Source organism: Marmoricola sp. Leaf446, assembly GCF_001424755.1.
Classification (GTDB): Bacteria; Actinomycetota; Actinomycetes; order Propionibacteriales; family Nocardioidaceae; genus Marmoricola.
In genome coordinates, this window is sequence record NZ_LMRF01000001.1 from 542,104 (window position 1) to 640,624 (window position 98,521).

The 98,521-nt window shown below is 73.1% G+C and carries 105 protein-coding genes and 1 tRNA gene (1 of these 106 cut by a window edge); 71 read left to right on the forward strand and 35 right to left on the reverse strand.

The features are described 5' to 3' along the window. The 6 genes from ASG49_RS02510 to ASG49_RS02535 form a co-directional block, all read left to right on the forward strand. Positions 1–826 carry the 3' end of a malate synthase G gene (locus tag ASG49_RS02510; protein WP_056536669.1) on the forward strand. Its footprint begins 1,364 nt before the window's first position, so 826 of the gene's 2,190 nt are visible here — the last part of the coding sequence; its start codon lies off the left edge, out of view; the stop codon is at positions 824–826. Continuing rightward, entirely contained in the window at positions 826–1,257 is a 432-nt protein-coding gene (locus ASG49_RS02515; RefSeq protein WP_056536672.1) for a heme-binding protein, read from the forward strand. Before ASG49_RS02510 ends, ASG49_RS02515 begins: the two co-directional genes overlap by 1 nt. Before the next feature lie 10 nt (positions 1,258–1,267). After that, positions 1,268–2,770, forward strand: a complete 1,503-nt coding sequence (locus ASG49_RS02520) for an FAD-linked oxidase C-terminal domain-containing protein (RefSeq protein ID WP_056536675.1) — start codon at positions 1,268–1,270, stop codon at positions 2,768–2,770. 2 nt (positions 2,771–2,772) lie between these two features. Continuing rightward, positions 2,773–4,029: an FAD-binding oxidoreductase gene (locus ASG49_RS02525; RefSeq protein ID WP_056536678.1), complete on the forward strand. Its 1,257-nt coding sequence runs from the start codon at positions 2,773–2,775 to the stop codon at positions 4,027–4,029. 2 nt (positions 4,030–4,031) lie between these two features. Beyond that, positions 4,032–5,450, forward strand: coding sequence for a glycolate oxidase subunit GlcF (gene glcF / locus ASG49_RS02530; RefSeq protein WP_235561872.1), 1,419 nt, complete (start codon positions 4,032–4,034; stop codon positions 5,448–5,450). A 75-nt stretch (positions 5,451–5,525) separates the two neighbouring features. Next, entirely contained in the window at positions 5,526–7,286 is a 1,761-nt protein-coding gene (locus tag ASG49_RS02535; RefSeq protein WP_056536681.1) for an L-lactate permease, read from the forward strand. A 54-nt stretch (positions 7,287–7,340) separates the two neighbouring features. On the opposite strand, the gene ASG49_RS02540 is transcribed toward ASG49_RS02535, so the two are convergent. Continuing rightward, positions 7,341–7,847, reverse strand: coding sequence for a 2'-5' RNA ligase family protein (locus ASG49_RS02540; RefSeq protein WP_056536684.1), 507 nt, complete (start codon positions 7,845–7,847; stop codon positions 7,341–7,343). Positions 7,848–7,917: 70 nt separating this feature from the next. Between ASG49_RS02540 and ASG49_RS02545 the strand changes: the two genes are divergently transcribed. Then, a complete protein-coding gene (locus ASG49_RS02545; protein WP_235561873.1) occupies positions 7,918–8,328 on the forward strand; it encodes a PaaI family thioesterase in 411 nt (136 codons plus the stop codon). A gap of 15 nt (positions 8,329–8,343) precedes the next feature. Here the strand turns inward: ASG49_RS02545 and ASG49_RS02550 are convergent, their stop codons facing one another. From ASG49_RS02550 to ASG49_RS02570, 5 genes are all read right to left on the reverse strand, one after another. Beyond that, entirely contained in the window at positions 8,344–9,630 is a 1,287-nt protein-coding gene (locus tag ASG49_RS02550) for a glutathionylspermidine synthase family protein (protein ID WP_082533719.1), read from the reverse strand. Positions 9,631–9,650: 20 nt separating this feature from the next. Then, complete coding sequence (locus tag ASG49_RS02555) at positions 9,651–10,091, reverse strand: DUF350 domain-containing protein (RefSeq protein ID WP_056536690.1); 441 nt, start codon at positions 10,089–10,091, stop codon at positions 9,651–9,653. Between the two features lie 37 nt (positions 10,092–10,128). Then, on the reverse strand, positions 10,129–10,548 hold the full coding sequence (locus ASG49_RS02560) for a hypothetical protein (protein ID WP_056536692.1): 420 nt from the start codon (positions 10,546–10,548) through the stop codon (positions 10,129–10,131). Continuing rightward, positions 10,545–10,988, reverse strand: a complete 444-nt coding sequence (locus ASG49_RS02565; protein WP_056536696.1) for a potassium channel family protein — start codon at positions 10,986–10,988, stop codon at positions 10,545–10,547. The genes ASG49_RS02560 and ASG49_RS02565 overlap by 4 nt, the downstream gene beginning before the upstream one ends. A gap of 105 nt (positions 10,989–11,093) precedes the next feature. Continuing rightward, positions 11,094–11,957 (reverse strand): aldo/keto reductase, encoded by an 864-nt coding sequence (locus ASG49_RS02570; protein WP_056536699.1) that lies wholly within the window; start codon positions 11,955–11,957, stop codon positions 11,094–11,096. A gap of 131 nt (positions 11,958–12,088) precedes the next feature. On the opposite strand from ASG49_RS02570, the gene ASG49_RS02575 reads away from it, so the two are divergent. The 4 genes from ASG49_RS02575 to ASG49_RS02590 all read left to right on the forward strand — a co-directional run bounded on the left by ASG49_RS02575 (position 12,089) and on the right by ASG49_RS02590 (position 15,222). Further along, entirely contained in the window at positions 12,089–12,556 is a 468-nt protein-coding gene (locus tag ASG49_RS02575; protein ID WP_056536702.1) for a hypothetical protein, read from the forward strand. A 334-nt stretch (positions 12,557–12,890) separates the two neighbouring features. Next, positions 12,891–13,436: an RNA polymerase sigma factor gene (locus ASG49_RS02580; protein ID WP_056536705.1), complete on the forward strand. Its 546-nt coding sequence runs from the start codon at positions 12,891–12,893 to the stop codon at positions 13,434–13,436. Further along, positions 13,433–14,560: a hypothetical protein gene (locus ASG49_RS02585; protein WP_056536708.1), complete on the forward strand. Its 1,128-nt coding sequence runs from the start codon at positions 13,433–13,435 to the stop codon at positions 14,558–14,560. Before ASG49_RS02580 ends, ASG49_RS02585 begins: the two co-directional genes overlap by 4 nt. 35 nt (positions 14,561–14,595) lie before the next feature. After that, entirely contained in the window at positions 14,596–15,222 is a 627-nt protein-coding gene (locus tag ASG49_RS02590) for a dual specificity protein phosphatase (RefSeq protein WP_056536711.1), read from the forward strand. A gap of 15 nt (positions 15,223–15,237) precedes the next feature. On the opposite strand, the gene ASG49_RS02595 is transcribed toward ASG49_RS02590, so the two are convergent. From ASG49_RS02595 to ASG49_RS02615, 5 genes are all read right to left on the reverse strand, one after another. Continuing rightward, complete coding sequence (locus ASG49_RS02595; RefSeq protein ID WP_056536714.1) at positions 15,238–15,615, reverse strand: NYN domain-containing protein; 378 nt, start codon at positions 15,613–15,615, stop codon at positions 15,238–15,240. Next, positions 15,615–16,025 (reverse strand): ankyrin repeat domain-containing protein, encoded by a 411-nt coding sequence (locus tag ASG49_RS02600; RefSeq protein ID WP_235561874.1) that lies wholly within the window; start codon positions 16,023–16,025, stop codon positions 15,615–15,617. The genes ASG49_RS02595 and ASG49_RS02600 overlap by 1 nt, the downstream gene beginning before the upstream one ends. Then, positions 16,022–16,858 (reverse strand): adenylate/guanylate cyclase domain-containing protein, encoded by an 837-nt coding sequence (locus tag ASG49_RS02605; protein WP_082533721.1) that lies wholly within the window; start codon positions 16,856–16,858, stop codon positions 16,022–16,024. The genes ASG49_RS02600 and ASG49_RS02605 overlap by 4 nt, the downstream gene beginning before the upstream one ends. A gap of 81 nt (positions 16,859–16,939) precedes the next feature. Then, positions 16,940–17,470 carry a GNAT family N-acetyltransferase gene (locus tag ASG49_RS02610; RefSeq protein ID WP_200936184.1) on the reverse strand — a complete coding sequence of 177 codons (531 nt, stop codon included), beginning with the start codon at positions 17,468–17,470 and terminating at the stop codon, positions 16,940–16,942. Then, entirely contained in the window at positions 17,467–17,856 is a 390-nt protein-coding gene (locus ASG49_RS02615) for a YchJ family protein (protein WP_235561875.1), read from the reverse strand. Before ASG49_RS02615 ends, ASG49_RS02610 begins: the two co-directional genes overlap by 4 nt. A 76-nt stretch (positions 17,857–17,932) precedes the next feature. Between ASG49_RS02615 and ASG49_RS02620 the strand changes: the two genes are divergently transcribed. From ASG49_RS02620 to ASG49_RS02630, 3 genes are read left to right on the forward strand one after another with little or no spacing between them, the layout of a single operon-like run. Further along, positions 17,933–19,303 (forward strand): MFS transporter, encoded by a 1,371-nt coding sequence (locus ASG49_RS02620; RefSeq protein ID WP_082533723.1) that lies wholly within the window; start codon positions 17,933–17,935, stop codon positions 19,301–19,303. Between the two features lie 10 nt (positions 19,304–19,313). Continuing rightward, the gene (locus ASG49_RS02625) at positions 19,314–20,702 is read left to right on the forward strand and encodes a hypothetical protein (protein WP_056539632.1); all 1,389 of its coding nucleotides are present in this window, start codon (positions 19,314–19,316) and stop codon (positions 20,700–20,702) included. Then, positions 20,695–22,815, forward strand: a complete 2,121-nt coding sequence (locus ASG49_RS02630; RefSeq protein ID WP_235561876.1) for a VWA domain-containing protein — start codon at positions 20,695–20,697, stop codon at positions 22,813–22,815. The genes ASG49_RS02625 and ASG49_RS02630 overlap by 8 nt, the downstream gene beginning before the upstream one ends. Before the next feature lie 133 nt (positions 22,816–22,948). Here ASG49_RS02630 and ASG49_RS02635 read toward each other — a convergent pair whose 3' ends face one another. The 3 genes from ASG49_RS02635 to ASG49_RS02645 all read right to left on the reverse strand — a co-directional run bounded on the left by ASG49_RS02635 (position 22,949) and on the right by ASG49_RS02645 (position 25,829). Further along, complete coding sequence (locus ASG49_RS02635; protein ID WP_056536717.1) at positions 22,949–24,076, reverse strand: acyl-CoA dehydrogenase family protein; 1,128 nt, start codon at positions 24,074–24,076, stop codon at positions 22,949–22,951. 25 nt (positions 24,077–24,101) lie between these two features. Beyond that, positions 24,102–25,259, reverse strand: a complete 1,158-nt coding sequence (locus ASG49_RS02640; protein WP_056536720.1) for an acyl-CoA dehydrogenase family protein — start codon at positions 25,257–25,259, stop codon at positions 24,102–24,104. 87 nt (positions 25,260–25,346) lie between these two features. After that, positions 25,347–25,829, reverse strand: coding sequence for a glutathione peroxidase (locus ASG49_RS02645; protein WP_056536723.1), 483 nt, complete (start codon positions 25,827–25,829; stop codon positions 25,347–25,349). A gap of 162 nt (positions 25,830–25,991) precedes the next feature. Here ASG49_RS02645 and ASG49_RS02650 point away from each other — a divergent pair, with 162 nt between their 5' ends. Both ASG49_RS02650 and ASG49_RS02655 read left to right on the forward strand, forming a co-directional pair. Next, a complete protein-coding gene (locus ASG49_RS02650; RefSeq protein WP_082533725.1) occupies positions 25,992–27,308 on the forward strand; it encodes a DUF445 domain-containing protein in 1,317 nt (438 codons plus the stop codon). A gap of 86 nt (positions 27,309–27,394) precedes the next feature. Next, a complete protein-coding gene (locus tag ASG49_RS02655; protein ID WP_255355106.1) occupies positions 27,395–27,616 on the forward strand; it encodes an RNA-binding S4 domain-containing protein in 222 nt (73 codons plus the stop codon). A gap of 96 nt (positions 27,617–27,712) precedes the next feature. On the opposite strand, the gene ASG49_RS02660 is transcribed toward ASG49_RS02655, so the two are convergent. Continuing rightward, a complete protein-coding gene (locus ASG49_RS02660; protein WP_056536726.1) occupies positions 27,713–28,087 on the reverse strand; it encodes an FKBP-type peptidyl-prolyl cis-trans isomerase in 375 nt (124 codons plus the stop codon). 77 nt (positions 28,088–28,164) lie between these two features. Here ASG49_RS02660 and ASG49_RS02665 point away from each other — a divergent pair, with 77 nt between their 5' ends. Then, positions 28,165–28,797 carry a DUF4396 domain-containing protein gene (locus ASG49_RS02665; protein ID WP_082533726.1) on the forward strand — a complete coding sequence of 211 codons (633 nt, stop codon included), beginning with the start codon at positions 28,165–28,167 and terminating at the stop codon, positions 28,795–28,797. A 19-nt stretch (positions 28,798–28,816) separates the two neighbouring features. On the opposite strand, the gene ASG49_RS02670 is transcribed toward ASG49_RS02665, so the two are convergent. Together ASG49_RS02670 and hisN are read right to left on the reverse strand one after the other, a co-directional pair. Then, positions 28,817–29,248 (reverse strand): CBS domain-containing protein, encoded by a 432-nt coding sequence (locus ASG49_RS02670; RefSeq protein WP_056536732.1) that lies wholly within the window; start codon positions 29,246–29,248, stop codon positions 28,817–28,819. Between the two features lie 95 nt (positions 29,249–29,343). Beyond that, positions 29,344–30,204, reverse strand: coding sequence for a histidinol-phosphatase (gene hisN, locus ASG49_RS02675; protein ID WP_056536735.1), 861 nt, complete (start codon positions 30,202–30,204; stop codon positions 29,344–29,346). Positions 30,205–30,301: 97 nt separating this feature from the next. On the opposite strand from hisN, the gene ASG49_RS02680 reads away from it, so the two are divergent. Beyond that, positions 30,302–30,766 (forward strand): DUF2231 domain-containing protein, encoded by a 465-nt coding sequence (locus ASG49_RS02680; RefSeq protein ID WP_056536738.1) that lies wholly within the window; start codon positions 30,302–30,304, stop codon positions 30,764–30,766. Here ASG49_RS02680 and rsgA read toward each other — a convergent pair whose 3' ends face one another. The 4 genes from rsgA to ASG49_RS02700 are packed head-to-tail and all read right to left on the reverse strand — an operon-like array spanning position 30,767 to position 35,321. Continuing rightward, the gene (gene rsgA, locus ASG49_RS02685) at positions 30,767–31,759 is read right to left on the reverse strand and encodes a ribosome small subunit-dependent GTPase A (protein ID WP_056536740.1); all 993 of its coding nucleotides are present in this window, start codon (positions 31,757–31,759) and stop codon (positions 30,767–30,769) included. 4 nt (positions 31,760–31,763) lie between these two features. Beyond that, on the reverse strand, positions 31,764–33,059 hold the full coding sequence (aroA, locus tag ASG49_RS02690; protein WP_056536743.1) for a 3-phosphoshikimate 1-carboxyvinyltransferase: 1,296 nt from the start codon (positions 33,057–33,059) through the stop codon (positions 31,764–31,766). 9 nt (positions 33,060–33,068) lie between these two features. After that, positions 33,069–33,602: a DoxX family membrane protein gene (locus ASG49_RS02695; protein ID WP_056536746.1), complete on the reverse strand. Its 534-nt coding sequence runs from the start codon at positions 33,600–33,602 to the stop codon at positions 33,069–33,071. A 60-nt stretch (positions 33,603–33,662) separates the two neighbouring features. Continuing rightward, the gene (locus tag ASG49_RS02700; protein ID WP_056536749.1) at positions 33,663–35,321 is read right to left on the reverse strand and encodes a sigma-70 family RNA polymerase sigma factor; all 1,659 of its coding nucleotides are present in this window, start codon (positions 35,319–35,321) and stop codon (positions 33,663–33,665) included. Between the two features lie 266 nt (positions 35,322–35,587). Between ASG49_RS02700 and ASG49_RS02705 the strand changes: the two genes are divergently transcribed. The 7 genes from ASG49_RS02705 to ASG49_RS02730 all read left to right on the forward strand — a co-directional run bounded on the left by ASG49_RS02705 (position 35,588) and on the right by ASG49_RS02730 (position 39,334). Continuing rightward, entirely contained in the window at positions 35,588–36,385 is a 798-nt protein-coding gene (locus ASG49_RS02705; protein ID WP_056536752.1) for an SOS response-associated peptidase, read from the forward strand. Continuing rightward, positions 36,385–37,029 carry an alpha/beta family hydrolase gene (locus ASG49_RS02710; protein WP_056536755.1) on the forward strand — a complete coding sequence of 215 codons (645 nt, stop codon included), beginning with the start codon at positions 36,385–36,387 and terminating at the stop codon, positions 37,027–37,029. Before ASG49_RS02705 ends, ASG49_RS02710 begins: the two co-directional genes overlap by 1 nt. Before the next feature lie 142 nt (positions 37,030–37,171). Beyond that, the gene (locus ASG49_RS02715; protein ID WP_056539644.1) at positions 37,172–37,849 is read left to right on the forward strand and encodes a sigma-70 family RNA polymerase sigma factor; all 678 of its coding nucleotides are present in this window, start codon (positions 37,172–37,174) and stop codon (positions 37,847–37,849) included. Next, a complete protein-coding gene (gene rsrA, locus ASG49_RS02720; protein ID WP_082533727.1) occupies positions 37,846–38,163 on the forward strand; it encodes a mycothiol system anti-sigma-R factor in 318 nt (105 codons plus the stop codon). Before ASG49_RS02715 ends, rsrA begins: the two co-directional genes overlap by 4 nt. Before the next feature lie 94 nt (positions 38,164–38,257). Then, positions 38,258–38,332 (forward strand): 50S ribosomal protein bL37, encoded by a 75-nt coding sequence (locus tag ASG49_RS19545; RefSeq protein WP_369759046.1) that lies wholly within the window; start codon positions 38,258–38,260, stop codon positions 38,330–38,332. Between the two features lie 94 nt (positions 38,333–38,426). Then, positions 38,427–38,948, forward strand: a complete 522-nt coding sequence (locus ASG49_RS02725; RefSeq protein ID WP_056536758.1) for a DUF6882 domain-containing protein — start codon at positions 38,427–38,429, stop codon at positions 38,946–38,948. After that, positions 38,945–39,334 carry a thioesterase family protein gene (locus ASG49_RS02730; RefSeq protein WP_056536761.1) on the forward strand — a complete coding sequence of 130 codons (390 nt, stop codon included), beginning with the start codon at positions 38,945–38,947 and terminating at the stop codon, positions 39,332–39,334. The genes ASG49_RS02725 and ASG49_RS02730 overlap by 4 nt, the downstream gene beginning before the upstream one ends. Here ASG49_RS02730 and ASG49_RS02735 read toward each other — a convergent pair. Beyond that, positions 39,315–39,809, reverse strand: a complete 495-nt coding sequence (locus tag ASG49_RS02735) for a GNAT family N-acetyltransferase (protein ID WP_056536764.1) — start codon at positions 39,807–39,809, stop codon at positions 39,315–39,317. The genes ASG49_RS02730 and ASG49_RS02735 overlap by 20 nt on opposite strands. A 2-nt stretch (positions 39,810–39,811) precedes the next feature. Further along, entirely contained in the window at positions 39,812–41,530 is a 1,719-nt protein-coding gene (locus ASG49_RS02740) for an acetolactate synthase (protein ID WP_082533728.1), read from the reverse strand. A 36-nt stretch (positions 41,531–41,566) separates the two neighbouring features. On the opposite strand from ASG49_RS02740, the gene ASG49_RS02745 reads away from it, so the two are divergent. Further along, positions 41,567–43,060 (forward strand): sensor histidine kinase, encoded by a 1,494-nt coding sequence (locus ASG49_RS02745; RefSeq protein ID WP_056536767.1) that lies wholly within the window; start codon positions 41,567–41,569, stop codon positions 43,058–43,060. Positions 43,061–43,079: 19 nt separating this feature from the next. Here the strand turns inward: ASG49_RS02745 and ASG49_RS02750 are convergent, their stop codons facing one another. Then, positions 43,080–43,331, reverse strand: coding sequence for a WhiB family transcriptional regulator (locus tag ASG49_RS02750; protein ID WP_056536770.1), 252 nt, complete (start codon positions 43,329–43,331; stop codon positions 43,080–43,082). A gap of 199 nt (positions 43,332–43,530) precedes the next feature. Here ASG49_RS02750 and ASG49_RS02755 point away from each other — a divergent pair, with 199 nt between their 5' ends. Beyond that, a complete protein-coding gene (locus tag ASG49_RS02755; protein ID WP_056536772.1) occupies positions 43,531–43,965 on the forward strand; it encodes a hypothetical protein in 435 nt (144 codons plus the stop codon). A 42-nt stretch (positions 43,966–44,007) separates the two neighbouring features. Here the strand turns inward: ASG49_RS02755 and ASG49_RS02760 are convergent, their stop codons facing one another. The 3 genes from ASG49_RS02760 to sodN all read right to left on the reverse strand — a co-directional run bounded on the left by ASG49_RS02760 (position 44,008) and on the right by sodN (position 45,816). After that, entirely contained in the window at positions 44,008–44,829 is an 822-nt protein-coding gene (locus ASG49_RS02760; protein WP_304437948.1) for an RNA polymerase sigma factor SigF, read from the reverse strand. Between the two features lie 3 nt (positions 44,830–44,832). Beyond that, positions 44,833–45,147, reverse strand: coding sequence for an anti-sigma factor (locus ASG49_RS02765; RefSeq protein WP_156384221.1), 315 nt, complete (start codon positions 45,145–45,147; stop codon positions 44,833–44,835). A gap of 267 nt (positions 45,148–45,414) precedes the next feature. Then, positions 45,415–45,816: a superoxide dismutase, Ni gene (sodN, locus tag ASG49_RS02770; RefSeq protein ID WP_056536778.1), complete on the reverse strand. Its 402-nt coding sequence runs from the start codon at positions 45,814–45,816 to the stop codon at positions 45,415–45,417. A gap of 118 nt (positions 45,817–45,934) precedes the next feature. Between sodN and ASG49_RS02775 the strand changes: the two genes are divergently transcribed. The 5 genes from ASG49_RS02775 (at position 45,935) to ASG49_RS02795 (ending at position 50,925) form a co-directional block, all read left to right on the forward strand. Further along, positions 45,935–46,267, forward strand: coding sequence for a S24 family peptidase (locus tag ASG49_RS02775; RefSeq protein WP_235561877.1), 333 nt, complete (start codon positions 45,935–45,937; stop codon positions 46,265–46,267). 179 nt (positions 46,268–46,446) lie between these two features. Next, positions 46,447–47,649, forward strand: coding sequence for an NADP-dependent malic enzyme (locus ASG49_RS02780; RefSeq protein ID WP_156384151.1), 1,203 nt, complete (start codon positions 46,447–46,449; stop codon positions 47,647–47,649). 22 nt (positions 47,650–47,671) lie between these two features. Continuing rightward, complete coding sequence (locus tag ASG49_RS02785; RefSeq protein ID WP_056536786.1) at positions 47,672–48,640, forward strand: zinc-binding dehydrogenase; 969 nt, start codon at positions 47,672–47,674, stop codon at positions 48,638–48,640. Continuing rightward, positions 48,637–49,338 carry an SDR family oxidoreductase gene (locus ASG49_RS02790; RefSeq protein WP_082533729.1) on the forward strand — a complete coding sequence of 234 codons (702 nt, stop codon included), beginning with the start codon at positions 48,637–48,639 and terminating at the stop codon, positions 49,336–49,338. The genes ASG49_RS02785 and ASG49_RS02790 overlap by 4 nt, the downstream gene beginning before the upstream one ends. A 111-nt stretch (positions 49,339–49,449) precedes the next feature. Next, the gene (locus ASG49_RS02795) at positions 49,450–50,925 is read left to right on the forward strand and encodes a DHA2 family efflux MFS transporter permease subunit (RefSeq protein ID WP_082533730.1); all 1,476 of its coding nucleotides are present in this window, start codon (positions 49,450–49,452) and stop codon (positions 50,923–50,925) included. Here ASG49_RS02795 and ASG49_RS02800 read toward each other — a convergent pair. Continuing rightward, the gene (locus ASG49_RS02800; RefSeq protein WP_056536789.1) at positions 50,922–51,635 is read right to left on the reverse strand and encodes a TetR family transcriptional regulator; all 714 of its coding nucleotides are present in this window, start codon (positions 51,633–51,635) and stop codon (positions 50,922–50,924) included. The genes ASG49_RS02795 and ASG49_RS02800 overlap by 4 nt on opposite strands. 189 nt (positions 51,636–51,824) lie before the next feature. On the opposite strand from ASG49_RS02800, the gene ASG49_RS02805 reads away from it, so the two are divergent. From ASG49_RS02805 to ASG49_RS02815, 3 genes are all read left to right on the forward strand, one after another. Then, entirely contained in the window at positions 51,825–52,919 is a 1,095-nt protein-coding gene (locus ASG49_RS02805; protein WP_056536792.1) for a ferredoxin reductase, read from the forward strand. Positions 52,920–52,960: 41 nt separating this feature from the next. After that, the gene (locus tag ASG49_RS02810; RefSeq protein WP_056536795.1) at positions 52,961–54,067 is read left to right on the forward strand and encodes an acyl-CoA desaturase; all 1,107 of its coding nucleotides are present in this window, start codon (positions 52,961–52,963) and stop codon (positions 54,065–54,067) included. A gap of 79 nt (positions 54,068–54,146) precedes the next feature. Then, positions 54,147–54,440 (forward strand): hypothetical protein, encoded by a 294-nt coding sequence (locus ASG49_RS02815; protein ID WP_235561878.1) that lies wholly within the window; start codon positions 54,147–54,149, stop codon positions 54,438–54,440. On the opposite strand, the gene ASG49_RS02820 is transcribed toward ASG49_RS02815, so the two are convergent. From ASG49_RS02820 to ASG49_RS02835, 4 genes are read right to left on the reverse strand one after another with little or no spacing between them, the layout of a single operon-like run. Further along, a complete protein-coding gene (locus ASG49_RS02820; protein WP_082533897.1) occupies positions 54,437–55,048 on the reverse strand; it encodes an acetoacetate decarboxylase family protein in 612 nt (203 codons plus the stop codon). The genes ASG49_RS02815 and ASG49_RS02820 overlap by 4 nt on opposite strands. 4 nt (positions 55,049–55,052) lie before the next feature. Beyond that, positions 55,053–56,027 (reverse strand): helix-turn-helix domain-containing protein, encoded by a 975-nt coding sequence (locus ASG49_RS02825; protein WP_235561879.1) that lies wholly within the window; start codon positions 56,025–56,027, stop codon positions 55,053–55,055. 56 nt (positions 56,028–56,083) lie between these two features. Next, on the reverse strand, positions 56,084–56,263 hold the full coding sequence (locus ASG49_RS02830) for a DUF6104 family protein (RefSeq protein ID WP_056536801.1): 180 nt from the start codon (positions 56,261–56,263) through the stop codon (positions 56,084–56,086). Between the two features lie 3 nt (positions 56,264–56,266). After that, positions 56,267–60,145, reverse strand: a complete 3,879-nt coding sequence (locus ASG49_RS02835; RefSeq protein ID WP_200936185.1) for a multifunctional oxoglutarate decarboxylase/oxoglutarate dehydrogenase thiamine pyrophosphate-binding subunit/dihydrolipoyllysine-residue succinyltransferase subunit — start codon at positions 60,143–60,145, stop codon at positions 56,267–56,269. Positions 60,146–60,356: 211 nt separating this feature from the next. Between ASG49_RS02835 and ASG49_RS02840 the strand changes: the two genes are divergently transcribed. Beyond that, positions 60,357–60,884 carry a CAP domain-containing protein gene (locus tag ASG49_RS02840; RefSeq protein WP_056536808.1) on the forward strand — a complete coding sequence of 176 codons (528 nt, stop codon included), beginning with the start codon at positions 60,357–60,359 and terminating at the stop codon, positions 60,882–60,884. Positions 60,885–60,898: 14 nt separating this feature from the next. Here the strand turns inward: ASG49_RS02840 and ASG49_RS02845 are convergent. Then, positions 60,899–60,974: transfer RNA gene (locus ASG49_RS02845), tRNA-Arg, on the reverse strand. 83 nt (positions 60,975–61,057) lie between these two features. Between ASG49_RS02845 and argS the strand changes: the two genes are divergently transcribed. The 25 genes from argS to ASG49_RS02970 all read left to right on the forward strand — a co-directional run bounded on the left by argS (position 61,058) and on the right by ASG49_RS02970 (position 85,890). Beyond that, positions 61,058–62,713: an arginine--tRNA ligase gene (gene argS / locus ASG49_RS02850; protein WP_056536811.1), complete on the forward strand. Its 1,656-nt coding sequence runs from the start codon at positions 61,058–61,060 to the stop codon at positions 62,711–62,713. A gap of 7 nt (positions 62,714–62,720) precedes the next feature. Further along, entirely contained in the window at positions 62,721–64,115 is a 1,395-nt protein-coding gene (lysA, locus tag ASG49_RS02855; protein ID WP_056536813.1) for a diaminopimelate decarboxylase, read from the forward strand. Between the two features lie 319 nt (positions 64,116–64,434). Continuing rightward, complete coding sequence (locus ASG49_RS02860) at positions 64,435–65,769, forward strand: homoserine dehydrogenase (RefSeq protein WP_056536816.1); 1,335 nt, start codon at positions 64,435–64,437, stop codon at positions 65,767–65,769. Continuing rightward, the gene (gene thrC, locus ASG49_RS02865) at positions 65,766–66,911 is read left to right on the forward strand and encodes a threonine synthase (protein ID WP_082533732.1); all 1,146 of its coding nucleotides are present in this window, start codon (positions 65,766–65,768) and stop codon (positions 66,909–66,911) included. Before ASG49_RS02860 ends, thrC begins: the two co-directional genes overlap by 4 nt. A 34-nt stretch (positions 66,912–66,945) precedes the next feature. Then, complete coding sequence (gene thrB, locus ASG49_RS02870; RefSeq protein WP_056539664.1) at positions 66,946–67,860, forward strand: homoserine kinase; 915 nt, start codon at positions 66,946–66,948, stop codon at positions 67,858–67,860. Between the two features lie 203 nt (positions 67,861–68,063). Then, on the forward strand, positions 68,064–70,118 hold the full coding sequence (gene rho, locus ASG49_RS02875) for a transcription termination factor Rho (protein WP_056536819.1): 2,055 nt from the start codon (positions 68,064–68,066) through the stop codon (positions 70,116–70,118). 88 nt (positions 70,119–70,206) lie between these two features. Beyond that, a complete protein-coding gene (locus ASG49_RS02880) occupies positions 70,207–70,578 on the forward strand; it encodes a response regulator transcription factor (RefSeq protein ID WP_056536822.1) in 372 nt (123 codons plus the stop codon). A 30-nt stretch (positions 70,579–70,608) separates the two neighbouring features. Further along, positions 70,609–71,688, forward strand: a complete 1,080-nt coding sequence (locus ASG49_RS02885) for a HEAT repeat domain-containing protein (RefSeq protein ID WP_082533733.1) — start codon at positions 70,609–70,611, stop codon at positions 71,686–71,688. Further along, positions 71,685–73,130 carry a glycosyltransferase family 2 protein gene (locus ASG49_RS02890; RefSeq protein WP_056536828.1) on the forward strand — a complete coding sequence of 482 codons (1,446 nt, stop codon included), beginning with the start codon at positions 71,685–71,687 and terminating at the stop codon, positions 73,128–73,130. Before ASG49_RS02885 ends, ASG49_RS02890 begins: the two co-directional genes overlap by 4 nt. A 147-nt stretch (positions 73,131–73,277) precedes the next feature. Then, positions 73,278–73,499, forward strand: a complete 222-nt coding sequence (gene rpmE / locus ASG49_RS02895) for a 50S ribosomal protein L31 (RefSeq protein ID WP_056536831.1) — start codon at positions 73,278–73,280, stop codon at positions 73,497–73,499. 93 nt (positions 73,500–73,592) lie between these two features. Then, complete coding sequence (prfA, locus tag ASG49_RS02900) at positions 73,593–74,666, forward strand: peptide chain release factor 1 (RefSeq protein ID WP_056536833.1); 1,074 nt, start codon at positions 73,593–73,595, stop codon at positions 74,664–74,666. Next, positions 74,663–75,514 carry a peptide chain release factor N(5)-glutamine methyltransferase gene (gene prmC / locus ASG49_RS02905; protein WP_056536836.1) on the forward strand — a complete coding sequence of 284 codons (852 nt, stop codon included), beginning with the start codon at positions 74,663–74,665 and terminating at the stop codon, positions 75,512–75,514. Before prfA ends, prmC begins: the two co-directional genes overlap by 4 nt. A 4-nt stretch (positions 75,515–75,518) precedes the next feature. Continuing rightward, entirely contained in the window at positions 75,519–76,238 is a 720-nt protein-coding gene (locus ASG49_RS02910; protein ID WP_056536839.1) for an L-threonylcarbamoyladenylate synthase, read from the forward strand. Continuing rightward, complete coding sequence (locus ASG49_RS02915) at positions 76,231–77,358, forward strand: MraY family glycosyltransferase (protein ID WP_056536842.1); 1,128 nt, start codon at positions 76,231–76,233, stop codon at positions 77,356–77,358. Before ASG49_RS02910 ends, ASG49_RS02915 begins: the two co-directional genes overlap by 8 nt. A 130-nt stretch (positions 77,359–77,488) precedes the next feature. Then, positions 77,489–78,001, forward strand: coding sequence for a hypothetical protein (locus ASG49_RS02920; RefSeq protein ID WP_156384152.1), 513 nt, complete (start codon positions 77,489–77,491; stop codon positions 77,999–78,001). Further along, the gene (locus ASG49_RS02925; RefSeq protein WP_156384153.1) at positions 77,998–78,261 is read left to right on the forward strand and encodes an AtpZ/AtpI family protein; all 264 of its coding nucleotides are present in this window, start codon (positions 77,998–78,000) and stop codon (positions 78,259–78,261) included. The genes ASG49_RS02920 and ASG49_RS02925 overlap by 4 nt, the downstream gene beginning before the upstream one ends. 16 nt (positions 78,262–78,277) lie before the next feature. Further along, a complete protein-coding gene (gene atpB, locus ASG49_RS02930; RefSeq protein WP_056536848.1) occupies positions 78,278–79,084 on the forward strand; it encodes a F0F1 ATP synthase subunit A in 807 nt (268 codons plus the stop codon). Positions 79,085–79,173: 89 nt separating this feature from the next. Beyond that, entirely contained in the window at positions 79,174–79,380 is a 207-nt protein-coding gene (gene atpE / locus ASG49_RS02935; RefSeq protein ID WP_056536851.1) for an ATP synthase F0 subunit C, read from the forward strand. A gap of 49 nt (positions 79,381–79,429) precedes the next feature. Continuing rightward, entirely contained in the window at positions 79,430–79,996 is a 567-nt protein-coding gene (locus ASG49_RS02940) for a F0F1 ATP synthase subunit B (protein WP_156384154.1), read from the forward strand. Next, on the forward strand, positions 79,996–80,814 hold the full coding sequence (locus ASG49_RS02945; RefSeq protein WP_056536857.1) for a F0F1 ATP synthase subunit delta: 819 nt from the start codon (positions 79,996–79,998) through the stop codon (positions 80,812–80,814). Before ASG49_RS02940 ends, ASG49_RS02945 begins: the two co-directional genes overlap by 1 nt. A 61-nt stretch (positions 80,815–80,875) precedes the next feature. Then, entirely contained in the window at positions 80,876–82,513 is a 1,638-nt protein-coding gene (gene atpA / locus ASG49_RS02950) for a F0F1 ATP synthase subunit alpha (RefSeq protein ID WP_056536860.1), read from the forward strand. A gap of 6 nt (positions 82,514–82,519) precedes the next feature. Continuing rightward, positions 82,520–83,461 (forward strand): F0F1 ATP synthase subunit gamma, encoded by a 942-nt coding sequence (locus tag ASG49_RS02955; RefSeq protein ID WP_056536863.1) that lies wholly within the window; start codon positions 82,520–82,522, stop codon positions 83,459–83,461. Then, positions 83,454–84,938, forward strand: a complete 1,485-nt coding sequence (atpD, locus tag ASG49_RS02960; protein WP_246003347.1) for a F0F1 ATP synthase subunit beta — start codon at positions 83,454–83,456, stop codon at positions 84,936–84,938. The genes ASG49_RS02955 and atpD overlap by 8 nt, the downstream gene beginning before the upstream one ends. Further along, positions 84,935–85,330: a F0F1 ATP synthase subunit epsilon gene (locus ASG49_RS02965; protein ID WP_082533735.1), complete on the forward strand. Its 396-nt coding sequence runs from the start codon at positions 84,935–84,937 to the stop codon at positions 85,328–85,330. The genes atpD and ASG49_RS02965 overlap by 4 nt, the downstream gene beginning before the upstream one ends. A 119-nt stretch (positions 85,331–85,449) precedes the next feature. Continuing rightward, positions 85,450–85,890 (forward strand): DUF2550 domain-containing protein, encoded by a 441-nt coding sequence (locus ASG49_RS02970; protein WP_056536869.1) that lies wholly within the window; start codon positions 85,450–85,452, stop codon positions 85,888–85,890. Here the strand turns inward: ASG49_RS02970 and ASG49_RS02975 are convergent. Then, positions 85,887–86,486 carry a cob(I)yrinic acid a,c-diamide adenosyltransferase gene (locus ASG49_RS02975; protein ID WP_056536872.1) on the reverse strand — a complete coding sequence of 200 codons (600 nt, stop codon included), beginning with the start codon at positions 86,484–86,486 and terminating at the stop codon, positions 85,887–85,889. The genes ASG49_RS02970 and ASG49_RS02975 overlap by 4 nt on opposite strands. Before the next feature lie 51 nt (positions 86,487–86,537). Here ASG49_RS02975 and murA point away from each other — a divergent pair, with 51 nt between their 5' ends. From murA to ASG49_RS02995, 4 genes are all read left to right on the forward strand, one after another. After that, positions 86,538–87,845, forward strand: a complete 1,308-nt coding sequence (gene murA / locus ASG49_RS02980; RefSeq protein WP_056536875.1) for a UDP-N-acetylglucosamine 1-carboxyvinyltransferase — start codon at positions 86,538–86,540, stop codon at positions 87,843–87,845. A 133-nt stretch (positions 87,846–87,978) separates the two neighbouring features. Continuing rightward, positions 87,979–88,275, forward strand: coding sequence for an STAS domain-containing protein (locus ASG49_RS18840; RefSeq protein WP_162244488.1), 297 nt, complete (start codon positions 87,979–87,981; stop codon positions 88,273–88,275). Between the two features lie 67 nt (positions 88,276–88,342). Beyond that, positions 88,343–90,370, forward strand: coding sequence for a protein meaA (locus ASG49_RS02990; protein ID WP_056536878.1), 2,028 nt, complete (start codon positions 88,343–88,345; stop codon positions 90,368–90,370). Between the two features lie 138 nt (positions 90,371–90,508). Beyond that, the gene (locus tag ASG49_RS02995; RefSeq protein WP_056536880.1) at positions 90,509–91,963 is read left to right on the forward strand and encodes a PAS domain S-box protein; all 1,455 of its coding nucleotides are present in this window, start codon (positions 90,509–90,511) and stop codon (positions 91,961–91,963) included. 44 nt (positions 91,964–92,007) lie between these two features. On the opposite strand, the gene nucS is transcribed toward ASG49_RS02995, so the two are convergent. Continuing rightward, a complete protein-coding gene (nucS, locus tag ASG49_RS03000; RefSeq protein WP_056536883.1) occupies positions 92,008–92,691 on the reverse strand; it encodes an endonuclease NucS in 684 nt (227 codons plus the stop codon). A gap of 31 nt (positions 92,692–92,722) precedes the next feature. Here nucS and ASG49_RS03005 point away from each other — a divergent pair, with 31 nt between their 5' ends. From ASG49_RS03005 to ASG49_RS03030, 6 genes are all read left to right on the forward strand, one after another. Beyond that, on the forward strand, positions 92,723–93,652 hold the full coding sequence (locus tag ASG49_RS03005; RefSeq protein WP_056536885.1) for an FAD-dependent oxidoreductase: 930 nt from the start codon (positions 92,723–92,725) through the stop codon (positions 93,650–93,652). A 60-nt stretch (positions 93,653–93,712) separates the two neighbouring features. Continuing rightward, complete coding sequence (locus ASG49_RS03010) at positions 93,713–95,503, forward strand: 3-hydroxyacyl-CoA dehydrogenase family protein (protein WP_056536888.1); 1,791 nt, start codon at positions 93,713–93,715, stop codon at positions 95,501–95,503. Between the two features lie 49 nt (positions 95,504–95,552). Further along, entirely contained in the window at positions 95,553–96,518 is a 966-nt protein-coding gene (locus tag ASG49_RS03015) for a YafY family protein (RefSeq protein ID WP_056536891.1), read from the forward strand. A gap of 37 nt (positions 96,519–96,555) precedes the next feature. Then, a complete protein-coding gene (locus ASG49_RS03020; RefSeq protein ID WP_056536894.1) occupies positions 96,556–97,341 on the forward strand; it encodes a hypothetical protein in 786 nt (261 codons plus the stop codon). A gap of 89 nt (positions 97,342–97,430) precedes the next feature. Further along, on the forward strand, positions 97,431–97,646 hold the full coding sequence (locus ASG49_RS03025; protein ID WP_056536897.1) for a hypothetical protein: 216 nt from the start codon (positions 97,431–97,433) through the stop codon (positions 97,644–97,646). 25 nt (positions 97,647–97,671) lie between these two features. Continuing rightward, positions 97,672–98,451, forward strand: coding sequence for an alpha/beta fold hydrolase (locus ASG49_RS03030; RefSeq protein WP_056536900.1), 780 nt, complete (start codon positions 97,672–97,674; stop codon positions 98,449–98,451). The last annotated feature ends 70 nt before the right edge of the window (positions 98,452–98,521 follow it).

A 98,521-nucleotide genomic window follows, 5' to 3' on the forward strand; every position in this document is an offset into this window, starting at 1 on the left:
CTTCCTTGACCGCACCGGCGACGAGATCCACACCTCGATGCAGGCCGGCCCCGTCGTGCGCAAGAACGACATGAAGTCCGAGACCTGGATCAAGGCCTACGAGGACCTCAACGTCGACATCGGGCTGGAGTGCGGCCTGCTGGGCCGCGGCCAGATCGGCAAGGGCATGTGGGCGGCGCCCGACAGCCTCGCCGACATGCTCGAGACCAAGATCGGCCACCCGCAGGCGGGCGCCAGCTGCGCCTGGGTGCCCTCGCCGACGGCGGCCACGGTGCACGCGCTGCACTACCACCAGGTCGACGTCCGGGCCCGCCAGGAGGAGCTGCGCGACGGCGGCCGCCGCCGTGACCGCGAGGACCTGCTGCAGGTGCCGCTCGGCGACCCGGGGTCGTGGTCCGACGACGACCGCCAGGCCGAGATCGACAACAACCTGCAGAGCCTGCTGGGCTACGTCGTGCGCTGGGTCGACGCCGGCATCGGCTGCTCCAAGGTGCCCGACATCACCGGTGAGGCACTGATGGAGGACCGGGCCACCTGCCGCATCTCCGCCCAGCACGTCGCCAACTGGCTCCACCACGGCGTCGTGACGCCCGAGCAGGTCGAGGAGACGCTGCGCCGGATGGCGGGGGTCGTCGACGAGCAGAACGCCGGCGACGGCTCCTACACGCCGATGGCGCCCGGGTTCGACGGCGCGGCCTTCCAGGCCGCGCACGACCTGGTCTTCGAGGGCCTGCGCCAGCCCAGCGGCTACACCGAGCCGGTGCTGCACGCCCGCCGCGCCCAGAAGAAGGACCAGCTGCACTCGACCGAGAAGGGGAACGCCTGATGAGCGTGCTCGACCTGGAGACCGCCCGCGGCATCATCGCCGGGGCCCGTGCCCACGGCAGCTCCGCGGGGTTCAAGCCGCTGACCGTCGTGGTCCTCGACGCCGGCGGCCACGTGGTCGCCGTCGAGCGCGAGGACGGCGCGTCGATGAAGCGCTTCGAGATCGGGTTCGGCAAGGCCTACGGCGCCCTGTCGCTCGGCATGGGCTCGCGCTCGATCATGGCCCGGGCCGAGCAGCAGGCGTTCTTCGTCGCGGCCGTCACCTCCGCCGTCGGCGGGACGCTGGTCCCGGTGCCGGGCGGGGTGCTCGTCCGCGACGAGGGCGGCGACCTGCTGGGCGCGGTGGGCGTCACCGGCGACACCTCCGACAACGACGAGGCCGCGGCGGTGGCCGGCATCGAGGGTGCCGGTCTCACCCCCCAGGTCGACTGAGGAGCAGGCGATGACCACCACCGAGGACCGGCCGGACACCGCTGCGGGTGCCACCGCGGGCATCGACGCCGTCGCCGACGTGGCGCGCCGGCTGCTGCCGGAGTCGGGGGTCATCACCGACCGCACCCGGCTGCGCACCTACGAGTGCGACGGGCTCGCCCACTACCGCGTCACCCCGGCGCTGGTGGTCATCCCCGAGGACGCCGACCAGGCCGCCGCGATCGTGCGCGCCTGCGCCGAGCACGCCGTGCCCTACGTCGCGCGCGGGTCGGGCACCGGCCTGTCGGGCGGCGCGCTGCCCCACGCCGAGGGCGTGCTCGTCGTGACCTCGCGGATGCGGACCATCCGCGAGGTGCGCCGCGAGGACCAGCGCGCGGTGGTCGAGCCCGGGGTGATCAACCTCGACGTCACCAAGGCCGCCACCCCGCAGGGCTACTACTACGCCCCGGACCCCTCGAGCCAGCAGATCTGCTCGATCGGCGGCAACGTCGCCGAGAACAGCGGGGGCGCGCACTGCCTGAAGTACGGCTTCACCACCAACCACGTCACCGGCGCCGACTTCATCACCCCGGCTGGCGACCAGGTCACCCTCGGCGGGGCCGCACCCGACGCCCCGGGCTACGACCTGCTCGGGGCCGTCGTCGGCTCCGAGGGCACGCTCGGCATCGTCACCGCGACCACGGTCAAGCTGGTCCGGCTGCCCGAGGAGGTCCGCACGATCCTGGTGGGCTTCGAGTCCACCGACCAGGCGGGTGCGGCCACCTCGGCGATCATCTCCGCCGGCATCGTGCCCGCGGCCATCGAGATGATGGACGCGCTCGCGATCGAGGCCGCCGAGGCGGCCGTGCACTGCAACTACCCCGACGGCGCCGGCGCCGTGCTCGTCATCGAGCTCGACGGTGCCCGGGTCGAGGTCGAGGAGGAGTACGCCGAGGTCGCCCGCCTGTGCGAGGACAACGGCTCGTTCGAGCAGCGGCTCGCCACCGACCCGGCCGAGCGGGCGCTGATCTGGAAGGGCCGCAAGTCCGCCTTCGCGGCCGTGGGCCGGATCAGCCCCGACTACATCGTCCAGGACGGCGTCATCCCGCGCACCGCGCTGCCCGAGGTGCTGCGCGCCATTGCCGAGCTGTCCAGCTCGTCGGGCGTCCGCGTGGCCAACGTCTTCCACGCCGGCGACGGCAACCTGCACCCCCTGGTGCTCTTCGACGACTCCGTCGAGGGCGCCGGCGACGCGGCCGAGCAGGTCAGCGGCGCGATCCTCGACCTGTGCATCGAGCACGGCGGGTCGATCACCGGCGAGCACGGCGTGGGGATGGACAAGGCGAAGTACATGCCGCGGATGTACACCGACGAGGACCTCGACACCATGCAGCTGGTCCGGTGTGCCTTCGACCCGGCCAACATCTCCAACCCCGGCAAGGTCTTCCCGACCCCGCGCCTGTGCGGCGAGGTGCCGGGCCGCCACAAGGCCGCCCACCCGCTGCAGCAGGCCGGCCTGGCGGAGGTGTTCTGAGGATGACGACCCAGACCCTCGACGCGTCCGCCCGCGAGGCGGTCGGCTCGGCGTGCGCGCAGGTCGACGAGCCCGGTGCCGGTGACCACGTCGACGGCGTCGTGCCCGGGCTGGTGGCCCGGCCCGCCGACACCGACCAGGTCGCCGAGGTGCTGCGCGCCGCAGCGGCCCACGGGCTGAGCGTGGTGCCCCGCGGCGGCGGCACCAAGCTGTCGTGGGGCGTCGCGCCCCGCAGCGCCGACGTGCTGCTCGACGTCGGCGCCCTCGACCAGGTCCTCGACCACGCCGCCGGTGACCTCATCGTCGCCGCGCAGGCCGGGTGCCGGCTCGCCGACCTGCAGGACCGCGTCGCCCAGGGCGGCCAGCGGCTCGCCCTCGACGAGACCGTGCCGGGCACGACGGTGGGCGGCATGCTCGCCGCCAACACCAGCGGGCCGCGCCGCACGGCCGTGGGCTCCGCGCGCGACCTGCTCATCGGCATCACGATGGTCCGCGCCGACGGCGTGGTGGCCAAGGCCGGGGGACGGGTGGTCAAGAACGTCGCCGGCTACGACCTCGGCAAGCTGCTGATCGGCTCGGCCGGCACCCTCGGCGTCATCACCGACGCGACCTTCCGGCTCCACCCCGTGCCCGCGGCGTCGCGCTGGGTCAGCGTCCCCGTGGCCGACCCGGCCGAGGCGCTCCGGGTGACGCAGGCCGTGCTGCACGCGCAGGTGGTCCCCGCGGCCGTCGAGGTCGGCTGGGCCGACGGCGCCGGCACCGTCTCGGTGCTGCTCGAGGGCCGCGTCGACGGCGTGGCGGGTCGCACCGAGGCCACCCGGGCCCTGCTCGGCGAGGCGGCGACCGACTCCGAGGACGCCCCGGCGGGCGGCGCGACGTACCCCTGGGACACCACCGCCACCGGCGACGACCGGGCCACCGCACTCAAGCTGACCTTCGAGCTCTCGGCGCTCGGCGACGTGCTCGCCGCGACCGCGGGCACGACCGCGCAGGTGCGCGGCTCGGCCGGCTCCGGCGTGCTGTACGCCGCGCTGCCGGCGGGGACCGGCCCCGACGAGGCCGCGACCGTGCTCGACCGGCTGCGTCGCGTCTGCTCCCAGCGGGGTGGCGCGGCCGTGGTCGTCGACGCCCCGGCGGCCGTCAAGGCGGCGCTCGACGTGTGGGGCCCGGTGCCGGCGCTGGAGCTGATGCGCCGCGTGAAGGACCAGTTCGACCCTGACCACCGGCTCTCGCCGGGCCGCTTCGTGGGAGGCCTCTAGCCATGACCGACACCAGCCAGCGCGACACCTCCGGCACGCTCGGGGAGATGGGCACGGTCGTGGAGACCGGTGACCGCGCCGGGGCCGTCGACTGGGGCACCCCCGCTCCCGGTGGTGCCTTCGACGCCCACAAGCCGCCGGACGCCGCCCTCATCGGCGACTGCGTGCACTGCGGCTTCTGCCTGCCCACCTGCCCGACCTACGTGCTGTGGGGGGAGGAGATGGACAGCCCCCGCGGGCGCATCTACCTGATGAAGGAGGGGCTCGAGGGCGAGCCGATGGACGACGAGATGGTCGGCCACATCGACGCCTGCCTGGGCTGCATGGCCTGCGTGACCGCGTGTCCCTCGGGCGTGCAGTACGACGTCCTCATCGAGCAGACCCGCAACCAGGTCGAGCGCCGCCACGACCGCACCGTCGCCGACCGCGCGCTGCGCGGCCTGATCTTCGCACTCTTCCCGCACCCCAAGCGGCTCAAGCTGCTGCGCGGCCCGCTCAAGGCCATGCAGCGCACCGGCCTCGACCGGGCGATGCGCCGCACCGGCCTGCTCGACCGGATCTCCCCGCAGCTGGCCGTCATGGAGAGCCTGGCGCCGCAGCTGGGCAAGCCGCAGCCGCTGCCGGAGTACATCCACGCCACCGGCGAGCGCCGGATGGTCGTGGGGATGCTCGTCGGCTGCGTGCAGGGCGCGTTCTTCCCCGGCGTGAACTCCGCGACCGCGCGGGTGCTGCGCGCCGAGGGCTGCGACGTCGTCGTGCCCGCCTCGCAGGGCTGCTGCGGCGCGCTGTCGGCCCACAACGGCCGCGAGCCCGAGGCCCAGGACTTCGCCCGGCGGCTCGTCGACTCCTTCGAGGACTCCGGCGTCGAGCGGGTCGTGGTCAACGCGGCCGGCTGCGGCTCCACGATGAAGGAGTACGCCGCCCTGCTGGCCGACGACCCGGCGTACGCCTCCCGCGCGCAGGCGTTCGCCGAGAAGGTCCGCGACGTCTCGGAGATCCTCGTCGAGCTCGGTCCGGTGGCCCCGCGGCACCCGCTCGAGATGACGATCGCCTACCACGACGCCTGCCACCTCGCCCACGCCCAGGGCGTCCGCTCCGAGCCGCGTCAGCTGCTCGAGGCCATCCCCGGGCTGGAGCTGCGCGAGATCGCCGAGGCCGAGATCTGCTGCGGCTCGGCCGGCATCTACAACGTGCTCAACCCCGAGCCCGCCCGTGAGCTGGGGGACCGCAAGGCCGCCAACATCGTGCGGACCGGTGCGCAGGTGCTGGTCACCGCCAACCCGGGCTGCCTGATGCAGGTGACCTCGGCGATCGAGCGCGCCGGCCACCCGATGGGCATGGCCCACACCATCGAGGTGCTCGACGCCTCGATCCAGGGCGCGCCCGCCAGCGTGCTCCTCCCCGACCAGACGGCCTCCTAGGCCCACACTTCAGCGCAACGCACCGCACCACCCGCCCGCACCACCACGACCTCACCACGAACAGGGAGTAGTCACATGTTCCAGCAGGACCTGAATCCGGTAGGGGGGTCACTGGCCCTGTCCGCCCTGTGCGCGGCCATCCCCCTCGTCACGCTGTTCGTGCTGCTGGGAGGCCTGCGCCTCAAGGCGTGGGTGGCCGGCCTGATCTCGCTCGCCGTCGCCCTGGTCGTGGCCGTCGCGCTGTTCAAGATGCCGGTCGGCCAGGCGCTGCTCGCCGGCACCGAGGGGGCCGCGTTCGGCTTCTTCCCGATCCTGTGGATCGTCATCAACGCGATCTGGGTCTACAACCTGACCGTGGCCAGCGGCCACTTCGACGTGCTGCGCCGCTCGTTCGAGAAGGTCAGCCCCGACCAGCGGATCCAGGCGATCATCATCGCCTTCTGCTTCGGCGCCCTGCTCGAGGCGCTCGCCGGCTTCGGCACCCCGGTCGCGATCAGCGTCGTGATGCTGATGGCGCTGGGCTTCCAGCCCCTCAAGGCCGCGACCGTCGCCCTGATCGCCAACACCGCCCCGGTCGCCTTCGGCGCCCTGGCCACCCCGATCGTCACGCTCGCCTCGGTCACCTCGGGCGTCAACGACGACCCGCGCCTCAACATCGACACGCTCGGCGGCATGGTCGGTCGCCAGACCCCGATCCTCGCGGTCCTGGTGCCGCTGGTGCTGGTGTTCGTCGTCGACGGCAAGCGCGGCGTACGCCAGATGTGGCTGCCCTCGATCGTCTGCGGCCTCGCCTTCGGCCTCGCCCAGTTCGTGGCCGCCAACTACATCTCGGTGCCGCTGGCCGACATCGTCGCCGCCCTGGTCGCCGCCGGCGCCGTGGTGGGCCTGCTCCGCGTCTGGAAGCCCGCCCACGAGCTGACCGCCGCCGAGGTGGACCGCGAGACCGAGGCCGCGGACGGTGCCGACGGCGGCTCCGGCAGCGCCCCCTCGAAGCGCCGCCAGCCCTCGGGCATCTCCACCTCGGTGACCTCCTCCACCGGGCGGGGCGGCACCGCGACGGCGCGCGACACCGCGACGTCGGACAGCAGCGCCGACGTGGTCCGCGCCTACGCGCCGTACGCCGTGATCATCGCGATCTTCTCGATCACCAACATCCCGGCCGTCAAGGAGTTCCTGGCCGAGAAGCCGTTCACCTTCGCCTTCGCCTGGCCCGGCCTGGAGGTCCTCAACACGGCCGGTGAGCCCGTGTCGACGACGATGTTCAACTTCAACTGGCTGCCCGCGGCCGGCACGCTGATGATCTTCGCCGGTCTCATCACGATGGTGATCCTCAAGCTCTCGCCGGCCAAGGCGTTCAAGACCTACCTGGAGACCTACGTCGAGCTGAAGTCCGCGATCATCACCGTGATGGCGGTGCTCGCCCTGGCCTACGTGATGAACCTGTCGGGCCAGACCGGCTCGCTCGGTGCCTGGCTCGCCGGTGCCGGCGCGGCGTTCGCGATCATCTCGCCGATCCTGGGCTGGATCGGCGTCGCGGTCACCGGCTCGGACACCTCGGCCAACGCGCTCTTCGGTGCGCTGCAGGTGCAGACGGCCGTCGAGGCCGGCCTCGACCCGGTGCTGATGGCCTCGGCCAACACCTCGGGCGGCGTGCTCGGCAAGATGGTCAGCCCGCAGAACCTCGCCATCGCGGCCGCCGCGGTCGGCCTCGCCGGGCGCGAGGGCGACATCTTCCGCAAGGTCATCGGCTGGAGCCTCGGCCTGCTCGTGCTGATGTGCGTCATCGTCGGTCTGCAGGCCACCCCGGTGCTCAGCTGGATGGTGCCCGGGAGCTGATCGACGCACCGACCCCACGACGCCGACCGGGCAGAGGCTGCCCGGTCGGCGTCGTCACGTCCGGAGGTCGAAGCGGCGCAGGTGCGTCCACGGCCCGCCGTCGTAGCGCCACAGCTCCAGCGCCACGCCGGTGCACTCCCACGGCTCGAACCCCGACCGCAGCCGCTCCACGGTGGCGCGTGCCTCGTCGGCGTCGACCTTGTTCTGCACCGTGACGTGCAGCGACAGCGGCTGGGCGTCCTGGCGGGTGAGGTGGTCGTGCCAGCGCTCCTGCAAGCCCGCGTGCAGGTCGACCAGCGGGGGACAGCCGAGCCGGTACGCCGCCCCGCGGCCCAGCGGGCGGACCTCCTCGACGGCGACCGGCAGCCGCGGCCGGTCGGCGGCGGACCCGAGCGCGTCCTCGACGTCGGGGCGCAGGGCGGCGGGCAGGGCGTGGAACAGGGTGACGTGGGCGCCCACCGCGGTCCGGCCGGCCGGGAACAGCTCGCGCCGCTCGGCCTCGAACCGCTCCTGGGTGGGCTCGTCGAGCAGCAGCGTCACGATCAGCGGGGAGTCGGCCACCGCACCATCGTGACGGCCCCCTCCACACGGGCGGGTGCGCCGCCGCCCCCGGCGCTGGTTGACTGCCCGCATGAGCGACTCACCGTTCCCCCCCGGCATGGAGACCACCGGCCAGTTCGCGGACTGGCTCGGCATCGAGCTCGTCGAGACGACCGGCGACCGCGTCGTCGCGACGTGGTCGGCCCAGCCCAAGCTGCACCAGCCCTACGGCATCGTCCACGGCGGCGTGCACTGCAGCGTGGTGGAGACCCTCGCCAGCATCGGGGGCGCGTTCTGGCTCGGCGAGAAGGGCCAGGTCGTCGGCGTCAACAACAACACCGACTTCTACAAGGCGGTCCGCGAGGGCACGCTCACCTCGACCGCCACCCCGGTCCACCGCGGGCGCTCCCAGCAGGTCTGGGCCGTCGAGACGGTCTCCGAGGAGGGCAAGGTCGTCTCGCGGGGCCAGGTGCGCCTGCAGAACCTGTACGCCGAGGGCTGAGCCGCCCCGTCGGTCTCAGTCCAGCGTGGGCAGGTTGTCGCTGACCCGCTGGGTGCGCCACAGCAGCTGCTGGCCGTACGCCGGCTCGAGGGCGTCGCTGATCACGTGGGGCACGACCCGGCTGTAGTAGTCGGTGACCGGGCCGTCGGACTCGCGGACGATGCCACCGGCGGCCTCGCCGTCGACGATCCACGACCCGACCATCGCGTAGTTGTCGCCGTCGGCGGCGGTGCCGAAGTTGGGCAGCTCGACGTACTGCTGGTAGACCATCCGGTCGCCGGCGTACGCCCCGTCCTTGACGACCTCGGTGCCGTCGGCGCGGTGGACGACGATGTTGTCGCCCTCCCGGCCGCGCAGCGGCTTGGCGATCCACTCCTCGAGGTCGCGCGGCTCGTCGAAGTACGCCGGGAGCAGGTAGGGGCACTCGGGCCACATCTCCCACAGCACCGGCAGCAGCGCCTTGGTCGAGAGCAGCACCTTCCACGCCGGCTCGACCCACTTCACGGGGCTGAGCTCGGCGCCCGCGAGCAGGATCTGCCCGACGGGGTCCTCCTCGAGCATCGACTCCCAGGGATAGAGCTTGAAGGCGGCGCGGATCTCCTCGCCGTTGGCGTCCAGGAAGCGACCACGGCCGGGCTGGCTGACGTGCTCGTTCCACTGGATCAGCTCGATCGGCTGCACCGAGACCGTGAGCCCGGCCTGGGAGGCGGTGTCGGCCATGTAGTGGACGGTCATCTCCTCCTCGCCGGAGGTGTCGGCCTGGCTGTGGAACAGGTGCAGCCGGTGACCGGGCACGCGGCCCTGCCGGGCGAGCTCGCGCCAGCGGTCGACGAGCCGCTCGTGCAGGCTGTTCCACTGGTCGGTGTCCTCGGAGAAGGACAGGTCCTCCTTCCAGTGCCACTGCGCCACGGCGGTCTCCACGAGCCCGGTCGGGGTGTCGCCGTTGAGCTCCATCATCCGCAGGTCGATGCCGTCGTAGCGCAGGTCGAACCGGCCGTAGACGCTCGGGTCGCCCCGTCGGATCGAGTCGCGGACGTGCTCGAGCGTCCCGCGGGGCAGCCGCAGCGCGTCCTCGTCGAGGTCGCGCAGCATCTTCGGCACCGCCTCCAGGCACATCCCCCAGAGCTGCTCGGTGGCCTTCTCCATCACCTCGACCTCGTCGCCGGTGAACTCGTACCACGCCGCCTCGTTCCAGTACGGCGCCGTGCCCCCGCCGGGCAGGTCGGTCTCGGGGAAGATCAGGCCCTGCTGCTTGACCGTCTGGAGGAACTTCGGACGCGGGACGCTGCTGTGCCGCCACATGGCGAGGGCTCCCGGTCCGCTCAGGCGATCGAGGCGCAGACGATGGCCGAGATGGCCAGCGTCGAGGCCGCGCTCAGCACGGCCAGGGGCACCACCGGTCCGGGGGTGCACACCACGGCGCGCAGGTTGCCGGGGGTCACCAGGTCGATGGCCACCAGCATCACGGCGTTGAGGGCGCAGCCGACCAGCCCGAAGACCAGCGTCCACAGCAGGGCGTAGCCGAGGTCGGTGTCGCCGTTGGTCCAGATCGCGGTGAACACCACCGCGCCGTTGCCGATGACCCAGGCGCCCGCGACGGTGGCGGCGGAGTAGGACGCCGCGTGCTCGGTCGAGCCGAGCAGGTGCCGGCCGAGGTGCCCGGGGGTGAGCAGGTCGAGCACGAGGTAGGCCACGACCAGCACGGCGCCGGCGAGGACGGCGTACACGACGGCGTGGTAGAGCGCGGTCCAGAGGTCGAACATGGGCGGCCTTTCGGTCGGTCGGGAGCCGGCGGGCGGCTCAGGAGGAGGAGACGCCCTTGGAGGAGCCGAAGCCCCCGGACTTGGAGTAGGACTTGAACGACGAGGCCCCGTCGGCGGGGAGCCCGCCCCGCTGCACGCTGCGCCCGGAGCTGACCAGGCCGGAGCCGTTGAAGGTGCCGCCCGAGACCGGCGACCCGATGGCGGGGATGGAGCGTGCGGACTGGGTGCCGAGGTAGTACCAGAAGAAGCCGGTGCCGATCGAGCCGTTGTTGCCGTCGTAGTCCTCGGGCTCGTCGCTGTCGTCGCACAGCGAGTCGTCGGCCCGCTCCTGGGTCTCCGGGTCGACGCACACGGCCGCGACGTCGGGGTCGCCGCCGCAGCCGCTGAGGCTCGAGGCGGCGAGGACGGTGAGCCCGAGCGGGACGGCCCGGCTGGCGCGACGGAGGGTGGTGGTCATGGGTGCTCCTGCTGCCGTGGGTGGTGGACGGGGGCGAGGGCCTGCTCCAGGGCCTGGGGCCCGTGGTCGTGCTCGACCTGCAGCCGCAGCAGCGCGTTGTTCTCCCGCAGCAGCCCCAGCATCTCGCGCTGCTCGGCGTCGGTGAACGCGTCCGGGTCGTGGAGCACCGCACGGGTGAAGTGGGCGCCGGCGCAGAGCACCAGCAGCAGCATCGAGAGCATGAACAGCACGGCGACGCCGCGGCCGGCGGTGGTCACGGGGGAGTAGTCGCCGTACCCCGTGGTGGTGCCGGTGACGATCGCCCACCACATCGAGGCGACCGGACCGGTGCCCTCGATGGCCCAGTAGAGGCCCGAGGCGAGCAGGAAGTCAGCGACGAGCACCGCCAGCAGCAGCCGCGGCTCGTTGACCACGCGGTGCAGCACGCGCTTGACCGCCATCGTCCACGCTCCCCCCGGCCCGCACGCGCTGGCCTCCCGGGGCACGGTAGGGCACACGGCGTCCACGCACAGCACTTCCGCGCCGTGCGGCGCGACGGGTGTCCGTCAGGCGGCGGCCCGGCCGAGTGCCTCGAACTCCTCGTCGGTGAGCTCGATGGAGGCCGCGGCGGTGTTGGCGTCGAGGTGCTCGAGGCTCTTGGTGCCCGGGATCGGCAGCACCACGGGCGAGCGCTTCAGCAGCCAGGCGAGCGCGAGCTGCGAGGGGGAGGCGTCGTGCTCGCGGGCGGCGGCCGCGAGGGGGCCGTCCTCCTGGGACAGCTCCCCGGTGGCCAGCGGGAACCACGGGATGAAGCCGATGCCGTGCTCGGTGCAGTGGTCGAGCAGGGCCTCGGAGGAGCGGTCGGCGAGGTTGTAGAGGTTCTGGACCGACACGATCTCGGCCGTCTGCTGCGCCTCCTGGAGCTGCTCGACACTGACCTCGGACAGGCCGATGTGGCGGATCTTGCCCTCGTCCTGCAGCGCCTTGAGCTCGCCGACCTGGTCCGCGACGGGGTACGCCGGGTCGATGCGGTGCAGCTGGAACAGGTCGATGCGCTCCAGCCCGAGCCGGCGCAGCGACAGCTCGACCTCCTGGCGCAGGTAGGCCGGCTGGCCGAGCGGGGTCCACACGCCCGGGCCCTGGCGGGTGAGTCCGGCCTTGGTCGCGATGACGACGTCGTCGGCGTACGGGTGGAGGGCCTCGCGCAGCAGGTCCTCGGCGACGTAGGGGCCGTAGGAGTCGGCCGTGTCGAAGAGGGTCACCGCGATCTCGACGGCGCGGCGCAGCACGCGCACGGCGGCGTCGTGGTCGCGCGGCGGGCCCCAGACGCCCTCGCCGGGCAGCTGCATGGTGCCGTAGCCGAGGCGTACGACGGGCAGGTCGCCGCCCAGCTCGAAGGTCCCGGACGGTGCGGCGATGTTCTCGGTCACGCGGTGCTCCTCGGTGCGCTCGACGGCTGTGCTCTGGTCCCAAGGTCGGCGACCCGCGTGATGTTCCCCGGATCCCGACGAACCCTGCCGAACCGCCCCGCGCCAGGCGGCTCGCGTGGCAACCTGGGGAGGTGAACGCCCCGCTGCCGCGCCGGCCCGACCACGTCTTCGTGGCCCCGAGCCTGCTGCGCGTGGTGGTCAAGCTGCTGCTCGTGCTCTCGGCCGCGGGTCTGGGCGTGGCGGTGTGGCGGCTCTGGCGGGAGCAGCCGACCTGGCTGGTGGCCGTCGCGGTCGGGCTCGCCGTCGTGCTGGTGCTGTGCTGGGTGACGCTCATGGCGCGGGTGCCGCAGCGCATCACCATCACCGGACCGATGGTGCACATCCACCGCGGGGCCGAGGTCCACCGGTTCGACCTCGAGGACCCCGGCGTCGACCTGCTCGTGCGCGACGGGTCGGTCGCCTTCGGCCACTACCGCGACAACTGGGTGATCGTGCACGCGCGCGACGTGGACTGGCGACCGTTCATGGACGTCGTCATGAACTACCAGAACCGGGCCGACAGCAACGCCGAGGCCCGCGACGAACGCTTCAAGCGCTGACCCGGACCGGGATCGTGGAAAAAACTTCCGGATCCGGCGGAACCTCGGCGCTCCGACGACGATTACCGCAGGGAACGGCCCACGAGGACCTGTGGACCAGGGGGGCACCGGGACGTCGCTCGACGAGCGCGTCGACGCCCACCTGACCTGCGAGGCACCTCGTGATGGAGCTCCACCTCCCGCCCCCGGCCACGCCGGGAAGGGCACCGGTGCGAGGGGACGCACGACGGCCCCCCGGCACCCCCGATGACGTAGCCTGTCGGCCACCCCTACCCCCCGTTGGTGGCCGGCAGGTTACTTCGCGGGTCGGCCGAGAGACGAGGAGCCCGAGCACGTGGAGCTGTCCGACGACGTCGTCCGCGACGCCGCCGCAGGCGACGTGCAGGCCACCCGCCAGGTCTACGAGGCCCTCTCCCCACGCGTGCTGGGCTACCTGCGCTCACGGGGCGTCGAGGACCCCGAGGGCTGCACCTCCGAGGTCTTCCTGTCCCTCGTGCCGCGCCTGGTCGGCCTCGACGGCGGAGCGGCCGGGCTGCGGACGCTGGCGTTCTCGATCGCGCACGCCCGGGTCGTCGACGACGCCCGCCGGCGGGCGCGTCGGCCGCACGTCCTGGCCTACGAGCCCGAGCACGACGACCGCACCAGCGAGTCGGCAGAGCAGCGCGCCGTGGCCAGCGTCGAGGCGGAGCGGGCGGTGCGGCTGATGCAGCGCCTCGGTGAGGACCAGCGTGCGGTCGTCTCGCTGCGGGTGGTCGGCGACCTGACCCTGGAGGAGACCGCCCAGGTGCTGGGCAAGACGGTGCCCTCGGTCAAGCAGCTGCAGCGGCGTGGACTCGAGCGGCTGCGCGAGCTCATGGTCGCCCCGGAGGTGCCGTCGTGAGCCGTCTCCAGCTGGACGCCCTGGTGGCGGAGGCCGCCGCCGGGCTGGACCCCGTGGACCGCGACCACCTCCGCGAGGAGCTCGGCTGCCTGCTGTCCCTCGTCGACGACGCCCCCCCGGCCCCCTCGGCCGAGCTGGCCGCGCTGCTCGGCCCGCCCGCCACCGGTGGGGGGACCGTCGACCGCGACCTCGCCCACCTGGTCCCGCTGCGGCGACGCACGGGCCCGCGCGGTGCCGTCACCGGCGCGGTGGTGCTGGCGGTCGCCACCGTCGGGGCGACCGGCCTCTCGGCGGCGGCCAACTCGCTGCCCGCCCCGCTCCAGGAGCAGGTCGCCGACCTGTCCCGTGCCTACCTGCCCTTCGACTTCCCGCGTCCGCGCGGCGCGCTCGACCGCACCCCGGCGCTCGAGGAGCAGCCGGCCCCGCAGTCGCAGCCCGGCGTGCCCGTGGTGCCGCTGCCCGACGCGCCGGGTGGTCGTGACGACGAGGACCGGGTCGCGGCCCCCATGCGCGGTGAGGCCACCCGCACCCCCCAGCAGGCCCCGGCGCCCAGCGACGCCCGTCTCGGCGCCCCGCCGCGCTCGGCCACGGTGACGGTGGGATCGACGGGGTCCTCGAGCCCCTCGACCGCGCCGACGTCCGGCCCCCGCGCCCGCCGCGACGACGCGTCCCACCCGCGCCGCACCGACGCCGGGTCCGGGGCCAGCACCCACGAGAGCCCCGCAGCGAGCCCCGCAGCGAGCCCTGGTGCGGGCCCCACCGCCGGCCCGGGCGCCGGTGCGAGCGCGGGCCCGGAGCCCGCGGACGCCTCGACGGGCGACACCAGCCCCCGCACCCGCGGCCCCGCCCCGACGTGGGCACCCACCCCGTCCGTCGCGGCTGCACCCGCGCCGGGGCAGTCCGGGGTCCCCGCCCCGACGCTGGACGACCGCACGGCCCCCAGCGCCGCCGGCACGGCTCCGGGCTCCGGTCGGGGCACGGGTCGGAGCGGCGGCCAGGGCAGCGGTCAGCGCGGCCAGGGCGGCCACCGGGTCGACCCGGCCGACCCGGCCGACCCGAGCGACCCCGACGCGACCGAGCAGGTCCTCGGCGTCCTCGGCGTCGACGGGCTCGGCCCGCGCTGACCCGGTCCGGGCCCGGCTGGCAGGATCGTCGGACCATGTCGGCACCCCACGAGCCCGCCCTCCCGGCGCCTGCGCCCCGCCGCGGGCTCGCGGTGGCCGACGCCGCCTTCGTGACCGACCGTCTCCTCGTGGGCGGCGACCTCGACACCCGCGACCACCGGCTGGCGGCGACCCAGCTGCGCGAGCTGCTCGACGCCGGCCTGACCCACGTCGTCGACGCCCGGGTCGAGTGGTCCGACGAGGAGTGGGTGCACCAGCTCGCCCCCCAGGTCGGCTACCTGCACCACGGCATGGACGACGCGGGCCAGCGGGTGCCGGGCGCGTGGTTCGACCGGGGCGTGACGTGGGCCCAGGAGGCCATCGACCAAGGCGGGGTGGTCCTGACCCACTGCCACATGGGCATCAACCGCGGTCCCTCGCTCGGGTTCGCGGTGCTGCTGGCGCAGGGCTGGGACCCGGTCCAGGCGCTCGACCGGATCCGGGCGGTGCGCCCCATCGCCTGGGTGGCGTACGCCGAGGAGGCGCTGCGCTGGCACCACGACCGCGCCGGCTCGTCCCCGGCCGAGCTGGAGGCCGACCGGCGGCGGCTGGCCGACTGGCGGGCCACCCACGAGCTCGACCTGGCGGCCGTGATCCGTCGCAAGCGCGCCCAGGGCTGGTAGTCGCCCGGGCCCGGGTCAGCCCTCGATCACGGCGAGCAGCCAGGTGGGGCTCATCACGCGGCAGCCGAGCCCCTCGACGCGCATCTGCAGGCCGCGGTCGGCGGTGATCACCACGACGTCGTGGCCGCGCTCGCGGGCGGCGGCGGCCTCCTTCGACAGGGCGCTGTCGCCGTCGCGCGGGGCGTGCACCGTGCGCAGGTGGGCGTCGCGCCCGGCCGGGACGCCGCCCTTGGCCTTGCCCTCGAGCACCAGCACGATCTCGTCGTACGACGTGTCGGCGACCGCCAGCCGGCCGTGCAGCCGGGCCGCCGCGCCGGCCCGGTCGCGCCACCACCCGTCGGGGCGCGAGCCCACGACGTTGGCGCCGTCGACGAGGAGCACGGTCCGGGCCATCAGGGCAGCAGGTCCGCTCGCCCGAACATCTGCGCCGTCGCCCGGCCGGTCGGCGTGCCGGCGTCGAGGTCGGCGCCGGCGTCGACCAGCAGCCGCACCACCTCGTCCTCGCCCTTGAACAGCGCGCCGGCCACCGGGGACTGGTCGCGGCCGTTGCGCCGGTCGGCGTCGGCGCCGCGGTCGAGCAGCATCGCGACGGTCTCGGCGTGACCGTGGTAGGCCGCCAGCATCAGCAGCGTGTTGCCGTCGTGGTCGGCCACGTCGGCGGGCAGGCCGTGGTCGACGAAGCCGGCCAGCTCCGGGGTCATGCCCTCGCGGGCGAAGTGCTGGGCCAGCTCGACGACCCGGGCCGTCTCCTCGGGCGTCAGCGGCCGGCCCGTCGGCCCCTCGCCGGTCGGCGGGCCGCTCACGGCTCCACCCGCCACAGGGTGTGCTCGCCCGGGAGTCCCTTGAGGGTGACCGCCTCGGTCTGCTCCAGCCGCCAGGCCAGGTCCTCGCCCAGCTGCTCCTTCAGGCGGGCGGCGAGCTCGGTGCTGACCAGCACCTCGCCGCCCCCGGCCTGGTTGGCGACCCGCGCCGCCATCGCGACGTTGCGGCCGAACCAGTCGCCGTCGCGCTCGATCGCGCGGCCCGTGTGCAGGCCGATCCGCACCCGCACGGGGTGGTGGCGCAGTGCCCGGGGGACCCGCTCGCGCGCGAGCGCGCGCTGCACGTCGAGCGCGGCGGCGATGCCGAGCTCGGGGGTCGAGAACACCACCATGTAGCCGTCGCCGGCGCTCTTGACGATGTGGCCGCGGTGCTGGTCGAAGCAGCGGGAGAGCAGCTTGTCGTGGGCCTGGAGCACCTTGAGCCAGGTCTCGTCGCCGAGCTCGTCGTTGAGGGCGGTGGAGCCCTCGATGTCGGAGAACATGATGGTGACGTTGCCGTCCTCGTCGGCCACCCGCACGATCTCGGTCCGGTCCTCCAGCGCCCAGGCGGTGAGGTCCTCGATCGAGCTGACCAGCATGCCGCGCACGCCCTGCTCGCGGAGCCGGGTCACGGTCTCCATCGCCGTGCGCATCGCGGCGCCGGCCGCCTGCACGGCGCGGGGCCGCTCCTCGACGGCGACCGAGGTGGCCTGGTCACGCATCCGCCCCAGCTCCTCGCGGGTCTCGCGCAGCCGGCGCGTGGTGTCGAGGAGGGCGACCGCCGTGCCGACCAGCAGCACGCCGAGCAGGACGGCGACCCAGGCACTGGCGGACACGGGGCCCAGGGTGGCACAGCGCCGCCACCGACCGGGGAGACCGTGACGTTCGCGACAGCGACCCCCGGCGCACGACCGGCGTCACGTCGTCGGCCCGTCGAGGGCCATCAGCAGCAGGGCGGGCCGGTCCGCGGCCAGCCACGGCGGACGGAACGACCCGACCTCGCGCCAGCCGCGGCGGCGGTAGAGCGCGACGGCCCCCGCGTGCGTGGGCACCACGTCGAGCACGGGCACCCGACCGGCGGCACGGACGTGGGCGACCGCGGTGTCGAGCAGCCTGCCGCCGAGGCCCAGCCCGCGGGAGGCCAGCGCCACGAACAGCACCGAGACCGCGGCCAGCTCGTCCGGTCGCACGCCCGGGAGCGTCGCGGCGAAGCGGGCGGCCAGCTCGTCCCCGGGGGCGGTGACCGCGACGTGCCCCAGGACGGCGCCGTCCCGCTCGGCGACCCAGGCGGCGTGCTCGCCCGGGCGCACCAGGAAGTCCTCGACCGGGAACGGCAGCGGCCAGCGCAGCGGGTAGTGCGAGGTCGGCTGCTGCTCGGCCAGCAGGTGCGCCAGGCCCGGCACGTCCGCCGGACGGCGTGGACGCAGCACGACCCCGTCGACGCTCACGCCGGCCCCACGTAGAACCAGCGCCCCGCGCGCCGCTCGAAGCGGCTGACCTCGTGCATCCGCCCGGCTCCGTCGGGGGAGCGGTGGGAGGCGACGAACTCGACGACGTCGTCCTGCGCGCGGAGCACATCCAGGCCCGTCCAGGTCGTCGTCGGGTCGTGGACGACCCGCTCGGGCCGGGTGCGGGGGTGCCAGGTGCGCCACACGTGGTCGACCTCGCCGAGGGCGTACGCCGCGTAGCGCGAGCGCATCAGCTCCTCCGGGGTCGCCGCCTGCCGCTCGGCGCGGTGCAGCGGGCCGCAGCACGCGGCGTACGTCGTGCCGGACCCGCAGGGGCAGGGCTGCTGCGCCCGGGTGGGGACGGCCAGCGGGGTCGTGGGTCTCACCTGGTGAGTCTCCCGCACGGTCATGGGCCACCTTCTCTAGCGTGATAGTCGACTTAGCCCCGGACGTGAGGACGCCATGTCGCTCAGCACCCGCAGCACCTCGGACCCCTCCACCCCGGGGGAGGTCCCGGGGCAGGGCCTCGAGAAGGTCCCGCCGAGCCCCCGCCGCGTCGCGATCGCCTCGGCCGTCGGCGCCACCATCGAGTGGTACGACTTCTTCCTCTACGGCACCGCCGCGGGACTGGTCTTCGACAAGCTGTTCTTCAACGGCCTCGACGGGCCGGCCGCGCAGATCGCGGCGTTCGGCACCTTCGCCGTCGGCTTCGTCGCCCGCCCCGTCGGCGGGCTGGTCTTCGGCCACTTCGGCGACCGGGTCGGGCGCAAGCAGATGCTGCTGCTCACGCTGCTGATCATGGGGGTCGGCACGGCGGCGATCGGGCTGCTGCCGTCGTACGACCAGATCGGGGTGTGGGCGCCGGTCCTGCTCGTCACGCTGCGGGTGCTGCAGGGCATCGGCGTCGGGGGCGAGTACGGCGGCGCGGTGCTGCTCGCCGTGGAGTACGCCCCGGCGCGCAGGCGGGGGCTCTTCGGCTCCGCCGCCCACGTCGGGGTGCCCGGCGGCCTGTTCCTCGCCGCGTCGGCCTTCTCGGTGGTCAGCCTGCTGCCCGACGAGCAGTTCCTGGCATGGGGCTGGCGGCTGTGCTTCCTGTCCAGCATCGTGCTGCTCGCCATCGGGGCCTACATCCGGCTCCAGGTCATGGAGACGCCGGCGTTCGCCAAGGTGCAGGAGCGCCGCGAGGTCTCCTCGGTGCCGCTGCGCGACCTGCTGCGGGCTCAGCCGCGGCGGCTGCTGCTCGGCATGGGCACCCGCTTCGTCGAGGGGTTCACCTTCAACCTCTACTCGGTCTACCTGCTCGCCTACGTCGTCACCGACCTCGGGCTGCCGCGCTCCTGGGCGCTGGAGGGCATCGTGGTCGGCGCCTTCCTCGGGGTGGTGCTCGTGCCGGTCGCGGGTGCCCTGTCGGACCGGCTCGGCCGCAAGCGGGTCTTCTCCGCCGGCGCGACCGCGGCCCTGCTCTTCGCGGTGCCGACGGTGCTGCTGGTGCAGAGCGAGTCGCGGCTGGGCATCTTCGTCGCCCTCGTCGGCGGGCTCGGCGTGCTCTACGGCGTGGTCTACGGCCCGCTGGCGGCGTACTGGTCCGAGCTCTTCGACACCTCCTACCGCTACACCGCGCTGAGCACGCTCTACCAGGTGAGCGGGGTGGTGGCGTCGGGCCTGACGCCGCTGGTCGCCGCCTGGCTGGTAGCGCGCGGCGACGGCACGCTGTGGTGGGTCTCGGCGTACGCCGTGGGCGTGGCGCTGGTCAGCCTGGTCTCGGTCAGGCTGCTGCCGGAGACGGCCGGACGGGACCTCGACGAGCCCTGGCGCGTTGCAGCACCGCGTTAGTTTGGCGAGCGTGACGACCCCACCCACCGCCCGGACCCTCGGCCAGCTCCGCGAGAGCGGCCACGAGCACCGGCCGCTGCGCACCGAGCTGCGCGAGAACCTCCTGTCCGCGCTGCGCGAGGGCCGCGACCCCTGGCCCGGCCTGCACGGCTTCGAGAGCACCGTCATCCCCCAGCTCGAGCGGGCGCTGCTCGCCGGCCACGACGTCGTCCTGCTCGGCGAGCGTGGCCAGGGCAAGACCCGGCTGCTGCGCACCCTGGTGGGCCTGCTCGACGAGTGGACGCCGGTCATCGCGGGCGCCGAGCTCGGCGAGCACCCCTACGACCCGATCACCCACGCCTCACAGCGCCGGGTCGCCGAGGAGGGCGACGACCTCGCCGTCGAGTGGCGTCACCGCGACGAGCGGTACGCCGAGAAGCTGGCCACCCCGGACACCTCGGTCGCCGACCTGATCGGCGACGTCGACCCGATGAAGGTCGCCGAGGGGCGCAGCCTGGGCGACCCCGAGACCATCCACTTCGGCCTGATCCCGCGCTCCCACCGCGGCATCGTGGCGATCAACGAGCTGCCCGACCTCGCCGAGCGGATCCAGGTCGCGATGCTCAACGTGATGGAGGAGCGCGACATCCAGATCCGCGGCTACGTGCTGCGGTTGCCGCTCGACACCCTCGTCGTGGCCAGCGCCAACCCCGAGGACTACACCAACCGCGGGCGGATCATCACCCCGCTCAAAGACCGCTTCGGCGCCGAGATCCGCACCCACTACCCGATCGCGCTCGAGGACGAGGTCGCGGTGATCCGGCAGGAGGCCGACCTCGTCGCCGACGTGCCCGACCACCTCGTGGAGATCCTCGCCCGCTTCACCCGGGCGCTGCGCGAGTCCAGCTCGGTCGACCAGCGCTCCGGCGTCTCGGCCCGGTTCTCGATCGCCGGTGCGGAGACGATCGCCGCTGCCGCGCTGCACCGCGCCACCACCCAGCGCGAGGACCGCGCCGTGGCCCGCGTCGTCGACCTCGAGACGGCCGTGGAGGTGCTCGGCGGCAAGGTCGAGTTCGAGACCGGCGAGGAGGGGCGCGAGGAGCAGGTCCTCGAGCACCTGCTGCGCAAGGCCACCGCCGAGACCGTCCGGGCCCACCTCGCCGGCGTCGACCTCGGCCTGCTCGTGCAGGCCATCGAGGCCGGCGCCATGGTCGTCACCGGCGCCCAGGTCAGCGCCATCGACGTGCTCTCGGGGCTGCCGCCCCTGGGCGAGTCCGACCTCTACGACCAGGTCTGCGACCGGCTGGGCGCCACCGACGACGGCACCCGCGCCGGCGCGGTCGAGCTCGCGCTGGAGGGCCTGTTCCTGGCCCAGCGGATCAGCAAGGACTCGGGCGAGGGCGAGACCGTCTATGGCTGACGCCGGCGACCCCGCCGGCCCGGGCTCCGGGCCGGAGGACCGCGACGCCCGGCGTCGGGCCCGGCTGGCCGGCGGACGCGCCCGCCGGCCCGCGCTGCGCTCGCGCTACGGCCGCTACGCCGGCGGGCCCGACCCGCTGGCACCCCCGGTCGACCTCGCGGAGGCGCTCGACGCCATCGGCGAGGACGTGATGGCGGGCTACAGCCCCGAGCACGCGATGCGCGAGTTCCTGCGCCGGGGCGGCCGCGACCAGACCGGCCTCGACGACCTCGCCCGCCGGGTCGCGGAGAAGCGCCGCGAGCTGCTGGAGAAGCACGGCCTCGACGGCACCATGGCGGAGGTCAAGGAGCTGCTCGACCAGGCGGTCCTGGCCGAGCGCGGCCAGCTCGCGCGCGACGTCGACCTCGACGACGGCGACCGCGCGCTGCGCGAGATGCAGCTGGCGAACCTCCCGGCCAGCCCCGCAGCGGCGGTCAGCGAGCTCGCGTCGTACGACTGGAAGAGCGGGGAGGCCCGCGAGAAGTTCGACCAGATCAAGGACCTGCTCGGCCGCGAGATGCTCGACCAGCGCTTCGCGGGCATGAAGCAGGCGCTGGAGAACGCCACCGACGAGGACCGCCAGCACGTCAACGAGATGCTGCAGGACCTCAACGGCCTGCTCGAGAAGCACCGGCTCGGCGAGGACACCCCCGAGGACTTCGCGGACTTCATGGACAAGCACGGCGAGTTCTTCCCGGAGGACCCGCAGGACATCGACGAGCTGATGGACGCCCTGGCCCAGCGGGCGGCCGCCGCCCAGCGGATGCGCAACTCGATGACGCCCGAGCAGCGCGCCGAGCTCGACGCGCTGGCCGCCCAGGCGTTCGGCTCGCCCGAGCTCATGCAGTCGCTGTCCCAGCTCGACGACCACCTCCGCTCGCTGCGTCCCGGCGAGGACTGGGGCGGGTCGGAGGACTTCGAGGGGCAGGAGGGCCTCGGTCTCGGCGACGGCACCGGCGTGCTGCAGGACCTCGCCGACCTCGACGACCTGGCCGAGCAGCTCTCGCAGTCCTACGGCGGCGCCCGCATGGACGACGTCGACATCGAGGCGCTCGAGCGCCAGCTCGGGCAGCAGGCTGGCGTCGACGCCCGCACGCTGGCGGAGCTGGAGCGCGCGCTGGCCGACACCGGCTACCTCAAGCGCTCCTCCGACGGCCAGCTGACGCTCTCGCCCAAGGCGATGCGCCAGCTCGGCAAGTCGCTGCTCAAGGACGTCGCGCAGCGGATGTCGGGCCGCCAGGGCGCACGCGACCTGCGGCAGGCCGGCGCCGCGGGGGAGCGCTCCGGCGCCAGCCGCGAGTGGGCCTTCGGTGACACCGAGCCGTGGGACGTCACCCGCACCGTCACCAACGCGGTGGTCCGGACCGCGGGCGAGGGCGGCGACACCTCGCGCGGCGTACGCCTGGAGATCGGCGACGTCGAGGTCCACGAGACCGAGGCCCGCACCCAGGCCGCCGTGGCGCTGCTCGTCGACACGTCGTTCTCGATGGCGATGGCCAACCGGTGGGTCCCGATGAAGCGCACCGCGCTGGCGCTGCACCAGCTGATCTCGACCCGCTTCCGCGGCGACGCGCTCCAGCTGATCGGCTTCGGCCGCGCGGCGCAGACGATGCAGATCGAGGAGCTGACCGCGCTCGACGCCCGGTGGGACAAGGGCACCAACCTGCACCACGGGCTGCTGCTGGCCAACCGCCACTTCCGCAAGCACCCCAACGCCCAGCCGGTGCTGCTCATCGTCACCGACGGTGAGCCCACCAGCCACCTCGAGCCGGACGGCGAGGTCTTCTTCTCCTACCCGCCGCACCCGCTCACGGTGGCCTGGTCGGTGCGCGAGCTCGACAACGCGATGCGCCTCGGCGCCCAGACGACGTTCTTCCGGCTCGGCGACGACCCGGGCCTGGGCCGCTTCCTCCAGCAGCTCGCCGACCGCGTCGACGGCACCGTCGTGTCCCCCGAGCTCGACGACCTCGGCGCCGCCGTCGTCGGCAGCTACCTCGGCGGCCGTGGCGGCCGCTCGGGCCCGCCCGGGTTCGACGACTGGTACGGCGGTCGCGGGGCGTGGTTCGGGGGCTGACCCGGCCGCCCGGCCACCTCGCTGATTCGCCGTCCGGGGAATCAGCACCTCGGTGTCAGGTCAGCGTCGTGCGGAGGTCCCGACCGCGACACTGACCTGACAGTGAGCCGCGGGCCCGTCGTACGCCGCCCCGTCAGCCGACGGGCTCGACGACCTCGTGGTCGGTGAGCGTGGCGAGGAGGTGCTTGGTCTGCTCGCGCCCGTCGCCCAGCAGGTGGTCGATGGCGGTGAGGCGGGAGGTCATGTGGCCCACGGCGTACTCCGCGGTCATGCCGATGCCGCCGTGGAGCTGGATCGCCTCCTGGCCGACGTGGCGGCCGGCCTTGCTCACCTGCAGCTTGGCGCGGCGGGCGGCGTCGCTGACCTGCTGCGGCGTCGAGCCGTGGTCGGCGAGGACCATCGTGGCCCAGGTGACGATGCTGCGGGACAGCTCGAGCGAGGTGTACATGTCCGCCGCCCGGAACGTCAGCGCCTGGAAGCGGTTGAGCGTCATCCCGAACTGCTTGCGGGTGGTGAGGTAGTCGGTGGTCAGGCGCAGCGCCGACTCCATCAGCCCCAGCGCCTCGTGGCAGTAGGTTATCTTGGCCGCGGCCACGACGCGCTCGAGCGCGGCGAGGGTGTCGACCGAGCCGTCGCCGAGCCGGGTGGCCGGCGCACCGTCGAGGGTGACGCGGGCGGCGCGACCCCCGTCGAAGGTGGCGTACGACGAGGTCTCGACGCCCTCGCCGGGGGTGACCAGGAACAGGGCCGGTCCGCCGTCGGTCGTCGCGGAGACGACGAGCAGGTCGGCGCGACCGCCGGCCACGACGGGCTCCTTGACGCCGGTCAGGCGGCCGTCCTTCTCCACGACGCCCTCGCCGGCCAGGTCCCAGCGGGAGCCGGGCTCGAGCAGCGCGGCGGCGACGACCTTCTCGCCCGAGGAGATCGCGCCGAGGACCTCCGACTTCTGCTCGGCCGTGCCCAGCGCCGCGACGAGGCCGCCGGCGAGCACCACGGTGTCGACGTAGGGCTCGGGGGCGTTGACGCGACCGAGCTCCTCGGCCACGACGGCCAGCTCGACCGGGCCGGCGCCCATGCCGCCGTCGTCCTCGCTGTAGGGCAGGCCCAGCAGGCCCATCTCGGCCAGCCTGCCCCACTGCTCCTGCGAGAACCCGGGGTCCTCGGAGGTGGCAGCGCGCCGCTGCTCGTTGTCGAAGCCCTTCAGCAGGCCGCGCACCGCGTCACGCAGGGCGGTCTGCTCGTCGTCCAGGGAGAAGTCCATTGGTGTGCGCTCCTTCGCGAGCGGGTCAGAGGCCGAGGATGGTGCCGGCGATGATCTGGCGCTGGATCTCGTTGGACCCGCCGTAGATCGACGCCTTGCGGTAGTTCAGGTAGTCGGGGGCGGTGACCCGCGCCCAGTCGGGCACGTCGGAGTCCTTGTCCGCGCCCGAGGCCAGCGCCAGCGGGCCGGCGACGTCGACGAACAGCTCGGTCACGGCCTGCTGCAGCTCGGTGCCCTTGAGCTTGAGCACCGAGGAGGCCGGGTGGGGCTTGCCGTCGGCGGAGTGGGCCACCACGCGCAGCGCGGTCAGCTCGAGCGCGAGCAGCTCGTTCTCCAGCTCGACGATCTTCGCGCTGAGCAGCACGTCGTCGAGCAGGCCGCGGTCGGCCGCGACCTGCTTGAGGGTGGCGAGGCGGCGCTTGGTCTGCGCGACCGGCGCCACGCCGACCCGCTCGTTGCCGAGCAGGAACTTGGCCATCGTCCAGCCCTGGTTCTCCTCCCCGACGAGGTTCTCGCCCGGGACGCGGACGTCCTCGAAGAACACCTCGTTGACCTCGAAGCCACCGTCGATGAGCTCGATCGGGCGCAGCGTCACGCCCTCGGTGTCCATCGGGATGAGGATCATCGAGATGCCGGCCTGCTTCTTGACCTCGGGGTCGGTGCGGCACAGGCAGAAGATCCAGTCGGCGTGCTGGCCGAGCGTGGTCCAGGTCTTCTGGCCGTTGATCACCCAGTCGTCGCCGTCGCGGACGGCCTTGGTGGTGAGCGAGGCCAGGTCCGAGCCGGCGTTGGGCTCGGAGAACCCCTGGCACCACCAGATGTCGAGGTTGGCGGTGGCGGGGAGGAACTTGGCCTTCATCTCCTCGCTGCCGAAGTGCGCGATGACCGGCCCGATCATGCTGGCGTTGAACGCGAGCGGCGGCGGGACGCTGGCCAGCTGCATCTCCTCGTGCCAGATGTGGCGCTGCATCGGCGTCCAGTCCTGGCCGCCCCACTCCACGGGCCAGTTGGGCACGGCGTACCCGGCCTCGTTCATGATCCGCTGCGCGGTCACGATGCCCTCCTTGCCGACGTGGCGGCCGGAGGCGATCGTGTCGCGGAGCTCCTGGGGGATCTTCGTGGTGAAGAAGGTCCGCATCTCCTCGCGGAACGCGGTCTCCTCCTCGGTGAGGGCCAGCTGCATGGGAGCTCCTGTGGGGTCGGGCGGCGTACGTCGGACACGTTACCGCCAGGTACGTGAGCCCGGTGGCGGACCGGGGTCGCCCACCGGTCAGGCCGAGAGGGCCTTCTCGATGTCGCCGGCGAGCTTCTCGGGCTTGGTGGTCGAGCCGTAGCGCTTGATGACCTGGCCGTCCTTGCCGACGAGGAACTTGGTGAAGTTCCACTTGATCTTCTCGCCGAGGAGCCCGCGCTTCTCCTCGCGCAGCCACTTGTAGACCGGGTGCGCGTCGTCGCCGTTGACGTCGACCTTGGAGAACATGTCGAAGCTGACGCCGTAGTTCTTCTGGCAGAACGCGCCGATCTCCGCGTCGCTGCCCGGGTCCTGGTTGCCGAACTGGTTGCAGGGGAAGCCGAGCACGGCCAGGCCGCGGTCGGCGTACTGCTGGTGCAGCTGCTCGAGGCCCTCGAGCTGCGGGGTGAAGCCGCACTGCGAGGCGGTGTTCACGACCAGGGCCACCTTGCCGTCGTAGGCGCTCAGCGGCACCTCCTGCCCGTCGATGGAGGTGGCGGTGAAGTCGCTCAGGGTGGTCACGGGTGGTGTCCTCTCGTCGGGGATGGCGGCGCGCGGTGGTTCGGAGCCGCCGGGCGCGCGGATGGGCCCGGCGGACGGGCCCGGCGTACGCCGCAGCCCCGTCAGCCTGGCACGACGAGGCGCGACGCGGCGCAGCACGGGCCGACCGGTAGTTTCCGACCCATGGCCACCCCGCTCCAGGCGCCCGACGACGCCACCACCTCCCCGTCGCCGTCCGCCCCCCTGCCCGGCGTCTTCGGCGGTCCCGACACCGCCGCCGACGCCGAGCGGCTGCGCCGGCTCCGGCGGATGCAGGCGGTCGCGCTGGGCCTGCTGATCCTGGCGGCCGTGGTGTACGTCGCGACGCTGGACCGCGACGGCTTCTGGGGGTTCGTCAACGCCGGCGCCGAGGCGAGCATGGTGGGCGCGATCGCCGACTGGTTCGCGGTGACCGCGCTGTTCCGGCACCCCCTGCGGCTGCCGATCCCGCACACCGCGCTGGTGCCGACCCGCAAGGACGAGTTCGGCAGGAGCCTGGAGGAGTTCTTCGCGGAGAACTTCCTGCAGGAGCAGGTCGTGCGCGAGCGCCTCGCCGCGGCCGACATCGCCCGCCGCCTCGGTGACTGGGTGGCCGACCCCGCCCACGCCCGTCGCGTCGTCGCCGAGGGCGCCACGGTCGCGGGCCTGGGCCTGGAGCGGCTCAAGGACTCCGACGTGGAGTCGGTGGTCCGCGACGTCGTCATCCCGCGGTTCGTGGCCGAGCCGGTCTCGCCGGTCGCCGGGCGGCTGCTCCAGGAGGTGGTGCGCGACGGCGCCCACCACGGGCTGGTCGACCTCGCGCTGACCGAGGCCCACGAGTGGCTGGTGCACCACCAGGAGCGGTTCACCCAGGTCGTCGGCGAGCGGGCGCCGTGGTGGGCGCCGGAGCGGGTCAACGAGGCGATCGTCAACCGGCTGCACCTCGAGGCGATCCGCTGGATCGCCGACATCCGTCGCGACCCCGACCACTCCGCCCGGCAGGCGCTCGACTCCTTCCTGGCCCAGCTGGCCGACGACCTGCTGAACGACCCGGAGACCCAGGAGCGCACCGAGAGCCTCAAGCGCCGGCTGCTCGAGACGCCGCAGATGGTCACCACGGGCATGTCGCTGTGGAGCGCGTTCCGTACGGCGCTGCTCGCCGCGCTCGCCGAGGAGGACGGCCCGCTGCGCGACCGCGCGGCCCGCGAGCTGGTGTCCTTCGGCGAGCGGATCGGCACCGACGAGGCGCTGCGGCAGCGCCTGGAGACCTGGCTGGCCGACCTGGTCGTCTTCGCGGTGGGTCGCTACGGCCAGGAGCTGACCTCGGTCATCACCGCGACCATCGCTCGCTGGGACGGCGAGGAGGCCGCCCGCAAGATCGAGCTGCACGTGGGCCGCGACCTGCAGTTCATCAGGATCAACGGCACCATCGTGGGTGGCCTGGTGGGCGTGGTCATCCACGCGGTCACACTGGTGCTGTGAACCCGTTCCGCCGCCGTCGCTCCGACCCCTGCGCCGACCCCGCCGCCGACCGGTCGGCCGGCCCGCCGCCCCCGGAGGACGTGCCGATCAAGGACGAGATGATCCGCCTGGGCCAGTTCCTCAAGCTCGCCAACCTCGTCGAGAACGGCGCCGACGCCAAGGTCGTCATCGCCGAGGGCCGCGTGAGCGTCAACGACGAGCCCGAGCTCCGCCGCGGCCGCCAGCTGGTGGTCGGCGACGTCGTGGCCCTCGGGACCGCACGCTCCCGCGTCGCCTCGGGTGGTGACGAGGTCGACGTCCCGTGGTGAGGGCAGTTTCACCGGCCAGCCGGTGAAACTGCCCGCCGGACCGGGACGAACCGGTCAGCGGCGGGCAGTTCCGCCACCTCGTGGTGACGGGTGGGATCAGCGGACGTCGACGAGGTCCACGACGAAGATCAGCGTCTCGCCGGGCTTGATCACGCCGCCAGCGCCACGGTCTCCGTAGGCCAGGTGGGGCGGGATGGTGAGACGGCGACGGCCGCCCACCTTCATGCCCTGCACGCCGGTGTCCCAGCCGGTGATGACCTGGCCGACGCCGAGGCGGAAGTCGAGCGGGGCGCCGCGGTTGTACGACGCGTCGAACTCCTCGCCGGTGGAGTGGGCCACGCCCACGTAGTGCACCGACACGGTGCTGCCGGAGGTGGCCTCGGCGCCGTCGCCCTCGGTGATCTCGGTGATCTCGAGCTCGGAGGGGGCGGGGCCGTCGGGCGGGTCGATCTCGGGCTTCTGAGCAGTCATGGGGCAAGCCTGCCACGAGGCGTCCGGCCGCCGGCCGCGCACCCGTCCGACCATCTGCTTGCTACGAATGGCCCGACATGGACATGACCTCGCGCGTCCCCGACTGGCTGACCCCGGTCGCCTGGACCTACCTCGCCGCCTCGCTGCTCAGTGCCGGATACCTCGCCGTCGTCCTGCTGCGTCGGGGGAGGAGGGGGCACCCGGCCACCGCACTGGTCTGGGTCACGGCCGCGCTCTACCTCGGTCCGGCCGCGGTGGTGCTGCACCACCGCTACGGGGGCCGCGACGACGCCGACCGGCCCCGCGGGCTCGGAGGGCTGCCCGGCGGCGGGGCCTCGGCGCTGGCCCACCTGGTCGGTGTGCCGCTCGTGGTCGCCTCGGGCGTCACCATCGCCGGGATCGACCTGTGGGTCATGATCCTGACCATCGGCGTGCTCGCGATCGCGCTGCTCTTCGCCTACGAACGTGTCGTGACCCGGGGCGGGTCGACCCCGGCCGTGGCCGCCACGGCGGCCGTCGCCACGGTGCTCGCGTTCGACGTCGGCATGGGTGGCTGGATGGTGCTGCTGCACTACAACGCCTTCATGCCGCCCGCCACGGCCGGCACGTTCTGGTTCCTGATGCAGCTCGGGATCCTGCTCGGGCTGGTCACGGCCTACCCGGCGGTGGCGTGGCTGCACCGCCGTGGCTCGGCCGCGGTCGCGGTGTGAGAGCGCGGCCGCCCGGGTCTCAGGTCTGGTGGACGTAGGAGTCGAGCTGGTCGCGCTCGAAGGTCAGCTGGGTGATCCGGCTCTTGACCACGTCGCCGATGCTGACCACGCCGACCAGGCGGTCCTCGGTGACCACCGGCACGTGCCGGATGCGCCGCTCGGTCATCAGCGACATCAGCTCGTCGAGGTCGTGCTCGGGCTCGCAGGTGTGGACCCGCGCGGTCATGATCTCGCCGACCTGCGCCTCGAGGACGTCCTCGCGGTCGCGCAGGCGGCGTACGACGTCGCGCTCGCTGACGATGCCGTCCACGGAGGTGCCGTCGGCGCTGACCACGACGGCGCCGATGTTGTGCTCGGCCAGCAGCGCCACCAGCTCGCGCACGCCCGCGTCGGGAGCGATCGTGACCACATCGCCGCTGCTCTTGCCCTTGATGACGTCCTGGATCCTCACGGTGACCTCCTCGACGCTGCCTGCCCGCGGTGGGTGCGACGACCCTAGTGTCGACGGCCGGGCAGCGACAGGGGCAAAAGCCACCGTGGCGAGGGTCAGTCGACCGGCTCGCCCCGGCGGGCGCTGAGGTCGTGCACGGTGCCGCCCGGGTGGGGGTCCTCGTGGTCGGCGAGCGAGCCGAGGAAGGCCAGGGCCTGGTCGTGCAGCTTGCCGTTGCTGGCCATCGCGGAGCCGCCCGTGGGGCCGGGGTCGCCGTCGAGCGAGGTGAAGACCCCGCCCGCCTCGCGCACGATGACGTCGAGCGCGGCCATGTCGTAGACCTCGAGCTCGGGCTCGGTGGCGATGTCGACGGCCCCCTCGGCGAGCAGCATGTAGGACCAGAAGTCGCCGTACGCCCGGGTCCGCCACACCCGCCGCGACAGCGCCAGGAAGTCGTCGAGCCGGCCGCGCTCGTCCCAGCCCGAGAGCGAGGAGTAGGCCAGCGACGCGTCCTCGATGCGGGAGACGTCGCTGACCTGGCACGCGGTCGCCCGCAGCAGCGACCGGCCGGTCCACGCGCCGCCGCCCTTCATCGCCCACCAGCGACGGTTGAGCATCGGGGCCGAGACCACGCCGACGACGACCTCGTCGTCGACCATGAGCGAGATCAGGGTCGCCCAGACGGGCACGCCGCGGACGAAGTTCTTGGTGCCGTCGATCGGGTCGACCACCCAGCGCCGCTGGCTGTGGCCGCTCGAGCCCTGCTCCTCGCCCAGCACGGCGTCACGGGGTCGGGCCCGTGACAGGGTGCGGCGGATGCCCTCCTCGACGGTCCGGTCCGCGTCGGTGACGGGCGTGAGGTCGGGCTTGGTCATCACGTGCAGGTCGAGCGCCTTGAACCGGCTCTCCGACGTGGAGTCGGCGTCGTCCGCCATCACGTGGGCGAGCCGGAGGTCGTCGGTGAAGTCGGACGGCATGAGGCACAGGGTATGCGGCAGCGGACCCTCCCAGCGGCCAGGACGTCGTCGGCAGACTCACAGGCCCCTCACAGGCCCTGCCGATAGTTTCCGGTTCATGGAGATCAACGGCATCCCCGCCCACCCCCTCGTGATCCACGCCGCGGTCGTCCTCGTGCCGCTGGCGGCGCTGTCGGTGATCGCCTTCGTCGTGCCGCGATGGCGCGCGGCCGCGCGCTGGCCGGCGCTCGTCCTGACCGTCGTGGCCACCGTCGCGGTCCAGCTGGCCACCCTCACCGGGGAGAACCTCGAGGAGACCCGCGGCCCCGACAACGCGCTGATCCACGAGCACGCCGAGTGGGGCGAGCGGCTGCAGGTCCTGATGTACGTCCTGGCGGTGCTGGTGGTCGTGGCGTTCCTGGTGATGCCGGTCGTGCACCGCGCCACGGGTCGCGACCGGCCGGCCCGCGTCGCGGTGCTGGAGAAGCCGCTGATGGTGCTGCTGCCGCTGCTCGCGGTCGCGGCCGTGGTGATCGTCGTGATCACCGGCGACCTCGGCGCGCAGTCGGTCTGGGGCGGCTAGCTAGTACGCCGCGCCGGACTCGCGCGAGGCGAGCAGCCGCCGGAACGACCGCACCCGGTCGACCTGCTGCCCGGTGGCCTCGTCGAGGCCGCACTCGGGCTCGCCGTCGCCGTGGGTGCAGCCGCGCGGGCACGACCGGGTCAGCTCGTGGAGGTCGTCGAAGGCCTCGATCAGCTGGTCCGGGTCGACGTGGTTGAGGCCGAAGGAGCGGATGCCCGGGGTGTCGACGATCCAGCCGTCACCGGGCAGTGCGAGCAGCAGCGCGCTGGTGCTGGTGTGGCGGCCTCGTCCGGTCACCGCGTTCACCACGCCGACCTCGCGGGAGGCGTCGGGCACCAGCGCGTTGACCAGGGTCGACTTGCCGACGCCGCTGTGCCCGAGCAGCACGCTGGTCCGCCCGGCCAGCCGCTCGCGCAGCTCGGCGAGGTCGGCGCCGCGCTGGGTCACGACGTACGGCACCCCGAGCGGGCGGTAGGCCTCGAGCACCGGCTCGGGGTCGGCCAGGTCGGCCTTGGTGAGCACGAGCAGCGGCGACATGCCCGCGGCGTACGCCGCCACGAGGGCCCGGTCGACCAGGCCCTGGCGCGGCTCGGGGTCGGCCAGCGCGGTGACCACCACGAGCTGGTCGGCGTTGGCGACGATGACGCGCTCGACGGGGTCGTCGTCGTCGGCCGTGCGGCGCAGCACGGTGAGCCGCTCGTCGACGAGCACGATGCGCGCCAGCGAGCCGTCGTCGCCGGAGACGTCGCCGACCAGCCGGACGCGGTCGCCCACCACGACGCCCTTGCGCCCCAGGGGGCGTGACTTCATGGCCATGACCACCGACTGGTCGCCCCCGACGAGGCGACAGGTGTAGCGGCCCCGGTCGACGGTGACGACGACGGCGGGGACGGCGTCGTCGTAGGTCGGCCGGTCCTTGGTGCGGGGCCGGGTCCGTCGGCGGGGCCGTTCGTAGGACTCGGGGTCCTCGGCGCCGTAGCGCCCCGTGCTCACCGGGTCACCCGGGGAACAGCCCCGACCAGGCGTCGGCGAAGCCCGGGAACGTCTTGGACGTCGTCTCGACGTTCTCGACCAGGACACCCTCGACCCGCGAGCCCACCACGACGGCCGCGTGGGCCATCCGGTGGTCGGCGTAGGTCTTGAACTCACCGCCGTGCATCGGAGCCGGCGCGATCGACAGGCCGTCGTCGTGCTCGGTGACCGAGGCGCCGAGGCCACGCAGCTCGACGGCGAGGGCGGTGAGCCGGTCGGTCTCGTGGCCGCGGATGTGGGCCACGCCGCGCAGTCGCGAGGGCGAGTCGGCCACGGCGCAGAGCGCGGCGACGGCGGGGGTGAGCTCGCCGACGTCGTGCAGGTCGGCGTCGATGCCGCGGACCTCGCCGGTGCCGGTCACGGTGAGCCCCTCGTCGTCCAGCGCGACCTCGCCGCCCATCCGGGCCAGCAGGTCGCGCAGGGCGTCGCCGGCCTGGGTGGTGCCCGACGGCCAGCCGGGCACGCTCACCCGGCCGCCGCTGGTCAGCGCCAGCATCACGAAGGGCGCGGCGTTGGAGAGGTCGGGCTCGATGGTGACGTCGGCCGCGCGGACCGGCTGCGGGACGACGAGCCAGTGGTCCGGGCGGCTGTCGTCGACCTCGACGCCGTGCTCGCGCAGGCAGGCCACGGTCATGTCGATGTGGGGGAGCGAGGGCACGGGTGGTCCGTCGTGGACGACCTCCACGCCCCCGTCGTACGCCGCCCCGGCGAGCAGCAGCGCGGAGACGAACTGGCTCGACGCCGACGCGTCGATGACGACACGACCGCCGGCCACCGTGCCGCGACCGCGGACCTCGAAGGGCAGCGTGCCGCGGTCGCCGTCGTCGACCTCGACGCCGAGGCCGCGCAGGGCGTCCAGCACCGCCGACATCGGGCGGGTGCGGGCGTGGGGGTCACCGTCGAAGGAGACGGTGCCCTCGGCCAGGGCCGCGACCGGCGGCACGAACCGCATCACAGTGCCGGCCAGCCCGCAGTCGACCGCCCCGGCGCCGAGGCGGCCGGGGGTGACGGTCCAGTCGGCACCGGACGTGTCGACGGCCGCCCCCAGGGTGGTGAGGGCGGCCGCCATCAGCTCGGTGTCGCGCGAGCGCAGGGCACGGCGTACGACGGACGGGCCGTCGGAGAGCGCCGCGAGCACGAGCGCCCGGTTGGTCAGCGACTTCGACCCCGGCAGCGCGACGGTCGCGGAGACCGGCTGCCGCGCCGTCGGGGCGGGCCACAGCGACGCCTGGGACGCGGGGGACGGCTCGGGGGCGCTCACGCGCCGAGACTACGAGGCGACGGACTTCGCGGCGAGCTTGGCCTGCAGCCGGGTCTCGCGGGCGAGGTGCTTGGCCTCGCGACGCGCGGACTGGCCGGCCGACTGGGCGCGGTAGACGACGCCGGGCTGGCCGGCGGTGTCGACCGCCGCGAGCACGAGCCCGCCGAGGATCGAGAGGTTCTTGAAGAAGTGGAACATCTGCTCCTGCTTGGCCTCGGGGTCCGACTCCTCCCAGAAGGCGTGACCGGCGACCGTGGTGGGCGCCAGCGAGGCGGCGAGCACGGCCGAGGACAGCCGGGGGGCGCGGCCACGGGCCAGCGAGACGGCCGCGATCAGCTGGGCGGCGGCGTTGAGGCGGACCAGGGTCACCGGGTCCTTGGGCAGCGAGACCTGCGGGGCCGCCTGCTCCACGGCCGGCACGAGCTTGTCGATGACCGGCTTGGACTTCTCGGCCAGGGCGGGGGCGTTGCGCAGCCCGGCCACGGCACCGACCGCGAACGTCGAGGCGAGCATGGGACGGGCGAGCAGGCGGATGAGAGTCATGGGTAGGGGTTACCCCGTGAGCCCGTGCTCAACCCACCGGGCGGCGGCACGGCTGCGCGGCTACAGCCGCAGCTGCACCGCGTTGTTCGTCGTCACCGGGTCCCGCCAGCCGTCGGGCTCGCCGAGGACGACGTCGACGACGGTGCCCAGGTCGGCGGTGAGCTCGAGGTCGAACCCGGTCTGCGAGGGCGTGGCGGTGCAGCTCACGGCGGCGCCGCCGCCGGTGCACCCTGCTCCGAGCGGGCGCAGCGTGCCCGCGCTGGTGCGGACCGAGAGCGTCACCGACCGTCCTGCGGGCACCCCGCTGACGGTGACCGAGACCCGGGCCCGGCCCGCGGTCGTGGCGGCCAGGGTGGCGGTGACGGCCGTGTCGGACCGGCGTACGCCGCCCGCGTCCACCCCCTGGGTCGGCCGGGGGCGCGACGCGGCCGACCGCTGGCCCCCCGGCGAGGCCGGCGCACGGCCGTCGGCCCCGGCGCGCTCGGAGCCGCCCGAGCCGGCGTCGCTCCCGCCCGCCGGCCCGTCGGTCCCGGGCGCCCCGGTGGGGTCCGAGGGACCCGACGTGGCGGGCGCGGTGGTGGCCACCGCCGGCGTCGCCGACGGGTCCGGCTGCCGCGACGGGTCGGGGCGGGCGGTCGTGGGCTCGGTCGAGGTCGACGTCGGGGCCGGGCGCGGCGAGGCGACCTCCTGCGACGTGGCGGCCTCCGGAGGGCGGTCGCGCTGCTCGACGACGTAGGCCGTGCCGGTCGCGACGGCCAGCGCCGTGGCCCCCGCCGCGACGGTCACGCCGGCCGGCGCCGCGTGGGCGACGACCGCGTCGCGCACGCGCCCGACCAGCTGGGCGACGAGGTGGCCGCCCGGCAGCAGGCCGGCACCCGCCGCGGCCGCGCCTGCGGTGCCCACGCCCAGCCCCGAGAGGTACGCCGCGGCGGCACCGCCGAGGACGACGGGGCCCAGCAGGCCCGAGAGCGAGGAGTTGACCTCGCGCAGCTCGAGGTAGACCCCGGTGCACGGCAGGCAGACGTCGAGGTGGTCCTCCACCTTGCGGACGTCACGGCGGGCCAGCGCGCCGCGGACGAAGCCGCCGAGCCGCTCGCGCGCCGCGACGCAGTCGGCGGGCAGCTCGTCGGGGTCGCCGGTGTGGTGCATCGTCAGGAACGCCTGGCGCAGGCCCTCGCGGGCGCGGTAGGCCAGCGCGGAGACCGAGTTGGGGCTCAGGTCGAGCAGGGGCGCGATGTCGGCGGGCTTGTCGTTCTCGACCTCGAGGTGCCACAGCACCAGCTGCCAGCGCTCGGGCAGCGAGGCGAAGGCCCGGGCCGCGGCCCCGCCCTCGAACGCCGCGACGGCCGGGTCGACGAAGGGGACCCCGTCGTCGAGCTCGTCGAGGTCGTCGGTGGTGGTGACGCGGCGGGTACGCCGGATCCGGTCGACGTGCAGCCGCCGCACGGCGGTGAGCAGGTAGGCGCGGAACGCCTCGTCGGGCCCGCCGCCGCCCTGGAGCACGACGAGGGTCTTGGTGAACGCCTCCGAGACCAGGTCGTCGGCGTCCGGTCCCCGCACCAGCGCCCGGGCCAGCCGCTCCGCCGCCCCGACGTGGCGGGCGAACAGGGTGCCGAAGGCGTCGGTGTCACCACCGCGCACGCGGGCGATCAGCTCGGCGTCCGAGGACCCGTCTGCCGGGTCGGGGGACGCCTCGGTGGTGAGCTCGCCCGCGGCCATGGGCCCATTGTGCCCCGGATCTTCTCCCCGAACCCCGCGTCATGGTCGGTCCTCCGGGCCGTCCCCTCCCTGGACCGGCGAGAGCGCCGGGGTGGCGCCGGCCTGGGTTCGGCGCCGCACCGGCCGCGGCGTACGTGCGGACAAGGGTCCTGGGAGGGATGCCCGCGCGGACGCCGCCAGGCCGGTGGGAGGAAGGCCGGCGACCACTGGTGCCCAGGTGGTCGCCGGTCCCCGCCAGGGCCCGGCGGGGGACTAGGTTGGCGCGCATGTGCGGTCGCTACGCCTCGAGCCGTCAGCCCGAGGACCTCGTCGAGGAGTTCGAGGTCCGGCAGCCCGACCTGCCGCGCCTGGAGCCCGACTGGAACGTCGCCCCCACCAAGGAGGTGTACGCCGTGGTCGAGCGGCCGCCCTCCGGCGAGGGCCGCCCCGACGGCGACGACACCGCCCCCGAGCGGCAGCTGCGTGCGATGACGTGGGGCCTGGTGCCGTTCTGGGCCAAGGACCCGTCGATCGGCAGCCGGATGATCAACGCCCGGATGGAGACCGTCGCGGAGAAGCCGGCCTACCGCCGCGCCTTCGAGCGACGTCGGGCGCTGCTCCCCGCCGACGGCTACTACGAGTGGTACCCCACCTCCGCGCTGACCAAGGCCGGCAAGCCCCGCAAGCAGCCCTACTTCATCCGGCCCACCGACGGCGGGGTGCTGGCGATGGCGGGGCTCTACGAGATCTGGCGCGACCCCGAGCGCGCCGAGGACGACCCCGACCGCTTCCGGTGGACCTGCACGGTCATCACGACCGCGGCCGAGGACTCCCTCGGCCGCATCCACGACCGGATGCCGCTGATGCTCACCCCCGACCGCTACGACGCCTGGCTCGACCCGACCGCGCACGACCACGACGCCCTGCTCGACCTGCTCACCCCGGCCGCGCCCGGCCGGCTCGAGGCCTTCCCGGTCCCGACGCTGGTCTCCAACGTGCGCAACAACGGTCCCGAGCTGGTCGAGCCGCTGCCCCTGTCCGACCTGCCCGACGACGCCCCGGCGCCGACCGAGGGACAGGCCTGATGCCGGTCGAGCGGCTGGTGGCCACCCCGCGCGGCGACGCCCGTCTCGTCGTACGCCGCGCCAAGCGACCCGTCGCCGGTCTGGTCCTCACCCACGGCGCCGGCGGCGGGATCGACGCCCCCGACCTGGTCCGCCTGGCCCGGACCCTCCCGCAGCGCGACGTCTCGGTGACGCTGGTGGAGATGCCGTGGCGCGTGGCCGGCAAGAAGCTCGCCCCGCCGCCTCCGGTCATCGACGAGTGCTACACCGCCGTCCTGGACAACTTGCGCGCCCGCGTGCCGCTGGTGCTGGGCGGCCGCAGCGCGGGCGCCCGGTCGGCGTGCCGGCTCGCCCGTCGGGTCGGGGCCAGCGCCGTGCTCGCGCTCAGCTTCCCGCTGCACCCGCCCGGGAAGCCCGAGAGGTCGCGGCTGCCCGAGCTGCTCGGCGCCCGGGTGCGCTCGCTGGTGGTCCAGGGCGAGCGCGATCCGTTCGGCGCGCCGGCGGAGTTCCCCGACGACGTCGACCTCGTGGTCGTGCCGGACGGCGACCACGGCCTGAAGGTGCGGAAGTCGGCGCCGGTGAGCCAGGCCGAGGCGCTCGACCTGGTGCTCGAGCGGACCTTCGAGTGGATCGTGCGCGACGTGGTGGGGAATCGTTCGCGCTGACCTGCCGTTGTACCCCTCGACCGTCGTCCCACACCCGTCCGAGAGGGGAGTCGTCCGCGTGCTGTGCACCCTGGAGAGGCCCGACCTGGAGCGTTCCGTCGAGCCCACCGTCTTCCGCGCCGCCCCGGTAGGCTGGAACGCGATGAGCACCCCCGAGATCGACACCCCCGAGACCGACGCCGCGGCCGAGGTCGACGTCGCGACGGAGACCGAGGCCGCGCGCCAGCTCCGTTTCGAGCGCGACGCGCTGCCCTTCCTCGACCAGCTCTACTCCGCGGCGATGCGGATGACGCGCAACCCCGCCGACGCCGAGGACCTGGTCCAGGAGACCTTCGCCAAGGCCTACGGCAACTTCCACCAGTTCCGTCCCGGCACCAACCTCAAGGCCTGGCTCTACCGGATCCTGACCAACACCTTCATCAACACCTACCGCAAGAAGCAGCGGCAGCCGCAGCAGTCGATGGCCGAGGACGTCGAGGACTGGCAGCTCGCGCGCGCCGAGTCGCACTCCTCCTCGGGCCTGAAGTCCGCGGAGATGGAGGCGCTGGAGCACCTCCCCGACTCCGACGTGAAGACGGCGCTGCAGAACCTCCCCGAGGACTTCCGGCTCGCGGTCTACCTCGCCGACGTCGAGGGGTTCCCCTACAAGGAGATCGCCGAGATCATGGAGACGCCGATCGGCACCGTGATGTCGCGGCTGCACCGGGGCCGTCGCCAGCTGCGCCAGATGCTCACCGAGTACGTCCGCGAGAACGACCTGCTGCGCGCGGAGACCGTGGACGCCAAGGTCGGCGCCAGCACCCCGGAGGCGGCCCGATGAGCCGCGACGACCGCCGCCCCCAGGCGGCGACGACCTCCTCGCTGGAGGGCGTGGACGCCGCCGACTGCTCGGAGGTACTGGGCCGCGTCTTCTTCTTCCTCGACAACGAGCTCGACCAGGCCGACTGCGCGCAGATCGAGCACCACCTCGAGGAGTGCGGCCCCTGCCTGGCGCGCTACGACCTCGAGCGCACCGTCAAGACGCTGGTCGCGCGGTCGTGCAGCGAGCGGGCGCCCGAGACGCTGCGCCAGCGCGTGATGGTCTCGATCCGCGAGGTGCAGGTCGAGATCGTCCGGCGCGACCCGTCGTCCTGACGGACGCCTGATTCGCCTCGGACGGCCCCGCCTGCGAGGATGTACGCCGCTCCCGCTCCGCACCGCGGGGGCCGACCCACCACAGGAGGACCTCATGGGCAAGACCGGCCGCAAGCGCCGCGCTCGCAAGAAGAAGGGCGCCAACCACGGCAAGCGTCCCAACGCCTGAGCGACCCGCTCTCGCGATGACGCCGTCGTCGTTCGCAACGAGCCCCGGACCCGTCGGTCCGGGGCTCTTGTGCGTCCTCTGGGAGGATGGGGGCATGACCGGCCTCGACCCAGCTCTCGACCTCGGGACCGTCCTCCTCCAGGGCCACGACATGATCGGCGAGAGCATCGCGGTCCACGACCGCCGGTGGGGCATGAGCGAGGCCACCGCCTGGCGGCTGGACCAGCAGGCGGCCCGCGTCGAGTGGGACCTCGCCGACGGCCGCACCGCCTGGGCCCCCGCCCAGGTGCTGGGCTCGTACAACGCCGCGGCCGGCACCTTCGTGTGGGCCTGGGACAACCCGACCCTGCTCGACGAGGTCAGCGAGACCGCCTGGCGGGTCCGCGACTACGGCGTGGCCCACGAGGTCTTCGCCCTCACCACCTCGCCGCTGCGGCTCGACCTCGACCAGCTGCGCGACCTCGTCGCCCTGGCCTTCCGGGTCGGCGGCTGCACCGGTCTGTTCCACCCCACCCGCGAGCACCTCACGACTTACGTCGTCTTCGGCCGCGTGACCATCGAGCCGGCCGCGGGGGCCGAGGCCGAGGCCGAGCAGTTCGAGGTGCAGCTGCCGTGAGGCTCGACCCCGCCGCTGCCCGCGACCTCGCCGGCACGCTCGAGCGCACCGTGGGGGAGGACGACACAGCCGTGGCCGTCGGCTCCGGCAGCCTCCCCGTCCTCGGCACGCCCGTGCTGCTGGCGTGGGCCGAGGCGGCCACCTGCGCGGCCCTGGAGCCCGCCCTGGACGCCGGCGAGACCAGCGTCGGCACCCGGGTCGCCCTGGAGCACCAGGCGCCCTCGGTGGTCGGGGCGGTCGTCGAGGTGAGCGCCACCGTCGTCCACGTCGACGGCCGGCTGGTCCGGTTCTCCGTCGCCGCGCGTCAGCAGGGCCGGCTGGTCGGCTCCGGCGAGGTCACCCGGGTCGTCGTCGGTGCCGAGCGGTTCATGGAGCGGCTCGGCTGAGGTCGAGCTCGTAGACCAGCAGCCCCACCCCGGGCACGGGCGACCAGTCCCGCGCGGGAGCCCGCACGAAGCCGAACCGCTCGTAGAGGCGGTGCGCCACGGCCATCTCCGGGAGCGTCGAGAGCGCCACGCCGCGGGCGCCGCGGGCGCGCCAGCCGTCCAGCACGTGCTCCACCAGCGCGCGGCCCACGCCGCGTCCGCCGGCCGCGGGGTCGACGGCCAGCATCCGGAACTCGCCCTCGTCCTCGTCCGCGACCTCGCGCCACGGCGACCCGGGCGGGCAGTCGGTGACCGAGCCGAGCACGCGCTCGCCCTCGGCCGCCACCCACAGGTCGGCCTCGCGGGCCCGGCCGGCGGCGTCGCGGAGCCGGTCGAGGTAGGGGTCGTCGGGCCCGAGCACGTGGTCGGCGTACGCCGCGGCCGTGGCCTCGGCCACCGCCGGCAGGTCGCGCGCGACGGCGAGCCGGACCTGCACGGCTAGATGCCGAAGGTGGCGCGCGGGTAGGCCGCCTGCACGTCGGTGATCACGTTGACCAGGTAGGGCACGTCGGCCGCGAACGCGCGGTCGAGCGCCGGGCCGATCTGGCGGGGGTCGGTCACGGTCTCGCCGGCACCGCCCAGCGCCTTCACCACGTCGTCGTAGCGGGTCTGCGGGGCCAGGTCGGCCGCCACGTCGTAGCCGTAGAGCATCTGCATCGGGCCCTTCTCCAGGCCCCAGGCGGAGTTGTTGCCGCAGACCATCACCACGGGCAGGTCGTGGCGGACCAGCGTGTCGACGTCCATCAGCGACATGCCCGCCGCGCCGTCGCCGTAGAGCAGCACGACCTGGGCCGAGGGCCGCACCAGCCGGGCGGCCATCGCCGAGCCCAGCCCGGCGCCGAGGCAGCCGTAGGGGCCGGGGTCCAGCCAGCCGCCGGGTCGCTGCGGCTCGACGTACTTCCCGGCGAAGGAGACGAAGTCGCCGCCGTCGCCGACCACCACCGCGTCGTCGGCCAGGCGGGGGACCAGCTCGCCGTAGATGCGGGCGGGGTGGATCGGGTCGGCCTCGGCCGAGAGCAGGGCGGCGTCGCGCTCGGCGGCCGCCTTGACGGTGTCCTGGAGCTCGGTGACCCAGCCCGACCAGTCGGGCCGGCGCGAGAGCGCGGCGACGCCGTCGCGGACGCCGTCGAGCACGAGGGTCAGGTCGCCCGCGGCGGAGGCGGCGAGCTCGGCGTGGGCGCTGAGCTGGCCGGGGGAGTCGGCGAGGTGGACGACGCGGGCCGGGGTGGCGCCCTCCTTCCCGCCGAACACGCCGTAGCCGAGCCGGAAGTCGAGCGGCGTGCCGACCACGACGACGAGGTCGGCGCCGTTGAAGGCCGCGCTGCGGGCCTTGGTCACGAGCAGCGGGTGGCCACCGGGCACCAGGCCGCGGCCCATGCCGTTGGTGATCGTGGGGAGTCCGGCCTCGGTCACGAGGCGGAGCGCGGCGTCCTCGGCGCCGTCGGCCCACACGTCCGTGCCGAGCACCAGCACCGGCCGCCGGGCCTCGCCCAGCAGCGTCGCCACCCGCCGGACCGCGTCGCCGTCGGGCTCCTGGCGGTGCCGCGCGCCCACGGTGGGGCGCTGCGTGGAGGTGGTGTCGAAGAAGGCGTCCATCGGCACGTCGACGAAGACCGGGCCACGGTGGGAGGACCCGGCGACGGTGAACGCCTCGTCCATCCCCGCGGCGACCTCGCCGGCCTCGTGGATGGTGCGGGCCAGCTTGGACACGGGCGCCAGGATCGGCGGCTGGTCGAGCTCCTGGAGCGAGCCGCTGCCCCAGCGGTTGGCGGGGGCGCGGCCCCCGACGACGACCAGCGGCGAGCCGCTGAACTGCGCCTGGGCGATCGCGCTGACCCCGTTGGTGACACCCGGTCCGGCGGTCAGCACGGCCAGGCCGGGGGTGCGGGTGAGCTTGCCGGTCGCCTCCGCGGCGAAGGCGGCCGTCTGCTCGTGGCGCACGTCGACGATCCGCATCGGCGGGTCGGCGGTCACCGCGCCGTCGTACATCGGGAAGACGTGGGCGCCGGAGAGCGTGAACATCGTCTGCACGCCGTGGGCGCGGGCCACCGCGACCGCGTGCTGCCCGGAGTGGGCCTCGACGGGCCCCGACCCGGCGCTGCCCCCGGTGGTGTCGGTGTCGCTGACGGCGGGGGTCTGGTCCGGGGCCTGGGTCATGCGGGCGACAGTAGCGGCTGTCCCTACCCTGGTCAGGTGCCCTCGCTCCAGGCCCTCGCGCGTGACCGGACGGCCCTCGGCGCCGACGACGTCGCCTGGCTCTCGCTGCTCGTCGCGGACTGGCAGATCATCGCCGACCTCTCCTTCGCCGACCTCGTGCTGTGGCTGCCTGCGGCCGACGGCAGCGGCTACTGGGCGGGGGCCCAGATGCGGCCCACGACCGGCCCCACGGCGTACGTCGACGACCTGGTGGGCAGCTTCCTGCCCGTCGGCCGGCGCCCGCTGGTCGACGAGGCGCTGCGCGACGGCCGGATCGCCCGGGAGGGCGACCCCGAGTGGCGCGACGACGTGCCGGTGCGGGTCGAGGCCATCCCGGTGCGCCGCGAGGGCCGGCTGATCGCCGTGGTGGGTCGCCACACCAACCTCCAGGGCGTGCGTACGCCGAGCCGGCTGGAGCTGTCCTACCTGCAGACCGCCAGCGAGCTGTCGCAGATGATCGCCCAGGGCAGCTTCCCCTTCCCCGGCGACCGCTCCGACCACGCCGACACCCCCCGCGTGGGCGACGGCTTCGTCCGGGTCGACGCCGAGGGTGCGGTCACCTATGCCAGCCCCAACGCGCTCTCGGTCTACCGCCGGCTCGGGCTGACCGGCGACCTGGCGGGCCTGCCGCTGGCCGGCGTCACCCGCGAGCTCGTGCCCCCGGCGATGCGGCCCGACGAGGAGACGATCAGCGCCGTCCTCGGGGGCCTGAGCCCCCGCGACACCGAGATCGGCAACGGCCAGGCGACCGTCATCGTGCGGGCGCTGCCGCTGCTGCCGGGCGGGGTGCGCACCGGCGCGCTGGTGCTGCTGCGCGACGTCACCGAGCTGCGCCGCCGCGACCGCGAGCTGGTCACCAAGGACGCGACGATCCGCGAGATCCACCACCGGGTGAAGAACAACCTGCAGACCGTCGCCGCGCTGCTGCGTCTCCAGGCACGGCGGATCCGGGTGCCGGAGGGCCGGGTGGCCCTGGAGGAGGCCGTACGCCGCGTCGGCGCGATCGCCGTGGTCCACGAGACCCTGAGCCAGGCCTTCGACGAGTCCGTCGACTTCGACGACGTGACCGACCGGCTCACCCGGCTGGTCACCGACGTCGGCACCTCGGGCGGCGCGGTGACGGCGCGCCGGGTGGGGTCCTTCGGCTCGATCGGCTCCGACGCCGCCACCCCGCTCGCGATGGTGTTCACCGAGCTGCTGCAGAACGCCGTCGAGCACGCCTTCGCCTCCCGCGACGGCAGCGGTCAGCGCGGCACCGTCGAGGTGCGCTGTTCCCGGGACGGGGACGCGCTGGAGATGGTGGTCGAGGACGACGGGATCGGGCTGCCCGACGGCTTCGCGCTGGAGTCCTCGGCCAGCCTGGGGCTCTCGATCGTCAGCACGCTGGTCGCGGAGGTCGGCGGCACCATCGAGCTGGGTCGCCGCAGCGACGGGCCGGGCACCCGGGTCGTCGTGCGCGTGCCGTCGGTGGTGCCGCCCGCGGGGCGGTGAGCCCGGGAGGTGGGTCTGCTCAGGCGGTGCGGACCCGGCTGCGGGCGTTGCGACGCTTCAGCGCGCGACGCTCGTCCTCGCTGAGACCACCCCACACGCCGTGGTCCTGCCCCGCCTCGAGCGCCCACGCGAGGCACTGCTCACGCACGTCGCAGCGTCGGCACACCTGCTTGGCCTCCTCGATCTGCATGATCGCGGGACCCGTGTTGCCGATGGGGAAGAACAGTTCCGGGTCCTCGTCGAGGCATGCGGAACGGTGACGCCAATCCATGGGTGAGGAAGTCCTCCGGGTACGTGTGGAACGAAGTCCACGCTTGTGTCCCGGCCAACAGTAGATGGGGAGGTCGGGGGAGCGCGCCGATCAGGTCGTGAAAAAACGCACGAGCTCGATCGTTGCAACTTCGTTGCCCGAGCACAACCCCGCCCGACGGTCAGGTGGGTCACAAGCGGGGACGGAATAGGCTCGCCGGGTGAGCCCAGCCCCCGGTCGCGACGCCGACGAGCCCGATCCGACCACGCGTTCGCCGTACTCCGTCCACGGCACGCCGGCCCCCCTGGCCGCGGCAGCGGGCCTCACGTTCGTGCAGGCGCTGCTCGTGATCCTGTTCGGCGTCGCCGAGCTGGTCAGCGTCGACCGGGAGCGCCTGGTCCTCGGCATCACGACCACGCTGTTCTTCATCCTCTTCGGCGGCACGCTCGCCCTGTGCGCCTGGGGCCTGAACGCCATCCGCCCCTGGGCGCGCGGCCCCGTGCTGCTCGCCCAGCTGGTCTGGCTCGGCCTGGCGTGGAGCTTCCGCGGCTACTGGCCCGTCGCCGTCCTGCTCGTGGTCTCCGCCGCCGTCGTCCTCGCCGGCCTGCTCCACCCCCGCTCCATCGACGCCCTGGAGTCCGCCCGCGGCCAGTGAGCCCGAGCGGGGGACCGAGGGGCAGCGAGGGGGCCGACTCGGTCAGCCGACCTCGCGCATCTCGGTGCGCAGGTGGTCGAGGGTGCGGGAGAGCAGCCGGGAGACGTGCATCTGCGAGACCCCGATCTCGGCGGCGATCTGCGACTGGGTCATGCCGCGGAAGAAGCGCAGCAGCAGGATCCGGCGCTCCCGGGCGGGGAGGGTCTCGATGAGCGGCTTGATGGACTCGCGGATCTCGACGTGGGCGAGCCCCTCGTCGTCCTCGCCGAGGGTGTCGAGCATCGAGCCGGGGGAGTCCTCGGCGTCGTCGCCGGCGTCGAGGGACAGCGTGGAGTAGGCGTTCGCGGACTCCAGCCCCTCGAGCACCTCCTCGACCTCCACGCCCAGGCGGGCCGCGAGCTCGGCGGCGGTAGCGGAGCGGCCGAGCTCCTGGGACAGGTCGGCCGAGGCCCTGCCGATCGCCATCCGCAGCTCCTGCAGCCGCCGCGGCACCCGGATCGCCCAACCCTTGTCGCGGAAGTGGCGCTTGATCTCGCCCAGGATCGTGGGGGTGGCGTAGGTCGAGAACTCCACCCCGCGCTCGTCGTCGAACCGGTCGACGGCCTTGATCAAGCCGATGGTGCCGACCTGCATCAGGTCGTCGAACGGCTCGCCCCGGTTGAGGAAGCGACGGGCGCAGTGCTCGACCAGCGGCAGGTGCAGCCGCACGAGGTCGTCACGGTGGGCCCTCCGCTCCGGGCTGCCGGCGGGCATCGCGTGCAGCTCGGCGAAGAGCTCGTGGCTGCGTGACTTGGTCTCGGCGGGGGTCAGCTGCGGACCGTGGACGCGCCAGGGCGTGCTCGGCGTGCCCGTCACGCCGCTCACGGATCAGGCCGCGATGCTGGAGCGGACGGTGAAGGTCAGCCAGAGCCGGTCGCCGTCGCGGCGGGTGCGCACGTCGCTGGTCAGCGCGGTCAGCACCTGCCAGCCGAAGGAGTCGGAGTCGGGCTCGGAGCGGTCCCGCGCGTCGGCGCTGATGGAGACCTCGATCGACCCGTCGCTGAGGTCGTACGACGCGTGCAGGTCGCCGCCCGGGGTGGCGTCCTCCAGGACGAGCGCGCACGCCTCGCCCACCGCCATCCGCAGGTCTTCGATGTCGTCGAGGGTGAAGTCGAGCCGGGCGGCCAGGCCGGCCGTGGTCATGCGCAGCACGGCGACGAAGGCGCTCTCCGCCGGCAGGCGGAGCTCGACGTCGGGTCTGGTGCTCACAGGGGTCCTCCGAGGGGGTCTGGGTTCACAGTAGACGCACGCGCGGGTCGGCGAGGGAACCGGGGAAGACTCGACCCCCGAGTCGTCGGACTCGGGGGTCGAGGTGAGCGATCAGAGGGAGCCTGATCGAGCGCAGGCCTTCCGCACGTCAACGCCTCGCAAGCTCGGCGTTTCCTCCAGACGAGAAGGCCTTCACTGCGTTCAGGCCTTCTTCGTCTCCCAGAAGATCTCGGCGATCTCGTCGATCTTGGCGAGCAGCTGGTCGGCCACGCCCTCGTCGAGCTCACCCTTGGTGCCGCTGGCGCCGGCGAGCTTGGTCGCCTCGTTCACCAGCTGGTGCAGCTGGGGGTACTTCTCGAAGTGCGGGGGCTTGAAGTAGTCGGTCCACAGCACCCACAGGTGGTGCTTGACCAGCTCGGAGCGCTGCTCCTTGATCAGGATCGCGCGGGTGCGGAAGTCGGGGTCGTCGTTGTCGGCGACCTTGGCGATGACCGCCTTGATCGACTCGGCCTCGATGCGGGCCTGGGCGGGGTCGTAGACGCCGCACGGGAGGTCGCAGTGCGCGGAGACCTCGACGGTGGGGGCGAAGAGCTTGGTGAACATGCAGTGTTCCTCTCACGTGGGACCTGTGGGCCGGTCGCGTGACGCCTCGCCGGCCGTGGCTTGCGACACTACTCCGGGCGGCGTACGTCGGCCCTGGAGGTACCCGAGGGGGTCGCAGTTGAATCACCGCACGCCCCGACCGTGGGGGATGGCGCTGGTGCGCGGCCGCTCGATGGAGCCGACGCTGCACGACGGCGACCGCCTCCTGGTGCGGTACGCCGTGGCACCGCGGCCCGGCGACGTGGCGGTGGTGCGCTTCGCCGACGGGGTGGTCGCGGTGAAGCGGCTCGACCACCACGGCGCCGACGGCTGGTGGGTGGCCCGCGACAACCCGGGCGAGGGGCGCGACTCCTGGTCGGCCGGCGCGGTCACCGACGCCGACGTGCTCGCCCGCGTGGTGGTGCGGCTGTGGCCCCGGCCGGGGCGGCTCCCGGGAGCGCCCGACGGGTGAGGCCCGGGTCACACGGCGTTGGGTGGCCGAGCAGGCTGTGTGAGACTGAGCCCGGGTCACCCCCCACCGTGCGCGGATCCGCGGCCCTACACCGGCCGACGTCGAACCGCCCCCGTCCCGCTTCTTCGTCTTCTCGACCTGCCCAAGGACGGCCCCAACTCATGGTTGCACCGGAGCTCATGCCAGACCTCGACCCCCAGAACCAGACCCAGCGGACCCAGCCCCACGCGGGTGACCCCGTCTTCGACCTCCACGTCGGCGGCAAGATGGAGATCTCCTCGCGCGTCGCCCTCTCCGGCCCCGACGAGCTGTCGATGGCCTACACCCCGGGCGTGGCGCGGGTCTGCCAGGCGATCGCCGAGGACGCCTCGCTCGCCGACGAGTACACGTGGGTCCCCAACACCGTGGCCGTGGTGACCGACGGCACCGCCGTGCTCGGGCTCGGCGACATCGGCCCCCGCGCCGCGATGCCGGTGATGGAGGGCAAGGCCGTGCTGTTCAAGCAGTTCGGCGGGGTCGACGCCGTGCCGATCTGCCTCGACACCGTCGACGTCGACGAGATCGTCGAGACCGTGGTGCGGCTGGCGCCCAGCTTCGGCGGCATCAACCTCGAGGACATCTCGGCGCCGCGCTGCTTCGAGATCGAGGAGCGGCTCAAGCAGCGCCTGGACATCCCCGTCTTCCACGACGACCAGCACGGCACGGCCGTCGTGGTGCTGGCGGCGCTGGAGAACGCGCTGCGCCTGACCGGCCGGCTGATGGAGACCACCCGCGTCGTCGTCTCCGGTGCGGGTGCGGCCGGCGTGGCGGTCACCAAGATCCTGCTCGCCGCGGGCATCACCGACGTGGTCGTCACCGACCGCACCGGCGTGCTGCACAGCGGTCGGGAGGGTCTCAACGACTCCAAGGCCGCCCTGGCCCAGCTCACCGCCGACCGCACCGGTCGCACCGGCAGCTTCGCCGAGGCGCTCGACGGGGCCGACGTGTTCATCGGGCTCTCCGGCGGCACCGTCGCCGAGGAGCTGGTCGCGACCATGGCCGACGACGCGATCGTCTTCGGCCTGGCCAACCCGACCCCCGAGGTGCACCCCGACGTGGCCCACCGCCACGCCCGCGTGGTGGCGACGGGTCGCTCGGACTTCCCCAACCAGATCAACAACGTGCTGGCCTTCCCGGGCATCTTCCGGGGCGCCTTCGACGCCCGCGCGACCGCCATCACCGAGGGCATGAAGCTCGCGGCGGCCGACGCCCTGGCGGCGCTGGTGGCCGACGAGGCGCGCGAGGACCTGATCATCCCCTCGCCCTTCGACCCGCGGGTGGGTCCGGCCGTGGCGGCCGCCGTGGCGGCCGCGGCCCGCAACGACGGCGTGGCCCGCCGGTAGCGGCGTCGGTAGGGTCGGTCGCATGTTCGCCGTCTACGCCGAGTCCTTCTCCTCCGACGACCCGCTGTCCGGCCTGGTGGTCGGCGAGCGGCCCGACCCCGAGGTCCCCGACGGGTGGACCACGGTCACCGTCAAGGCCGCCTCGCTCAACCACCACGACCTGTGGTCGCTGCGCGGTGTCGGGCTGCGCGAGGAGGCGCTGCCGATGATCCTCGGCTGCGACGCCGCGGGCATCGACGAGGACGGCAACGAGGTCGTCGTCCACGCGGTGATCAGCGACCCGTCCTGGCAGGGCGACGAGACGCTCGACCCCAAGCGGTCGTTGCTGAGCGAGAAGCACCAGGGCACGCTGGCCGACCGGGTCGCGGTACCCCGACGCAACGTGGTGCCCAAGCCCGCGTCGCTCTCCTTCGAGGAGGCCGCGTGCCTGCCGACCGCGTGGCTCACGGCCTACCGGATGCTCTTCACCCAGGGCGGGCTCAAGGCGGGCGACACCGTGCTGGTGCAGGGCGCCGGGGGCGGCGTGGCGACCGCGGCCATCACGCTGGCCCGCGCCGCGGGCCTGAAGGTGCTGGCCACCAGCCGTGACGAGGGCAAGCGTGCCCGGGCACTGGAGATCGGCGCCCACGAGGTCTTCGAGTCCGGCGCCCGCCTTCCCGTCAAGGTCGACGGCGTCATCGAGACCGTCGGCCGCGCCACCTGGTCGCACTCGATCCGGTCGCTGCGACCGGGCGGCGTGCTCGTCGTGTCGGGCACCACGTCGGGCCCGAAGCTCGACGACGCCGAGCTGACCCGCATCTTCTTCCTCCAGCTGCGCGTCGTCGGCTCCACGATGGGCACCCGCACCGAGCTGACCAGCCTGGTCAACCTGCTCGACGCGAGCGGCGCCCGGCCGCTGGTCGACCGGACCCTGCCGATGGAGCAGGCCCGCGACGGCTTCGCCGCCATGGCGCAGGGCGACCTGTTCGGCAAGATCGTCTTCACCCGGTGAGGGCGGCCGAGGACCGGCGTACCCACCTGGTGACGGGCGCCGGCTCCGGCATCGGCGCGTGCGTCGCCCGGGCATTGCTCGACCGCGGCGACGACCTGCTGCTGGTCGCGCGCGACGAGGCCCGGGCCCGCGAGCTCGAGCAGGAGTACGCCGGGGCGCGCACCCTGGTCGCCGACCTGGCCGACATCGCCTCCATCGCGCCGCTGGACCTCACCGGACCGCTCGACTCGGTGGTGCACGCCGCCGGGGTGGTCGCCCTGGGCGCGGTCGGCGAGCTGTCCGCCGGCGACTGGCGCTCCCAGCTCGACGTCAACCTGCTGGCCCCGGCCGAGCTGACCCGGATCGCGCTGCCCTCGTTGCGGGCCGCCCGTGGCACGGTGGTGCTCGTCAACTCCGGCGCCGGCCTGCGCGCCAACCCCGGTTGGGCGGCGTACGCCGCGTCGAAGTTCGGGCTGCGCGCCCTGGCCGACGCGCTGCGCCAGGAGGAGGCCGAGCACGGCGTGCGCGTCACCACCGTCCACCCCGGCCGCACCGCCACGCCGATGCAGGAGCAGGTCCACGCCCACGAGGGCAGGGAGTACGACGCGCAGGAGTGGATCGACCCGGCCACCGTGGCCGCCACCGTGCTGCACGTCCTGGACCTGCCGCGCGACGCGACCATCCCCGACCTGACGCTGAGCCCGGGCCCACGGGCCTGACCCCGACCGATGAGTCGGGCCCACGGCGCCGGTCATATCCGGTTGCCGGCCCCCGACGACGCGGGGGAGGCTGAACCGCCCCCGACGCCCCCGAGCCCGAGCGAGGCACCCATGCGCGCCGACGACCACCTCACGACCGGCCCGACCGGCCCGACCGGTCCGACCGGTCCCGTCGAGACCGACACGGCCGTGCTGCGCTGGCTGGTGGCGGCGACCTTCGTGGTGATCCTCAACGAGACCGTGATGATCAACGCCATCCCGCGGCTGATGACCGACCTCGACGTCGACGCCGTGGCCGCGCAGTGGCTCTCGACCGCCTTCATGCTCACCATGGCGGTCGTCATCCCCGCCACCGGCTGGTTCCTCCAGCGGGTCACCACGCGGCAGGCCTTCGGGTCGGCGATGGGGACCTTCTGCGCCGGCACCCTGCTGGCGGCGCTCGCACCCGGCTTCGCGGTGCTGCTCGTGGCCCGCGTGGTGCAGGCGGCGGGCACGGCGGTGATGCTGCCGCTGCTGATGACGACGCTGATGGCCGTCGTCGCCGAGCACGACCGCGGCCGCGTCATGGGCAACGTGACCCTGGCGATGTCGGTCGCCCCCGCGATGGGCCCGGCGGTCTCCGGCGTGGTGCTCCAGCAGCTGTCGTGGCGCTGGATCTTCCTGCTGGTGCTCCCGGTGGCCGCGACGATCGGCGTGCTCGGGCTCCGGCGGCTCGTCGACGTCGGCGAGCAGGTGGCCGGGCGGCTCGACGTGCCCAGCGTGGTCGTGGCCGCCCTCGGGTTCGGAGGCCTGGTCTACGGGCTGAGCGAGGTCGGGGCCACGGGCGAGCGCACCCCGGCGTACGTCGCGCTGCTGGTCGGCGTCGTCGGCGTGGCCGGCTTCGTGGCGCGCCAGCGTCGCCTGCAGCGCGAGGAGCGGCCGCTGCTCGACCTGCGGACCCTCGGCGTGCGGACCTACCGGCTGGCGCTGGTCGCGATGTCGCTGGGCTTCATGGCCATGCTCGGCGCGATGATCCTGCTGCCGCTGCACCTGCAGGAGCAGCGGGGGCTCTCGCCGCTCGCCACCGGGCTGCTGGTGATGCCCGGCGGCGTGCTGATGGGCCTGCTGGGCCCGTCGGTGGGTCGCGTCCACGACCGGCTCGGCGCCCGCGTGCTGGTCGTCCCGGGTGCGGTCGCGCTGACCGGCGCGATGGCGGCGCTGGCGGTGCTCGTCGAGGTCGGGCCCACGTGGAGCCTGGTGGTCGCGCACGTCGTGCTCATGGTCGGCCTGGCGGCGATGTTCACCCCGCTGTTCACCGTCGGCCTGGGTGCGCTCCCGATGCGGCTGCACTCCCACGGCAGCTCGCTCCTCGGGACGCTGCAGCAGGTGGCCGGGGCCATGGGCACCGCGCTCGCGGTGATGGTGATGACCACCCGGGCCGCGCAGCTGGTGGCCGAGGGCACCGCCCCGGAGGCGGCGGCGGTGGCCGGTCTGCGGTGGGCCTTCGCGGCCTCGGCGGTGCTCTGCCTGGTCGTGGTGGGCGTGGTGGCGATGCTGCCGGCCCGCGCCGAGGCGCCCGAGCCGCAGCTGGAGCCCGTCGGGACCTAGCCCCGCTCGGCCGGCTCGACCGGCTCGACCCGGTCGGTCGGGGCGCGCTCGTCGGAGCGCCAGCGCAGCGCCCCGACGAGCACCATCCGCAGCTGCGTGCGGGCCTGCTCGACGATCGCCTGCTCGCCGTCGTGTCGCGCCGAGAGGATCGCCTCGGTGGTGCCCACGGCCAGGGTGACGATCATGTTGGACAGCACGGCGAGGTCCTCGGTGGACCAGTAGGCCGGATCGGTCAGCCGGGCCAGGTCGGTGGCCAGCTCGCGCTCGACCAGCTCGATCTGGTGGCGGATGGCGGCGCGTACGGCGGGCGGCCCGGCGCTGCGCTCCCGGGCGATGAAGGCGAAGTGGGAGTGGCGGGACCGGACGTGCTCCTCCAGCACCGTGATGGAGGAGTCGATGATGTCGCCGTAGTCGGGGTCGGTGCGGCGCACGTCGCGCAGCATGGCGCGCAGCGACACGAAGGAGTCCTCCACCAGCGCCAGCCCGAGGTCCTCGATCGAGGCGAAGTGGCGGTAGAACGCGGTCGGCACGATGCCGACCTCCTTGGCCACCTGCCGCAGCGACAGGGCGACGAGGCTGCTGTCCTCGCACAGGGCCAGCGTGGCGTCCATGATCGCCTGCCGCGTCCGCTCCTTGCGCTCCCCGCGGGTCTCGGGCCGGTCGGCCGCGCGCGACCCAGCGCGGGCGACGGCGACGGCGGGGCGGTCCATGGGCGCAGAGACTACCCGCGGGCGTTGTGAGCCTGGTCGCTCTCCCCGCCTGGCGGCGGGTCGGACGGGGCCTGCGTGGTCGGCGTCACCCGGCGATCTGCTTGACCTGGCCGCCCACTCCCGGGAACGTTGAGTGCACAGACGTTCACTGAGTTCGGACGTCGTCCACCGACCGAGGGAGAACAGACCATGACGCCGCTCGTCCAGCGTGTCCTGAGCTCCAAGCTGCTCGGCGCGCTCACCTCGCCCCACGGGGTCGACCGCTACCTGGAGCAGATCAACCCGATGTGGGCCGCCACCGAGGTGCGCGCCCAGGTCGTCGAGGTGGTCCGCGAGACCTCCGGGGAGCACCCCGTCGCCACGGTCCGCCTCCAGCCCACGACCACCTGGCGCGGCCACCGCGCGGGGCAGTACGTTCAGGTCGGCGTCGAGGTGCCCGGTGCCCGGCGTACGACGCGGTGCTTCTCCATCTCCTCGGCCGAGTCCGGCCCGGGCGAGGAGTTCACGATCACCGTCCGCGCCCATGCCGAGGGCCTGGTCAGCAAGTTCCTCGTCCACGACGCGGAGCCCGGCCTGACGGTGCACCTCAGCCAGGCCGAGGGCGCCTTCACCCTCTCGGAGAGCCCGGCGACGCCGACCAACAACCGGCTCCTCTACATCACCGGCGGCTCGGGCATCACGCCCGCGATGTCGCACCTGCGGACCCTGCTGCGCGACGGGTACGACGGCCGCGCCAACCGCAAGGTGACCTTCGTGCACTACGCCCGGAGCCCGCAGGACCAGATCTTCGCCGAGGAGCTGCAGCGCATCGCCTGGGCCGACAACGACGTCTCGGTGCACCTGCGCTACGGCGACGACGTCTTCACCGAGGCGGCGCTGGGCCGGCTCGTCCCCGACTTCCGGGCCACCGACACCTGGGCCTGCGGCCCGGCGCCGATGATGGACCTGGTCCGCGAGGCCTACGGCGACTCGCCGCGCCTGCGCACGGAGTTCTTCAAGCTCTCCACCCGCCCGGCGGGCACGGAGTCGGCCGAGGGCGACGTCACCTTCGCCCGCGACGGCTCGACCGCCGCCAACACCGGCGAGTCGCTGCTCGAGCAGGCCGAGGCCCGCGGGCTGACGCCGGAGTTCGGCTGCCGCATGGGCATCTGCTTCTCCTGCGTCTCGCGCAAGACCGAGGGCACCGTCCGCAACGTCCTGACCGGCGAGGAGTCCTCGCTGCCCGACGAGGAGGTCCGCATCTGCGTCTCCGCCCCCGTCGGCGACTGCGTCGTCGACCTCTAGACCCCACCGACCCCGTTCCGACCACCACGAGAGGGACCACCATGACCACCGACACCCACACCCGCATGAGCGACGAGCAGCTGGAGAAGTTCGGCGAGGAGATGGACGCGATCCGCCAGCGCGTCATCGCCGACCTCGGCGAGGCCGACGCGAGCTACATCCGGGGCATCGTCAAGAAGCAGCGTCAGCTCGAGGTCGCCGGCCGCGCGCTGATGTACCTCCCGCCGGCCTGGCCGCTCGCCGTGGCCTCGCTCAGCGTCTCCAAGATCCTGGACAACATGGAGATCGGCCACAACGTCATGCACGGCCAGTACGACTGGATGGGCGACCCCGGCCTGAACTCGCGGATGTACGAGTGGGACAACGTCTGCCCCAGCTCGCAGTGGAAGTACTCCCACAACTACATCCACCACACCTTCACCAACGTCCTCGGCAAGGACCGCGACATCGGCTACGGCATCCTGCGCATGGACGAGGACCAGAAGTGGCACCCCTACTACCTGGGCAACCCGGTCTACGCGTTCCTGCTCATGGTGTTCTTCGAGTGGGGCGTGGCGATGCACGACCTCGAGGTGGAGAACCTCGTCGCGGGCAAGCGCTCGATCTCCGAGAACAAGGCGCTCCACGCCGGGATCATGAAGAAGGTCAAGAAGCAGGCCCTCAAGGACTACCTGCTCTTCCCCGCGCTGACCGGGCCGCTGTTCCCGCTGACGCTCGCCGGCAACGCCACCGCCAACCTGGTGCGCAACGTCTGGGCCTTCAACATCATCTTCTGCGGCCACTTCCCGGCCGGCGTCGCGACCTTCTCCGAGGAGGAGTGCGAGGACGAGAGCCGCGGCCACTGGTACTACCGCCAGCTGCTGGGCTCGGCCAACATCTCGGGCAGCAAGCTGCTGCACCTGATGAGCGGCAACCTCTCGCACCAGATCGAGCACCACCTGTTCCCGGACATCCCGGCGCGGCGCTACCCCGAGATCGCCGAGGAGGTCCGCGAGATCTGCGAGCGCTACGGCATCGCCTACAACACCGGGCCGCTGCACCGCCAGCTCGGCAGCGTGGCCAAGAAGATCTGCAAGATGGCGCTGCCCACCCGCCGCAGCAGGGCCACCGACCCCGGCACGGTCGTCGACCACAAGCTGGCGGCCTGAGCGGTCCGGTAGGCCATGATGGGGGGTCCCGGGAGACACCCGGACCCGAGGTGGGACCGACGCCGACGGAGGTGCGCAGGTGAGCGACGAGCTGAGCAAGGGCGAGATCCGCAAGGACGCCATCCAGGACGGCGTGACGGCCGCGGCCGCGACCGTCGGTGCGGTCACCACCATCCTCACCAACGCCGTCGGTGACGTGGCCCGGGCGCTGGGCGGTTTCGCCACCGAGGTCTTCGAGATCCGCGACTCGACCCGGCGCGCGCTCCAGGACCAGGAGCTCGCCCACGGCGGCCCTGCGGGGACCGACGCGCTGCCCGACGGCGAGCGCCCGGCGATCCGTGCGGTCCAGACCCCGCCGGACCGGCCTGCCTAGCCTCCGGTGCGGCCGAACTCCATCGCGAAGTCGGTCGCCCGCAGCGTCACGAGGGGCCGCTCGCCTGCCAACCAGGCGAGCGGCCCCTCGTCGTACGCCGTCCAGCGGGCGTGGCTGCGTCCCAGCCGAGCCGTCCCGCGCACCGGCGTCACGGCCACGCTGCCGTCGTCGCGCGCCTGGCGGGTGCGGAACGCGAACGGGACCCGCGGCGTGCGGGGGCCGGTGTCGGTGACCTCGACGCTCGCCCACGTCGCCGCCTCGTCGCCGACCTCCCAGGAGGCGTGCCGGTCGCCCCGGCCCCGCGTCGTACGCCGGAACGAGGCCAGCTCCTTGGGGATCGCCCACAGGTCGCGGCCGCCCGCGCGCGAGGCGGGGGAGTCGACCCAGATGTCGGTGATGCCGACGTCGGCGCCCCGCGGCCGCGCGCACAGCAGCTCGCGGTAGACCAGCGGGCTGGGGTCCTCGTAGGAGACCAGCGCGACGCCGTGGAGTCCTGCGGGGCGGTCGGGGTGCAGCGGGTCCGCGCCGCGTCGTACGCGGAACAGCGAGAGCCACAGCTGGCCGTGCAGGCGCCAGGGGGAGGGCGGGTAGGAGGTGGGGTCGGTCACCGGGTCAGCCTGCCGCACGCACCGGGCCGGGGGCCGCGAAGGTGCGGCGGTACTCCGCGGGGGAGACCCCGACCTGGGCCCCGAAGTGGTGGCGCAGCAGGGCGGCCGAGCCGAAGCCGGCCCGCGAGGCCACCGCCTCGACCGGGAGGTCGGTCGCCTCGAGCAGCGAGCGGGCGTGGTGCAGCCGCTGGCCGAGCAGCCACCTCGCCGGGGTGGTGCCCGTCTCGGCGACGAAGCGTCGTGCGAAGGTGCGCTCCGACATCGCCGCGCGTCGCGCCAGCGTGCGGACCGGCAGGTCCTCGGCCAGGTGCTCGCGCATCCAGGTGAGCAGCGGCGACAGGCTCTCGGCCCGGCAGTCCGGCACCGGCAGGTCGATGAACTGCCGCTGCCCGCCGTCGCGCTGCGGGGGCACCACCATCCGGCGTGCGATCCGGTTGGCGACGCCCGCCCCGAGCTCGCAGCGCACGTGGTGCAGGCACGCGTCGATGCCGGCGGCCGTGCCCGCGCTGGTGATGACGCGGTCGTCCTCGACGAAGAGCACGTCGGGGTCGACCACGGTGGCGGGGAAGCGTGCGGCCAGCTCGGCCGCGTGCCGCCAGTGGGTGGTGGAGCGGCGCCCGTCGAGCAGGCCGGCGTGCCCCAGCAGGAACGACCCCGAGCACACCGACAGCACCCACGCCCCGCGGGCGTGCGCGGCGCGGAACACCTCGAGCACCGCGTCGCTGGGCGGCTCGTGGCCGTCGTACGCCGGCGCCACCACCAGGTCGGCGTCGGCCGCGGCCTCGAGACCGTGCTCGAAGGTCATCGTGATGCCGTGGCTGGTGGGCAGCGGCACGCCGGGCGCCTCGGTGCAGGCGACGAAGTCGATCGGCGGCACCCCGTCGTCGGTCCGGTCGACCCCGAACACCTCGTGCACCACCCCGAGCTCGAACAGGGCGGGGCGGGGCGGGACGACGACGGCGACGCGGGACAGGGTCACCCGGTCAGTGTGGCAAGAAGTCGATCGACCAGGCAATCACTGCCAGGTCGGTCGGCTCAGTCGTCGTCGGGGTCGTCGAGACGCGCCAGCCAGGTGGCCAGCCGCTCGACGGGGGTCTCGAACTCGGGGTTGAGGTCGACGAACTCCTGCAGCCGCTCTCCCAGCCAGGCCAGGGTGACCTCCTCGTCACCCCGTCGTCGCTGCAGCTCCTCGATCCCGCGGTCGGTGAAGTACACGGGTCAGTACTTCTCCTCGGCGATCCCCTCGGGCTCGGCGAACGCGTCGCTGAGCAGGCCCTTGAGCTCCTCGGCGTGGCGCTTGGCCTGGCCCACGGCCGGCGAGCTCGAGGCGTCGCGCGAGATCACCCGCACGGGCAGGTCGAGCTCGGGGAACAGGTTGAGCCGCATGTGGGGCGCCGGCCCCATGTTGGCGGGCTCGTCCTGGACCCAGCGCACGTCGCGCAGGTGGGGGAAGCGCGCCAGCTCGGCCTTCACCTCGTCGGTGGGGCGGGGGTAGAGCTGCTCGAGGCGCGCGATCGCCGTGGTCTTGGCGTCGCCCTGGGTCTTCTCGCGGTGCACCATCAGGTCCCAGGTGATGCGGCCGCTGCACAGCAGCAGCGTCTGCACCTTCTCGGGATCGACCTGGGAGTCCGGGATCAGCGGCTGGAAGGTGCCGCTGGTGAAGTCCTCGGGACGCGACGCGGCCTCCTTGCGGCGCAGCATCGACTTGGGCGTGAACACGATCATCGGCCGGTGCCGGTCGCCGAGCGCGTGGCGGCGCAGCAGGTGGAAGTAGCTCGCCGGCGACGACGGCTGGGCGACCACGAAGGCCTCGTCGGCGCCCATGGTGAGGAAGCGCTCGATGCGGGCCGAGGAGTGGTCGGGGCCCTGGCCCTCGTAGCCGTGTGGCAGCAGCAGCACGACGCCGGACTGCTGGCCCCACTTGGTCTCGCCCGAGGTGATGAACTCGTCGATCACCGTCTGGGCGCCGTTGACGAAGTCGCCGAACTGCGCCTCCCAGGCCACCAGCGCGTCGGGCCGGGCCACGGAGTAGCCGTACTCGAACCCGAGGGCGGCGTACTCCGAGAGCAGCGAGTCGTAGACGAAGAAGCTCGCCTGGTCCTCGGTGAGGTTGGACAGCGGCGTCCACTCGTGGGCGTTCTTGCGGTCGATGATGGTCGCGAACCGGCTGGCGAAGGTGCCCCGTCGCGAGTCCTGGCCCGAGAGCCGCACCGGGCGGCCGTCCATCAGCAGGGAGCCGAAGGCGAGGATCTCGCCGGCGCCCCAGTCGATGGGGCCGCCGGTCATCGCCGCGGCCCGCTTCTGCAGCTGGGGCAGCACCTTGGGGTGCACCGTGAAGCCGTCGGGCGCACTGACGTAGGAGTCGGAGATGCGCTTGAGGGCCTCTTGCGAGATCGCGGTGGTGTACTCCTCGTGGCTCTTCTCGGGATAGTCCGGGACCGTGGTCCAGCCGTCGGGGGCCGAGGTGGCCTCGCGGACCTCGGTGAAGACCCGCTCGAGCTGCTGCTGGTAGTCCTTGAGGACCTGCTCAGCCTCCTCCAGGGTGATGTCGCCACGACCGATGAGCGACTCGGTGTAGAGCTTGCGCACCGAGCGCTTCTGCTCGATCAGGTCGTACATCAGCGGCTGGGTGTACGACGGGTCGTCGCCCTCGTTGTGGCCGCGACGGCGGTAGCACACCAGGTCGATGACGACGTCCTTGTTGAACGCCTGGCGGTACTCGAAGGCGAGCCGGGCGACGCGGATGCACGCCTCGGGGTCGTCGCCGTTGACGTGGAAGATCGGTGCCTGCACCATCCGGGCGACGTCGGTGCAGTAGAGCGAGGAGCGCGACGCGGCGGGGGAGGTGGTGAACCCGACCTGGTTGTTGACCACGACGTGCACGGTGCCGCCGGTGCGGTAGCCGCGCAGCTGGGAGAGGTTGAGGGTCTCGGCCACGACGCCCTGACCGGCGAACGCGGCGTCGCCGTGCACGAGCAGGGGCAGCACCGGGAAGGCCTCGCCCTGGTTGAGCACGTCCTGCTTGGCGCGGGCGATGCCCTCGAGCACCGGGTCGACCGCCTCGAGGTGGGAGGGGTTCGCGGCCACGGAGACCTTGACCCGGTCGCCGCCGTCGCTCACGAACTCGCCCTCGGCGCCGAGGTGGTACTTCACGTCACCGGAGCCCTGCACCGTGCGCGGGTCGATGTTGCCCTCGAACTCGCGGAAGATCTGGCTGTAGGACTTGCCGACGATGTTGGCCAGCACGTTGAGGCGACCGCGGTGGGCCATGCCGATGGTGACCTCGTCGAGGCCGGCCTCGGCGGCGGCCTCGCAGATCTCGTCGATCAGCGGGACGGTGGTCTCGCCGCCCTCGAGGCTGAACCGCTTCTGCCCGACGAACTTGGTCTGCAGGAAGGTCTCGAACGCCTCGGCCTGGTTGAGCTTGAGCAGGATCCGCAGCTGCTCCTCGCGCGGGGGCTTGCGGTGCGGCTGCTCGACGCGCTCCTGGATCCAGCGGCGCTGCTCGGGGTCCTGGATGTGCATGTACTCGATGCCGACGGTGCGGCAGTAGGAGTCGCGCAGGATGCCCAGGATCGAGCGCATCTTCATGAAGCGGCGCTCGCCGCCGAAGGAGCCGGTCGCGAACTCGCGGTCGAGGTCCCACAGCGTCAGGCCGTGGCTCTCCACCTCGAGGTCGGGGTGGCTGCGCTGCTTGTACTCCAGCGGGTCGGTGTCGGCCATCATGTGGCCGCGCACCCGGTAGGCGTGGATCAGCTCCAGGATGCGCGCCTGCTTGCTGATCTCGTCGTCGTGGTTGGCCGAGATGTCGTTGGACCAGCGGATCGGCTCGTAGGGGATCCGCAGCGACCGGAAGATCTCGTCGTAGAAGCCGTCCTCGCCCAGCAGCAGCTGGTGCATGCGGCGCAGGAACTCACCGCTCTGGGCGCCTTGGATGACCCGGTGGTCGTAGGTCGAGGTCAGCGTCATGATCTTGCTGATCGCGTTGCGGGTGAGCGTCTCCTCCGAGGCGCCCTGGAAGGCCGGGGGGTACTCCATCGAGCCGACGCCCACGATGGCGCCCTGCCCCTTCATCAGGCGGGGCACCGAGTGGTTGGTGCCGATCGTGCCCGGGTTGGTGAGGCTGATCGAGGTGCCCTGGAAGTCGGTGACGGCCAGCTTGCCGTTGCGGGCCTTGCGGACCAGCTCCTCGTACGCCGTCCAGAACTGCGCGAAGTCCATGTCCTCGGCGGCCTTGATGCTGGGGACCAGCAGCTGGCGGGTGCCGTCGGGCTTGGGCAGGTCGATGGCGAGACCGAGGTTGACGTGGGCGGGCGTGACCAGGTTGGGCTTGCCGTCGACGACGTCGAAGCCGACGTTCATCTCCGGCATCGAGCGCACCGCCTTGACCAGCGCGTAGCCGATCAGGTGGGTGAAGGAGACCTTGCCGCCGCGGGCGCGGGCCAGGTGGTTGTTGATGACGATGCGGTTGTCCCAGAGCAGCTTGACCGGCACCGAGCGCACGCTGGTGGCCGTCGGGACGGTGAGGGAGGCGTCCATGTTGGCCACGGTGCGGGCCGGGGCGCCCTTGAGCACGGTGTGCCGGGGCCCCTCGTCGACGGCGCTCTCGGCGGACTGGTCGGCGTCGGCCTTCGCGGTGGCCTTGGAGCCCGAGGAGGTGGACGCGGCCGCGGACTTCGTGCCCTGCGAGGAGCTGCGGGTGGACGAGGACGACTTCTGCTCGGACAAGGGCTGGGCCTGTTCCTTCTCGGGGGACTGCTGCGTGCTGCCGGACTGCTTCGGGGCGGTCGTGCCGGTCTTGGGCCGCTCCGGGGCCGCCTGCTCGGCGGCCGGGCGGCGCTTGGGCGCGCCGGTGGACTCCACGATGCGCTGGTGGCCGTTCGCAGGGCCGTTCGCGGGGCCGTTCGCGGACCCGGCCGGGAGGTCGGCCGGCGCCTCGGCGTGGTCGGACGCACCGGAGCCGGACTTGTCGAAGAAGTCCCACCAGACGCGGTCGACGCTGTCGGGGTCCTGCTCGAAGCGCTCACGCATCTCGTCGACGAGCCACTGGTTGGCTCCGAACCCGGTGGGGGAGCTCTCTTCGGTCGACTCGGGCACGGCCAGTTCCGCCTCTTCCAACGCGCGTGGGTGTGAGTACGCCGTCAAGGCTAGACCCCCGGCTGCGGGGAGCGGGAGCCGGATGGCGACCGGCGCGCCTGTCCGATTCGCACACGTTCGCACGAATTAAGGTATTCGTGATGCGCGGATTGTCCGGTTATGTGAGTCTTGAGGGGTTCTTGCACGGGGGCCGACCGGAGAAGAGACCGCGATGCACACCTCAGCACCACCGTCGCACACCACCACCGCCGCTGCCGTACGCCGGGTCCGCGCCCTGCTCGTCGGCCTCGTCGCCGCCGTCGCGGGACTCGTCGGCGTCGTCGCCGTGCCGAGCACCGCCCACGCCGCGGCCGACACCGCTCCCGTGGCCTCGAGCTTCGACACCCAGGTCCTGGCCGCCACCAACGTGCAGCGCAAGCGGCACGGGCTGCGGCCGCTGCGCATGATGAGCTGCCCCGACCGCTACGCCACGAGCTGGACCCAGTTCCTGGCCAGCCGCGACGCGTTCTACCACCAGTCGCTCACGCCCATCCTCAAGGCCTGCGGCCTGCGCGGGGCGGGGGAGAACCTGGCGTGGCGCAGCGGGTCGCTGTCGGCCACGCAGGTCGTCGACATGTGGATGAAGTCGCCCGGTCACCGGCGCAACATCCTCAACGGGCGGTTCCGCTACCTCGGCGTCGACGCCTGGAGGTCCACGGACACCAACCGGATCTACGCCGGCCAGGTCTTCGGCGCCTGAGCGCCGGGTCGTGCTGGTGCCTCCGGCAGGATTCGAACCTGCGACACCTGGTACCGGAAACCAGTGCTCTATCCCCTGAGCTACGGAGGCGGGAGTGCCTCGCGGCACGAGCCCGAACAGTACCGGCCGATGCTCCCGGGCCGCCAACCGGTGCCCGCCGATAGGCTTGGTCGGTGACCCCCGACCAGCTGTCCGCGACCGTCGTCGCCGCCCTCGCCTCCCTGGTGGAGGCGGGCTCGCTCACCCTCCCCGACGGCGTCCCGTCCGAGGTCACCGTCGAGCGTCCCCGCCAGCGCAGCCACGGTGACTACGCCACCAACGTCGCGCTGCAGCTGGCCAAGAAGGCGGGCACCAACCCCCGGGCGCTGGCCGAGCAGCTCGCCGAGCGGCTCCGGGCCGCCGACGGGATCGCCGCGGTGGACGTCGCCGGCCCGGGCTTCCTCAACATCACCGTCGAGGCCGGCGCGCAGGGGCAGGTCGCGGCCGACGTCGTGGCCGCCGGCGCGGCGTACGGCCGCTCGGAGGTCCTGGCCGGGCAGCGCATCGACGTGGAGTTCATCTCCGCCAACCCGACCGGGCCAATGCACCTCGGCCACACCCGGTGGGCCGTGGTGGGCGACGCGATCGGCCGGGTGCTGTCGGCCGCCGGCGCGGAGGTCACGCGCGAGTTCTACATCAACGACCGCGGCAACCAGATGAACCTCTTCGGCGCCTCGATCGAGGCCGCCGCCACCGGGCAGCCCACGCCGGAGAACGGCTACCACGGCGCCTACGTCGGCGACCTCGCACGCGAGATCGTGGCGGCCGACCCGGGCGTGCTCGAGCTGACCGGGGAGGAGCGCACGGTCGCGTTCCGCGAGGCGGGCTACGCGCTGCAGCTGGCCGAGCAGCAGGCCCAGCTGGACTCCATCGCCACGCACTTCGACGTGTGGTTCTCCGAGCGGCAGCTCCACGACCAGGGGGCGGTCGAGCACGCCCTGGCCGTGCTGGAGAAGCAGGGCCACCTCTACGAGTCCGACGGCGCGCTGTGGATGCGCACCACGGCCTTCGGCGACGACAAGGACCGCGTGCTGCGGCGCAGCAACGGGGAGCTGACCTACTTCGCCTCTGACGCGGCCTACTACGTCAACAAGCGCGAGCGCGGCTTCGACATCTGCCTCTACCTGCTCGGCGCCGACCACCACGGCTACGTGGGTCGCCTCAAGGCGATGGTCGCCTGCGCGGGCGACGACCCCGAGCGCAACATCGAGATCCCGATCGGCCAGCTGGTCAAGATCATGCGCGACGGCGCCGAGGTCCGACTCTCCAAGCGGGCCGGCAACATCGTCACCCTCGGCGAGCTGGTCGACCTCATCGGCGTCGACCCGCTGCGCTACTCGCTGGCGCGCTACCCGGCCGACTCGCCGCTGGCCCTCGACATCGAGCAGATCACCCGGCAGTCCAACGACAACCCGGTCTTCACCGTGCAGTACGCCCACGCCCGGGTCTCCAGCCTGCTCCGCAACGCCGCCGACCTCGGCGTGGTCGCCGCCTCCCACCCCGCCCTGCTGGTGCACGAGAAGGAGGGCGAGCTGCTGCGGGCGCTCGCGGAGTTCCCGCGGGTCGTGGCCAGCGCGGCCGAGCTGCGCGAGCCGCACCGCGTGGCGCGCTACCTCGAGCAGCTCGCCGGCACCTACCACCGCTTCTACGACAGCTGCCGGGTGCTCCCGATGGGCGACGAGCCGGCCGGCGAGCTCCACGCCGCCCGGCTGCTGCTCGTCGACGCGACCCGCGTGGTGCTGGCCAACGGCCTCGGCCTGCTCGGCGTCACCGCGCCCGAGCGGATGTGAGCGGGTCGTGAGGGCGCACGAGGCCGGCTGGGCCCACGCGGCGGTGTCGGTCCGGGGACCCGCGTGGCTGCGCGACCCCGCCGACGTCAACGCGCTGGTGCCGCAGCTGTGGTCGCGCACGGCGCGCAAGGTCGACGGCGTGCTCGAGGTGGGCGGTGTCCGGCTGCCCGACCTGGTCGCCGAGCACGGGAGCGCGGCGTACGTCCTGGACGAGGAGGACTTCCGCAGCCGCGCCCGCGACTTCCGCGACGGGTTCGCCGGCTTCGACGTCTACTACGCCGGCAAGGCGTTCCTGTGCACCGAGGTGGCCCGCTGGGTCGACCAGGAGGGGCTGCACCTCGACGTGTGCACCGCCGGCGAGCTGGCGGTGGCCGAGCGTGCCGGGTTCCCGATGGACCGGGTCGAGCTGCACGGCAACAACAAGTCGGTGGCCGAGCTGCGCCGGGCGCTGGAGCTGCGGGTGGGTCGCATCGTCGTGGACTCCTTCCACGAGATCACCCGCCTGGCCGACCTGGCCGCCGAGACCGGGCTGACGGCCCGCGTCATGGTGCGGGTCACCCCGGGCGTGGAGGCCCACACCCACGAGTACATCGCCACCGCCCACGAGGACCAGAAGTTCGGGTTCTCGATCAGCAGCGGCGACGCCCTGGCCGCCGTGCGGTCGATCCGGGAGACCCCGGGCCTGGAGCTGCGCGGGCTGCACTCCCACATCGGCTCGCAGATCTTCGACACCTCCGGGTTCGAGGTCGCGGCCCGACGGGTGCTCGCCCTGCACCGGCAGATCGCCGAGGAGACCGGGGTGCAGCTGCCCGAGCTCGACCTCGGCGGCGGCTTCGGCATCGCCTACACCACCCAGGACGACCCCGCCGACCCCGCCCGGCTGGCCGAGGAGATCCGCACGATCGTGACCGAGGAGTGCGCGGCGCGGGGCCTGGAGGTCCCGCGGCTCTCCGTCGAGCCCGGTCGCGCGATCGTCGGCCCGTCGATGTGCACCGTCTACGAGGTCGGCACCGTCAAGGCGGTCGAGCTCGACGGGGGAGCGGTCCGCACCTACGTCTCCGTCGACGGCGGCATGAGCGACAACATCCGCACCGCGCTCTACGACGCCGACTACTCCTGCACCCTGGCCAGTCGGCGCTCCGAGGCCCCGGTGCTGCTCAGCCGGCTGGTCGGCAAGCACTGCGAGGCGGGCGACATCGTGGTCAAGGACGAGTTCCTCCCCGGCGACCTGGCCCCGGGCGACCTGGTGGCGGTGCCCGGCACGGGCGCCTACTGCCGGTCGATGGCCAGCAACTACAACCACGTGCCGCGGCCGGCCGTGGTCGCGGTGCGCGACGGCGTCGCGCGGGTCGTCGTACGCCGGGAGACGCTGGACGACCTGCTCCTCACCGACGTCGGCTGAGGTCCGGGCGGTCCTGCTCCTGGTCGGTGGTCCGCCGGTCGTCGGCGGCCGGGCGGTTTCCCGAGGTCGCCTGGGAAACCGCCGCTGCGCCAGGGATGCGATCCCGGCGGAGCAGCCGGACCTCCGGCGGAGCGGGCTGACCGCCCTGCTGACCGACCGGGAGGAGTGGCCGTGGGCGCCGGGCGCCCTGCAGGGCCGCAGTCCGTAGACCGCCGCAGGCCGATGAGCCGGTCGGGCAGGGGCCGGACGACGGCGTGGCCCGGACCAGCAGGCGGATGGATTGGGGTCCACGGGTCGGACGGTGGGAGGATGTGCGGCGATGAACGAGCACCCAGCACCCCACCCGCGTCCCGACGCGCCCGCCGTCAAGGTGGCGCTGCTCGGCTGCGGCGTCGTCGGCTCCCAGGTCGCGCGGCTGCTGCACGAGCGGGCCGACGACCTGACCGCCCGCGTCGGCGCCCGCGTGGAGCTCGTCGGGGTGGCCGTGCGCCGGCTCGGCCTGGCCCGTGACGTCGAGCTCCCCGAGGAGCTGTTCACCACCGACGCCCACGCCCTGGTCACCCGCGAGGACGTCGACGTCGTCGTCGAGCTGATCGGCGGCATCGAGCCCGCGCGCAGCCTCATCCTCGCCGCGCTCGAGCACGGCGCCAGCGTCGTCTCGGCCAACAAGGCGCTGCTCGCCGAGGACGGCAGCACGCTGTTCGAGGCCGCCGAGCGCGCCGGCCGCGACCTCTACTACGAGGCCGCCGTCGCCGGGGCGATCCCGATCCTGCGGCCCCTGCGCGAGTCGCTCGCCGGCGACCAGGTCACCCGGGTGCTCGGCATCGTCAACGGCACCACCAACTTCGTGCTCGACCGCATGGACAGCTCCGGCGCCGGCTTCGACGAGGCGCTCCAGGAGGCCCAGGACCTGGGGTACGCCGAGGCCGACCCGACCGCCGACGTCGAGGGCTTCGACGCCGCCGCCAAGGCCGCCATCCTGGCCAGCCTGGCCTTCCACACCCGCGTCACCGCCGCCGACGTCCACCGCGAGGGCATCGCCGAGGTGACCGCCTCCGACGTGGCCTCGGCCGCCGAGATGGGCTGCGTGGTCAAGCTGCTCGCGATCTGTGCGGTGCAGGACGGCCCCGACGGCCCGTCGGTCTCGGCCCGCGTGCACCCCGCGATGATCCCGCGCAGCCACCCCCTCGCCAGCGTCCGCGAGGCCTACAACGCGGTCTTCGTCGAGAGCGAGGCCGCCGGCCAGCTGATGTTCTACGGCCCCGGCGCGGGCGGCTCGCCCACCGCCAGCGCGGTCATGGGCGACCTCGTCACGGTGGCCCGCAACCGGCTCTCGGACGTCCGTGGCGCCGGCGAGTCGTCGTACGCCGACCTGCCGGTGCTCCCGATGGGCAGCACCGAGACCCGCTACCACGTGCAGATCGACGTCGACGACAAGGCGGGCGTGCTCGCCGCGGTGGCCCAGGCCTTCGCCGAGCACGGCGTCTCGATCCAGACCGTCCGCCAGGAGGGACGCGGCGACGACGCTCAGCTCGTGGTCGTCTCGCACCGGGCCAGCGACGCCGACCTGGCCGCGACGGTGGAGACGCTGCGCGGCATGGCCAACGTCCGCGACGTCTCCTCGGTGATGCGCGTGGAAGGAGAAGCGGAATGACCGCCAGCACGACCACCACCCCGGGCGCCGCGACCGGCCCCGGTGGCGAGACGCGGGTGGGTGCCGCGACCCCGGGCGTCTCGCGCCAGTGGCGCGGCGTCATCGAGGAGTACCGCCACCGCCTCGACATCCCCGAGCACACCCCGACCATCACGCTGCGCGAGGGCGGCACCCCGATGGTGGAGTCCGCGTGGCTCTCGGAGGTCACCGGCGCCGAGGTGTGGCTCAAGGTCGAGGGCGACAACCCGACCGGCTCCTTCAAGGACCGCGGCATGACCGTCGCGCTCTCGGTGGCCGTCGGCGAGGGCGCCGAGGCGGTGGTCTGCGCCTCCACCGGCAACACCTCCGCCTCGATGGCCGCCTACGCCGCCCGCGCCGGCATCAAGCCGCTCGTGCTCGTGCCGCAGGGCAAGATCTCCGCCGGCAAGCTGGCCCAGGCGATCGTGCACGGCGCCCAGGTGATCATGGTGCGCGGCAACTTCGACGACTGCCTGCGGCTCTCGCGCGGGCTGGCCGACGACTACCCCGTCGCGCTGGTCAACTCGGTCAACCCGATGCGGCTGCAGGGGCAGAAGACCGCCTCCTTCGAGGTCGTCGACGTGCTCGGCGACGCCCCCGACGTGCACGTGCTCCCGACCGGCAACGCGGGCAACGTGTCGGCGTACTGGCTGGGCTACACCGAGGCCCACCGGGCCGGCGAGACCCTCAAGCTCCCCGTGATGCGCGGCTGGCAGGCGGCCGGGGCCGCCCCGCTGGTCCACGGCGCGCCGGTGGCCGACCCCGAGACGGTGGCCTCGGCCATCCGCATCGGCAACCCCGCCTCCTGGGACCTCGCCGTCGACGCGGCCCGCTCGTCGGGCGGACGCTTCCGCGACGTCACCGACGAGCAGATCCTGCACGCCCAGCGCGAGCTGGCCCGGCGCGAGGGCGTCTTCGTCGAGCCGGCCTCGGCCGCCGGGGTGGCCGGGCTGCTGCTCGAGGCCTCCGAGGGCGTGCGCTACGACGACCAGCGGGTCGTCGTGACCGTGACCGGCCACGGCCTCAAGGACATCGACACCGCGCTGTCGACCTTCACCGACCTCGTCGACACCGTCTGCGACGCCGACGTCGGGTCGGCCGCCGCGGCCGCGGGCCTCGCCTGAGGTGGCGGCGGCCCCGGCAGAGCCCGGACGCGAGGTGACCGGCCGCGGCTGGGTGCCCGGCCCCGTCATCGTCGAGGTGCCGGCCACGAGCGCCAACCTGGGTCCCGGCTACGACTGCCTCGGTCTCGCCCTGGAGCTGGTCGACACCCTCGAGGCCGAGGTGCTCCCCGAGGGCCTCACGATCGAGGTCGAGGGCGAGGCGGCCGAGGAGGTCCCGCGCGACGAGCGGCACCTCGTGGTGCGCTCGATGCAGGTCGCCTTCTCCGCGCTCGACGGACCGCCACCCGGGCTGCGGCTGCGCTGCACCAACCGGATCCCGCACAGCCGCGGCATGGGGTCGTCCTCGGCCGCGATCGTCGGGGGCCTCGTGCTCGCCCGGGCGCTCGTGCCCGACGGCGCGGCCCGGCTCGACGACGCGGCCCTGCTGGCGCTGGCCAACCGCATCGAGGGCCACCCCGACAACGTCGCCCCCGCCCTGCTCGGCGGCTTCGTGGTCTCCGGCCAGGCCGGCGAGGTGGTCTGGGCCCAGCGCGTCGACCTCGACCCACGCGTGCGCGCAGTGGTCGCCGTCCCGCCGTACGCCGTCGCGACCGCGGTCGCCCGCGGCCTGCTCCCCGAGGTGGTCCCGCACGCCGACGCCGCGGCCAACACCGGGCGGGCGGCGCTGCTCGTCGCCGCGCTGGCGGGGGAGCCGTCGCACCTGCTCCGGGCCACCGAGGACTTCCTGCACCAGCAGCAGCGGACCCCGGCGATGCCGGAGACGCTCGCGGTCGTCGGCGCGCTCCGCGACGCCGGGGTGCCGGCGGTCGTCTCGGGCGCGGGCCCCACGGTGCTGGCCTTCGTGGTCGACGAGGTGGGCGTGCCCGCCGCCGTCGCCACCCACCTGCCGGCAGGCTGGCGGGTGCTCCCGCAAGCCGTCGGTGGCCCCGGAGCCCGCGTGCTAGCGTGACGCCGCGTCACGGCCGGCCCCCGTGGTGAGCCCTCCGGCCACCGCGAGCCGACGCACCGCGACGTCTCACCGTCCCCCCGACCGGCCTCCTCCCGAGGCCTCGGGCGCGTGCCCCGGCACACGCCGTGGTCGGTGACCCACCAGACCAGCCGCACCACGCGGGCAGCCGTGCTGCCGCGTCGCACAGGGGGAGGACCCCACCCATGACCGAGACCACCGACACCGCCGGGGCCTCCGAGCCGTCGCAGCCGTCCCAGCCCTCGTCCGCACGCGGCCGCAAGGACGGCATCGAGGGGATGCTGCTCCCGCAGCTCAAGCAGCTCGCGGGCGGTCTGGGCATCAAGACCACCGGGATGCGCAAGGGTGCCGTCATCGAGGCCATCAAGGCCCACCAGCAGCAGGGACCGGGCACCCGCGAGCCGCGCCGCCCCGCCGCCGAGCAGCAGCCGGAGGCGCGTGAGCCGGCACCGCAGCCCGAGCGCGACCAGGCTGCCCAGGTCGACCAGGCCGCCAAGGTCGACCAGGGAGACCGGGCCGACCGGGCATCGCGGGGCGAGGCCCGGACCGAGGGGTCCCGCCGCACCCGGGGCCAGGGGCGCCGGCAGGACCAGCCCGACCAGCAGGACGGTCGCCCGCAGGAGCAGGACGACACGCAGTCGGACGACCGGCAGTCGGACGACCGGCAGCAGCCCGACCGCCAGAGCGACCGCCAGAACGACCGGCAGCAGGGCAAGCAGCAGGACCGCCAGCAGGGTCGCCAGAAGGACCAGCAGAAGGACCAGCAGGACGACCAGCAGGACCGCCGCCAGAAGGACCAGCAGGACCGGCAGCAGGGCCGCCAGCAGAACGACCGCAACCAGAACGAGCGCAACCAGAACCGCCAGCAGAACGACCGGGACGAGCGCAACCAGAACCGCCAGCAGGACGAGCGGAACCAGAACGACCGCAACCAGAACCGGCAGCAGAACGACCGGGACGACCAGGACGACGACGAGGGTGGCAGCCGTCGCAACCGGCGCCGCCGGGGTCGCGACCGGCAGCAGGGCGCGGCCGCACCCGTCGCGAGCGGCCGCGGCCACCGCAACGAGCCCGACCTGCAGATCCTCGAGGACGACGTGCTCACGCCGTGCGCGGGCATCCTGGACCTGATGGACAACTACGCGTTCGTCCGGACCAGCGGCTACCTCCCGGGCGTCGACGACGTCTACGTCTCGATGTCGATGGTGCGTCGCTACGGCCTGCGCCGCGGTGACGCCGTCACCGGACAGGTGCGCCAGCCGCGGGAGGGCGAGCGCAAGGAGAAGTTCAACCCGCTCGTGCGTCTCGACAGCGTCAACGGCGCCGACCCCGAGACCGCCCGCTCCCGGGTGGAGTTCGCCAAGCTGACCCCGCTGTACCCGTCGGAGCGACTGCGCCTGGAGACCGGGCCGACCGACCTGATCGGCCGCGTCATCGACCTCGCCGCGCCCCTCGGCAAGGGCCAGCGCGGGCTGATCGTCTCGCCCGCCAAGGCCGGCAAGACCACGGTGCTGCAGGCCCTGGCCCACTCGATCACCACCAACAACCCCGAGTGCCACCTCATGGTGGTGCTGGTCGACGAGCGGCCCGAGGAGGTCACCGACTTCCAGCGCTCCGTCAAGGGCGAGGTCGTCAGCTCGACCTTCGACCGTCCGCCGGGCGACCACACCATCGTGGCGGAGCTCGCGATCGAGCGGGCCAAGCGGCTGGTAGAGCTCGGCCACGACGTCGTGGTGCTGCTCGACGGGATCACCCGCCTCGGCCGCGCGTACAACCTCGCCACCCCGGCCAGCGGGCGGATGCTGTCCGGTGGCGTCGACTCGGCGGCGCTCTACCCGCCCAAGCGCTTCTTCGGGGCCGCCCGCAACATCGAGAACGGCGGTTCGCTGACCATCGTGGCCACCGCCCTGGTCGAGAGCGGCTCGGCGATGGACGAGGTGATCTTCGAGGAGTTCACGGGGACCGGCAACATGGAGGTCCGGCTGCGCCGCGACTTCGCCGACAAGCGCATCTTTCCCGCGATCGACGCCGTGCAGTCCGGGACCCGACGCGAGGAGCAGCTGGTCGGTGCCGAGGAGCTGGCCATCGTGTGGAAGCTGCGTCGCGCGCTCGCCGGGCAGGAGGGCCAGCAGGCCGTCGAGATGCTGCTCAGCCGGCTGCGCTCCTCGCAGTCCAACCTGGAGCTCCTGGCCCAGGTCGAGCGGAGCGCGCCCGCGCCGGGCGGCGCCCAGGAGGACTGACCCGCTCGGCGGGAGCCGTTCTGCCCGCATGTGTCCGTTGGTGTGGCTATGCTCACCGACGACAGCGTTCGGACATCGAGGGGATTCCATGGCTCGCATCGTGATTGCCGACGACGACGCGGACATCCGCGAGCTCGTGGTCTTCAAGCTGCGACACGGTGGTCACGACGTGGTGCCGGTGGGCGACGGCGCGGCCGCCGTCGAGGCGTGCAGCGCCGAGAAGCCCGACCTCGTCATCCTCGACGTGATGATGCCCGGCATGAGCGGCCTCGACGCCGCCCGTGCGCTGCGCCAGGACGCCAGCATGGACGGCCTGCCGATCATCATGCTCACGGCCCGCGCCCAGGAGTCCGACATCGAGCAGGGCTTCGAGGCCGGTGCTGACGACTACATCGTCAAGCCCTTCAGCCCGCGCGAGCTCGCGTCGCGGGTGTCCGCGGTGCTCGCCCGCAGCCGCTGACGTGGCTCCGCGCTCGGTCGCGCGCCCCTGATGGCTTCCCCTCTCGGGGACGTGGACGGCTTCCTGTGGTTCAGCTGGGTCCTCCTCGTCGGGTTCGCCGTCCTCTCGGTCGTGCTCCTCGTGGTGCTCGTGGTGGTGCGGGCGCTGCGTGACCTGTTCGCCCGCCGTCGGGCCCGGGCCGCCGACGAGGTGCGGGCGCACATCTTCGAGGTCGTGATGGGCGAGGACGACGACGCCGCACGGGGCCGCGCCGCGCTCGCGGCAGCACGGGGCCGGGCCGCCGACCGGGTCGAGCAGCAGGTCTTCGAGATGCTGCCCAAGCTCCGGGGCGAGTCGCGCGCCGAGCTGGTGGGCCTGCTGATGGCCCGCGGTGCCGAGCAGCGCGCGCTGGCCCTGGTCGGCTCCCGCTCGTCCGTGCGCCGCTGCCGCGGGGCGTTCCAGCTGGGCATGCTCGGCCTCACCCAGCACGTCCCCCGCCTGGTCCGGCTGCTGCGGGACCGGCACTTCCTGGTGCGGCGGGTCACGGTCCGGGCGCTCGGCGCGATGGGCGACCCCCGGGCCGTGCGGCCCCTGCTGCTGCTGGGCGAGCACGACCCGCGGCTGACCCGCGACCTCGTCTTCGCCCTCGACCGGCTCGGGCCCGACGCCGCCCCCGAGCTGCGGTCGGTGCTGCTCGAGGAGATGACCCACGGCGACCACCTCCACCTCGACCCGGCCGCGGTCGTGCTCGGCCTGCTCGCCGACCGCCCCAGCGTGGACGTGCTCGCCCAGGGCCTGGGCTCGCCCAACCCCTCCTTCGCCGGCGCCTGCGCCGAGGCGCTGGGTCGGATCGGTGCGCCCGAGGCGATCCCGGCCCTCACCGAGGCGCTGCTCGACCTGCGCCCCAACGTGCGCGCGGGGGCGGCCCACGCCCTGGGCTCGATCGGGTCCTCGGTCGCGGCGGCCAGCCTGCTCGACGTGGTCGACGAGGAGGAGCCGCAGGTCTCCCGGCAGGCGGCGCAGGCGCTCATCGAGCTCGGGCCCGGCGGCCGCCGGATGCTCGCCACCAGCTCCTCGCCCTACGCCGTGGAGGCGATGGCGCTCGAGGCCATCCGGGGAGGCCGCTCGTGAACACCCTGCTGACGGTGCTGGGCTGGTTCTTCATCGCCTACTCGGTGGCGATCAACCTCAGCTTCGTGGTGCTGACCGTGCTGGCGATGGTCGACTTCGTGCGCTACCGCCGCCGCACCCAGTTCGCGGCGTACGACGAGAGCTTCGCCGAGCCGCTGGCACGGGGCGTCTCGGTGCTGATGCCGGCCTACAACGAGGAGCTGACCATCGTGGCGTCGGTCGAGGCGATGTCCTCGCTGCGCTACCCCGACTTCGAGGTCGTGGTCATCGACGACGGGTCCAAGGACGCGACCGTCACGACCATGGTCGAGGCGTTCGACATGGTCGAGCTCCCGCTGGCCCACGCGCCGGTCGTGCCGGTCAAGGGGGAGGTCCAGCGCTGCTTCGTCAGCACCCGCGGCGCGATGAACCTGCTCCTGGTGTGCAAGGCCAACGGCGGCAAGGCCGACGCCCTCAACGTCGGCATCAACGTGGCCCGCAAGGAGCTCGTCTGCATGGTCGACGCGGACTCGCTGCTCGACCCCGACGCGCTGCTCCACGTCTCGCGGCCCTTCGCCGACGACCCCGAGCGCGTCATCGCCTCCGGCGGCGTGGTGCGGGTGGCCAACGGGTCGACCATCGCGCGCGGTCGTGTCCTCGACGTGCAGATGCCCCGACGGTGGCTGCCGCGGGTCCAGGTCGTGGAGTACCTCCGCGCCTTCCTCATCGGCCGGGCCGGCTGGTCCGCGGCCGGCGGCCTGCTGATCATCTCCGGCGCGTTCGGCATGTTCCGGCGCGACATCCTCTTCGAGGTGGGGGGCGTGGCCACCGACTGCATCGGCGAGGACGCCGAGCTGGTGGTGCGGCTCTACCGGTGGATGGGGGACAACGACGTCGACGGCCGCATCGTCTTCGTCTCCGAGCCGGTCGCCTGGACCGAGGCCCCGGAGACGCTGCGGGTGCTGCGCAGCCAGCGACGCCGGTGGCACCGCGGGCTGGCGGAGATCTTCGCCCGCCACCGCGGCATGGTGCTCCGTCCCCGCTACGGCTTCATCGGCATGATCACGATGCCGTGGTTCCTGCTCTTCGAGCTGGCCGCGCCCTTCATCGAGGTCTTCGGGCTGCTCTACTTCGCCGTCGCGATGGTGCTGCTGTCCCTCGGCGGCCTGGGCGTCGTCCCCTCGGACTGGGTCGACCTGCCGGTGGTGGTGCTGCTGCTGTCCACCTCGATCGCGTTCGCGATCCTGGTCAGCCTGGTCGCGCTGCTGGCCGAGGAGATGTCCTACCGCCGCTACCGCGGGGTGCCCGGGCTGCTGATCGCGGTCTGGTCCGCGGTCGAGGAGAACTTCGGCTACCGCCAGCTGACCGCCTGGTGGCGGATGTGGGGCGCGATCGACGCGTGGCGCGGCTCGCGCCACCAGTGGGGCGAGATGACGCGCAAGGGGTTCGGCGACAGCAGCTGAGGCGGGAACACCCGGGCGGGGCCTGCTGTTGAGCAGGTGTCGCCCGATTGGCCCCCCAGGGGCCGGGGGTGGCAGAATCATCCGCTGGTCCGGTTCACGTCCCCCGCTGGGGGGCGACCCGGCGCCGTACACGCGAGAGGAACGCCCATGCAGAAGGACATCCACCCGAACTACGTGACCACCGAGGTGCGCTGCACCTGTGGCAACACGTTCACCACCCGCAGCACCAAGGCCGGCGGCTCGATCCGCTCCGAGGTCTGCTCCAACTGCCACCCCTTCTACACGGGCAAGCAGAAGATCCTCGACACCGGTGGCCGCGTGGCCCGCTTCGAGGCGCGCTACGCCAAGAAGACCGCCGACAAGAAGTAGCCGCCACGGCTCCCCACGGGTCTCCCGCCGCTCGGCGGGGGACCCGTGGTCGTCGTCCACCCGGTCATCCGCAGGAGTCCCCCAGGAGTCATCGTGTTCGAGGCCGTCGAGTCGCTCGCGGACGAGCACGCCGAGCTGGAGACCCGGCTCGCCGACCCCGCCGTGCACGCCGAGCCGTCGCTCGCGCGGCGGCTCTCGCAGCGCTACGCCGAGCTGAGCGCCGTGCTCCGGGCCCACACCGAGTGGCTCGCCCTCGGTGAGGACCTCGAGGCCGCCCGTGAGCTCGCCGGCGAGGACGAGTCGTTCGCCGCGGAGGCGCTCGAGCTCGAGCCCCGGCTGGCCCAGGCCGAGGAGCGGCTGCGCCACCTGCTGGTGCCGCGCGACGCCGCCGACGGCAAGGACGTGATCCTCGAGGTCAAGTCCGGCGAGGGCGGCGAGGAGTCGGCCCTGTTCGCGGGCGACCTGCTCCGCATGTACACCCGGTACGCCGAGCAACGGGGCTGGTCGACGGAGGTCATCGACGCCACCGAGTCCGACCTGGGCGGCTACAAGTCGGTGACCGTCGCGGTCAAGGCCAAGGGCACCCCCGAGCCGGGGGAGGCGCCGCACGCGCTGCTCAAGTTCGAGGGCGGCGTCCACCGCGTCCAGCGGGTGCCCGTGACCGAGAGCCAGGGGCGCGTCCACACCAGCGCCGCCGGCGTCCTGGTGCTGCCCGAGGCCGAGCAGGTCGACGTCGAGATCCACGACGGCGACCTCCGCATCGACGTCTACCGCTCCAGCGGCCCCGGCGGCCAGAGCGTCAACACCACCGACTCGGCCGTCCGGATCACCCACCTGCCGACCGGCGTGGTGGCCAGCTGCCAGAACGAGAAGTCGCAGCTGCAGAACAAGGAGCAGGCGATGCGGATCTTGCGCGCCCGGCTGCTCGCCGCCGCCCAGGAGGCCGCCGACGCCGAGGCCAGCGACGTGCGCCGCTCGCAGATCCGCACCGTCGACCGCTCCGAGCGGATCCGGACCTACAACTACCCGGAGAACCGCATCTCCGACCACCGCACGGGCTACAAGTCCTACGACCTCGACCGGGTGCTCGACGGCGACCTGGGCGGGGTGATCGGCTCCTGCGTCGAGGCCGACATGGCGACCCGGCTCGACGCCCTGGCCCCGTGAGCACCCGCCCCCGCGACCTGGTGCGCGCGGCGACGGGCCGCCTGGCCGGGGCCGGGGTGGCCAGCCCGGAGCACGACGCGGCGGAGCTGCTCGCCCACGTCGCCGGCACCACGAGGTCGCGGCTGCCGCTGCTCGACGACGTGGCCCCCGAGGTCGCCGCACGCTTCGAGGCCCTCGTGGGGCGCCGCGCGGCGCGCGAGCCGCTGCAGCACCTGACCGGCACGGCCGCGTTCCGCCACGTCGAGCTGGCCGTCGGGCCCGGGGTGTTCGTGCCGCGCCCCGAGACCGAGCTGCTGGCCGGCTGGGCGCTCGACCGGGCCCGCGAGGTGACCGGGCGGGCCCCCGTCGTGGTCGACCTCTGCACCGGTTCGGGCGCCATCGCGCGCAGCCTGGTCGACGAGCTGCCCGGGGCGCGGGTCCACGCCGTCGAGCTCGACGGGTCGGCGCACGCGTGGGCGGCGCGCAACCTCGACGGCACCGGCGTCGACCTGCGGCGCGGCGACATGGCCGAGGCGTTCGCCGACCTCGACGGCACCGTCGACGTGGTGGTGTGCAACCCGCCGTACATCCCGCTGGACGCCTGGGAGAGCGTCGCCCCCGAGGCCCGCGACCACGACCCGGCGCTCGCGCTGTGGTCGGGCGACGACGGCCTCGACGCGTTGCGCGTGCTGGCCCGGACCGCCGCCCGGCTGCTGGTCCCGGGAGGGTGGCTGGGCTCCGAGCACGCCGACGTGCAGGGGGAGTCGGCCGTCGAGGTGCTGGCCGGCACCGGTCGGTTCGTCGAGGTGCGCGACCACGCTGACCTGGCAGGTCGTCCGCGCTTCGTGACGGCCCGGCTGGCACGATGACGCCGTGACCCAGCGCTACGACCTCTCGGACGACGACGCCCGCGAGGAGGGCCTCGCCGCCGCCACCGGTGCCGTACGCCGCGGCCAGCTGGTCGTGCTGCCCACCGACACCGTCTACGGCCTCGGCGTCGACGCCTTCGACCCCGACGGTGTGCAGCGCCTGCTCGACGCCAAGGGCCGCGGCCGCGACATGCCGCCGCCCGTGCTGATCTCCACCGCCACCACCCTCGACGCGCTGGCCACCGACGTGCCCGGCTGGGCCCGCGGCCTCATGGACCGCTACTGGCCCGGCCCGTTGACGCTGGTCTGCCGCCAGCAGTCCTCGCTGCGCTGGGACCTCGGCGAGACCCGCGGCACGGTAGCGGTGCGGATGCCCGACGACCGCGGCGCGCTCGACCTGCTGGGCCGCACCGGGCCGCTCGCGGTGTCCTCGGCCAACCTGTCGGGGCAGCCGGCCGCCACCACCGCCGACGAGGCGGTGGCGATGCTGGCCGACGCCGTCGAGGTCGTCCTCGACGGCGGGCCGAGCCGCGGCTCGCTGGCCTCCACCATCGTCGACTGCACCGGTCCGGGGCCGCGCGTGCTGCGCGAGGGCGCCATCACGAGCGAGGAGCTCGACGCGGTGCTGCGCGACCTCGGCAGCGGGCTCGAGACCGAGCCGGACGACGGCCCCGACGGCGACCCGGAGCCGCCCGAGGACGAGGGGGCCGGCTCGGGTGCGTGAGTACCTCGTGGTCTTCCTCGTGGCCGGGGTCGTGAGCTACCTGCTCTGCGTCTTCGCCCGCGAGGCGGCCGTCAGGTCGGGCGCGGTGGCCCGGGTGCGCGACCGCGACGTCCACGCCACCCCCATCCCCTACTTCGGCGGCGTCGCCATGCTGGGCGGTCTCGGGGCGGGCCTGCTGATGGCCCACCGGCTGCCGTTCCTGTCCACCTCGCAGCCGTTCGTCTTCCACGACTCCGGCTACGTGCTCCTGGCCGGCGCGATGATCTGCGCGGTCGGGGTGCTCGACGACCTGATCGAGCTCGACGCCCTCACCAAGCTCGGCGGCCAGGTCGTGGCCGCCGGGTTCCTGGTGCTCAACGACGTCAAGCTCTGGTCGCTGCAGCTCCCCGGGGTGGGACAGCTGGTGCTCGATCCGACCCAGGCCGGCCTGCTGACGGTGCTGCTGGTCGTCGGCACCATGAACGCCGTCAACTTCGTCGACGGGCTCGACGGCCTGGCCGGGGGAGTGGTGCTGATCGGGGCGGTGGCGTTCTTCCTGTTCTCCTACCAGCTCTCCGCCACCAACGGCGAGACGCTGGCCATCACCGCCGCGCTGCTGTGCGCGGCGCTCGGTGGGGCGTGCGCGGGCTTCCTGCCCCACAACTTCTTCCCCGCGCGCATCTTCATGGGCGACTCGGGGTCGATGCTGCTCGGCCTGGTGCTGTCGGGGTCCTCGCTCACCCTCACCGGCCAGTTCGCCACGGTCTCGGTCGAGCGCGACGGCGGGACCACCTCCTCGATCCTGGTGATGCTGCTGCCGATCCTGCTGCCGATCATCATCCTGATCGTGCCCATGGTCGACCTGGTCCTGGCCGTCGTACGCCGCACCCGGCGCGGCCAGGCGTTCTACCAGCCCGACAAGGAGCACCTGCACCACCGGTTGCTCGAGATCGGCCACAGCCAGCGGCGTGCCGTGCTGATCATGTGGCTGTGGGCGGGGCTGGTCGCCTTCGGTGGCGTCCTCGTGGGGCTCTACTCCGGTCCGCTCACCTGGGTGCTGCTGGGGCTCGGGGCGCTGCTGACCGCGACCCTGACCTTCGTGCTGCCACGCCTGCAGCGACCGGCCGTGGTGGGCGGCTGAGCGGGCGGACGGACCTCGGCTCGACCGCCGCCCCGACTTTGTGCTAATTTTCACAAGCACCGCCACCGCCCTGGTGACAGCCCCGTCGAGCACGTGGGAGAGTCACCTGACGACGACGATGAGGCCGCCCATGACGACGACCGCCGGAACCACGCGTTCCCCGCACCCGGGGGCTCCCGGGGTGCGCCCGGTCGTCGTCCCCGTGCGCGTCGCGGTGCGGTCGCTGCTCTGGGGCCCGCCCGCCCTGGTCGCCGCCGGGGCGCTGACCTGGCTCGTGTCCGGGGCGCCCGTCGCCCTGGGCCTGGTGGCCGGCGGCGCGCTCGCCCTGCTGCTCCTGGTGAGCGGGACGCTCGTGGTGGCCGTGGCCGCCCGGGTCGACCCCCGCCTGTCGCTGCTCGTCGCGGTGACCACCTTCGCGCTGCACGCCGTGCTCGCGGGGGTGGTCTTCTACGCCGTGACCGGCGCCGACGGGGCCGACCGGACGTTCTCGGTGCGCGCCCTCGCGGTGGGCCTGCTCGTGGTCGCCGCCACGTGGACCCTCGTGCAGGTGGTGGCGCTGACCCGGGCCCGCATCCCGGTCTACGACCTGCCCGCCGATGCCGCCGCCGTGCGGTCCGAGCGGCAGGAGGCGGGTGCCCCGTGACCCGCACCGACTGTTACTCTCACGCCGCGATGTCCTCACCAGGTGCCGAACGAGACGAGGCACCCCGGGGCGACCCGTGGCACGCCTTCGGCTACATCGTCGCGGGAGTCCTGTTCTACGGACTGCTGGGATGGCTGGTCGACCAGTGGCTGGGTACGTCGTTCGTCGTGGCCCTGGGCATCCTCATCGGTGCCGGCCTCGGCATCTACATGACCATCGCCCGTTTCGATGCGCTGCCCCGGCAGCACGGAAAGAACTAGGGGAATCGCTTTGAACGTGACCGGACTTGTCCTCCGCGCCGCCGAGGGCGGCGAGGGTGGATTCGAGGCCCCCGGCCCGGCCAGCTTCGACCTGCCCCCGGTGTTCAGCGTCGCGGGCGTGGGCGTCACCAAGCCGATGCTGCAGCTGGTCCTCGGTGCGGTCCTCGTCTTCGGCTTCCTCTACCTCGCGGCCCGCAAGCGCGCGATGGTCCCCGGGCGCCTGCAGTTCGCCGGCGAGCAGGCCTACAGCGGCGTGCGCAACGGCGTGGGGCGCGACATCATCGGCTCGCGCGACTTCATGCCCTACGTGCCCTACCTGGTCGCGATGTTCTTCTTCATCCTGATCAACAACTGGTTCGCCGCGATCCCGTTCATCCAGTTCCCGACCTTCAGCCGGGCCTCCATGGCCTACGCCCTGGCCGGTCTGAGCTGGTTGGTCTACAACGCCGTCGGCATCCGCAAGCACGGCTTCCTCGGCTACCTCAAGCTCCAGTGCGTGCCGTCGGGCGTCGGGGTGGCGCTGCTGCCCCTGCTGATCCCGCTGGAGTTCTTCTCCAACCTCATCGTCCGACCGGTCACGCTGGCGCTGCGACTCTTCGCCAACATGTTCGCCGGCCACCTGCTGCTGATCCTGTTCGCGGTCGGTGGCGAGTACCTCGTGCTGCACTCGGACAACTGGTTCTACCCGGTCGCCGGCGTGGCCGCCTGGATCATGGCCATCGCGGTCAGCTTCCTGGAGCTGCTGGTGCAGTTCCTCCAGGCCTACGTCTTCGTGCTGCTCAACGCGACCTACATCGCCGGCGCCCTCGCCGACGAGCACTGATCTCCCCGGCCTCGGCCGGGACCCACAACTGAATACATCCGCACAACACGACAGCGCAGCAGTGCTGCCAACTCGAGAGGAGAGCCGTCATGGGTGGCTCGCTTAACATGGTCGGCTACGGTCTGGCCGCCATCGGCCCCGGCATCGGCATCGGCCTGATCTTCGCCGCCTACATCAACGGCGTCGCCCGTCAGCCCGAGGCCCAGGGCCGGCTGCAGAGCATCGCGATCCTGGGCTTCGCGCTCGCCGAGGCGCTCGCGATCATCGGTATCGCGCTCGCGTTCGTGATCCAGTAGTCCACTCTCCAACGACCGAGGAGAGCGACACATGTCGTACCCCATCCCCATGTCTGCGGAGCCGAGCCCGCTCGCGGTGGAGCCCGTCGAGGTCATCGTCGCGCTCGTCGTCTTCGCGATCCTGTTCTTCCTGATCCGCAAGTTCGTCGTGCCCACGTTCGAGAAGACGTTCGCCGAGCGCACCTCGGCGATCGAGGGCGGGCTCAAGGCGGCCGAGACCAAGCAGGCCGAGGCCGACGCCAAGCTCCACGAGCTCGAGCAGCAGCTCGCGGACGCCCGCCACGAGGCGGCGCGCATCCGTGAGGAGGCGCGCGAGCAGGGCGCCCAGATCGTGGCCGAGATGCGCGACCAGGCCCAGTCCGAGTCGACCCGCATCGTCGAGCACGGCAAGTCCCAGATCGAGGCGGAGCGCCAGCAGGCGCTGACGTCGCTGCGGGCCGAGGTGGGCGCACTGGCCACCTCGCTCGCCGGTCGGATCGTGGGCGAGAGCCTCGAGGACGACGACCGCTCCTCGCGGGTCGTCGACCGCTTCCTGGCCGACCTCGAGCTGCACGAGGGCGCCCGCACCGCGGGTGACACCACGGGCGGCAGCACCACCTCCGGAGGTTCCGTCTGATGGCACGCTCCGATCTGCGCGGGCCGTCGGCGGACGCCCTGGCCGACCTGACCCAGAAGCTGGGTCAGGGCGGTGCGGACCCGGCCGGCCTCTCGCAGGTGGGTGACGACCTGTTCGCCGTCGCCGGCGTGCTGCGGCGCGAGGCCTCGGTGCGCCGCATGGTCACCGACGTCTCCACCGAGTCGCAGGCCAAGTCCGGTCTGGTGCGTCAGCTGCTCGACGGCAAGGTCGGCGCCCCGGCGCTCGACCTCGTCGCCGAGGCGGTGGAGCGTCGCTGGACGCGCCCCCGCGACCTCGCGGACGCGCTGGAGCACCTCGGCGTGGTCGCCGTCGTCGACTCGGCCGGGGACGACGCCGAGCGTCTCTCCGACGAGCTCTTCACGGTCGGTCGGCTGCTCGAGCAGGAGCCGGACCTGCGGTCCGCCCTGTCCGACCCGGCCCGCTCGACGCAGGACAAGGCCGCGCTGCTGCGGTCCCTGCTCGAGGGCCGGACCCTCCCGGCCACGCTGCGTCTCACCGAGCAGGCCCTCGCGGGCACCGAGCGCACCGTCTCGATCGCCGTCGAGGAGTACCAGAAGATCGCGGCCGACGCCCACGGGGCACGGGTCGCGACCGTCCGTGTCGCCAAGGAGCTCACCGTCGGCGACCAGGAGCGGCTCGCGGCCGCGCTGGCCCGGCAGTACGACCGGCCCGTGCACCTCAACGTCATCGTCGAGCCCGGCCTGATCGGCGGGATGCGCGTGGAGATCGGTGACGACGTCATCGACGGCACCGTGGCCAGCCGCCTCGACGACGCCCGCCGCCGGCTCGCCGGCTGAGGCGTCCGACCGCTCCACCACTACACACTTCGCTTCACGCACCAGAGAGTAGGGATGAGAAATGACGGACCTTTCGATCCGTCCGGAGGAGATCCGGGACGCACTGCAGCGCTTCGTCTCGGACTACCAGCCGGAGGCGGCCAGCAAGGAAGAGGTCGGCATCGTGGCGGAGGCCGGCGACGGCATCGCCCGTGTCTCCGGCCTGCCCTCCTGCATGGCCAACGAGCTGCTGGAGTTCGAGAACGGCACCCTGGGCCTCGCGCTCAACCTGGACACCCGGGAGATCGGCGTCGTCATCCTCGGTGAGTTCGACGGCATCGAGGAGGGCCAGAAGGTCAGCCGGACCGGCGAGATCCTCTCGGTCCCCGTGGGCGACAACTTCCTGGGCCGCGTGGTGGACCCCCTCGGCAAGCCCATCGACGGCCTCGGCGAGATCGAGACCACCGAGCGTCGCGCGCTCGAGCTGCAGGCCCCCGGCGTGATGGCCCGCAAGTCGGTCCACGAGCCGCTCGCCACCGGCATCAAGGCGATCGACGCCCTGACCCCCATCGGCCGCGGCCAGCGTCAGCTCATCATCGGCGACCGCTCGACGGGCAAGACGACCATCGCGATCGACACGATCATCAACCAGAAGCAGAACTGGGACTCCGGTGACCCGGACAAGCAGGTCCGCTGCATCTACGTCGCGATCGGCCAGAAGGGCTCGACCATCGCCTCGGTGCGTGGCGCCCTCGAGGAGTCCGGCGCGCTGGAGTACACCACCATCGTGGCCGCTCCCGCCTCCGACTCCGCGGGCTTCAAGTACCTCGCCCCCTACACCGGCTCGGCCATCGGCCAGCACTGGATGTACGACGGCAAGCACGTCCTGATCATCTTCGACGACCTGAGCAAGCAGGCCGACGCCTACCGCGCCGTGTCGCTGCTGCTGCGCCGCCCGCCGGGCCGCGAGGCGTTCCCCGGCGACGTGTTCTACCTGCACAGCCGGCTGCTCGAGCGTTGCGCCAAGCTCTCCGACGACCTCGGCCACGGGTCCATGACCGGCCTGCCGATCGTGGAGACCAAGGCCAACGACGTCTCGGCGTTCATCCCGACCAACGTCATCTCGATCACCGACGGCCAGATCTTCCTGCAGTCCGACCTGTTCGCGTCCAACCAGCGCCCCGCCATCGACGTGGGCGTCTCGGTCTCGCGCGTGGGTGGTGCCGCGATGACCAAGGCCATGAAGGCCGTCACCGGCTCGCTCAAGGTCGACCTGGCGCAGTTCCGCGCCATGGAGGCGTTCGCGATGTTCGCCTCCGACCTCGACGCGGCCTCGCGCCAGCAGCTCGACCGCGGCCAGCGCCTCATGGCCCTGCTCAAGCAGCCCGCCTACTCGCCGTACCCCCTGGAGAACATGGTCGTCTCCCTGTGGCTCGGCACCTCGGGCAGCCTGGACCGGGTCCCCACCGAGGACGTGCTGCGCTTCGAGCAGGAGTTCCTCGACTACCTCCACCGCTCGCACGACGGCATCCTCTCGGGCATCCGGGAGAGCCAGAAGTTCGAGGACGAGGACGGCCTGAAGAGCGCCTACGACTCGTTCCTGGACCAGTTCGAGACCTCCGACGGAGGCTCGATCAAGCCCGGCAAGGAAGCCGAGGCCGAGGCCCTGGAGGACGAGGACGTCGAGCAGGAGCAGATCGTCAAGCAGAAGCGGAGCTGATCCCACATGGCCCTCTCGCTGCGTGAGTACCGCGCGCGGATCAAGTCGACCGAGTCGATGAAGAAGATCACGCGCGCCATGGAGCTCATTGCTGCGTCCCGCATCATCAAGGCGCAGCAGCGGGCGCAGGCGGCAGCGCCGTACGCCCGCGAGCTGACGCGGGCGGTCTCGGCCGTCGCGACCTTCTCCAACGTCGACCACCCGCTGACCACCGAGCCCGAGGACCCCAAGCGGGTCGCCGTGCTCATCGTGACCAGCGACCGTGGTCTGGCGGGCGCCTACTCCTCGAGCGTGCTCAAGGAGGCCGAGCGACTGTCCTCCAAGCTGCGCGAGGAGGGCAAGGAGGTCGAGCTCTACGTCTCCGGACGCAAGGGCGAGGGCTACCTGCGGTTCCGCAACCGTCCGGTCGTCAAGACCTGGACCGGCCACTCCGACCAGCCCAGCTACGAGGTGGCCCGCGAGATCGGCGAGGCGCTGATCGGGGCGTTCCTGCACGACCCGGAGAACCCCGAGGAGAGCAAGGCGCTCGAGGGCTCCGAGGGCGTCGACGAGGTGCACGTGGTCTACACGCGCTTCCGGTCGATGCTGGTGCAGGAGCCCACCGCGGTGCGGCTGCTGCCGCTCGAGGTGGTCGAGGGCGAGGAGAAGCCCGCGGAGGCCGACCTGCTGCCGCTCTACGAGTTCGAGCCGTCGCCGGCCGAGGTGCTCGACGGGCTGCTGCCGCGCTACGTCCAGAGCCGGATCTTCTTCGCCCTGCTGCAGGCGGCCGCCTCCGAGCTCGCCGCCCGCCAGAAGGCGATGAAGTCGGCCACGGACAACGCCGACGAGCTGATCAAGAAGTACACCCGAATCGCCAACCAGGCCCGCCAGGCCGGCATTACCCAGGAAATCAGCGAGATCGTCGGTGGCGTCAACGCGCTGGCCGACGCGAACGCCGGGAGTGAGTGAGAGAGCCATGACTGCCACTGTTGATGAGCACAAGACCCAGAAGGACCAGGGCGGGGTGGGCCGCATCGCCCGCGTCACCGGTCCGGTCGTCGACGTCGAGTTCGCCAGCGACGCGATGCCCGAGATGTACAACAAGCTCGAGGTCGAGCTCGACCTGAGCGGCGAGAAGCGCATCCTCTCCATGGAGGTCGCGCTCCACATCGGCGACGGCATGGTCCGCGCCGTCTCGCTCCAGCCCACCGACGGCCTCGTCCGCGGTGCCCAGGTGCGCGACACCGGCAACCCGATCTCGGTGCCGGTCGGCGACGTCACCAAGGGCCACGTCTTCAACGCCCTCGGCGAGTGCCTCAACCTCGAGGAGGGCGAGGAGCTCGACGTCACGGAGCGGTGGGGCATCCACCGCCAGGCCCCGGCCTTCGACCAGCTCGAGTCCAAGACCCAGATGTTCGAGACCGGCATCAAGGTCATCGACCTGCTCACCCCCTACGTCCAGGGCGGCAAGATCGGTCTGTTCGGTGGTGCCGGCGTCGGCAAGACCGTGCTGATCCAGGAGATGATCGCCCGCGTCGCCAAGGACCACGGTGGCGTCTCGGTGTTCGCCGGTGTCGGCGAGCGCACCCGTGAGGGCAACGACCTCATCGTCGAGATGGAGGAGGCCGGCGTCATCGGCCAGACCGCCCTCGTCTTCGGCCAGATGGACGAGCCGCCGGGCACCCGCCTGCGGGTCGCGCTGTCCGCGCTGACGATGGCGGAGTACTTCCGCGACGTGCAGAACCAGGACGTGCTGCTCTTCATCGACAACATCTTCCGGTTCACCCAGGCCGGCTCGGAGGTGTCGACCCTGCTGGGCCGGATGCCCTCCGCCGTGGGCTACCAGCCCAACCTGGCCGACGAGATGGGTCAGCTCCAGGAGCGCATCACCTCCACGCGTGGTCACTCGATCACCTCGATGCAGGCGATCTACGTCCCGGCCGACGACTACACCGACCCGGCCCCGGCCACGACGTTCGCGCACCTCGACGCCACGACCGAGCTGTCCCGCGAGATCGCCTCGCTGGGCATCTACCCGGCCGTGGACCCGCTGACCTCGACCTCGCGGATCCTCGACGCGCAGTACATCGGCCAGGCGCACTACGACTGCGCCATCCGGATCAAGCAGATCCTGCAGCGCAACAAGGAGCTCCAGGACATCATCGCGATCCTCGGTGTCGACGAGCTGTCCGAGGAGGACAAGGTCATCGTCTCGCGGGCCCGTCGCATCCAGCGGTTCCTGTCGCAGAACACCTACGTCGCCAAGCAGTTCACCGGCATCGAGGGCTCGACGGTCCCCGTGGCCGATACGATCGAGGCCTTCAACAAGATCGCCGACGGCGAGTACGACCACGTCGCCGAGCAGGCCTTCTTCATGTGCGGTGGCCTGGACGACGTCGAGAAGAAGTGGGCGGAGATCCAGGGCAAGACCGGGGAGTCGTCGTGACCGACGACGCGATCCGCGTCGAGCTCGTCGCTGCGGACCGCCTGGTGTGGTCCGGCGACGCGACGCGCGTCATCGCCCGCACCACCGAGGGCGACGTCGGCATCCTGCCGCACCACGCACCGCTGCTCTCGCTCATGGTGGACGGCGTCGTCGACATCCAGACCACCGACGGCGAGACCTGGGTCGCGGCCGTGGACGCGGGCTTCCTCTCGGTCGCCCACAACCGCGTCTCGATCCTGTCCGAGCGGGCCGAGATGTCGCACGAGATCGACCTGGAGCAGGCGCGCAACGACCTCGAGCGGGCCAAGCAGTCCGGCGAGAACGAGGACGACGCGCAGGCCGAGGTACGCCGCCTCGAGGCCCGGATCCGGGCCGTGGAACAGGCGTCCTGACCAGCTAGCCAGCACGCACGCGACGAGGGGTCGCCCCGGGGAACCGGGGCGGCCCCTCGTCGTTTCCCCGCGTCTCCTACGCTGAGCGCCACAACCGACGGCGGCGGAACGAGGATCGGATGGCGTGGTGGCTCGTGCTGCTCGACGTCGTCGGCGCACTGCTGCTGCTCGTGCTCGCCCTGGGCGTCGTGCTCGTCGTACGCCGGCGGGTGCTCGCCCGTCACGGCGGGACCTTCGAGCTCAGCGTCCGTGACCCCCGCCAGCCCGCCGGGCGCGGTTGGGCGCTCGGGCTGGGCCGCTACCGCGACGACCACCTGGAGTGGTTCCGGATCTTCTCGCCGCTGCCGCGGCCGCGCCGCACCTGGGGCCGCAACGACCTGACGCTGGACTCGCAGCGCGAGACCGACGAGGAGGAGGGCTACGCGCTGTACTCCGGCCACCTCGTCGTGCACTGCTCCACACCGGCGGGGGAGGTCGAGCTCGCGATGAGCCCGCAGTCGCTCACCGGCCTGCAGTCCTGGCTCGAGGCCGGTCCGCCGGGCTCACGGCCCTCGCGCTAGCCCCGGTCCTCGGGCGCGGAGACCCCGCGCTCACCTCCGGGCACCCACAGCACGTCACCCAGCTCGCGGTTGGCGTGGCGGGCCAGGATGAACAGCAGGTCCGAGAGCCGGTTGAGGTAGCGGATCGCCAGGACGTTCATCGAGTCGGCGTGGTGCTCCCACGCCGCCCAGGCCGACCGCTCGGCGCGGCGGCACACGGTGCGGGCGACGTGCAGGTGGGCTGCTCCCGGCGTACCCCCGTTGAGGATGAAGGACCGCAGCTTGGGCAGGTGCTCGTTGTACTCGTCGCACCACGCCTCGAGGCGGTCGACGTAGTCGGCCTCGATGCGCAGCGGGGGGTACTCCGGGTCGGGCACGACCGGGGTGCAGAAGTCGGCCCCGACGTCGAAGAGGTCGTTCTGCACGTGGGTCAGGACGCGCACGACGTCGTCGTCGAGACCCCCCGCCGTCAGGGCCACGCCGAGGTGGGCGTTGGCCTCGTCGACGTCGGCGTAGGCCTGCAGCCGCGGGTCGGTCTTGCTCGTCTCGCTCATGTCCCCCAGGCGCGTGCTGCCGTCGTCCCCGGTCCGGGTGTAGATGCGCGTGAGGTTCACCATGGCCCCACCCTAGAGAGGGGCCGTGCCCGACCGCTCCGTTAGCCTCCCGGTATGGGGAGCTTCCGGGTGGTGTCCGAGGGTCCCTTCACCCGACCCCTGGCCGGCACCGTCGAGGTCGGGGGAGCCAAGAACTCCGCGCTCAAGCTGCTCGCGGCCACCCTGCTCGCGCCGGGACGCTCGGTCGTCCACAACGTCCCGCGCATCCTCGACGTCGCCGTGATGGGCGACCTGCTGGAGCGGTTGGGCTGCACCGTCGAGATCACCTATCCCGAGCCCGCCGACCCCGCCACCTCCACCGCCGGCCGCGCGGTGGTCGACGTGCCCGAGGAGCTGCAGCCCGAGGCGCCCTACGAGCTCGTACGCCGGCTCCGGGCCTCGATCGCGGTGCTGGGCCCGCTCACCGCCCGGTGCCACCGCGCCAGCGTCGCGCTGCCCGGCGGCGACGCGATCGGCTCGCGTGGCCTCGACATGCACATCCGCGGGCTCGAGGCGCTCGGGGCGTCGGTGCGCATCGAGCACGGCCAGGTCGTCGCCGAGGTGGCCGGGCCGCGCCTGGTCGGCGCCGAGATCGCGCTGGACTTCCCCTCGGTGGGGGCCACCGAGAACCTGCTGATGGCCGCCGTGCTGGCGCAGGGCCGCACCGTCATCGACAACGTCGCCCGCGAGCCCGAGATCGTCGACCTCTGCCGGATGCTCCAGGCCATGGGGGCCCGCATCGACGGCGTCGGCAGCCCGACGCTGGAGGTCGAGGGCGTCGACCGGCTCGCCCCCGTGGAGCACCGCACCGTCACCGACCGGATCGTCACCGGCACCTGGGTCTTCGCCACCGCGATCGCCGGGGGCGAGCTGCGCGTCGCCGCCGGCGTGGCCGAGCACCTCGACCTGGTGCTCGACAAGCTGGTGGCGGCCGGGCTCGAGCTCGACGTCGAGGACGACGGCTTCACGGTGCGCTGCGAGCGCCGGCTGCGGGCCTTCGACGTGGTGACGCTGCCCTACCCGGGGTTCCCCACCGACCTGCAGCCCTTCGCCATGGCGCTCGCCGCCGTCTCCGAGGGCACCGCGATGATCACCGAGAACGTCTTCGAGGCGCGGTTCATGTTCGCCCAGGAGCTGGCCCGGCTCGGGGCGGACCTGCGCACCGACGGCCACCACGCGGTGGTGCGTGGCACGCCGCTGCTCTCCGGCGCCCCGGTCGTGGCGCACGACATCCGCGCCGGTGCGGCGCTGGTGCTCGCAGGGCTGGCCTCGCAGGGCACCACCCTGGTGGCCGAGGGCCACCACGTCGACCGCGGCTACCCCCGCTTCGCCGAGACGCTCGCCGCCGTCGGCGCGGACGTCAGCCGCGTCGACGACGACTGAGGTCGGGCGGATCCCCGCCAGCCCGGCTCCTCGGGCGCGTCACGGAACCTCCGGGGTGTGTCGTGCGTCGAGACTGGGAAGGGGTAGGCAGGGGGTGGTGCTCGTGGAGCACTCCAGGAACGGGAGCACAGTCGTGCTGGGCGGCACGCTCGACGTGCGCTGCACCGCGACGCTGCGCGCGCTGGTGTACGACGCGCTGGCGGAGGGCCACGACACGGTGGTCGTCGACCTCGCCGACGTCGACTCGGTCGACGTCACCACGCTCAAGCTGCTGGCGGTGGCCAGCCGGAGCGCCCAGCGCCAGGGCCGGCGGGTCGTGCTGCGGGGCTGCAACAGCGGCGTACGTCGGCTGCTGCACCTCTCGCACCTGCGCGCCCTGCTGGCCGTCGAGCCGCCGCACCGCTTCGAGACGCCGGTCCGAGCCGTGTGAGATGTCCCGCGTGTGACGCACTGCACATCCCTTACCCGGCGGTAGCCATCGGGCCTAACCTCGGCCCATGAGCCAGACCCCGTCGCAGCCGACCCCCCGGCCCGAGAAGGACCGCCCCTGGGTGATGCGGACCTACGCCGGCCACAGCTCGGCCGCGGAGTCCAACAAGCTCTACCGCAACAACCTCTCCAAGGGGCAGACCGGCCTCTCGGTGGCCTTCGACCTGCCCACGCAGACCGGCTACGACCCCGACAGCCCGCTGGCCCGCGGCGAGGTCGGCAAGGTCGGCGTGCCGGTGCCGCACCTCGGCGAGATGCGGCGGCTGTTCGAGGACATCCCGCTCACCGGGATGAACACCTCGATGACGATCAACGCCACCGCGATGTGGCTGCTGGCGCTCTACCAGGTCGTGGCCGAGGAGCAGAACCCCGACCTCGACCCGACCGAGGTCGCGGCCCAGCTCGCCGGCACCACCCAGAACGACATCATCAAGGAGTACCTCTCCCGCGGGACCTACGTCTTCCCGCCCGAGCACTCGCTGCGGCTGATCGCCGACGTGATCGCCTACACCGTCCACGAGATCCCGAAGTGGAACCCGATCAACATCTGCAGCTACCACCTGCAGGAGGCCGGCGCGACGCCGACGCAGGAGCTGGCCTATGCGCTGTGCACCGCCATCGCCGTCCTCGACGCGGTCCGTGACTCCGGGCAGGTCACCGAGGACGACTTCGGCAGGGTCGTGGGCCGGATCTCCTTCTTCGTCAACGCGGGCGTGCGGTTCGTCGAGGAGATGTGCAAGATGCGCGCCTTCGTGCAGCTGTGGGACGAGATCACCCGCGAGCGCTACGGCGTCACCGACGAGAAGATGCGCCGCTTCCGCTACGGCGTGCAGGTCAACTCCCTGGGGCTGACCGAGGCGCAGCCGGAGAACAACGTGCAGCGGATCGTGCTCGAGATGCTCGGCGTCACCCTGTCCAAGGGGGCCCGCGCCCGGGCCGTGCAGCTGCCCGCCTGGAACGAGGCGCTCGGCCTGCCCCGCCCGTGGGACCAGCAGTGGTCGCTGCGGCTGCAGCAGGTGCTCGCCTTCGAGTCCGACCTGCTGGAGTACGACGACCTCTTCGAGGGCAGCCACGTCGTCGAGGCCAAGGTCGCCCAGCTCGTGGGCGACGCCCGCGCCGAGATGGACCGGGTGCAGGCGCTCGGCGGTGCCGTCGCCGCGGTGGAGTCCGGCTACATGAAGCAGGCGCTGGTCAGCAGCCACGCCGCCCGCCGCGGTCGCATCGAGAGCGGCGAGGAGGTGGTCGTCGGCGTGAACCGCTTCGAGACCACCGCGGAGTCGCCGCTGACGGCCGACCTCGACGGCGCGATCCAGGCGGCCGACCCCGAGGCCGAGCGGTCGGCCCTCGCCGGCCTCGAGCAGTGGCGCAGCGAGCGTGACCAGGACGCCGTCGACCGGGCGCTGGTCGAGCTGGCCGCGGCCGCCAAGACCGACGCCAACCTGATGTCCGCCACCCTGGTGGCAGCCCGTGCCGGCGCGACGACGGGGGAGTGGGCCGGCACGCTGCGCGAGGTGTTCGGCGAGTTCCGCGCCCCGACCGGGGTGTCCGGGGCGGTCGGCGTCGCCGACGCCGGGGCCGAGCTGACGGCGGTGCGCGAGCGGGTGCGGTCCACCTCCGAGGAGCTCGGCGGCCGGCTGCGGCTGCTGGTGGGCAAGCCCGGACTGGACGGCCACTCCAACGGCGCCGAGCAGGTCGCGGTCCGGGCGCGCGACGCGGGCTTCGAGGTCGTCTACCAGGGCATCCGGCTCACCCCGGCCCAGATCGTGGCGGCCGCCGTCGCCGAGGACGTCCACTGCGTGGGCCTCTCGATCCTGTCGGGGTCCCACATGGAGCTCGTGCCGGACGTGCTCGACCAGATGCGCGACGCCGGTCTGGACGACGTGCCCGTGATCGTGGGCGGGATCATCCCCGACCGCGACGCCCGCGCCCTGAAGGAGCTCGGCGTCGCCGCGGTGTTCACGCCCAAGGACTTCAGCCTCACCCAGGCCATGGGTGGCATCGTCGACGCGATCCGGGCGGCCCACCAACTGGTCTAGTTCCAGCGCGCCAAAAAGCCGCCCGCCGAGTCGTACGTCGTCACACGCGCCCCACGACGTCGTACTGTGCGAGGCGGACGGATGGAGCGACCAGGAGGCCGGTCGCACCACGCTTGAGACCGAGGCGGATCGCCCCCGATGCAGCAGCTGCACGAGCAGGAGCCCTGGCACTACGGCCTGCTCGCCGACACCGTGCTCACGGCCGACGAGGCGACGGTGCTCGTCGACGTCGAGGGGGTCGTGGTGCTCGCCAACGGGCACGCGGGCGAGCTGCTGGCGCTGCCGGCCGAGGCCCTCGTCGGACGCCGGGTGCAGGACTTCGGTCGGGCGTCGATGCACCTGTTCCAGGCCGCCGCGGTGAGCGCGGTCGTCGACAACGGCGTCGAGGTGACGGTGCGGTCGTGCCAGGTCACCGACGCCATGGGCGGCGCCCACCGGGTCGACCTCGCGCTGGGCCCCGTGCAGACCGACCGCGGCCCCTACGTCTCGGTCGGGATGCGCGACTCCACCGACAAGTACCAGCAGACCAAGCTCTTCCGCGGCCTCCTCGAGGCCGCGCCCGACGGCATGGTGATCGTCAACCGCGACGGCATCATCACCCTCGTCAACGCCCAGGTGGAGCAGATGTTCGGCTACCACCGCGCCGAGCTGGTGGGCGAGCCCGTGGAGATCCTCGTCCCCGACCGCTACTCCGGCATGCACATGGCCTTCCGCAACGGCTACGTCAGCGAGCCCCGCACCCGGCCGATGGGCCTGGCCGGCGACCTGCACGCCCGGCGCAAGGACGGCACCGAGTTCCCCGTCGAGGTCACCCTGTCGCCGCTGGAGACCGAGGACGGCCTGCTGGTCTCGGCCGCGGTGCGCGACATCTCCGAGCGTCGCCGGCTGCAGGAGGAGAACGACCGCGTCAAGGACGAGTTCTTCGCGACCGTCTCCCACGAGCTGCGGACCCCGCTGACCTCGATGATCGGCTACGGCGAGCTGATGACCGACCTGGAGGACCTCAGCCCGCAGGGGCGCCGGTTCCTCTCCGTCATCATGCGCAGCGCCGAGCGCGAGCTGCGCCTGGTCGACGACCTGCTGACCCTGGTCGCGATCGAGGAGTCGGGCCTGGCCATCCGGACCGCCGAGATCGACCTCGAGCGGGTCGTGCGCGAGGCCGTGGAGGCCGGGCGTCCCCGCGCCGAGGAGGCGCAGCTCCACCTGTCGCTGGAGACCCCCGGCAACGCCGTGGCGATGTACGGCGACCGCGACCGGCTGGGCCAGGCGATGGACAACCTGCTCTCCAACGCCATCAAGTTCACCCCCGCCGGCGGCTCGGTCCGCGTGGTGCTGCGCCCCGGGCGCGGCCAGGCCCAGATCGACGTCGTCGACACCGGGGTGGGGATCGGGGAGGAGGACCCCGACCAGCTGTTCGAGCGGCTCTTCCGGGCCCCGACCGCCGTGGCCCAGCAGACCCCGGGTGCCGGCCTCGGCCTCACCATCGCGCTCGCGATCGTCGAGGCGCACGCCGGCACCATCGAGGTGGTGCGCAGCGGCGCGGAGGGGACGACCTTCCGGATGACGTTCCCGCTGCGGCGCGGCGAGGACTGACCGGTCCCGGCGGGCGGGCCACCGTCCGAGGCGAGGACCGACCCCTAGAAGAGCCGCTGGCTCGGGTCGTCCATGCCGCGCAGGGCGTCGTAGTCGACGGTGGCGCAGGCGATGCCGCGGTCGGTGGCGAGCACGCGGGCCTGGGGCTTGATCTCCTGGGCGGCGAAGATGCCCCGCACGGCGCCGAGGCGGGTCAGCGCCGGGTCGCGGTTGAGCAGCTCGAGGTAGCGGGTCAGCTGCTCGACGCCGTCGATCTCGCCCCGGCGCTTGATCTCCACGGCCACCGAGAGACCACCCGCGTCGCGACACATCAGGTCGACCGGGCCGATCGCGGTGGGGAACTCGCGGCGCACGAGCGTCAGGCCCTCGGACAGGGTCGCGGGGTGCTCGGCCAGCAGCTCCTGCAGGTGCTTCTCCACGCCGTCCTTCTGCAGGCCGGGGTCGATGCCGAGGTCGTGGGTGGAGTCCGCGACGACCTCCTCGACCAGGATCCGCAGCGAGTCGCCGCTCTTGGCCTCGACCAGCCACTCGACCTGGCCGTCCTCGGAGAGGCCCTCCTTGACGGTGCACGGGGGGCTCATCCAGTTCAGCGGCTTGTAGGAGCCGCCGTCGGAGTGCACCAGCACCGATCCGTCGGACTTGAGCATCAGCACCCGCGTCGCCATCGGCAGGTGGGCGGTGAGCCGTCCCGCGTAGTCGACCTGGCACCTCGCGACGACGATCCTCACGGCCGGTGAATCTACCTGCGATGCTGGGCCCATGGGGACACCGGTCGCGCGGGTGGTGGTCGTGGGCGCCGGCGTGGTCGGCCTGACCACCGCCGTCCGGCTCCTCGAGGCGGGCCACCGCGTCGACGTGCTGGCCCGTGACCTGCCCCGCGAGACGACCTCGGTGGTCGCCGCCGCGCTCTGGTACCCCTACCGCGCGCTGCCCCAGGAGCGCGTCACCGCCTGGGGCGCCACGACGTACGCCGCGCTGGCAGCGCTCGTCGACGAGCCGGGCAGCGGGGTGCGCGTGCTGCCGGGCACCGAGGTGCACGCCGCGGCCGCGGCCGACCCGTGGTGGGTCGACGCCGTGCCCCGGCTGGACCGCGTCGCCGCACCGCAGGGGTACGCCGACGCGTGGTCCTTCGCCGCGCCGGTCGTCGACATGCCGGTGCACCTGGACTGGCTGCGCGACCGGGTCGAGCGCCTCGGCGGCACCGTGACCCGGATGAGCCTGGGCGCGCTGCCGCCCCCGGCCGAGGACGAGGTGGTCGTCAACTGCGCCGGGATGGGCGCGCGGCTGCTGTCCGCCGACCGCACCGTCGGCCCGGTCCGCGGCCAGGTGGTGCACCTCGCGGGCGTGGAGCTGGACCGCTGGTGGCTCGACGCCGCCGGCCCGACGTACGTCGTGCCGCGCTCCGAGGTGGTCGTGGTCGGCGGCACCGCCGAGGAGGGCGAGTGGAGCCGTACGCCGGACCTCGGCACCGCCACCGCCGTGCTGCAGCGGGCGACCCGGCTGGTGCCCGAGCTCGCGTCCGGGCACGTGGTGGCCCACCGGGTCGGCCTGCGACCGGCGCGCCCGTCGGTGCGGCTGGAGGTCGAGGGCCGGGTGGTGCACAACTACGGCCACGGCGGCGCCGGGGTCACGCTGTCGTGGGGCTGCGCGGACGAGGTCGCCGGGCTGGTCGCCGGCCTCGCCGGGTGACCCCGTCGCGTGACCGGTCCCACACCTGACCGGCCGGTAACCCGTGGCAGGATGCCCGGCATGAGCACCGGGACACGTGAGTTCAGGACCATCGGCGTCATCGGCCTCGGCACCATGGGGGCCGGCATCGCGGAGGTCTTCGCCCGGCACGGCTACGACGTCGTCGGGGTCGAGATCGACGACGACGGGGTCACCAAGGGACGTCAGCACCTCGAGAGCTCCACTGCCCGCGCCGTCAAGCGCGGCAAGCTCACCGAGGCGGAGCAGGCCGAGCTGCTGGGCCGCGTCAGCTTCGCGACCTCGCTCTCCGGGCTCGCCGACGCCGACCTCGTGGTCGAGGCGGTCGTGGAGTCGCTGTCGGTGAAGAAGCAGATCTTCGCCGACCTCGAGGCGGTCGTGAAGCCCACCGCGGTGCTCGCCACCAACACCTCCTCGCTCTCGGTCACCGAGATCTCGACCGCCAACGCCAGCCCGGGCCGGGTCGTCGGCGTCCACTTCTTCAACCCCGCCCCGGTGCAGGGCTTCGTCGAGGTGGTCCGCACGGTCGTCACCGAGCCGTCGGTGGTCGAGGACGTCTCCGACCTGGTCCGCACCCTGGGCAAGAACCCCGTGGTGTGCGGCGACAAGGCCGGCTTCATCGCCAACACCCTGCTGTTCGGCTACCTCAACCACGCGGTGTCGATGTACGAGAACCGCTACGCCTCCCGCGAGGACATCGACGCGGCGATGCGCTACGGCTGCGGCTACCCGATGGGGCCGCTGGCCCTGCTCGACCTGATCGGCCTCGACACGGCGTACGAGATCCTGGAGACGATGTACCGCCAGGGCCGCGACCGGCTCCACGCCCCGGCGCCCATCCTCAAGCAGATGGTCACCGCGGGCCTGCTGGGCCGCAAGTCCGGCCGCGGCTTCTACTCCTACGAGGCCGCCGACTCCCCGGTCGTCGTGCCCGACGACCGCACGCCCTCGGCCGACGACGCCCCCGAGCTCAAGCACGACATCCAGCGCGTCGGCGTGGTCGGCACCGGCACGATGGCCACCGGCATCGTCGAGGTGATGGCCAAGGCGGGGTACGCCGTGACCTACGTCGGCCGCAGCCAGGACAAGGTCGCCGGCGTCTCGGCGACGATCGAGCGCTCCCTCGACAAGGCGATCCAGCGCGGCAAGCTCGAGGAGTCGGCCAAGGCCGAGGTGCTCGGTCGGCTGACCGGGTCGACCTCGCTCGACGACCTCGGCGACGTCGACATCGTGATCGAGGCGATCGCCGAGGACCTCAAGGTCAAGACCACGCTGTTCGAGAACCTCGACGAGATCTGCAAGCCCGGCGCGATCCTGGCCACCACGACCTCCTCGCTGCCGATCATCGAGTGCGCCTCGGCCACCGACCGCCCGCAGGACGTCGTCGGCATGCACTTCTTCAACCCGGCGCCGATCATGAAGCTGGTCGAGGTGGTCTCCACCGTCGCCACCAGCGACGACGTCGCCGAGACCGTCAGCGCGCTGTGCGCCAAGGTCGGCAAGGTGGCCGTGTCCTGCGGCGACCGTGCCGGCTTCATCGTCAACGCGCTGCTCTTCCCCTACCTCAACGACGCCATCCGGATGCTCGAGGCGCACTACGCCACCGCCGACGACATCGACACGGCGATGAAGCAGGGCTGCGCGCTGCCGATGGGCCCCTTCGAGCTGCTCGACGTGGTCGGCAACGACGTGTCGCTGGCGATCCAGCGCGAGCTCTACCTGGAGTTCCGCGAGCCCGGCTTCGCCCCGGCCCCGCTGCTGGAGCACCTCGTCACGGCCGGCTACCTCGGCCGCAAGACCAAGCGCGGCTTCCGGGACTACAGCAGCCGCTGACGCCCGCCGCGGACAGGACCTGTCCGCTGCGGCTGCCAGGGTGGGGTCCGTGAACACCACCGAGCGCGTGCTGACGCTGCTGGCGCTGCTGCAGTCGCGGCCGGTGTGGTCGGGCGCGGAGCTCGCCGACCGGCTCGGCGTCACCACCCGCAGCATCCGCCGCGACGTGGAGCGGCTGCGCGAGCTCGGCTACCCGGTCGGGTCGGCCCACGGGGCCGGCGGCGGCTACCAGCTCGGCGCGGGCCGCGCGCTCCCGCCGCTGCTGCTCGCCGACGAGGAGGCGGTGGCCGTCGCGGTCTCGCTCCGGCTGGCGGCCGGGGGCACCGTGGCCGGCGCCAGCGAGGCGGCCGTGCGCACCCTGGCCAAGCTCGACCAAGTGATGCCGCCGCGGCTGCGCAGCGAGGTGCGCGCGATCCAGGACGCCACCGAGACGCTGACCGGCGGCGGGGTGCAGGTCGACGGCGACCTGCTGCTGCGCACCGCCCGGGCGTGCCGCGACACGGTGCGGCTGCGGTTCGGCTACCGCTCCCACGACGGCACCGAGAGCCGACGGCTGGTCGAGCCGGTCCGGCTCGTGGCCACCAGCCGGCGGTGGTACCTCATGGCCTACGACCTCGACCGCGACGACTGGCGCACCTTCCGGCTCGACCGCGTCGAGGACCTCGAGGTGACCACGTGGCGCTTCGCCCCGCGCGAGCACCCGGACCCCGCGGGGTTCGTGCAGCGTGCGGTCCCCGCCTCGCCCTACCGCCACGTCGCCCGGGTGCGGGTCCACGCCCCGCTCGCCGACGTGGCCGAGCAGGTGAGCCCATCCACGGGCCGGCTGGAGGCCGACGGGCCCGACGCGTGCCTGCTGACCGCCGGGGGTGAGGACCTGCTGTGGTTCGTGGGCTTCCTGCTGGGTCTGGGCCACGAGCTCGAGGTGCTCGAGCCGGCCGAGCTGCGGGACTCCTTCCGCGACACCGCAGCCCGGCTGCTGCGGGCCGCCGGGCCCTCGGGGGCCGCCGGTCCGTGACGGTCGCCCGGCGCCGGGCCCGACGTACGCTGGCGGCATGCCCACCACCCTGGTCTTCCTCGTCGTGCTCGCGCTGGCCGCCGGTGCCCTGTGGTGGGTGCTGCAGCGCAACAAGCGTCGCGAGCTGGAGCGCAAGGAGGCCGAGCTGGCCCCGGTGCGCCAGCTGGCCTTCGAGGACGTCACGGCGCTGGGGGTGGAGCTGCAGGACCTCGACCTCGACCTGGCGGGGGCGCCGCTCGACCCGGGCGCCAACTCCGACTACCAGCGGGCGCTGGACGCCTACGAGGCCGCCAAGAAGGCCGCGGACACGATCACCGCCCCCGAGCAGGTCAAGCACGTCACCGAGATCCTCGAGGACGGGCGCTACGCCATGGCGTGCGTCCGGGCCCGGGTCGCGGGGGAGCCGCTGCCCACCCGCCGCCCGCCGTGCTTCTTCGACCCCCGCCACGGTCTCTCGGTCGAGGACGTGCCCTACGCCCCGCCGGGCGGCGCGCTGCGCGACGTGCCGGCCTGCGCCCTGGACGCCGAGCGCGTCAAGGTCGGCGCCGAGCCCGACATCCGCAAGGTGATGGTCGGCTCGCAGCGGGTGCCCTACTGGCAGGGCGGTCGCGCCTACCAGCCGTACGCCGCGGGCTACTTCGGCGGCTTCAGCCCGATGAACTTCATGTTCATGGGGATGATGTTCGGCGGCGGCTTCGACGGCCTCGGCGACGGGATCGGGGCCATCGGCGAGGGCTTGGGGGAGGGCATCGGCTCGATCGGCGACGGCATCGGCGGGATGTTCGACGGCGTCGGCGACATGTTCGACGGCTTCGACTTCTAGAGCGGCGTCCATTTGCACGATCCAATCTGGTGACGCAGCCGTAACGGAGCGTCAACCTCCCGGTGACCTCGCTCCGTCACGCTTCTTCCATGACCATCGCCCTGAACCGTCCGCACCGCCACGACCTGGCTGTCCCGACGTCCTCCGGCACCACCCCCGAGCAGCGTCGCCGCGAGGGCGCCACCCGCGACCTCGCCGTGCGCCACCTGCAGGGCGTCAGCACCCTGCTGTCCCACCGCACCGACCTGCGCGGCGTGCACGCCTTCGCCGACGTGGTCGAGGAGTCCGTGCGCTGGTCGGCCTGACCCTGGGCTGCGGCAGGATGGGCCCATGGCCCTGCACACCACCACGGTCGGTGGCGACCACAGTGGCTCCCTGCTCGTCTTCTGCCACGGCCTGTTCGGCCAGGGCCGCAACTGGACCGGGGTCGCCAAGGCCCTGGCCGACGAGCACCGGTCGATGCTGGTCGACCTGCCCCACCACGGCCGGTCGTCGTGGCCCGAGCGGGTCGACTACCTCGACCTCGCCGACCAGGTCGCCGCGGTGCTGCCCGCCGACGAGCCGGTCACGCTGGTCGGCCACTCCATGGGCGGCAAGGTCGCCATGGTGCTCGCGGTGCGGCACCCCGAGCTGGTCGCGCGGCTGGTGGTCGTGGACGTCGCGCCGGTCGACTACGGCGGGAGCACCGAGTTCGCGGCGTACGTCGAGGCGATGCGGGGGCTCGACCTCGCCTCGATCCACCGCCGCAGCGACGCCGAGGAGGCGTTGACGGCAGCCGTGCCGTCGCGCACCGTGCGCGACTTCCTGCTGCAGAACCTGCGTCGCGACGGTGACTCCTGGCGTTGGCAGGTGGACCTCGAGGGGCTCGGCTCCAGCCTCGCCACCATCAGCGGCTGGCCCGCCGACCGGGTGGCCGGGCTGACCTACGACGGTCCGGTGCTGTGGATCGGCGGCTCGGAGTCACGCTACGTCCAGGCCTCGCACGTCGAGGCGATGCAGTCGCTGTTCCCGCGCCACCGCAGGCTGACCGTCAAGGGTGCCGGCCACTGGGTGCACTCGGAGAAGCCCGACGTCTTCGTCGAGGTGCTGCGGCGGTTCACCGCCCCCTGAGCCTCCCGGACGCGACGAGGGCCCGCGCACCTCACGGTGCGCGGGCCCTCGTCGGTGGGGTGCGTCAGTC

What these genes read in the sequence shown, in the direction of transcription:
- ASG49_RS02515 (WP_056536672.1), top strand. Translation starts at nt 826, where the DNA reads ATGAGCGTGCTCGACCTGGAGACCGCCCGCGGCATCATCGCCGGGGCC.
- ASG49_RS02520 (WP_056536675.1), top strand. Translation starts at nt 1,268, where the DNA reads ATGACCACCACCGAGGACCGGCCGGACACCGCTGCGGGTGCCACCGCG.
- ASG49_RS02525 (WP_056536678.1), top strand. Translation starts at nt 2,773, where the DNA reads ATGACGACCCAGACCCTCGACGCGTCCGCCCGCGAGGCGGTCGGCTCG.
- glcF (WP_235561872.1), top strand. Translation starts at nt 4,032, where the DNA reads ATGACCGACACCAGCCAGCGCGACACCTCCGGCACGCTCGGGGAGATG.
- ASG49_RS02535 (WP_056536681.1), top strand. Translation starts at nt 5,526, where the DNA reads ATGTTCCAGCAGGACCTGAATCCGGTAGGGGGGTCACTGGCCCTGTCC.
- ASG49_RS02545 (WP_235561873.1), top strand. Translation starts at nt 7,918, where the DNA reads ATGAGCGACTCACCGTTCCCCCCCGGCATGGAGACCACCGGCCAGTTC.
- ASG49_RS02550 (WP_082533719.1), bottom strand. Translation starts at nt 9,630, where the DNA reads ATGTGGCGGCACAGCAGCGTCCCGCGTCCGAAGTTCCTCCAGACGGTC.
- ASG49_RS02555 (WP_056536690.1), bottom strand. Translation starts at nt 10,091, where the DNA reads ATGTTCGACCTCTGGACCGCGCTCTACCACGCCGTCGTGTACGCCGTC.
- ASG49_RS02560 (WP_056536692.1), bottom strand. Translation starts at nt 10,548, where the DNA reads ATGACCACCACCCTCCGTCGCGCCAGCCGGGCCGTCCCGCTCGGGCTC.
- ASG49_RS02565 (WP_056536696.1), bottom strand. Translation starts at nt 10,988, where the DNA reads ATGGCGGTCAAGCGCGTGCTGCACCGCGTGGTCAACGAGCCGCGGCTG.
- ASG49_RS02590 (WP_056536711.1), top strand. Translation starts at nt 14,596, where the DNA reads ATGTCGGCACCCCACGAGCCCGCCCTCCCGGCGCCTGCGCCCCGCCGC.
- ASG49_RS02595 (WP_056536714.1), bottom strand. Translation starts at nt 15,615, where the DNA reads ATGGCCCGGACCGTGCTCCTCGTCGACGGCGCCAACGTCGTGGGCTCG.
- ASG49_RS02620 (WP_082533723.1), top strand. Translation starts at nt 17,933, where the DNA reads ATGTCGCTCAGCACCCGCAGCACCTCGGACCCCTCCACCCCGGGGGAG.
- ASG49_RS02630 (WP_235561876.1), top strand. Translation starts at nt 20,695, where the DNA reads ATGGCTGACGCCGGCGACCCCGCCGGCCCGGGCTCCGGGCCGGAGGAC.
- ASG49_RS02635 (WP_056536717.1), bottom strand. Translation starts at nt 24,076, where the DNA reads ATGGACTTCTCCCTGGACGACGAGCAGACCGCCCTGCGTGACGCGGTG.
- ASG49_RS02640 (WP_056536720.1), bottom strand. Translation starts at nt 25,259, where the DNA reads ATGCAGCTGGCCCTCACCGAGGAGGAGACCGCGTTCCGCGAGGAGATG.
- ASG49_RS02650 (WP_082533725.1), top strand. Translation starts at nt 25,992, where the DNA reads ATGGCCACCCCGCTCCAGGCGCCCGACGACGCCACCACCTCCCCGTCG.
- ASG49_RS02660 (WP_056536726.1), bottom strand. Translation starts at nt 28,087, where the DNA reads ATGACTGCTCAGAAGCCCGAGATCGACCCGCCCGACGGCCCCGCCCCC.
- ASG49_RS02665 (WP_082533726.1), top strand. Translation starts at nt 28,165, where the DNA reads ATGGACATGACCTCGCGCGTCCCCGACTGGCTGACCCCGGTCGCCTGG.
- hisN (WP_056536735.1), bottom strand. Translation starts at nt 30,204, where the DNA reads ATGCCGTCCGACTTCACCGACGACCTCCGGCTCGCCCACGTGATGGCG.
- ASG49_RS02680 (WP_056536738.1), top strand. Translation starts at nt 30,302, where the DNA reads ATGGAGATCAACGGCATCCCCGCCCACCCCCTCGTGATCCACGCCGCG.
- ASG49_RS02695 (WP_056536746.1), bottom strand. Translation starts at nt 33,602, where the DNA reads ATGACTCTCATCCGCCTGCTCGCCCGTCCCATGCTCGCCTCGACGTTC.
- ASG49_RS02700 (WP_056536749.1), bottom strand. Translation starts at nt 35,321, where the DNA reads ATGGCCGCGGGCGAGCTCACCACCGAGGCGTCCCCCGACCCGGCAGAC.
- ASG49_RS02705 (WP_056536752.1), top strand. Translation starts at nt 35,588, where the DNA reads ATGTGCGGTCGCTACGCCTCGAGCCGTCAGCCCGAGGACCTCGTCGAG.
- ASG49_RS02710 (WP_056536755.1), top strand. Translation starts at nt 36,385, where the DNA reads ATGCCGGTCGAGCGGCTGGTGGCCACCCCGCGCGGCGACGCCCGTCTC.
- ASG49_RS02715 (WP_056539644.1), top strand. Translation starts at nt 37,172, where the DNA reads ATGAGCACCCCCGAGATCGACACCCCCGAGACCGACGCCGCGGCCGAG.
- rsrA (WP_082533727.1), top strand. Translation starts at nt 37,846, where the DNA reads ATGAGCCGCGACGACCGCCGCCCCCAGGCGGCGACGACCTCCTCGCTG.
- ASG49_RS02725 (WP_056536758.1), top strand. Translation starts at nt 38,427, where the DNA reads ATGACCGGCCTCGACCCAGCTCTCGACCTCGGGACCGTCCTCCTCCAG.
- ASG49_RS02740 (WP_082533728.1), bottom strand. Translation starts at nt 41,530, where the DNA reads ATGACCCAGGCCCCGGACCAGACCCCCGCCGTCAGCGACACCGACACC.
- ASG49_RS02750 (WP_056536770.1), bottom strand. Translation starts at nt 43,331, where the DNA reads ATGGATTGGCGTCACCGTTCCGCATGCCTCGACGAGGACCCGGAACTG.
- ASG49_RS02765 (WP_156384221.1), bottom strand. Translation starts at nt 45,147, where the DNA reads ATGACCACGGCCGGCCTGGCCGCCCGGCTCGACTTCACCCTCGACGAC.
- sodN (WP_056536778.1), bottom strand. Translation starts at nt 45,816, where the DNA reads ATGTTCACCAAGCTCTTCGCCCCCACCGTCGAGGTCTCCGCGCACTGC.
- ASG49_RS02780 (WP_156384151.1), top strand. Translation starts at nt 46,447, where the DNA reads ATGCCAGACCTCGACCCCCAGAACCAGACCCAGCGGACCCAGCCCCAC.
- ASG49_RS02785 (WP_056536786.1), top strand. Translation starts at nt 47,672, where the DNA reads ATGTTCGCCGTCTACGCCGAGTCCTTCTCCTCCGACGACCCGCTGTCC.
- ASG49_RS02795 (WP_082533730.1), top strand. Translation starts at nt 49,450, where the DNA reads ATGCGCGCCGACGACCACCTCACGACCGGCCCGACCGGCCCGACCGGT.
- ASG49_RS02800 (WP_056536789.1), bottom strand. Translation starts at nt 51,635, where the DNA reads ATGGACCGCCCCGCCGTCGCCGTCGCCCGCGCTGGGTCGCGCGCGGCC.
- ASG49_RS02805 (WP_056536792.1), top strand. Translation starts at nt 51,825, where the DNA reads ATGACGCCGCTCGTCCAGCGTGTCCTGAGCTCCAAGCTGCTCGGCGCG.
- ASG49_RS02810 (WP_056536795.1), top strand. Translation starts at nt 52,961, where the DNA reads ATGACCACCGACACCCACACCCGCATGAGCGACGAGCAGCTGGAGAAG.
- ASG49_RS02840 (WP_056536808.1), top strand. Translation starts at nt 60,357, where the DNA reads ATGCACACCTCAGCACCACCGTCGCACACCACCACCGCCGCTGCCGTA.
- ASG49_RS02860 (WP_056536816.1), top strand. Translation starts at nt 64,435, where the DNA reads ATGAACGAGCACCCAGCACCCCACCCGCGTCCCGACGCGCCCGCCGTC.
- thrC (WP_082533732.1), top strand. Translation starts at nt 65,766, where the DNA reads ATGACCGCCAGCACGACCACCACCCCGGGCGCCGCGACCGGCCCCGGT.
- rho (WP_056536819.1), top strand. Translation starts at nt 68,064, where the DNA reads ATGACCGAGACCACCGACACCGCCGGGGCCTCCGAGCCGTCGCAGCCG.
- ASG49_RS02880 (WP_056536822.1), top strand. Translation starts at nt 70,207, where the DNA reads ATGGCTCGCATCGTGATTGCCGACGACGACGCGGACATCCGCGAGCTC.
- ASG49_RS02885 (WP_082533733.1), top strand. Translation starts at nt 70,609, where the DNA reads ATGGCTTCCCCTCTCGGGGACGTGGACGGCTTCCTGTGGTTCAGCTGG.
- rpmE (WP_056536831.1), top strand. Translation starts at nt 73,278, where the DNA reads ATGCAGAAGGACATCCACCCGAACTACGTGACCACCGAGGTGCGCTGC.
- ASG49_RS02920 (WP_156384152.1), top strand. Translation starts at nt 77,489, where the DNA reads ATGACGACGACCGCCGGAACCACGCGTTCCCCGCACCCGGGGGCTCCC.
- atpE (WP_056536851.1), top strand. Translation starts at nt 79,174, where the DNA reads ATGGGTGGCTCGCTTAACATGGTCGGCTACGGTCTGGCCGCCATCGGC.
- ASG49_RS02940 (WP_156384154.1), top strand. Translation starts at nt 79,430, where the DNA reads ATGTCTGCGGAGCCGAGCCCGCTCGCGGTGGAGCCCGTCGAGGTCATC.
- ASG49_RS02945 (WP_056536857.1), top strand. Translation starts at nt 79,996, where the DNA reads ATGGCACGCTCCGATCTGCGCGGGCCGTCGGCGGACGCCCTGGCCGAC.
- atpA (WP_056536860.1), top strand. Translation starts at nt 80,876, where the DNA reads ATGACGGACCTTTCGATCCGTCCGGAGGAGATCCGGGACGCACTGCAG.
- ASG49_RS02955 (WP_056536863.1), top strand. Translation starts at nt 82,520, where the DNA reads ATGGCCCTCTCGCTGCGTGAGTACCGCGCGCGGATCAAGTCGACCGAG.
- ASG49_RS02970 (WP_056536869.1), top strand. Translation starts at nt 85,450, where the DNA reads ATGGCGTGGTGGCTCGTGCTGCTCGACGTCGTCGGCGCACTGCTGCTG.
- ASG49_RS02975 (WP_056536872.1), bottom strand. Translation starts at nt 86,486, where the DNA reads ATGGTGAACCTCACGCGCATCTACACCCGGACCGGGGACGACGGCAGC.
- murA (WP_056536875.1), top strand. Translation starts at nt 86,538, where the DNA reads ATGGGGAGCTTCCGGGTGGTGTCCGAGGGTCCCTTCACCCGACCCCTG.
- ASG49_RS02990 (WP_056536878.1), top strand. Translation starts at nt 88,343, where the DNA reads ATGAGCCAGACCCCGTCGCAGCCGACCCCCCGGCCCGAGAAGGACCGC.
- ASG49_RS02995 (WP_056536880.1), top strand. Translation starts at nt 90,509, where the DNA reads ATGCAGCAGCTGCACGAGCAGGAGCCCTGGCACTACGGCCTGCTCGCC.
- ASG49_RS03005 (WP_056536885.1), top strand. Translation starts at nt 92,723, where the DNA reads ATGGGGACACCGGTCGCGCGGGTGGTGGTCGTGGGCGCCGGCGTGGTC.
- ASG49_RS03010 (WP_056536888.1), top strand. Translation starts at nt 93,713, where the DNA reads ATGAGCACCGGGACACGTGAGTTCAGGACCATCGGCGTCATCGGCCTC.
- ASG49_RS03020 (WP_056536894.1), top strand. Translation starts at nt 96,556, where the DNA reads ATGCCCACCACCCTGGTCTTCCTCGTCGTGCTCGCGCTGGCCGCCGGT.
- ASG49_RS03025 (WP_056536897.1), top strand. Translation starts at nt 97,431, where the DNA reads ATGACCATCGCCCTGAACCGTCCGCACCGCCACGACCTGGCTGTCCCG.
- ASG49_RS03030 (WP_056536900.1), top strand. Translation starts at nt 97,672, where the DNA reads ATGGCCCTGCACACCACCACGGTCGGTGGCGACCACAGTGGCTCCCTG.